The sequence below is a fragment of the Herbidospora yilanensis genome, assembly GCF_001570565.1.
Taxonomy (GTDB): domain Bacteria; phylum Actinomycetota; class Actinomycetes; order Streptosporangiales; family Streptosporangiaceae; genus Herbidospora; species Herbidospora yilanensis.
Genome location: NZ_BBXE01000030.1, coordinates 57,672 through 173,014, shown reverse-complemented (window position 1 = coordinate 173,014; position 115,343 = coordinate 57,672). Strand labels below are relative to the sequence as shown.

At 70.6% G+C, this 115,343-nt stretch carries 93 protein-coding genes (2 of these 93 cut by a window edge); 37 read left to right on the top strand and 56 right to left on the bottom strand.

The features are described 5' to 3' along the window. Together AW273_RS24480 and AW273_RS24475 are read right to left on the bottom strand one after the other, a co-directional pair. On the bottom strand, positions 1-290 hold the 5' end (the start) of the coding sequence (locus AW273_RS24480; protein ID WP_062352427.1) for an ABC-F family ATP-binding cassette domain-containing protein. The gene continues 1,279 nt to the left of window position 1, outside the view; the window shows 290 of its 1,569 coding nt (coding positions 1-290); it begins with the start codon at positions 288-290; its stop codon lies off the left edge, out of view. A 137-nt stretch (positions 291-427) separates the two neighbouring features. Then, positions 428-2,371: a CehA/McbA family metallohydrolase gene (locus tag AW273_RS24475; protein ID WP_062352464.1), complete on the bottom strand. Its 1,944-nt coding sequence runs from the start codon at positions 2,369-2,371 to the stop codon at positions 428-430. Positions 2,372-2,588: 217 nt separating this feature from the next. On the opposite strand from AW273_RS24475, the gene AW273_RS24470 reads away from it, so the two are divergent. The 4 genes from AW273_RS24470 to AW273_RS24455 are packed head-to-tail and all read left to right on the top strand — an operon-like array spanning position 2,589 to position 6,811. Beyond that, positions 2,589-3,635, top strand: a complete 1,047-nt coding sequence (locus AW273_RS24470) for a hypothetical protein (protein ID WP_062352424.1) — start codon at positions 2,589-2,591, stop codon at positions 3,633-3,635. A gap of 11 nt (positions 3,636-3,646) precedes the next feature. Beyond that, on the top strand, positions 3,647-4,741 hold the full coding sequence (locus AW273_RS24465; RefSeq protein ID WP_198168331.1) for a toxic anion resistance protein: 1,095 nt from the start codon (positions 3,647-3,649) through the stop codon (positions 4,739-4,741). After that, on the top strand, positions 4,738-6,246 hold the full coding sequence (locus AW273_RS24460) for a vWA domain-containing protein (RefSeq protein WP_062352421.1): 1,509 nt from the start codon (positions 4,738-4,740) through the stop codon (positions 6,244-6,246). Before AW273_RS24465 ends, AW273_RS24460 begins: the two co-directional genes overlap by 4 nt. Further along, positions 6,233-6,811, top strand: a complete 579-nt coding sequence (locus tag AW273_RS24455) for a hypothetical protein (protein WP_062352419.1) — start codon at positions 6,233-6,235, stop codon at positions 6,809-6,811. The genes AW273_RS24460 and AW273_RS24455 overlap by 14 nt, the downstream gene beginning before the upstream one ends. A gap of 30 nt (positions 6,812-6,841) precedes the next feature. Here AW273_RS24455 and meaB read toward each other — a convergent pair whose 3' ends face one another. From meaB to AW273_RS24420, 7 genes are all read right to left on the bottom strand, one after another. Continuing rightward, complete coding sequence (gene meaB, locus AW273_RS24450; RefSeq protein ID WP_062352416.1) at positions 6,842-7,768, bottom strand: methylmalonyl Co-A mutase-associated GTPase MeaB; 927 nt, start codon at positions 7,766-7,768, stop codon at positions 6,842-6,844. Next, complete coding sequence (gene scpA, locus AW273_RS24445; protein WP_062352412.1) at positions 7,765-9,882, bottom strand: methylmalonyl-CoA mutase; 2,118 nt, start codon at positions 9,880-9,882, stop codon at positions 7,765-7,767. Before scpA ends, meaB begins: the two co-directional genes overlap by 4 nt. Continuing rightward, the gene (locus AW273_RS24440; protein ID WP_062352410.1) at positions 9,879-11,528 is read right to left on the bottom strand and encodes a methylmalonyl-CoA mutase family protein; all 1,650 of its coding nucleotides are present in this window, start codon (positions 11,526-11,528) and stop codon (positions 9,879-9,881) included. Before AW273_RS24440 ends, scpA begins: the two co-directional genes overlap by 4 nt. A gap of 55 nt (positions 11,529-11,583) precedes the next feature. Next, on the bottom strand, positions 11,584-13,488 hold the full coding sequence (locus tag AW273_RS38780; RefSeq protein WP_062352407.1) for a peptidoglycan-binding protein: 1,905 nt from the start codon (positions 13,486-13,488) through the stop codon (positions 11,584-11,586). A 71-nt stretch (positions 13,489-13,559) separates the two neighbouring features. Further along, entirely contained in the window at positions 13,560-14,678 is a 1,119-nt protein-coding gene (locus tag AW273_RS24430) for a 5-methyltetrahydropteroyltriglutamate--homocysteine S-methyltransferase (protein WP_062352404.1), read from the bottom strand. A gap of 89 nt (positions 14,679-14,767) precedes the next feature. After that, positions 14,768-15,697, bottom strand: coding sequence for an S-methyl-5-thioribose-1-phosphate isomerase (gene mtnA / locus AW273_RS24425; RefSeq protein ID WP_062352401.1), 930 nt, complete (start codon positions 15,695-15,697; stop codon positions 14,768-14,770). Beyond that, positions 15,694-16,788: an amidase family protein gene (locus AW273_RS24420; RefSeq protein WP_062352398.1), complete on the bottom strand. Its 1,095-nt coding sequence runs from the start codon at positions 16,786-16,788 to the stop codon at positions 15,694-15,696. The genes mtnA and AW273_RS24420 overlap by 4 nt, the downstream gene beginning before the upstream one ends. Before the next feature lie 99 nt (positions 16,789-16,887). Between AW273_RS24420 and AW273_RS24415 the strand changes: the two genes are divergently transcribed. After that, on the top strand, positions 16,888-17,958 hold the full coding sequence (locus AW273_RS24415; RefSeq protein WP_232327568.1) for a DUF5925 domain-containing protein: 1,071 nt from the start codon (positions 16,888-16,890) through the stop codon (positions 17,956-17,958). 23 nt (positions 17,959-17,981) lie between these two features. On the opposite strand, the gene AW273_RS24410 is transcribed toward AW273_RS24415, so the two are convergent. Next, positions 17,982-18,788, bottom strand: coding sequence for a hypothetical protein (locus AW273_RS24410; protein ID WP_062352392.1), 807 nt, complete (start codon positions 18,786-18,788; stop codon positions 17,982-17,984). Positions 18,789-18,858: 70 nt separating this feature from the next. Here AW273_RS24410 and AW273_RS24405 point away from each other — a divergent pair, with 70 nt between their 5' ends. The 6 genes from AW273_RS24405 (at position 18,859) to fxsT (AW273_RS24385) (ending at position 29,130) form a co-directional block, all read left to right on the top strand. Further along, a complete protein-coding gene (locus AW273_RS24405; protein ID WP_062352389.1) occupies positions 18,859-20,109 on the top strand; it encodes a M20/M25/M40 family metallo-hydrolase in 1,251 nt (416 codons plus the stop codon). Positions 20,110-20,696: 587 nt separating this feature from the next. Next, the gene (locus AW273_RS37430; RefSeq protein ID WP_157553860.1) at positions 20,697-20,861 is read left to right on the top strand and encodes a hypothetical protein; all 165 of its coding nucleotides are present in this window, start codon (positions 20,697-20,699) and stop codon (positions 20,859-20,861) included. A 24-nt stretch (positions 20,862-20,885) separates the two neighbouring features. After that, positions 20,886-23,177 carry an FxsB family cyclophane-forming radical SAM/SPASM peptide maturase gene (locus AW273_RS24400; protein WP_062352386.1) on the top strand — a complete coding sequence of 764 codons (2,292 nt, stop codon included), beginning with the start codon at positions 20,886-20,888 and terminating at the stop codon, positions 23,175-23,177. Next, positions 23,174-23,974, top strand: a complete 801-nt coding sequence (locus tag AW273_RS24395) for an AAC(3) family N-acetyltransferase (RefSeq protein ID WP_062352383.1) — start codon at positions 23,174-23,176, stop codon at positions 23,972-23,974. The genes AW273_RS24400 and AW273_RS24395 overlap by 4 nt, the downstream gene beginning before the upstream one ends. Before the next feature lie 64 nt (positions 23,975-24,038). Then, positions 24,039-25,250: a TIR-like protein FxsC gene (locus AW273_RS24390; protein WP_062352380.1), complete on the top strand. Its 1,212-nt coding sequence runs from the start codon at positions 24,039-24,041 to the stop codon at positions 25,248-25,250. Then, the gene (fxsT, locus tag AW273_RS24385) at positions 25,243-29,130 is read left to right on the top strand and encodes an FxSxx-COOH system tetratricopeptide repeat protein (protein WP_062352455.1); all 3,888 of its coding nucleotides are present in this window, start codon (positions 25,243-25,245) and stop codon (positions 29,128-29,130) included. Before AW273_RS24390 ends, fxsT (AW273_RS24385) begins: the two co-directional genes overlap by 8 nt. Here the strand turns inward: fxsT (AW273_RS24385) and AW273_RS24380 are convergent. Next, on the bottom strand, positions 29,118-29,987 hold the full coding sequence (locus AW273_RS24380) for an alpha/beta fold hydrolase (RefSeq protein ID WP_232327571.1): 870 nt from the start codon (positions 29,985-29,987) through the stop codon (positions 29,118-29,120). The two genes, fxsT (AW273_RS24385) and AW273_RS24380, sit on opposite strands and share 13 nt — an antisense overlap. Positions 29,988-30,347: 360 nt before the next feature. On the opposite strand from AW273_RS24380, the gene AW273_RS24375 reads away from it, so the two are divergent. Further along, positions 30,348-31,718 (top strand): MFS transporter, encoded by a 1,371-nt coding sequence (locus tag AW273_RS24375; protein WP_083950007.1) that lies wholly within the window; start codon positions 30,348-30,350, stop codon positions 31,716-31,718. Here the strand turns inward: AW273_RS24375 and AW273_RS24370 are convergent. The 3 genes from AW273_RS24370 to AW273_RS37425 all read right to left on the bottom strand — a co-directional run bounded on the left by AW273_RS24370 (position 31,702) and on the right by AW273_RS37425 (position 34,870). Next, entirely contained in the window at positions 31,702-33,732 is a 2,031-nt protein-coding gene (locus AW273_RS24370) for an nSTAND1 domain-containing NTPase (protein WP_062352375.1), read from the bottom strand. The genes AW273_RS24375 and AW273_RS24370 overlap by 17 nt on opposite strands. Then, a complete protein-coding gene (locus AW273_RS24365) occupies positions 33,729-34,607 on the bottom strand; it encodes an SIR2 family NAD-dependent protein deacylase (RefSeq protein WP_083950006.1) in 879 nt (292 codons plus the stop codon). The genes AW273_RS24370 and AW273_RS24365 overlap by 4 nt, the downstream gene beginning before the upstream one ends. Before the next feature lie 119 nt (positions 34,608-34,726). Continuing rightward, complete coding sequence (locus AW273_RS37425) at positions 34,727-34,870, bottom strand: hypothetical protein (protein ID WP_157556096.1); 144 nt, start codon at positions 34,868-34,870, stop codon at positions 34,727-34,729. A gap of 194 nt (positions 34,871-35,064) precedes the next feature. Between AW273_RS37425 and fxsT (AW273_RS24360) the strand changes: the two genes are divergently transcribed. Beyond that, the gene (fxsT, locus tag AW273_RS24360; protein ID WP_062352369.1) at positions 35,065-37,605 is read left to right on the top strand and encodes an FxSxx-COOH system tetratricopeptide repeat protein; all 2,541 of its coding nucleotides are present in this window, start codon (positions 35,065-35,067) and stop codon (positions 37,603-37,605) included. Here fxsT (AW273_RS24360) and AW273_RS24355 read toward each other — a convergent pair. The 3 genes from AW273_RS24355 to AW273_RS24345 all read right to left on the bottom strand — a co-directional run bounded on the left by AW273_RS24355 (position 37,574) and on the right by AW273_RS24345 (position 40,860). Next, entirely contained in the window at positions 37,574-38,815 is a 1,242-nt protein-coding gene (locus tag AW273_RS24355; RefSeq protein ID WP_062352366.1) for an HEXXH motif domain-containing protein, read from the bottom strand. The genes fxsT (AW273_RS24360) and AW273_RS24355 overlap by 32 nt on opposite strands. Continuing rightward, positions 38,812-40,011 (bottom strand): FxsB family cyclophane-forming radical SAM/SPASM peptide maturase, encoded by a 1,200-nt coding sequence (locus AW273_RS24350; RefSeq protein ID WP_062352364.1) that lies wholly within the window; start codon positions 40,009-40,011, stop codon positions 38,812-38,814. The genes AW273_RS24355 and AW273_RS24350 overlap by 4 nt, the downstream gene beginning before the upstream one ends. Positions 40,012-40,083: 72 nt before the next feature. Then, positions 40,084-40,860 carry a hypothetical protein gene (locus AW273_RS24345; protein ID WP_062352363.1) on the bottom strand — a complete coding sequence of 259 codons (777 nt, stop codon included), beginning with the start codon at positions 40,858-40,860 and terminating at the stop codon, positions 40,084-40,086. Between the two features lie 81 nt (positions 40,861-40,941). On the opposite strand from AW273_RS24345, the gene AW273_RS38775 reads away from it, so the two are divergent. Both AW273_RS38775 and AW273_RS24330 read left to right on the top strand, forming a co-directional pair. Then, entirely contained in the window at positions 40,942-41,646 is a 705-nt protein-coding gene (locus AW273_RS38775; protein ID WP_157556094.1) for a class F sortase, read from the top strand. A gap of 44 nt (positions 41,647-41,690) precedes the next feature. Further along, the gene (locus AW273_RS24330) at positions 41,691-42,515 is read left to right on the top strand and encodes a DUF4253 domain-containing protein (RefSeq protein WP_062352355.1); all 825 of its coding nucleotides are present in this window, start codon (positions 41,691-41,693) and stop codon (positions 42,513-42,515) included. A gap of 75 nt (positions 42,516-42,590) precedes the next feature. Here the strand turns inward: AW273_RS24330 and AW273_RS24325 are convergent, their stop codons facing one another. After that, entirely contained in the window at positions 42,591-46,883 is a 4,293-nt protein-coding gene (locus tag AW273_RS24325; protein WP_062352353.1) for a discoidin domain-containing protein, read from the bottom strand. Positions 46,884-47,150: 267 nt separating this feature from the next. Between AW273_RS24325 and AW273_RS39185 the strand changes: the two genes are divergently transcribed. Both AW273_RS39185 and AW273_RS24315 read left to right on the top strand, forming a co-directional pair. Continuing rightward, a complete protein-coding gene (locus AW273_RS39185; RefSeq protein ID WP_157556092.1) occupies positions 47,151-48,536 on the top strand; it encodes an alpha/beta fold hydrolase in 1,386 nt (461 codons plus the stop codon). 185 nt (positions 48,537-48,721) lie between these two features. Beyond that, positions 48,722-49,075 carry an ArsR/SmtB family transcription factor gene (locus AW273_RS24315; protein WP_062352347.1) on the top strand — a complete coding sequence of 118 codons (354 nt, stop codon included), beginning with the start codon at positions 48,722-48,724 and terminating at the stop codon, positions 49,073-49,075. Here the strand turns inward: AW273_RS24315 and AW273_RS24310 are convergent. Further along, positions 49,017-50,033: an NADH:flavin oxidoreductase/NADH oxidase gene (locus tag AW273_RS24310; RefSeq protein WP_062352452.1), complete on the bottom strand. Its 1,017-nt coding sequence runs from the start codon at positions 50,031-50,033 to the stop codon at positions 49,017-49,019. The genes AW273_RS24315 and AW273_RS24310 overlap by 59 nt on opposite strands. A 94-nt stretch (positions 50,034-50,127) precedes the next feature. Here AW273_RS24310 and AW273_RS24305 point away from each other — a divergent pair, with 94 nt between their 5' ends. Further along, positions 50,128-50,877 (top strand): nucleotidyltransferase domain-containing protein, encoded by a 750-nt coding sequence (locus AW273_RS24305; protein ID WP_062352344.1) that lies wholly within the window; start codon positions 50,128-50,130, stop codon positions 50,875-50,877. A 69-nt stretch (positions 50,878-50,946) separates the two neighbouring features. Here the strand turns inward: AW273_RS24305 and AW273_RS24300 are convergent, their stop codons facing one another. Then, positions 50,947-51,264 (bottom strand): PadR family transcriptional regulator, encoded by a 318-nt coding sequence (locus AW273_RS24300; protein WP_157556090.1) that lies wholly within the window; start codon positions 51,262-51,264, stop codon positions 50,947-50,949. A gap of 120 nt (positions 51,265-51,384) precedes the next feature. Here AW273_RS24300 and AW273_RS24295 point away from each other — a divergent pair, with 120 nt between their 5' ends. Beyond that, positions 51,385-51,969 (top strand): TetR/AcrR family transcriptional regulator, encoded by a 585-nt coding sequence (locus tag AW273_RS24295; RefSeq protein WP_062352339.1) that lies wholly within the window; start codon positions 51,385-51,387, stop codon positions 51,967-51,969. On the opposite strand, the gene AW273_RS37415 is transcribed toward AW273_RS24295, so the two are convergent. After that, on the bottom strand, positions 51,970-52,113 hold the full coding sequence (locus AW273_RS37415) for a hypothetical protein (protein ID WP_157556088.1): 144 nt from the start codon (positions 52,111-52,113) through the stop codon (positions 51,970-51,972). Next, positions 52,110-52,568 carry a hypothetical protein gene (locus AW273_RS24290; protein ID WP_062352337.1) on the bottom strand — a complete coding sequence of 153 codons (459 nt, stop codon included), beginning with the start codon at positions 52,566-52,568 and terminating at the stop codon, positions 52,110-52,112. Before AW273_RS24290 ends, AW273_RS37415 begins: the two co-directional genes overlap by 4 nt. Before the next feature lie 219 nt (positions 52,569-52,787). Between AW273_RS24290 and AW273_RS24285 the strand changes: the two genes are divergently transcribed. Beyond that, positions 52,788-53,333, top strand: coding sequence for an NUDIX hydrolase (locus AW273_RS24285; RefSeq protein WP_062352335.1), 546 nt, complete (start codon positions 52,788-52,790; stop codon positions 53,331-53,333). A 9-nt stretch (positions 53,334-53,342) separates the two neighbouring features. Here the strand turns inward: AW273_RS24285 and AW273_RS24280 are convergent, their stop codons facing one another. The 4 genes from AW273_RS24280 to AW273_RS24265 all read right to left on the bottom strand — a co-directional run bounded on the left by AW273_RS24280 (position 53,343) and on the right by AW273_RS24265 (position 59,166). Continuing rightward, positions 53,343-54,596, bottom strand: coding sequence for an SNIPE associated domain-containing protein (locus AW273_RS24280; protein WP_232327565.1), 1,254 nt, complete (start codon positions 54,594-54,596; stop codon positions 53,343-53,345). A gap of 345 nt (positions 54,597-54,941) precedes the next feature. Further along, positions 54,942-55,829: a hypothetical protein gene (locus AW273_RS24275; protein WP_062352332.1), complete on the bottom strand. Its 888-nt coding sequence runs from the start codon at positions 55,827-55,829 to the stop codon at positions 54,942-54,944. Beyond that, positions 55,814-57,745, bottom strand: a complete 1,932-nt coding sequence (locus AW273_RS24270) for a terpene synthase family protein (protein ID WP_062352330.1) — start codon at positions 57,743-57,745, stop codon at positions 55,814-55,816. Before AW273_RS24270 ends, AW273_RS24275 begins: the two co-directional genes overlap by 16 nt. Before the next feature lie 2 nt (positions 57,746-57,747). After that, positions 57,748-59,166: a family 2B encapsulin nanocompartment shell protein gene (locus AW273_RS24265; RefSeq protein ID WP_062352328.1), complete on the bottom strand. Its 1,419-nt coding sequence runs from the start codon at positions 59,164-59,166 to the stop codon at positions 57,748-57,750. Between the two features lie 370 nt (positions 59,167-59,536). On the opposite strand from AW273_RS24265, the gene AW273_RS24260 reads away from it, so the two are divergent. Then, a complete protein-coding gene (locus AW273_RS24260; protein WP_062352325.1) occupies positions 59,537-59,860 on the top strand; it encodes a hypothetical protein in 324 nt (107 codons plus the stop codon). A 44-nt stretch (positions 59,861-59,904) separates the two neighbouring features. Beyond that, entirely contained in the window at positions 59,905-60,423 is a 519-nt protein-coding gene (locus AW273_RS24255; RefSeq protein WP_157556086.1) for a hypothetical protein, read from the top strand. A 65-nt stretch (positions 60,424-60,488) separates the two neighbouring features. Here AW273_RS24255 and AW273_RS24250 read toward each other — a convergent pair whose 3' ends face one another. The 8 genes from AW273_RS24250 to AW273_RS24215 all read right to left on the bottom strand — a co-directional run bounded on the left by AW273_RS24250 (position 60,489) and on the right by AW273_RS24215 (position 69,478). After that, the gene (locus tag AW273_RS24250; protein WP_062352313.1) at positions 60,489-62,126 is read right to left on the bottom strand and encodes a hypothetical protein; all 1,638 of its coding nucleotides are present in this window, start codon (positions 62,124-62,126) and stop codon (positions 60,489-60,491) included. After that, positions 62,123-63,586 carry an FGGY-family carbohydrate kinase gene (locus AW273_RS24245; RefSeq protein WP_062352310.1) on the bottom strand — a complete coding sequence of 488 codons (1,464 nt, stop codon included), beginning with the start codon at positions 63,584-63,586 and terminating at the stop codon, positions 62,123-62,125. The genes AW273_RS24250 and AW273_RS24245 overlap by 4 nt, the downstream gene beginning before the upstream one ends. Next, positions 63,583-64,560 carry a LacI family DNA-binding transcriptional regulator gene (locus AW273_RS24240; RefSeq protein WP_198168329.1) on the bottom strand — a complete coding sequence of 326 codons (978 nt, stop codon included), beginning with the start codon at positions 64,558-64,560 and terminating at the stop codon, positions 63,583-63,585. The genes AW273_RS24245 and AW273_RS24240 overlap by 4 nt, the downstream gene beginning before the upstream one ends. Further along, positions 64,542-65,138, bottom strand: a complete 597-nt coding sequence (locus tag AW273_RS38060; protein WP_062352307.1) for a hypothetical protein — start codon at positions 65,136-65,138, stop codon at positions 64,542-64,544. The genes AW273_RS24240 and AW273_RS38060 overlap by 19 nt, the downstream gene beginning before the upstream one ends. Positions 65,139-65,190: 52 nt before the next feature. Further along, positions 65,191-66,036, bottom strand: a complete 846-nt coding sequence (locus AW273_RS24230) for a carbohydrate ABC transporter permease (protein WP_062352304.1) — start codon at positions 66,034-66,036, stop codon at positions 65,191-65,193. After that, entirely contained in the window at positions 66,033-66,932 is a 900-nt protein-coding gene (locus AW273_RS24225) for a carbohydrate ABC transporter permease (protein ID WP_062352301.1), read from the bottom strand. The genes AW273_RS24230 and AW273_RS24225 overlap by 4 nt, the downstream gene beginning before the upstream one ends. Before the next feature lie 56 nt (positions 66,933-66,988). Continuing rightward, a complete protein-coding gene (locus tag AW273_RS24220) occupies positions 66,989-68,308 on the bottom strand; it encodes an ABC transporter substrate-binding protein (protein ID WP_062352298.1) in 1,320 nt (439 codons plus the stop codon). Between the two features lie 189 nt (positions 68,309-68,497). Beyond that, positions 68,498-69,478 carry a LacI family DNA-binding transcriptional regulator gene (locus tag AW273_RS24215; RefSeq protein WP_062352295.1) on the bottom strand — a complete coding sequence of 327 codons (981 nt, stop codon included), beginning with the start codon at positions 69,476-69,478 and terminating at the stop codon, positions 68,498-68,500. A 102-nt stretch (positions 69,479-69,580) separates the two neighbouring features. Between AW273_RS24215 and AW273_RS24210 the strand changes: the two genes are divergently transcribed. Beyond that, positions 69,581-72,028, top strand: a complete 2,448-nt coding sequence (locus AW273_RS24210; protein WP_062352292.1) for a GH116 family glycosyl hydrolase — start codon at positions 69,581-69,583, stop codon at positions 72,026-72,028. Here AW273_RS24210 and AW273_RS24205 read toward each other — a convergent pair. Beyond that, positions 72,016-72,744 (bottom strand): serine hydrolase domain-containing protein, encoded by a 729-nt coding sequence (locus AW273_RS24205; protein WP_232327570.1) that lies wholly within the window; start codon positions 72,742-72,744, stop codon positions 72,016-72,018. The two genes, AW273_RS24210 and AW273_RS24205, sit on opposite strands and share 13 nt — an antisense overlap. Here AW273_RS24205 and AW273_RS24200 point away from each other — a divergent pair. Beyond that, the gene (locus AW273_RS24200; RefSeq protein ID WP_198168327.1) at positions 72,689-73,192 is read left to right on the top strand and encodes a MarR family winged helix-turn-helix transcriptional regulator; all 504 of its coding nucleotides are present in this window, start codon (positions 72,689-72,691) and stop codon (positions 73,190-73,192) included. The two genes, AW273_RS24205 and AW273_RS24200, sit on opposite strands and share 56 nt — an antisense overlap. On the opposite strand, the gene AW273_RS24195 is transcribed toward AW273_RS24200, so the two are convergent. Further along, positions 73,167-73,787 (bottom strand): helix-turn-helix domain-containing protein, encoded by a 621-nt coding sequence (locus AW273_RS24195; RefSeq protein WP_062352287.1) that lies wholly within the window; start codon positions 73,785-73,787, stop codon positions 73,167-73,169. The genes AW273_RS24200 and AW273_RS24195 overlap by 26 nt on opposite strands. A gap of 67 nt (positions 73,788-73,854) precedes the next feature. Between AW273_RS24195 and AW273_RS24190 the strand changes: the two genes are divergently transcribed. The 3 genes from AW273_RS24190 to AW273_RS24180 all read left to right on the top strand — a co-directional run bounded on the left by AW273_RS24190 (position 73,855) and on the right by AW273_RS24180 (position 76,282). Next, complete coding sequence (locus AW273_RS24190; protein ID WP_062352285.1) at positions 73,855-74,781, top strand: NAD(P)/FAD-dependent oxidoreductase; 927 nt, start codon at positions 73,855-73,857, stop codon at positions 74,779-74,781. A gap of 32 nt (positions 74,782-74,813) precedes the next feature. Further along, positions 74,814-75,641, top strand: a complete 828-nt coding sequence (locus tag AW273_RS24185; RefSeq protein ID WP_062352283.1) for a class I SAM-dependent methyltransferase — start codon at positions 74,814-74,816, stop codon at positions 75,639-75,641. Between the two features lie 179 nt (positions 75,642-75,820). Then, positions 75,821-76,282: an NUDIX domain-containing protein gene (locus AW273_RS24180; protein WP_198168332.1), complete on the top strand. Its 462-nt coding sequence runs from the start codon at positions 75,821-75,823 to the stop codon at positions 76,280-76,282. A gap of 240 nt (positions 76,283-76,522) precedes the next feature. Here AW273_RS24180 and AW273_RS24175 read toward each other — a convergent pair whose 3' ends face one another. Both AW273_RS24175 and AW273_RS24170 read right to left on the bottom strand, forming a co-directional pair. Beyond that, on the bottom strand, positions 76,523-77,071 hold the full coding sequence (locus tag AW273_RS24175) for a hypothetical protein (RefSeq protein WP_062352277.1): 549 nt from the start codon (positions 77,069-77,071) through the stop codon (positions 76,523-76,525). Next, the gene (locus AW273_RS24170) at positions 77,068-77,442 is read right to left on the bottom strand and encodes a hypothetical protein (protein WP_157556084.1); all 375 of its coding nucleotides are present in this window, start codon (positions 77,440-77,442) and stop codon (positions 77,068-77,070) included. Before AW273_RS24170 ends, AW273_RS24175 begins: the two co-directional genes overlap by 4 nt. A gap of 153 nt (positions 77,443-77,595) precedes the next feature. Here AW273_RS24170 and AW273_RS24165 point away from each other — a divergent pair, with 153 nt between their 5' ends. Then, complete coding sequence (locus AW273_RS24165) at positions 77,596-78,747, top strand: sensor histidine kinase (protein WP_062352272.1); 1,152 nt, start codon at positions 77,596-77,598, stop codon at positions 78,745-78,747. A gap of 47 nt (positions 78,748-78,794) precedes the next feature. Here AW273_RS24165 and AW273_RS24160 read toward each other — a convergent pair whose 3' ends face one another. From AW273_RS24160 to AW273_RS24110, 11 genes are all read right to left on the bottom strand, one after another. Continuing rightward, on the bottom strand, positions 78,795-80,066 hold the full coding sequence (locus AW273_RS24160; RefSeq protein ID WP_062352269.1) for a glycosyltransferase: 1,272 nt from the start codon (positions 80,064-80,066) through the stop codon (positions 78,795-78,797). Beyond that, positions 80,063-82,279 (bottom strand): glycoside hydrolase domain-containing protein, encoded by a 2,217-nt coding sequence (locus AW273_RS24155; protein ID WP_269750261.1) that lies wholly within the window; start codon positions 82,277-82,279, stop codon positions 80,063-80,065. Before AW273_RS24155 ends, AW273_RS24160 begins: the two co-directional genes overlap by 4 nt. 119 nt (positions 82,280-82,398) lie before the next feature. Beyond that, positions 82,399-83,253 carry an ABC transporter permease gene (locus AW273_RS24150; RefSeq protein WP_062352264.1) on the bottom strand — a complete coding sequence of 285 codons (855 nt, stop codon included), beginning with the start codon at positions 83,251-83,253 and terminating at the stop codon, positions 82,399-82,401. After that, entirely contained in the window at positions 83,250-84,143 is an 894-nt protein-coding gene (locus AW273_RS24145; protein ID WP_062352261.1) for an ABC transporter ATP-binding protein, read from the bottom strand. Before AW273_RS24145 ends, AW273_RS24150 begins: the two co-directional genes overlap by 4 nt. Continuing rightward, a complete protein-coding gene (locus tag AW273_RS24140) occupies positions 84,140-85,192 on the bottom strand; it encodes a hypothetical protein (RefSeq protein ID WP_062352258.1) in 1,053 nt (350 codons plus the stop codon). Before AW273_RS24140 ends, AW273_RS24145 begins: the two co-directional genes overlap by 4 nt. Further along, a complete protein-coding gene (locus AW273_RS24135; RefSeq protein WP_198168326.1) occupies positions 85,176-85,727 on the bottom strand; it encodes a sigma-70 family RNA polymerase sigma factor in 552 nt (183 codons plus the stop codon). Before AW273_RS24135 ends, AW273_RS24140 begins: the two co-directional genes overlap by 17 nt. 148 nt (positions 85,728-85,875) lie before the next feature. Then, positions 85,876-88,854 (bottom strand): lamin tail domain-containing protein, encoded by a 2,979-nt coding sequence (locus AW273_RS35830; protein WP_198168325.1) that lies wholly within the window; start codon positions 88,852-88,854, stop codon positions 85,876-85,878. A 165-nt stretch (positions 88,855-89,019) separates the two neighbouring features. Then, positions 89,020-90,954: a Xaa-Pro dipeptidyl-peptidase gene (locus AW273_RS24125; RefSeq protein WP_083949997.1), complete on the bottom strand. Its 1,935-nt coding sequence runs from the start codon at positions 90,952-90,954 to the stop codon at positions 89,020-89,022. Positions 90,955-91,351: 397 nt separating this feature from the next. Further along, positions 91,352-92,500: an ROK family transcriptional regulator gene (locus AW273_RS24120; protein ID WP_062352437.1), complete on the bottom strand. Its 1,149-nt coding sequence runs from the start codon at positions 92,498-92,500 to the stop codon at positions 91,352-91,354. Between the two features lie 51 nt (positions 92,501-92,551). Then, on the bottom strand, positions 92,552-94,036 hold the full coding sequence (locus tag AW273_RS24115; RefSeq protein ID WP_062352255.1) for a glycoside hydrolase family 36 protein: 1,485 nt from the start codon (positions 94,034-94,036) through the stop codon (positions 92,552-92,554). A gap of 152 nt (positions 94,037-94,188) precedes the next feature. Then, positions 94,189-95,541, bottom strand: coding sequence for an ABC transporter substrate-binding protein (locus tag AW273_RS24110; RefSeq protein WP_062352252.1), 1,353 nt, complete (start codon positions 95,539-95,541; stop codon positions 94,189-94,191). A 135-nt stretch (positions 95,542-95,676) separates the two neighbouring features. On the opposite strand from AW273_RS24110, the gene AW273_RS24105 reads away from it, so the two are divergent. Together AW273_RS24105 and AW273_RS24100 are read left to right on the top strand one after the other, a co-directional pair. Beyond that, on the top strand, positions 95,677-97,008 hold the full coding sequence (locus AW273_RS24105; RefSeq protein ID WP_062352247.1) for a hypothetical protein: 1,332 nt from the start codon (positions 95,677-95,679) through the stop codon (positions 97,006-97,008). Between the two features lie 10 nt (positions 97,009-97,018). After that, the gene (locus AW273_RS24100) at positions 97,019-98,176 is read left to right on the top strand and encodes a Gfo/Idh/MocA family protein (RefSeq protein WP_062352244.1); all 1,158 of its coding nucleotides are present in this window, start codon (positions 97,019-97,021) and stop codon (positions 98,174-98,176) included. On the opposite strand, the gene AW273_RS24095 is transcribed toward AW273_RS24100, so the two are convergent. Together AW273_RS24095 and AW273_RS24090 are read right to left on the bottom strand one after the other, a co-directional pair. Further along, on the bottom strand, positions 98,146-99,009 hold the full coding sequence (locus AW273_RS24095; protein WP_062352242.1) for a carbohydrate ABC transporter permease: 864 nt from the start codon (positions 99,007-99,009) through the stop codon (positions 98,146-98,148). The genes AW273_RS24100 and AW273_RS24095 overlap by 31 nt on opposite strands. An 11-nt stretch (positions 99,010-99,020) precedes the next feature. Continuing rightward, positions 99,021-99,908, bottom strand: coding sequence for a carbohydrate ABC transporter permease (locus AW273_RS24090; protein WP_062352239.1), 888 nt, complete (start codon positions 99,906-99,908; stop codon positions 99,021-99,023). A gap of 145 nt (positions 99,909-100,053) precedes the next feature. On the opposite strand from AW273_RS24090, the gene AW273_RS24085 reads away from it, so the two are divergent. Genes AW273_RS24085 through AW273_RS24070 form a run of 4 tightly spaced genes read left to right on the top strand, consistent with a single transcriptional unit; the run spans position 100,054 to position 106,539 of the window. Next, on the top strand, positions 100,054-102,396 hold the full coding sequence (locus tag AW273_RS24085) for a DUF4832 domain-containing protein (protein ID WP_062352236.1): 2,343 nt from the start codon (positions 100,054-100,056) through the stop codon (positions 102,394-102,396). 20 nt (positions 102,397-102,416) lie between these two features. Beyond that, on the top strand, positions 102,417-104,396 hold the full coding sequence (locus AW273_RS24080) for a DUF4832 domain-containing protein (RefSeq protein ID WP_232327564.1): 1,980 nt from the start codon (positions 102,417-102,419) through the stop codon (positions 104,394-104,396). Between the two features lie 53 nt (positions 104,397-104,449). Continuing rightward, complete coding sequence (locus AW273_RS24075) at positions 104,450-105,745, top strand: family 4 glycosyl hydrolase (protein WP_062352230.1); 1,296 nt, start codon at positions 104,450-104,452, stop codon at positions 105,743-105,745. Next, entirely contained in the window at positions 105,742-106,539 is a 798-nt protein-coding gene (locus tag AW273_RS24070) for a DeoR/GlpR family DNA-binding transcription regulator (RefSeq protein WP_062352227.1), read from the top strand. The genes AW273_RS24075 and AW273_RS24070 overlap by 4 nt, the downstream gene beginning before the upstream one ends. Positions 106,540-106,602: 63 nt before the next feature. On the opposite strand, the gene chrA is transcribed toward AW273_RS24070, so the two are convergent. Next, the gene (gene chrA / locus AW273_RS24065) at positions 106,603-107,718 is read right to left on the bottom strand and encodes a chromate efflux transporter (RefSeq protein WP_198168323.1); all 1,116 of its coding nucleotides are present in this window, start codon (positions 107,716-107,718) and stop codon (positions 106,603-106,605) included. A 74-nt stretch (positions 107,719-107,792) separates the two neighbouring features. Here chrA and AW273_RS24060 point away from each other — a divergent pair, with 74 nt between their 5' ends. Beyond that, on the top strand, positions 107,793-109,586 hold the full coding sequence (locus AW273_RS24060; RefSeq protein WP_198168322.1) for a multicopper oxidase family protein: 1,794 nt from the start codon (positions 107,793-107,795) through the stop codon (positions 109,584-109,586). Further along, on the top strand, positions 109,583-110,545 hold the full coding sequence (locus AW273_RS24055; RefSeq protein ID WP_062352221.1) for an alpha/beta fold hydrolase: 963 nt from the start codon (positions 109,583-109,585) through the stop codon (positions 110,543-110,545). The genes AW273_RS24060 and AW273_RS24055 overlap by 4 nt, the downstream gene beginning before the upstream one ends. A gap of 24 nt (positions 110,546-110,569) precedes the next feature. Here the strand turns inward: AW273_RS24055 and AW273_RS24050 are convergent, their stop codons facing one another. The 4 genes from AW273_RS24050 to AW273_RS24035 form a co-directional block, all read right to left on the bottom strand. Beyond that, positions 110,570-112,279, bottom strand: a complete 1,710-nt coding sequence (locus AW273_RS24050) for a hypothetical protein (RefSeq protein WP_062352220.1) — start codon at positions 112,277-112,279, stop codon at positions 110,570-110,572. A gap of 66 nt (positions 112,280-112,345) precedes the next feature. Next, the gene (locus AW273_RS24045; RefSeq protein ID WP_062352217.1) at positions 112,346-113,365 is read right to left on the bottom strand and encodes an endonuclease/exonuclease/phosphatase family protein; all 1,020 of its coding nucleotides are present in this window, start codon (positions 113,363-113,365) and stop codon (positions 112,346-112,348) included. Continuing rightward, positions 113,362-113,706, bottom strand: a complete 345-nt coding sequence (locus AW273_RS24040; protein WP_062352214.1) for a hypothetical protein — start codon at positions 113,704-113,706, stop codon at positions 113,362-113,364. The genes AW273_RS24045 and AW273_RS24040 overlap by 4 nt, the downstream gene beginning before the upstream one ends. Positions 113,707-113,748: 42 nt before the next feature. Beyond that, positions 113,749-114,327 carry a TetR/AcrR family transcriptional regulator gene (locus tag AW273_RS24035; RefSeq protein ID WP_062352211.1) on the bottom strand — a complete coding sequence of 193 codons (579 nt, stop codon included), beginning with the start codon at positions 114,325-114,327 and terminating at the stop codon, positions 113,749-113,751. Positions 114,328-114,418: 91 nt separating this feature from the next. Between AW273_RS24035 and AW273_RS24030 the strand changes: the two genes are divergently transcribed. Further along, positions 114,419-115,343, top strand: partial view of an FAD-dependent oxidoreductase gene (locus AW273_RS24030; protein ID WP_083949995.1) — the 5' portion only. The gene runs 497 nt beyond the window's last position; only the first 925 of its 1,422 coding nucleotides appear in the window; its start codon is at positions 114,419-114,421; its stop codon lies off the right edge, out of view.

The window sequence follows — 115,343 nt, the reverse complement described above, 5'->3', positions numbered from 1 at the left end:
GCCTCGATGGCGTGCAGGGCGTGCCTGGCCACGGTGATGCCCATGAGGTCGGAGACGGTGCGTCCCACGCCGAGCGGCAGGTTCTGCCGGAGATGGCCGACCGAGCCCGACACCTGGATCGAGCCCCGGATGGGCACCAGCTCGCCCGCGGCCAGCTTGAGAAGGGTGGACTTGCCGGAACCGTTGACCCCGATCAGCCCGGTCACGCCGGGGCCGATCACGAGGTCGAGGCCTTCGAAGACGGGGGTGCCGTCGGCCCAATAGAAGAAGAGATCGTCGCAGCGCAACATGGCGCACCAGCTCCAGAGGTCATGTGTCAGAGAGAAACGGACATGATCTCTAGAGCTCCAACGGATCTCCCCCGGGCAGGCGATGTGACGTCGTCAACGCTAGGCGGCCGGGTCGCCGGCCCGCAAACCAATTTCCGTCAGAGGCGCGAGCGGTAGATCTGGGCGGCCTTCTCGATCAGGTCGAGGTGGTCGGCGAGCTGGCTCGGGGAGTCGAGGCGGGCGTGCGTCCGGACGGTCTGGTCGAGCAGGGCCAGCCATTCGAGGCACCACCGCACGTCCTCCACGCGGGCGACCGGGCGGCCGGCGACGTCGACGTAGATGGGGCTGGTGTGGGCGTACACCCGGCGGTGCAGGCTGCGGCGGTGGGGGCCGCCGCTCGCGGTGGCGACGATGTAGGTGGGTTCGGTGACGGTCAGGGTGGCCCGGAGTTCGCCGCCCGGACCGGCGGCGGCCACGCCGTCGGCGGTGACGATCTCCAGGCGTTCCACCTCGGGACCGACGCTGCGGGCGACGACCTCGATCTCGTCGCCGGCCGCCAGGCACCAGGTGTCGCCGATCTCGGCTCCCCCGGCGGTCAGCTCCAGCCACGGGCCGGTGGTGGCGAAGGTGCGGCCCTGCCGCACGGCGTGCGCGTAGGCCTCGGCGGAGAGGGGGCCGCCGAGACGGGCGTACACGCGTTCCCAGCCGGGCGGGCTGGAGACGGTGTCCTGCCGGGTGTACGACAACATCGAGTCGGTGCCCGCCAGCGCGGCCAGCCGGTTGCCCGCGCCGAGCAGGCGGCGGTAGACCTCGACGGTGCCGGAGAACTCGGAGAAGTGCAGCAGTTCGACGCCGTCGACCAGGCCGAGCGCGGCGTCGACGACCAGGGCGCGGGCGTTGCAGTCGCGCCTGGCCGCGCCGATGACGTCGCCCGGTGTGGCGACCGGGCCGTGGAACGGGTGGGCGTAGCCGAGCACCGCCTGGAGTTCGCGCAGTTCACCGCAGGCGGCGCCGTTCGGGGGCCAGTCGGCGTCGTCGAGGAAGCCGGTGTGGTAGATCGACGGCGGGGCGGCCAGGCCGAAGGCGTGCACGTGGCCGAGCAGGTCGTTGCGGTATTCGACGCCCATCCGGGCGACGTGCCCGGCGTCCGACCACGGCAGGTCGCGGCCGGCCCAGTGGTGCAGCGCCTCCTGGTCGTAGACGCGGCGGCCGGCCACGTTGCCCGCCACCAGGTTGAGCACGTGCAGGTCCTCGCCGTGCTGCATGACGGCGGCCTCGGCCGGGGCGGCCACCACGTCGCCCGCCCAGTTGAGGTGGACGTGCAGGTCGGCGCCGTACCATCCCCTCGCGGCGGCGTCGTAGACGCGGGCCGGGGTGAGCTCGACCGTGGTCTCGCGCCAGGGCGACGGCACGACCTGGGTCTCCGCCAGTTCGTACTCCATGCCGCGGGTCACCCGCACGACCAGCGGTTCGGCCGGCACGGCCACCGTCAGGTCGTCGCCGTGGAAGTAGGGCACGCCGTGGTAGTCGCGCCGGTGCGGGACGCCGTCGGGCCACCAGCCCTGGCCGTCGGTCGACGTCACGCTCCAGCGGCAGGGGAAGCCGGCCCGCAGGCGCAGCCGCGCGGGCACCGCCGCCCGGGTGAGCACCGACAGGTCGACCGGCTCGCCGTCGCAGCGCAGGTCGCTGTCGCTGGCGAACTCGGCCAGGCGGGCGCCGCCCGGGGCGATGACGTGCTCGGTCCCGTCGAGGGTGACCGTGGCGGTGGTCGTACGGGCCGAGTCGACCAGGAGCACGCCCGGCACGGGGGTCGCCGAGAGCACCGCGCACGAACGGGCCTCCAGGATGTAGCCGCGGGGGGTGAGCCGCAGCACGGTCAGCCCGTCGGGGGCCTCCCGGCCGCTGACGGCGTCGCGGAAGGCCCGGTCGAGGTCGGTGTCGCCGGACATCTGATACGCCTCGTCCGGAAACCGGAGGAAGCTCAGCATGCGCACATAGCCGATCGGCGGTTCACCCCAGGTGATGCCGTGCTCGGCCAGCAGGGCGCGGTAGTCGTCGAGGGCCCGTGCCACCACCGGTGGCAACAACGGGTCATGATGCATGATCGCCTCCCCGATATCCGAAAGCGACAGCATCGTCACACCGGATCACCGGACATGGGGTGCAATCGTGCGTCGGGGTGCAGCGAGGTCGAACACGGGAGGAGAAAACCCGAACCGGGAGGGAAAACCGTCACCCGTGAAATCGTGGTGAACGAGCTCTGAATTCTTTTTGTGACTCGCGTCGATTTTCGCAGCATCTCACATAATTCGAGATGAGATGAGGAGAAGATTACTCGGCGTGGCGCTGGCCGTCCTCCTGGCGGGAGGGGTCGTCGCGGCCCTCGTCCTGGGGAACCTGGGATCAGGCGTCACCGTCGTCCGCGGCGTCATCGGGTCGGAGAAGAAGCCGTTCTTCGACGACCCGCAGGTCAAGGCCGCCTTCGCGAAGCACGGCCTCCAGGTGGAGGTCGACACCGCCGGGTCCCGCGAGATCGCCGCCGGCGTGGACCTGGACACCTATTCGTTCGCCTTCCCGTCGAGCGCGCCGGCCGCCGAGAAGATCAAGAAGGACCGCGGGGTCGCCGCGACCTACGCGCCGTTCTTCTCGCCCATGGCGGTGGCGACCTTCGAGCCGATCGTGGCCACGCTGACGCGGGCGGGGGTCGTGAGCGGCTCGACATTCGACATCAAGAAATATCTGGAAATAGTCGATAAAGGCACTCGGTGGGATGCACTGCCCGGTTCGGCGTACAAAGCCAGGAAACGGGTGCTGCTCACCACGACCGACATCCGCACCTCGAACTCGGCGGCCATGTACCTGGCGCTGACCAGCTACGTCGCCAACGGCGACGACGTCGTCCGGGGGGCCGACGCGCGGGTCGCCGAGCGGGTCGCGCCCCTGTTCCTCGACCAGGGCTACTCCGAGTCGACCTCCGAGGCGCCGTTCGAGGACTACCTGGCCATGGGCATGGGCAAAACCCCGATGATCATGGTGTACGAGGCCCAGTACGCCGCCCGCCTGTTCGCGAACGACGGCACCATCAGCCCGCAGATGCGGCTGCTCTACCCGTCGCCGACGGTGCTCAGCAAGCACACCCTGGTGCCCTTCGACGAGAACGCGAACGAGGTCGGCCGCCTGCTGACCGAGGACCCCGAGTTCGCCAAGCTCGCCGCCCGGCACGGCTTCCGCACCGCCGACCCCGGCGTCTTCGCCGGCCTCGCCCAGGGCACCCCGCTCACCCGCGACCTGGTCGACGTGGTCGAGCCGCCCACCTACGACCATCTCGACCAGCTCGTCGCCCTGATCGAAGAACGTTACCTCTGAGGGACAACCTGATGGACCTGGTACTCACGCCACCGGAGCCGGTCCCCCCGGTGCCCGCGGAGAAGGCGTCACGGATGATGCCGATCTCCGGCGAGCGGGACGCCGAGCTGGCCGGACGGGCCCGCGTGTTCGCCGGCGAACTCGCCGCGCTCGACCCGCGCTCCCCCGACTTCACCAAGAAGGTCGCCGACATCACCGCGATGGGCGCGACCGAGATCGGCTCGTCGTCGCAGGTGTCCAACCGCATGCTCCGCCGCCCGCTCAGGGCGGCGGAGGGACCGGTCGCCGGCGACCTGGTCGCGCTGCGCCGCACCATCGTCGACCTCGACCCGAAGAACGCCACCACCGGCCGCCGCCTGATGGGCCTGCTGCCGGGCAGGCTGCGCGACTACTTCGCCCGATACCAGAGCGCGCAGAAGCACCTCGACGACATCGTGCGCTCGCTCAAGTCGGGCCAGGACGAACTGCGCAAGGACAACGCCGCCATCGAGGGCGAGCGCCGCCTGCTCTGGGACGCGATGCTCAAACTCCAGGAGTACGTCGTCGTCGCCACCGCCCTCGACGCCGAGATCGAGGAGCTGATTCTGCGCGAGCACGACGAGGAGCGGGCCACCGCGCTGCGCAGCGACGCCCTGTTCGCGGTGCGGCAGCGCCACCAGGACCTGCTCACCCAGCTCGCCGTGTCGGCCCAGGGCTACCTGGCGCTCGACCTGGTGCGCAAGAACAACCTGGAGCTCATCAAGGGCGTCGACCGCGCCACCACGACCACGATGGCCGCGCTGCGCACGGCGGTCGTGGTCGCCCAGGCGCTCGCCGGGCAGAAGCTGGTGCTCGACCAGATCACCGCCCTCAACACGACGACCTCCGACCTCATCGTGTCGACGAGTGAGCTGCTGCGCGGCCAGGCCGCCGACATCCAGGCGCAGGCCGCCGCGACGACCGTCGACCTCGACTCGCTGCGCAAGGCGTTCGACAACATCTACGCCACCATCGACACCGTCGACGAGTTCCGCGCGCGGGCAGTGGAGACCATGGCCACCACCGTGAGCAGCCTGACGGTGGAGCTGGCGAACGCGCAGAAGCACCTGGAGCGGAGCGAGCGATGAGTCGGGCCCTCCTGGCGCTGCTGCTGGTCGCGGCGTCGCTGACCGCGTGCTCGGCCGGCGAGCCGTTCCGCATCCTGGCCGGCAGCGAGGTCGCCGACCTCGAACCGCTGCTGAAGGAGTCGGGCCTGGACGTCGAGCTCACCTACACCGGCACCCTCGACGGGGCCGAGCGGGTGGCGCGGGGCGACGCCGCGGACTACGACGCGATCTGGTTCTCCTCCAACCGCTACCTGTCGCTGATCGACGGCGCGCGCGAGAGGTTGTCGACCCAGACGAAGATCATGAACTCGCCGGTCGTGCTGGGCCTCAAGCCCGCCAAGGCGGCCGAACTCGGCTGGAACGGCACGCCGGTGACCTGGTCGGACATCGCGGCCGCGGCCGCCGCGCACCGGTTCACGTTCGGGATGACGAACCCGGCCTCGTCGAACTCGGGGTTCTCGGCCCTGGTCGGGGTGGCGGCGGCGCTCTCCGACGCCGGCGACGCCCTCGACGCGCGCCGGATCGGCGCGGTTACGCCCCGGCTGAAGGAGTTCTTCTCCGCGCAGCGGCTCACCTCGGGCTCGTCGGGCTGGCTGGCCGACGCCTACACCGCCCGGCCCGACGTCGACGGGCTGGTCAACTACGAGTCGGTGCTGCTCGGCATGCGCGACCGGCTGACGCTGGTCTACCCGTCGGACGGGGTGGTGTCGGCCGACTACCCGCTGACCCTGCTCGCCTCCTCGGAACGGAAGGAGCAGTACGACGAGCTGGCCTCGTGGTTGCGTACCCCCGAGACCCAGCGGAAGATCATGATGGCCACGCACCGGCGGCCGATCGTGCCCGGGGTCGCGCTCGCGCCGGAGTTCGGGTCGGCCGCGCTCGTCGAGCTGCCGTTCCCGAACCGGCGGTCCGCGGCCGACGAGCTCATCGGGGCCTACCTGAACGAGGTGCGGGTGCCCGCGCGGGCGGTGTTCGTGCTCGACACCTCCGGTTCGATGGAGGGCGACCGCATCGACAGCCTGCGCACCGCGCTCGTGACGCTGACCGGCGCCGACACCTCCGCCTACGGCACCTTCTCCCGGTTCCGCAACCGCGAGCAGGTCACGCTGCTGCCGTTCGCCGACCGGCTGAAGGGGCAGCAGGATTACCAGGTGCCCGCCTCGAACCCCGAAGCGGTGCTCGGGCGGATCAGGGGGTACGCCGAAGGGTTGTCGGCCGAGGGCGGCACCGCCATCTACGACGCGCTGCGCGCCGCCTACGAGCAACCCGTCGACGCGGCGCGCTACTCGTCGATCGTGCTGATGACCGACGGCGAGAACACCGACGGCTCGGAGTACCTCGACTTCCAGCACTACCACCAGGCGCTGCCCCCCGAGAAGAAGGCGGTCAGGACCTTCGTGGTGCTGTTCGGCGACAGCGACGCCGAGGAGATGAACCAGGTCGCGAAGCTGACCGGCGGCGCCGTCTTCGACGCCAGGAACGGCTCGCTGGCCGAGGCGTTCAAGGAGATCCGTGGCTACCAGTGACCGGGTCCTGACCTACCTGGGCTCGACGAAGAACATCGTCGGCTCGGTCTGCGGGCTCATCGGCGTGGGCCTGGTCTTCCTCGGCGTCGCGGGCGCGTTCTGGCCCGTGGTGGTCGTCGGCCTGTACGGCCTGGGCGCGCTCCTGGCCCCCTCGGACAAGACCAGGGTCGTGGTGTCCCTCGCCAAGGCGGAGACCGCCGCCCTGCGGGCCGAACTCGACACCCTCGTCGGGCGGCTGCGCGGCCTCCCGCCCGACGTGATCGACCGCGTGGTCGACCTGGCCGGGACGCTGCGCGGCGTCCTCGCCCGGGTCGGGTCGCCCGACCACCTCCACGTGGTCTCGCAGACCATCCGCGACTACCTGCCGACCAGCCTGGACGCTTACGGGCGGCTCCCCCCGGCCCGCAGGGAGGCCGCCCACGCCGAGTTGCTCGGCCAGCTCGACCTGCTGAAAACGGGCCTGGGCCGGGTCGCGGACGCGGTCCACGCGGGCGACGAACAGGCGCTGCGGGACCAGGGCCGCTTCCTCCAGGACCGATTCGGCGGATCCTCACTGGACCTGTGAACCGGCTCCGCCGAACCGGTCCTGAAGTGTTCAGCCCGCACCGGCCCGGTACAGCAGATCGGCCGCCTGGGCCGGGGTCAGGTCTCCGTCGAGGACCCGCTGTTCAACCCCGGGGGCGATCGAGCGTGTTCTCTCGCGAAGTTCGCCGAGCACCCGTTCGCGGACCATCGCCCACGTCCAGTCGACCGCCTGCCTCTGCCGTTTGGCCGTCAGGTCCGTCGTCGCCTGGTGCCTGAGGATGTGCGCCCACAACTCGGGCAGCCCCGCCCCGGTCATTCCGCTGCAGGTCAGCACGGGGGTGTGCGAGTTGAGCAGGCGCAGCGCCCCCGACAGTTCCCGGGCCGCCCTCCTGGCCGCCGGCTCGAACTCGCCGTCGGCCTTGTTGACCGCGATCACGTCGGCCAGCTCCAGGACGCCCTTCTTGATGCCCTGGAGCTGGTCGCCGGTCCGCGCGAGGGAGAGCACCAGGAAGGTGTCGACCATCTCGGCCACCGCCGTCTCGGACTGCCCGACCCCGACGGTCTCGACGAGCACCACGTCGTAGCCGGCCGCCTCGACGACGACCATCGCCTCCCGCGTCGCCTTCGCCACCCCGCCGAGCGTCCCGGCGGTCGGCGACGGGCGGATGAACGCGTCCGGGTCGACCGCCAGGCGGCTCATCCGGGTCTTGTCGCCCAGGATGCTGCCGCCCGACCTGCTGGACGACGGGTCGACGGCCAGCACCGCCACCTTGTGGCCCGAGCCGGTGAGCATCGTGCCGAGCGCCTCGATGAACGTCGACTTCCCCACGCCCGGCACCCCGCTGACCCCCACCCGGCGGGCCTTCCCGGCCGCCGGGGCGAGCTCCGCGAGCAGGACCTGGGCCTGCTCGCGATGGTCGGCGCGGGTCGACTCGACCAGAGTGATGGCCCGCGCGATCGACCGGCGGTCGCCCTTCCTCACCCCTTCGGCGATCATCGGTTCCGCAGGTCGGCGATGAGGCCGAGGGCGGCGTCGGCGATGACCGTGCCGGGCGGGAAGATGGCGTCGGCGCCCGCCGCGCGCAGCGCGTCGAAGTCGCCGGGCGGGATCACCCCGCCGACCACGATCATGATGTCGCCCGCGCCCTGGTCCTCCAGCGCCTTCTTCAGCGCCGGGACGAGCGTCAGGTGCCCCGCCGCCAGCGACGACACCCCGACGACGTGGACGTCGGCCTCGACCGCCTGGCGGGCGACCTCCTCGGGCGTCTGGAACAGCGGGCCGACGTCGACGTCGAACCCGAGGTCGGCGAAACCGGTCGCGATCACCTTCTGGCCCCGGTCGTGGCCGTCCTGGCCCATCTTCGCCACCAGGATCCGGGGCCGGCGGCCCTCCTCCTCGGCGAACTCCGCGCAGGCCTTGCGCACCTCGTCGATCCTGCTCATGCCGGCGCCGGCCTCCTGGCGGTAGACCCCGGTGATGGTCCGGATGCGGGCCTCGTGGCGGCCGAACACCTTCTCCAGCGCGTCGGAGATCTCCCCGACGGTCGCCTTCGCGCGGGCCGCGTCGACCGCGAGGGCCAGCAGGTTGCCGGTCCCGGCGGCGGCCTCGGTCAGCGCCTCCAGCGCCCGCTCCACCTGGGCCGCGTCGCGTTCCGCGCGCAGCCGCTCCAGCTTGGCGAGCTGCCGGCGGCGTACCGCGCTGTTGTCGACCTTCAGCACCTCGATCGGCTCGTCGGCCTCCGGACGGTACTTGTTCACGCCGATCACCGGCTGGCGGCCCGAGTCGATGCGCGCCTGGGTGCGGGCCGCGGCCTCCTCGATACGGAGCTTGGGCAGGCCGAGGTCGATGGCGCGGGCCATGCCGCCGGCCTCCTCGACCTCCTGGATGTGCGCCCACGCCTGCTGCGCCAGCTCCTCGGTGAGCCGCTCGACGTAGTAGGAGCCGCCCCACGGGTCGATCACCCGTGTCGTGCCCGACTCCTGCTGGAGGACCAACTGGGTGTTGCGGGCGATCCGGGCCGAGAAGTCGCTCGGCAGCGCGAGCGCCTCGTCGAGCGCGTTGGTGTGCAGCGACTGCGTGTGGCCCTGGGTGGCCGCCATCGCCTCGACGCAGGTGCGGGCGACGTTGTTGTAGACGTCCTGCGCGGTCAGCGACCAGCCGGAGGTCTGCGAGTGGGTGCGCAGCGACAACGACTTGGGGTTCTTCGCGCCGAAGTCGCGCACCAGCCGCGCCCACAACAACCGGGCCGCGCGCAGCTTGGCGACCTCCATGAAGAAGTTCATGCCGATGCACCAGAAGAACGACAACCTCGGCGCGAACGCGTCGACGTCGAGCCCCGCCTTCGTGCCCGCCCGCAGGTATTCGACGCCGTCGGCCAGCGTGTACGCCAGCTCCAGGTCGAGCGTGGCCCCCGCCTCCTGGATGTGGTAGCCGGAGATCGAGATCGAGTTGAACTTCGGCATCTGCCGCGAGGTGAACTCGAAGATGTCGGAGATGATCCGCATCGACGGTTCCGGCGGGTAGATGTAGGTGTTGCGGACCATGAACTCCTTGAGGATGTCGTTCTGGATCGTCCCCTGGAGCTGCTCGGGCGCCACCCCCTGCTCCTCGGCCGCCACGATGTAGAGCGCGAGGATCGGCAGGACGGCGCCGTTCATGGTCATCGACACGCTCATGCGGTCGAGCGGGATGCCCTCGAAGAGCTGCCGCATGTCGTAGATCGAGTCGATCGCCACCCCGGCCATGCCGACGTCGCCCGCCACACGCGGATGGTCGGAGTCGTAACCCCGGTGGGTGGCCAGGTCGAAGGCGACCGACAGGCCCTTCTGCCCGGCCGCCAGGTTGCGGCGGTAGAACGCGTTGGACTCCTCGGCGGTGGAGAACCCGGCGTACTGGCGGATCGTCCACGGCTGGTTGACGTACATCGTCGGGTAGGGGCCGCGCAGGAACGGCGCCCTGCCGGGGTAGGTCGGCAGGTAGCCGGGCAGGTCGGCGGGGTCGTAGACGGGCTTGACCGCGATGCCCTCCGGGGTCTCCCACACCTCGCCGCCGACCTTGGCCGGCTCGGGGTGACCGGTCCCGAGCGGGATCTCGCTGAAGTCGGGGATCATCGGTCCACTCCCAGGTCGTCGAACGTGGTCTCCAGGACCTTCAGGGCGTCACACCCCGCGAAGAGGGTGGCGTCGACACCCTCATACTCCCCCTTCCCGGCCAGCCACACCTTCCGGGCCCCCGCCTCCCTGAGCGCGGCGGCGACCTGCGCGGCCTGGTCGGCGTACAGGCGGTCGCTGGAGCAGATGCACGCGACCGGGGTGCCCGCGTCCGCGAACTCCTCCGGCGCTCCGGCCACGGTAGCGATGCCGCCGGCCGCGAAGAGGTTGGCGGCGAACGTGGCGCGGGCGGTGTGCACGGCGATCGGGCCGAGCGTGGCCAGGAAGACCACCGGCCTGTTCTCCTGCCGGTCGGCGACGTCACGGAGGTGCTCATAGGGCTCGGCGTGGCGCACGGGCTCGCCGGCCAGGCCCCGGCCGGGCTCGCGGACCGGCGGCCTCTCGGCCAGGTTCGGGAACTCGCTCACACCGGTGATCGGGTGCCTGCGGCGGGCGACGTCGCCGGCCCGCCTCGCGCGCGTGGCGGCGACCGCCTCCTCGATGACCCGCTCGCCCTGCCTCTCGGCCTGCCGGAACAGCTCCCACGCCCGGTTCGCCAGGTCGTCGGTCAGGTGCTCCACATACCAGGAACCGCCCGCCGGATCGGCGACCCGGGCCACCCCCGCCTCCTCGACCAGCAGCGACTGGGTGTTGCGCGCGATCCGGCGGGCGAACGCGTCGGGCAGCCCGAGCGCCGCGTCGAACGGCTGGACCGTCACCGCGTCGGCGCCACCGGCCCCCGCCGCGAAACACGCCAGCGTGGTGCGCAGCAGGTTCACCCACGGGTCACGCGCCGTCATCATCGCGCCCGAGGTCACGGCGTGCTGAAGCTGCGCGGGCGGGCCACCGGCCACCTCGGCGACCCGGGCCCACAACCTGCGGGCCGCCCGGAGCTTGGCGATGGTGAGGAACTGGTCGGCGGTGGCGGCGTACCGGAACTCGATCAGCTCGAAGGCCCGCTCGACCGGCAGACCGGCCTCGGTGAGCCGCCGCAGCGCCTGGACACCCTGCGTGATCGACGCGGCGAGCTCCTGCGCGTCGGCGGCGCCTCTGTCGTGGTAGGCCAGCGCGTCGACCACGACCAGCCGGAGCCTCCCGCGGGCCCTGCCCGCGAAGTCGGCGAGATCGGGATCGCCGGGCGCGAAGCCCAGATTGCCGCCCGGGAACTCACCGGCTTCGTTCAACTGGAGAAGGGCGTGCGCGGCCCGCGCGGCACGGTTCCCCGCGTCGAGGACGACCGGCGCCAGATCGAGCAGCACCCCGTCGAGCACCACCGGCAGCGCGGCCGGATCGATCGAGGTCAGATCGAGCCAGATCGACGAGACGCCGTTCTCCAGGTCGGCCAGGATCGCCTCCCGGGTCACCCGCGGATCGGGGTGGGCGTGCCGCTGCCGCACGTCCCACGGCCCGGCGTGCCCCACCAGACGCGGCAGCTCAGGGGCCTCGTCGTAGAGCGGCGCGATCGTCACGTCGTCGTAGGTGCGCGTCGCGAGCCGGCCCTCCGGGTCGTCGCCCTCATATCCCGACTTGCGCAGCACCGACAGCGCGAGCGCCCGCCATTCCTCCCGCGAACCGGGATCGAATCCGGCCGCCAGCTCCACTCTCATGCTCCGGATGATAGGCCGAAGCCCTGAAGCGGGTCTCAACCGGTCGCCCAGCGATTCACGACGTGTAGCGGAACGACTCCTCCCACGTGAGCCGCCCCACGATCCCGTCGTCGGCCAGGTCGACCCGCCGCTGGAACGTCTTGCACACGTCGCGTGACCGCTGCCCGTACACGCCGTCGGCGTCGAGCTCGAAGCCGATCTTCTTCATCTGCTGCTGCCACCGCTTCACGTCGTCACCGACCGTGACCGGCGGGAAGGTGAACAACCGCCCCGGCCACGCCGGGATCTGCCCGCCCGGCGGGTTGCCGGGATTCCCGCCCCCGGGCCGGGGCGCGCCCCGCTCCACCCACGCGTACAGCGCCGCGCCGGGGCAGTCGGTGGAGAAACCGTCGCGGTGCCCCTTGATCTCGGTCCCGGCGCCGCCCTCCTGGCGGAGGTACTCGATGGCGTCGAGGATGCCGTGCAGCAGGTCGTTGTTGGGCTTCACGAACCCGGCGTTGCCGACCAGGCCGAGCACGGCGTAGTGGTCGGAGTTCAGGCCGGAGCCGTTGGCGGCGGGAAGCCGGTCGGGGCCACGTCCGACGAACACCTTCCGGTGCGGACACGCGATCATCGAGTTGCCGGTGAAGTAGACCGAGCCGTTCCGGCGGGCCAGCCAGGTCTGGTTCTCGGTACGGGGACACCAGATCTCCCCGTCGTAGGTCTCCTCGGAGATCTGGAAGGCGCCCAGGCTCTGTTTGGCCGCTCGGGGGCCGAAGAACTCCTGGCGGCGGACGGTCACCAGCCACATGTCGGTCGGGCAGGAGGCGGTGGGCGGCCTGCGGCGCAGCGAAGCGCCGCGGCCGTACAGCAGGACCGCGAACATGAAGGCCTCGGAGGCCGCCCGGTTCTTCTGCGCGAGCTTGTCCTCTCCGGCGTTGTCGGCGGCCATGGAGGTCTCGATGAACAACCCGAGCTGGGCCCTGGTCAGCGACAGCAGGAACTCGAACGTGGGCACCCGGTCGGGCGCGACGTCGAGGAGATGCGGACCGGCATCGGCGGACAGGTGGAACTCCACCAGGTCGTCGTTGAGCGCCTCACGCCATCGCGGCACTCCGTCGGAGGTCGGGCCGAGTCGGGGGAAGCCGCCCGAGTCGGGGCCGAAGACCTCCGTGAGCGCCATCCGCAGGCGGCTGACGTTCACCGCGTTCTTCACGGCCTGGTAGATCGCCACGGAGGTGCTGGGGGTCTTGTCCCTGTTGCGCTTGACGGTGCCCTCGGTCCAGAACCAGGCGACCAATTCGACGAAGGCGTCCGACCACTTGGCCTCGGTCGGCAGGTCGGCACACGGAGCGGCGATCGGGATCCGATCCCAGTAGGTGAGCGTCTCCGTGGTGGCCCACAGGCGTTCCCTGGAGGTGACCTCGCGTCGGCCGCTGCCGGTCGCCACCCACCTGCCCCGGTCGTCCTTGACTCTGACCGTGCCGGTCCGACGCCGGTAGCGCTCCACCGGCCAGCGGTGCTGAGGCGTGGTGAGCGAGGAGTGCCGGTCGCCCTCCATGCGGATCATGGTGCGGGGCTGGGCGGGGAAGACGTGCACGTCGAGAAGCGGCTGCCACTCCGACAGGCCGGTCTCGTGGTTGAGCGTCAGGGTCAGGTCGCCCGGCTGGATCTCGCGATACGTCTTCCAGCCTTCACGGGTGAGGATCTCCGTCTGCTCGTCGACGCAGTAGCCGATGTCTATCCAGCCGTTGCCGTCCATGTGGAAGTTCTGGATCGACTTGACCTGGGCGACGCACAGGTTGTGGTCGTTGACGATCTCCGGCGGGACGCGGCCCCCCGTGTAGTGGACCTTGACACCCTTCGTGGACGTCAGCGGGGAGTAGGACCCCTTGGGAGCGCGGGCCCCCCATTGCGAGCGGGTCACCAGCGAGATCGCCACGAGGAAACTCCCGAACAGGTTGGACAGGACGCCGAGCATATTGGCCGCCGGATGGCACGAGTGGCGCTTTGCCCATATCGGCGGCCGATATGCCCAACGCTCATGCCCCGCTAGCCCCAGACCTCCCGCGCCGTCTCCACGATGAGGCGCAACTTGGCGAGCTGCTCCTCCTGGGTGAGGGAATTGCCCTCGACGGTGGAAGAGAACCCGCACTGCGGGGACAGGCAGAGCTGGTCGACGTCGATGTACTTCGAGGCGGCCTCGATGCGCCGCTTGAGGTCGTCCTTCGACTCCAGGACGCCCGACTTGGTGGTGACGAGGCCGAGGACGACGTACTTGCCCTTGGGGACGTAACGGAGGGGTTCGAAGCCGCCGGAGCGCTCGTCGTCGAACTCCAGGAAGAAGCCGTCGACGCCGAGTTCGCCGAACAGGGCCTCGGCGACGAAGTCGTAGGAGCCTTCGGCGGCCCAGGAGGAGCGGAAGTTGCCGCGGCACATGTGGGTGGTGACGCGCATGCCCTCGGGCCGGCCGGCGATGGCGGCGTTGATCTGCTGGATGTAGCGCAGGTGGAGGTGGTCGGCGTCGTCGCCGCGGGCGGCGATCTCGGCGCGCTGCGCGGGGTCGTTGAGGTAGGCGAGGGAGGTGTCGTCGAACTGCAGGTAGGTGCAGCCCTGCGCGCCGATCCGGGCCACCTCGTTCTGGTACGCCGCCGCGAGGTCGGCCCAGAACTCCTCGATGTCGGGGTAGACGCCGGGGTCGATGGCGGCCTGGCCGCCTCGGTAGTGGACCATGTTCGGCGACGGGATGGTCAGCTTGGGGGTCTGGCCCTCGCCGGCGACGCTCTGGAGGTAGGCGAAGTCGTCGCCGAAGATCGTCTCATCGAGGGTGATCCGGCCGTCGACCTTCATCCCCTTGGGGGTGAACTCGATCTTCTCGTTCTCGTTGCGGAACTTGACGACGATCTGCTCGTCGGCGGCCACGCTGATGCCGCCGAGGCGGTAGATGAAGTCCATGTGCCAGGAGGCGCGGCGGAACTCGCCGTCGGTGGCCGTCTGGAGGCCGGCCTCGGCCTGGAGGGCGACGACGTCGCGGATGGCGGCGTCTTCGACGGCGCGCAGGCCGGCGGCGTCGAGGGCGCCCCTGGCGTGGTCGTCACGAGCCTGGAGCAGGGTTGCCGGGCGCAGGAGGCTGCCGACGTGATCCGCGCGGAAGGGGGGCTCTGTGCGCATCTGCGAATCATCTCCATTGATGTCTCAAAACATGACGGAAGTCGTCAAGACGCTAGCGCCACCACGGTCTGCGTGCGAGGGTTTCTTGATCACGGAACGAGTGTTTCGCCCCGCGATGGGCGGACCACTCTGCGCTCCGTGACGATGGCGGTGATGAGGTCCGCGGGGGTCACGTCGAAGGCGGGATTGAGGGTGGCGACGCCCGGCAGCGCGGTGACCTCGGCGCTCCCCCGGTCTTCGATCTCGATGTCGCCCCCGCCGGGTGTGCGCGGGTCGACGGTGGTCTCGGGCGCGACCACGACGAACGGCACGCCGGCCCGGTGGGCGCCGAGGGCGAGCATGTAGGAGCCGATCTTGTTGGCGGTGTCGCCGTTGGCGGCGATGCGGTCGGCGCCGATGACGACGGCGTCGGCTGCGCCGCGCGCCAGCAGGAACGGCCCGGCCGAGTCGACGACGAGCCGGAACGGCGCGCCCATGTTCTGGAGCTCCCAGGTGGTGAGCCGGGCGCCCTGGAGCAGCGGCCGGGTCTCCAGCGCGATGGCCTCGGCGAGCGCGCCGCGTTCGTGCATGGTCTGGATCACCCCGAGCGCGGTGCCGCGCTCGACGGTGGCCAGCGCGCCGGTGTTGCAGATGGTCATGACGCGGGTCGCGCCGTAGCCGGCGAGCAGGTCGGCGCCGCGCTCCCCCATCGCGCGGCAGGCCTCGACGTCCTCGGCGCGGATCTCCAGCGCCCGCTTCAGCGGATCGGCCGCCCGGGCGGCCTCCCGCACCCCCCACGCCAGGTTCACCGCGGTCGGGCGGGCCGCCGCCAGGGGTTCGATCGGCTCTCCCGTACGGGCGGCGAGCGCGACCCCCAGCGCCCCGGCGACCCCGAGGGCGGGCGCCCCCCGAACGGACAGCCGCTTGATCGCGTCGACGAGCCCGGCGACCGTGGTGATGCGGAGGTGCACGACCTCACCGGGCAGCCGGGTCTGGTCGATGAGGACGATCGCGTCGCCGTCCCAGCCAATCGTCGTCATGCCCCCGACGCTAGCGCGAACAGGTTCTCGTCGCCTCCGGGAGCGGCCGTCAGCGACAACCCCAGGGGCAGCCCGTCGACCCGCGTCACCGGAAGCGCCAGGACGGGCGCCCCGGCGATCGGCGCCAGGCACGTCAGCCGCAGCGTGGCCGCCCGGGTGCGGGCCGGCCGCCCGAGCGCGGGGGCCGTGACGGGCGCGCTCGGCAGCGCCATGACGGCCCCCTCCAGCAGGTCGAGCAGCCGCTGCCGCGCCTCGGCGACGGTCTTGCGGGCGAGGCTGACCTCTTCTGCGGTGAGCCGCTCGGCCCGCTCGAAGCGGGCGGCGACCCCCGGGCCGAAGGCGGGCCGCTTCTCGCGGACCCACGCGCCGTGGCAGGCCCAGACCTCGGCGGCCTGGGTGATCGCGAACGCGTCGGTGACGTCGAGCCCGAGCGGGGTGCGGTCGACGGGCAGCCCGAGGTCGCGGATGCCCGTCGCCAGCGCGGCTCCCACCCGCGGGGACAGTTCGCTCCAGAGGTCGGCCGGGACCCAGACCCGCTCCGGCGCCGGCGGCCGGGGCGCGGGATCGATGAGCGCGTCGGCCGCCCATTCGAGCAGCGGCAACTCCCGGGCCAGCAGCCCCGGCACGTCGTAGGAGGGCGCCACCGGCACGATGCCCTCGCGGGGAGCGCGGGAATGGGTGGGGCGATAGCCGTACAGACCGCAGAAAGAGGCCGGGACGCGGACCGAACCGGCCGTGTCGGTGCCCAGCCCGAGATCGGCGCGGCCGCCGGCGACGGCCGCGGCGGACCCGCTCGACGACCCGCCGCAGACGTGACCGGGCGCGGCCGGGTTCTCGGGTGCGCCGTAGTGCCGGTTGGTGCCCCCCAGGCTCCAGGCGAGCTCGTCGGTGTGGGTCTTGCCGGCGAACACGCTCATGGAGCGGAGCCGCGCCACGGCCTCCGCGTCACGCTCGGCCGGTTCCTTCAGCAGATCGGGATGGCCCGCCCCGGTGGGCAGCCCCTCGACGTCGACGACATCCTTGACGGCCAGGCGAGGCCCCTCGGCCTCAGGCGTCACGGAACCCCACGGTACGAACGGATCGATCGCCATGCCTCACCTTCCTACGCGAGGCCGATTTCGCCCCCGTGTCCCACGCGTAAACGGATAATGCGTCGACACCTCCCCCGACAGATCGGGATCATTGCCCCCATGACTCCACTCGAGATGAAGGTGTGGGTCGACGACAGCGACAGCCCCGCCGACATCATCGACGCCCTCGCCCTGTCCCCCTTCGCGACCGGGGCGCAGCCGTGGGCGCAGACCGCCGGCGTGGAAAGGGTACGCAAGGACGCGCCGCTGACCGCCTCCGGCGGCGTCCTGGTGCGCGCCGCGACCTCCGACGACGGCCCCGACTCCCGCCTGTACGAGGGCGAGGGCTGGACCATGCGCGTCGTCCGCTACAAGGGCGGCAACGCGATGGTCGCGGTGACGGCCGTGACCGAGGACCTGGCCGCCGCCGTCGTGGCCGAAGCCGTCAAGGACGCCGCCGAACCCCGCCCGACCGACGACGACAACGTGACGATGGGCTTCTTCTGGAAGTCCGAACACGGCCGGAGGCGGTCGACGAAGACGATCGGCGCGTCGGCGTGGGCGGACATCCGGCGCAACTACCCGCGCCTGGCCCAGGGGAAGCTCGACTCCCTGATGACCCTGCGGGCCGGGTCCGCGCCCGGCCGCCTGCTGCTCCTGCACGGCCCGCCCGGAACGGGGAAGACGACGCTGCTGCGGACCCTCGCCCGGGAGTGGCGGTCGTGGTGCCAGGTCGACTGCGTGCTCGACCCGGAGCGGCTGTTCAACGACCCGGGGTACCTGATGGAGGTGGCGGTCGGCTGCGACTGCCCCGACCACGACGAGAAGAAGTGGCGTCTCCTCGTCCTGGAAGACTGCGACGAACTCATCCGCGCGGAGGCGAAGGTGTCCGCCGGGCAGGGGCTATCCCGGCTCCTGAACCTGACCGACGGCCTGCTGGGGCAGGGGCGGGACGTCCTGGTGGCCGTGACGACCAATGAGGATCTGCAGCGGTTGCATCCCGCGGTGGTGCGGCCGGGGCGGTGCCTGGCGCAGATCGAGGTCGGGCGGATGCAGCCCGACGAGGCTTCGGCGTGGCTGGGGGACACGGCCGGGGTCGGGCCCGGCGGGTTGACGCTGGCGGAGATGTTCGCGCTCAAGGCGGGGGTGGCGCCCGAGGAGACTCCGGTCGAGACCGGGCTGTATCTGTAGTGTCCCACCTGGACGAGGCTTTCCTATGTGCAGGTGACGTGGCCCGCCTGTTCCCGCTCGACGACCCGCTGCCAGGGAAAGTCCGGTGAGAGGGTCGAGCGCTCCAGGCGGACCGTGTCGAACCTCAGGGTGGGCACCCGGCTCAGCGCCTTCGCCAGGGTTCTGGCCCCGCCTTCGACCGCGGTGACGGTGAGCCCGGCATGGCGGTGCAGGGCGTAGGCCTGCGCGTACACGTCGAGGAAGGTGCTCAGTCTCGTGTACGGGGTGAGCCGGAACTCCGTCGGCCGGGGAGCCGGCCGCGACGGGGGTGTGGTCGGCTGGAAACGGCCGGCGACCGCGTCGAGGATGACCCGGTTGTCGAAGACCTCGGGCGTGGTGACGAGCCGGGCGTTGGGGAACTGCTCGACGTCCACGCAGTCGTCGCGGTTGGCCGACGGCCCGTTGACCTGGACGACCTTGACCGGGTCGGTGGTGCGGTCGAAGTGGTCGACCCAGCGGATGCGCAGGTCGGTGACGTAGGGGCCGCCCCTGCGGAAGCGCCCGACGCCCGCGCCCCTGTTGGGGGCGGCCAGGAGGACCATGCGGGAGACGTGCCCGGCCCACGGGCGGTGTTCGCGGGAGTCGTCGTCGCCGTTGGCGACCAGGTAGGCGTGCCGGAAGACCAGCCCGGCCGCGCCGTGGGCGACCAGGGCTATGCGGCCGCCGTCCCAGTTGACGTCGATCCAGCGGCAGAGGCTTCTCGGGTCGTGGTGCGACACCTTGGCGGCGTGCCAGCCCTCCGGTGCCGGGGCCGCGCCCGGCCCCTGATAGATCAGCAGATTCCTCCGCATATCCGGAGCTTGGCCCGCCTCCGGCGGGGTGGCGTGAGTAGGGGCATGCTCAATCAGGAAGGCTTGGATCATGAGTGAGGCCGCCAAGATCTGTTCCGAGCTGATCCGCATCGACACCACCAACCCCGGCCCCGGAGAACGGGAGGCCGCGGAATACGTGGCCGGGCTGCTGTCCGAGGTGGGGCTCTCCCCCGTCGTGGTGGAGAGCGCGCCGCGCCGGGCCAGCGTCGTCTGCCGGGTCCCCGGGGACTCCCCGGACGCCCTGCTGATCCACGGGCACCTCGACGTGGTGCCGGCCGACCCGGCCGACTGGGCCTTCCACCCGTTCGGCGGGGAGATCGCCGACGGGTACGTGCACGGGCGCGGGGCCGTCGACATGAAGGGGTCGCTGGCGATGACGCTGGCGTGGGTGCGGCAGGGGATCCGGCCCCGGCGGGACCTGGTCCTGGCGTTCCTGGCCGACGAGGAGGGCACCGGCGAGTTCGGGTCGCGGTACGTGGTGGAGCGGCACGCCGACCTCTTCGAGGGGTGCGGCGAGGCCATCTCCGAGTCGGGCGGGTTCTCGGTGACGATGCCGTCGGGGGTGCGGGTCTATCCCATCGGGGTCGGGGAGCGGGGGACGGCGTGGATGAAGGTCACGGCGCGGGGGGTGGCGGGGCACGGGTCGAAGCCGCCGGTGGACAATCCGGTGGCGGAGCTGGCACGGGCGCTGGCGCGGGTGGCCGACCACGAGTGGCCGATCCGCCTCACGCCGGCGGTGTCGGCGATGATCGCGGAACTGTCCGAGATCGTCGGGATGGAGATCGACCCCGCGAACCTGTCGGAGGTGCCGCCGAAGGCCGCCGCTCTGTTCAAGGGCACGATCAGGAATTCCACCAACCCGACCATGATGAACGCCGGATACAAGATCAATGTCATTCCCGGGACCGCCGAGGCGGGCATCGACGGGAGATTCGTGCCGGGATTCAAAGAGGAATTCCTCGACACTCTCGACCGGTTGCTGGGCCCGCGGATCACCAGGGAGTTCATCAACTTCGAGGACGCCCCGTCCGCGCCGACCAGCGGCCTGTTCCACGAACTGGGCGCGGCCCTGACGGCCATGGACCCCACCGCCCGGCCGGTGCCATATGTCATGACAGGGGGCACGGACGCCAAATCCTTCGCCCGCCTGGGCATCAAAGGCTACGGTTTCGCCCCGCTATTGCTTCCGCCCGATCTCGACTACTTCGGGCTGTTTCACGGGATCGATGAGCGGGTGCCGGTCGAAGGGCTCGAATTCGGCGTTCAGACATTGGACAGGCTGCTCGCGCCCGCCCATTGATCACGCGCCGGCCGGCCGTACAACCGAGCTCGGACACCCGATCGCCACGCGAGACCAACGGGGAAACCGATGCCGCGAGAATATTTCCCTCGGAATTGATTCTCCGGGCGCGAACCGACTGCAATCGCCTGTCCCCGTGTGCCACCATGGATGGCGACGATCCGGCGCCTACGCTCCGCGACCGGAACCGCCCGCACAGGCCCGATCGAGTCGCCAGGCCACGGCGCTTCGCCCTTCCGGGCATGGCCGAATCCGAGTGGCGCATGTCTCGGTTCAGTCGAGGTGTCTTACGACGGTCACTCTGTGTGGTAGAAAATCCGTGCTGCCTCCTTGCCGATTGCGGCCGAGGAGCACGATCGCCCGGAGACCCTGAGCCCACACCGCCTTGACGTGGGCTTATCCGTCAACCGGGCATACAGAACCAAGATAGATCCCGCTCCAAAGGCATGCCGTATTTCATCCATGACATGACCTTTATGAGGGTATGTCTGGATTACTTCAGTCAGGGGTGGCGCCCTGACCCGAACGTGTGCACATCGAAACGACGCGGTGACCCCCTCCACCGCAGTCCTATCTAGGGGCCTGAAATGAACCACTACGGGACCGAAATCCCTTCGGCAATCATGGACATCTGCGACGAGCCGCTGTCGTCCGTGGCCAAATACAACGGCCGCGAACTGGCCTCGATGCTCGGGCGGATCATGCCGGAAACCTCCCGGGTGGGCGTGGCCGCCTTCCAGGCCTCCATCTGATCCGACTCGACCCGGACGGGCTGAATGAAAGGGCACCATCTCGCCCTTCGCCAATTCGTGGTGAAGGTGCACACTCGCTGCGATCTCGCGTGCGATCACTGTTATGTGTACGAGCATGCCGACCAGTCGTGGCAGGCGAAACCCAAGGTGGTCCCCTCCGAAACCGTCATTCGCATCGCGGAGCGAATCGCCGAGCACGCGAGAAGCCGCGAACTGAGCGAGGTGTCGGTCATTCTCCATGGCGGCGAGCCGCTTCTGGCGGGTCCAGAGCGGCTCGACGAGATCCTCACCACGCTGAATCTCCACATAAGCCAGGCAGCCGAACTCCGTGTGAAAGTCCACACGAATGCCGTGCTGCTGAGCAGGCGATATCTCGACGTATTCGACAAGCACGCCGTCGAGATCGGCGTCTCCCTCGACGGTGACCGCGAGGCCAACGACCGCCATCGGCGCTACGCGAACGGGCGCAGCAGCTACGACCGCGTCGTGGCCGGCATCGAACTGCTGCGGCGATACCGCCCCCATTTGTTCAGCGGTATCCTTTGCACGATCGACACCATGAACGATCCGATCCGGGTCTACGAATCGCTGCTCCGCCTCGAACCCCCGAAGATCGATTTCCTGCTCCCCCACGCCACGTGGCACGAGCCCCCGCCACGCCGGTCGGAGACCGACTACGCCGACTGGCTGGGCGCGATCTACGACCGCTGGGAGAAGGACGCGCGCCCGGTGCGGATCCGGCTGTTCGACTCGATCATCCGCACGACCTACGGGCAGTCCAGCCTCAGCGAGGCCATCGGGGTGGAGCCCAGCAGTCTGGTGGTCATCGACACCGACGGCTCCTACGAGCAGGTCGACTCCTTGAAGGTGGCCTTCGACGGCGCCCCGGCCACCGGGCTCGACGTCTTCCGCGCCGGCCTCGACGAGGTGGCGGCCCACCCGGGCATCACCGCCCGGCAGAAGGGGATCGAGGGGCTCTCGGCGACGTGCCGGGCGTGTCCGGTGGTGTCCAGTTGCGGGGGCGGCCTCTATCCCCACCGCTTCCGTGACGACTCCTTCGACAACCCCAGCGTCTACTGCGCAGACCTCTTCAAACTGATCAGCCACGTCCGTGAGGCGACTCCGATGCAAGCCCACCAGGTCTCCCCCCAGACCATCGAGACGCTCGCCGCCGGTTACGGCGGCGAGGCGGAGATCCGGGCGCTCATCGGATCGCAGATCAGCATCCGCCGGGCGTTGCTCACAGACGAGCGGATGGGCGCCGCCGAACCCGGCGCGGCCGAGACCCTGGTCGACCTCGACGAGGCCTTCCGCGGCGTGGTGAACGGCGTCATCGCCCACCCCTACGTCCGCGTGTGGGCGGTCGGCTTCCTGCGGGGCAGGGCGTCCGCCGGGCATCTGCGCAACATCACCGCGGCCGTCGCGGCCCGGGCGGGCACCCATCTGAAGATCCGCGCCGACGTGAGGGCGGGTGCGGTGCACCTGCCGACGGTCGGCACCCTCGTCGACGTCGAGGGCGACGACGTCTGGATCGAGGTCGACGAAGGCCGCGTCAGGGCCATCGGCGGAAGCGGCCGATGGCGGCCGGTCCGCACCCTCGTCGCGGCGGGCCACTCCGTCGTCGTCGAGGACGCCGACCCCTACCGCGACTGTCACCAGTGGCCCGCGGCCGGTCGGCTGAGCGATGCGGAACTGGCCCGGTGGCAGGAGGGTTTCGCGGCGGCCTGGGAGCTGATCGCCTCCGACCACGCCGAATATCTCCCGGGGCTGCAGGCCGGGCTGACGACGCTGATGCCGCTGCGGCCCGACCCCACCGGCCGTGACGTCAGTTCGGCCGCCCGCCACGCGTTCGGCGCGGTCGCGGCCGCGCCGCCCGCCGACCCGGCCACCCTCGCCCTCCTCCTGATCCACGAGTTCCAGCACGTCAAGCTGGGCGCGATCCTCGACATGTTCGACCTCTACGACGAGACCGTCGAGAAGACCTTCTACGCGCCCTGGCGCCCCGACCCCCGGCCGCTCGAAGGGCTGCTGCAGGGCACCTACGCGCACATCGCGGTGGCCGACTTCTGGCGCCGGCGACGGCACGTCGCCCCCGATCCGGCCGCCCACGAGTTCGCGCGGTGGCGGGCGCAGACAGCCGAGGCGATCGAGACGCTCGCGACCAGCGAGGCGCTCACCGAGCTGGGCGAGACCTTCGTGGCCCGGATGCGAGACACCCTGGCCCCCTGGCTTCTCGAGGAACTGCCCCACGAGGTCGAAGAACAGGCCCGGGCCGCCTCCGCCGCCCACCTGAAGGCCTTCCAGTCGCAGTCGTGACGGCCGTCACCGCCGACGGGCTGGGCGAGGACCTCCGCGCCCTGGGCGTCGCCCCCGGCCAGACGCTGATGGTGCACTCCTCCATGCGGAGCATCGGCTGGGTCGAGGGCGGCGCCCCCAGTGTGGTCGCGGCGCTGACCGGCGTGCTCGGCCCGGAGGGAACCCTGGTCGCGCCGGTCTTCACCACCGCCAACTCCGACACCTCGCCCTGGTTCCGCGCGGCGACCGAGGGCATGTCCGAGGAGGAGGTCCGGGCGTTCCGCGACGAGATGCCGCCGTTCGATCCCGCCACGACCCCGTCCACGGCCATGGGGGCCGTCGCCGAGGCGGTCCGGCTCTCCCCGGGCGCGGTGCGAAGCGTCCACCCGCAGACCTCCTACGCCGCCGTCGGCCCCCTGGCCGGCAAACTGACCGCCGGGCACGGCCGGGAATGCCACCACGGGGAGGATTCACCACTCGCCCGCCTTTATGACATCGGCGGGCATGTTCTGCTGATGGGCGTCGGGTTCGACCGTTGCACCGTTTTCCACCTGGCCGAATATCGCTACCTCCATCCGCGCACTCCGACCAGGCTCTACCGTTGCGTTGTGCGGGACGGCGATGGCCGGAAATGGTGGGAGTTCACCGACGTGAGCCTCGACGACAGCGACTTCGCGCAGCTCGGGGCCGATTTCGCGGCGACGGGAAACGTGCGCCGGGGGATGGTCGGCGGGGCGCACTGCCATTTCTTTCCGGTCCGCCAGGCGGTGGATTTCGCCGTGGCCTGGATGAGGCGGGAAAGAAAGCCGGGAAATTAGGCCCCTTCAGGGCCTCTCGCCCCGGGAGGCGCATTCCTATAGTGAGCAGGTGGAGGGAGGGGGGATGGCACTGCAGCCGGCTCCACGGCCACCCGGCCCCTATTTTTTCCTCAGCTACGCTCACACCCCCAACGAGGATCCCAAGGCGAACCGGTGGGTCGCCAAGCTCTTCAAAGACCTGTGCGACCACGTCCTGGAGATGACCGATCTGCCCGACCCCTCGATGGCGGGCTTCATGGACACCGGTCTGCTCACCGGGCACCTGTGGCACCGGCGATTAGCCGAGGCCCTGGCCACCTGCCGGGTCTTCGTCCCGCTCTACTCCCGGCGTTACTTCGTCAGCCAGAACTGCGGTCGTGAGTGGACGGCCTTCGTCCAGCGGCTCAACAGCCAGCCCGGGTTCGAAGGCCGCCGCCCTGAGGCGATCATCCCGGCGTTGTGGACGCCGATGCAGCCCGAAGCGCTCCCCCTGGTCGCCCGATCGATCCAGTTCGCCCACGAGAAACTCGGGCCCCGCTACCGCGACGAGGGCTTCTACGGCCTGACCAAACTGGCCGTCCGCCGCCCGTCCTACCAGGTGGCCACCCACGCGCTGGCCAACCGCATCGTCGAGGTGGGCGAGAGCACCCGGCTGGAGCCGATCGAGCCGCTCGACTTCCCCTCGCTCACCAGCGCGTTCGAAGACTTCGACGCGGCCCAGTCGCTGACCCTCACCGTGGTCGTGCCCGACCGCGACCGGCTGCCCGCCAGCCGCGACCCCTACTTCTACGGGCGCCTGCCGGAAGAGTGGAACCCGTTCCGCAGCGAGGAGCAACCGCGGTCGCTGTTCTACTACGCGCTCGAACTGGCCACCGCCAACGGTTTCCGCACGGAGATCGGATCGTTGTCGGACTTCCGTCCCGACCTGCTCGCCGGCAAACAGCCCACCGGGCCGGGTGTGATGATCATCGATCCGTGGGCGGTGACAGATCCGGTCTGCCTGGCCGCGCTGGCCGCCTTCGACCAGGCGGAGCTCCCGTGGGTCAGCGTGATCATCCCCTGGAACCGGGACGACGCCGAGACCGCTTCGCGCGAGACCCAGTTGCGGTCGGCGCTGCGGGCGACGCTGCACAAACGATGGTCCGATCTGTCCACGGAGTCCATCGACCACTACTCCCAATTCCGGCGGGCCTTCCCCGACGCGCTGAACCGGGCGGGCAACCAGTTCCTGCGCAAGGCCACGCCGTACCCCCCGAAGGGCAGCAAGACCGATGGACGCGGAGGACCCGATGGATGACGGCGAAGGCCGGATCATCACGTTCTACTCGTACAAGGGCGGGACGGGACGCACGATGGCGCTGGCCAACACGGCCTGGGTGCTGGCCGCGAACGGCAAGCGCGTCCTCGTCGTCGACTGGGACCTGGAGTCGCCCGGCCTGCACAAGTTCTTCCACCCCTTCCTCGAGGACGAGGTGATCGCCTCGACCCCCGGGGTGATCGACATCATCAACGAGTACGTCTGGGCCGCCATCCGGCCGCAGCAGCGGGCCACCGACTGGCACCTCGACTACGCGAAGGTGATGCCGCACGCCGTGTCGCTCGAATGGGAGTTCCCCGGCGAGGGCACCCTCGACTTCGTCTCGGCCGGGCAGCAGAACCGCGACTACTCGTCGCTGGTGTCCACCTTCGACTGGGACAACCTGTACGACCGGCTCGGCGGCGGGTTGTTCTTCGACGCGATGCGCGCCGACATGAAGGCCAACTACGACTTCACGCTGATCGACAGCCGGACCGGCCGCAGCGACATCGCCGACATCTGCACGCTGCACCTGCCCGACATGCTGGTCGACTGCTTCACGATGGCCGACCAGAGCATCGAGGGGGCCGCCAAGGTGGCCCGGTACATCGAGGAACGCATCCGCACCAAACCCATCCGCATCCTGCCGGTGCCGATGCGCATCGACGACGGGGAGAAGGAGAAGCTCGACGCCGGACGCCAGCTCGCCCGCAGCCGGTTCGACAACCTGCCCTCGGGCATGACCGCCGACGAGCGCAACCGCTATTGGGGCGCCGTTGAGATCCCGTACAAGCGCTTCTACGCCTTCGAGGAGACGCTCGCCACCTTCGGCGACGGCTCCGGGTCGCCGAACTCGCTGCTGGCCGCGTATGAACGGCTGACCGGGGCGATCACCGACGGCGAGGTGACCGCGCTGCCTCCGATGGACGGCGCGCTCCGCACCCGCTGGCTCGACGCCTTCACCCGCCGTCGCGTGGCCGACCAGGCCGACGTCCTGCTCAGCTACGTGCCGGAAGACCGGATGTGGACCGACTGGATCAGGTCGGTGCTGGAACGCGCGGGCGCCCGGGTCGTGCCGAAGGCGCTCTCGCCCGGCGGGAACGAACCGGCCTTCGACCCGCACATGCAGGTCATGGCGGTCGTGTCACCGGCGTACATGCGGGTGGTCACGGAGCTCGACGGCCTGCGGCAGACGTCCGACCTGCTGAACCCCCGGTCGCTGATCGCGCTGCGGGTGGCCGACGTGCGGCTGACCGCGCCGTTCGCCGACCAGCCGCCCGTCGACCTGCTCCGGCTGACGGCCGAGCAGGCGACCGAGGCCCTTTTGCACGCCATCGGGCGCGACCCCCGCGGCTACCCCGCCGACCTGCAGCTCGGCTCGCGCTTCCCCGGCTCGGTGCCGCCGATCTGGAACGTCGGCCCCCGGAACAACACCTTCACCGGCCGCAGCACCGCGATGGAGACCCTTCGCGACCAGCTCATGGGCGTCAACCGCACCATCGCCCAGCCGGAGCAGACCATCGCGCTGCACGGCCTGGGCGGCGTGGGCAAGACCCAGGTCGCCCTGGAGTACGCCCACCGCTTCCGGGCCGACTACGACCTGGTCTGGTGGATCTCCGCCGAACAGCCCGACCTGATCAACACCGCCCTCGCCGAGCTGGCCACCAAGCTCAACATCCGGTACGGCGACAGCGTCGTGGCCGGCGCCGAGGCGGCCAGGGAGGCGCTCCGGATCGGGCAGATGCGCTGGCTGCTGATCTTCGACAACGCCCGCGACCCCGAGCAGGTCCAGAAGTACCTGCCCGGAGGCGCCGGCCACATCCTGGTGACCTCCAGGAACCGCTCCTGGGCCGACGTCGCGGCCCCGCTGGAGGTGGACGTCTTCAGCGAGGACGAGAGCCTGGAGCACTTCAGGCGCAGGGTCCCGTCGCTCGAACGCGACGGCGCGCTCGCCGTCGCCGAGGAGCTCGGCCATCTGCCGCTGGCGATCGAGCAGGCCGCCGCCTGGCTCGCGGAGACCGCCATCCCGGCCGCCGACTACCTGGCCCAGCTCAAGCAGAGCGCCGAGCTCCTGCTGACCGAACCGCCCCGCGGCTACCCGCTGCCGGTGGCGCAGACCTGGAACATCTCGCTGGCGCAGTTGAAGGAACGCTCGCCTGCGGCGGTCCGGCTGCTGCAACTGTGCGCCTTCTTCGCGCCCGAGCCGATCTCCCAGGAGCTCATCTACAGCGACGAGATGATGCGCTCGCTGCTCAAGTACGACCCCAACCTCCGCGGCGAGAAGGTCATGATCGCCCGGCTGATCCGCGAGGTGACCCGCTTCGCCCTCGCGAAGGTCGACCCGGCCACCAACACGATCCAGTTGCACCGGCTGGTGCAGACCGTCATCCGCAACCAGATGACCACCGAGGAGGCCGAGTCCACCTCGCACGAGGTGCACGACATCCTGGTCGGGGCGCGCCCCAGGAAGGGCGAGGTCGACGACCCGTCGAACTGGCCCCGGTACGACATCATCTGGCCCCACCTGCTGCCCTCCGAGGCGGAGAACTGCATGGAGGAGGACACCCGCAAACTGCTCACCGACCGCGTGCGCTACTACAACCGGCGCGGCGAATACGTCAACGCCCTCGACCTGGGCCAGCGGCTGGCCGACTTCTGGGAGACCAAGTTCGGCCAGGTGGAACGGCAGCGGCTGCTGCTGCTGCACAACATCAGCAACGCGCACCGCTGGCTCGGCAAGACGCAGACCTCGCTGCGGCTCAACGAGTGGACGCTGCGGCAGCAGCGGGCCCTGCTGGGCGAGGACCACCCCCACACCCTGCTCACCCGCGGCACCCTGGGCGCCGACCTGCGCGCCAACGGCGAGTTCGAGAAGGCCCTGGCGCTGGCCCGCGAGACCTACGAGCTCTGGAGAGACCTCTACGGCGAGGACTACGACAAGACGCTCAACGCCGCCAACAACCTCGCGGTCTCCTATCGGCTGGTCGGCGACTGCTTCAGCGCCCGCGACCTCGACCAGGACACCTACGACCGGATGAACCAGGTCTTCGGCCCCCTCCACCCCGACACGCTGAGCAGTGCCCAGAACCTCGGCCGCGACCTGAGGGAGGCGGGCTACTACCGGGAGTCGGCGGAGTGGCTGGCCACGACGATCGGCAAGTACCGGGAGGCCGTCGACGACGACCACATCGAACCGCTCCGGGCGGAGAAGAGCCTGTCGGTGTCCCTCCGCAAGGCGGGCCGCCACGAAGAGGCGTTCGTCATCGCCAAACGGGTCGCCGACATGTTCCTCCAGCGTTACCCCTCCCACCCGGAGACCCCCGCCGCGCTCCTGGAGCTCGCCTCCTGCCGGTCGGCCCTCGAAGACAAGCAGGGCGCCTACGAACTGGCGGAGTCGACGCGCGAGAAGTACGTGGAGCTGTTCTGGCCCGGCCACCCCTATGCCCGGGTCGCCGCCAACAACGTGGCCATCTACCTGCGCGCGCTCGGCCGCGCCGAAGAGGCGATCGCGCTGGGCGACGAGACCCTCGACGCCTTCCGCGACCATCTCGGCGCGGCCCACCCGTTCACCCTCACCTGCATGATCAATCTCGGCAACGCGCTGTCGGACCTGGGCGACCACCCGCGGGCCGAGGCGCTGTTCCGCGAGTCCCGCGACGGCCTCGTCAAGACGCTCGGCGGACGCCACCCCGACACCATCGTCTGCCAGGCCAACCTGGCGATCACCCTGCTCGAATCGGGCCGCACGGCTCAGGCGGGCGAACTCCAGGCCGAGACCCTCGACGCCATGGCCGACCGGCTGGGCGACACCCATCCGCTGATCGCGTCGCTGAAGAGCTGGCGCCGCATCAACCGGGACCTGGAGCCTCAGCCGACCTGATCCTGCGTGAGCCACACGAGCACGTCGGGCAGGACGTCGAGGGCGCCGAAGTGGGCGACGCCCCGCCCGATGCGCAACATCGCCCCGGGGATGCGCCGGCCGAGCCACCGGGCGTGGCTGACCGGGGAGAACACGTCGTTCTCGCCGTGCCACAACAACGTCGGCACCCGGATCGCGGCCGGGTCGAAGGTCCAGTCGGAGCAGAAGGCGAGCACGTCGTCGACCCAGCCGTCACTGGAGTCGCGCAGGCCCTCGGCGAAGTTGCGCAGCAGCATGCGGCGGATGCCGATGTCGGCGACGGTGCGCCGGTCGGACTCGGGCGCCTCCAGCGCGAGCCCGGAGATCTTGCCGGCGGGGTCGGCCCGGATCTGCGCGGCGGCCGCCCCGAGGCTGGCCGCCACCGCCGGGAGGCCGACCCCCGCGACCGTGAACTCGCGCACGTTGGAGGCCGTCATGCCGTCGAACCAGTCGAGCCCGTCGGCTCCCTTGGGCGCCAGGCCGACCAGCGCCGCCGCCCGCACGACCCGGCCCGGCAGGAGCGCGGCGCACGCCAGGGCGTGGGGGGCGCCGCCCGACCGCCCCACGACGGCGAACCGCTCCAGGCCCAGCCGGTCGGCGATGGCCGCGACGTCGGCGGCGCCGCTGGCGATGGTCCGGCCGGGATGCCGGTCGGACTCGCCGTAGCCGGGCCGGTCGAAGGTGATGAGCCGGATGCCGAGGCGGTAGAGCACCGACGGCCGGGGCGCGGGGCCGACCCGGCTGCCCGGGGTGCCGTGGAGGAGGAAGACCGGCCGGCCACCGGCCGCCCCCTTCTCCTCGACTGCGAGCCTCCGGCCGTCCGGCGTCTCCACCTTCACGGTCAAGGTTCCTCCCCCGCCTTCGGCCGTCGTCGAATCCCCCGCTTACCGTACTTTGTACTTCCTCATCGCAAATGTTCCAAGAAGGGAAGAGTGACCAGTCCTCCCGCACCGCATGACCGCTCCCCGGACGCACATCTTTGCCGAATCGAAATCAAATAAGCAGACATCTGGGCCAATCAGCGCTTTACTAGCAGGTTGGCCTTGACCGCCCGCATGCACACGCCCCGACGCCACCCCGTGATTCGTCAAAAGACGACCAGAACATCGAATCACCAGTATGCTTCGAAACCTCGGGTGTTTCCCGGCCTGCTTCGGCATGGCCTGACCCCGTATCGGCACCAGCCCACGAGGCAATAGGTGTGTTTCCGGCTGCCCATTGTCCGTACGGCTGCAAAGGAGAGTTTTTTGAACTCTCCCGCGTCCGGCCCGCCGATCACCAAAAGGCAGCGGGCCAAACTGCGAAAACACACCATCCGGCTGCGCCGTCAGCGGTCGAATTTCCGGCGGGCCGTCGCGAGCATCGCGACCTCGTCGATCGGGTCACGGACACTGGGCATAATCTATCCGTTGCTCGCCGTGGCCGAGGGCGCGTCACCCATCCAGGTCGGCCTGGTGACCTTCGCGCTGACCGTGCCCGGCCTGCTGTTCTACATGCCCGCCGGGGTGCTGGCCGATCGGCTGAACCCTCGTTCGATCATGCTCTTCACCGAATTCATGCGCGGAATCGCGGTCTTCTCCGTCCTCCTCCTCGCCTGTGTGCACACGGTCGCCATATATCACCTCGTTCTGGTCGCATTTCTCGAAGGAGCACTCGGAGTCGTCTATTCTCTCGCGGACACGGCGCTCCTTTCGAAATTGATCCCCGACGAGAACATGACCAAAAGAGTGGCCGCGAGCGAGACGGGCGTGCATTTCGCGGTGCTGACGGGACGGCCTCTGGGCGGCCTGCTCTTCCAATTGGGCGCGCCGGTGGCGCTCTTCGCGAACGCCGTGTTGTTCGTCTGTTCGGGGCTGTTCCTGTCGGCCATCGCCGACTTCAGGAAACGCCGCCGCCGGGCCGACTCCGCCCGCCATCGACAGCGAGAAGACGTCCGATGGAGCGCCCGCCGGCTCCTCGCGGAGACGCGCACCGGCGTGACGGAGCTGAACCGCCACCAATTCATGCGGAACGCGGTCTTCGCCACGACGACCACGAATTTGGCCATCAACACCGTCATCGTCATTTTCCTCGCCGGATCGGCCGACGTGCCGCCGTGGCTGGTGGGAATCGTCCTGGCGGGAGGCGGAATCGGGGGGGCCGTCGGCTCGAATCTGGCCCGGTTGAAGGTCGTGCAGAAATACACGAGACCAAGCACCGGCGCGCTGCTCGCCCAGATGTGGATCTGGGTGTTCGCCCTGGGCATCACCACTCTCACCGAGCCGATGTACTACGGGCTCGCCACCCTGGTGACGGGCTGCGCCGGCTCGCTGATGAACGTGTCGATCCGGACCTACGAGCTGCGCAACGTCGACCGCGCCAAACTCGCGCGGGTGGTGAGCGTGCACCGGCTGGCCTCGCACGCGGCGGTCTGCCTGGCGGCGCCGCTGGGCGGCTGGCTGGCCATGATCGGGTCGGGGCACAACGCGACCGGCTTCATCCTCGCATTCACCCTCGTCATGGCGATCGGCGCGTCCGCCGTGATGCCGCGGTGGCGCGGCGTGCCCGAAGTGCTCAGCTCTCCCCGCTGAGGGCTCTCGCCTCGTTCTTCAGGTGCCGGGGCAGGCTCGGCGAGCGGGCCTTGAGCGCCCGCCTGGCGTGTTCCCGCGCCGTGTCCCTGGCCGTCTCGTCAGCCGGGTCGCGCTCGGCCTGCGCCAGGTTGATCCACGCCGAGTAGAGCCACACCGGGCCGCTGTCGGGAGCGTCGTCGAGCGCCTCGCGGATCTCCTTCTTGATCGCCGGCGCGGACTCCTGCGCGTCGGCCAGCCTGGCCGACGCCAGCGCGTGGGCGGCCTTGGTGGACGGCCACTGCAGAGGGCTGGCCCGTTCGAGGTCGGCGAGCGCGGCCTCGGACCGCCCCATGCTCGCCAGGATCTCGCCGCGGGCCTGGAGCGCGTCGAGCGCGTCGCCGTCCTGCTCCAGCACGCCGGTGACCGTGTCGCGGGCGAGCGCGGGGGCGCCGTCGTGCCACAGGGCCCAGGCGAAGGCGGTCTTGATGCTCAGGTCGTGGCGATATCGGCCCTGCGCGATGTTGAGCTCCTCGACGGCGAGGTCGGGGCGCCCCTGCGCGAGCCGCAGCCAGCCCATGCCGACCAGCAGGCGGCCCACCGCGTCGAAGGCGCTGATCGACTCGAACAACTCCGCCGCCCTGAGGTAGTGGTCGATGGAGGCGGCGTACTCCTGCTCCTGATGGGCGATGTTGCCGAGGAAGGTGTGGATCTCCGCCTCCAGCCGCCGGTCGCCCCTGACCCGGTCGAGCGCGGCCCGCGCCTGCGCCTTGGCCTGTTCGAGGTCGCGGTCGCGGAGCGCGAGCTCGGCCGAGCCCAGCAGGTCGCCGGGGTCGGTGCCCGATGCGGACAGGTCGACCGGCCCGGCCGCCTGGAGGATGGGCTGGATGAGCCGGTCGTGCGACAACTCGCACCATTCGGCGTCGCGCAGCAGGATGTCGCGCCGGGCGAGCGCCTGGATGACCGTGTTGTCCATGCCCGCGGTGACGTTCTCCCTGACCCGGACCCTGCGCCGGGTGACCAGCTGGGTGACGAACGTGCGGGCCAGCCACGACAGCAGCCGCCCGGTGTCGCCGTCGAGGTGGGCGGCGGCGACCTCCCGGACCATGAGCTCGCAGTAGGTGGTGACCTGCTTGTCGGTGGCCGCGACGTCGCCGACGTGGGCCTCGGTGATGGTGCGCACGCCGGGCGGCAGCGAGCGCCACAACATCGAGCAGGCGGCCTGGAGCCGCACCGGCTCGGCTCTGGGGTCACCCGGGGGCGAGTCGGCGGTCAGGTCGCGGAGCAGCCGGTCGACCGCGGGCCGGTCGTAGATGCGGCCGGTGCCGCGGACCGGCCCGGTGACGGCCTCGCGCGCCTCGTCGGGTTCGAGGGCGTCGAGCCGGACCCGGCGATGGTCGTTGGCGACCAGCTTGCGGCCGTACGGCATGATCGAGGCGAGGTGGTCGTCGCGGACGCACATGAGCAGCCGGAGGTTCTTGTCGGCGTCGAGAGCCCGTTTGAGCTGGTCGAGGAACCACTCCCGGTAGACGTGGCGCTGGGCGAAGTCGTCGAAGAGCTCCTCGGCCTGGTCGATCGCCAGCAGCACCAGCATCGGATCGCCGTACGGGTCCTGCCGGGCGGGACGGCTGCGCAGGTAACTCTCCAGCGTCAGGCCGGCGAGCCGGGCCGGGGACTCCCGGGGCGCCCACGCCGACAGGAGCGCGAAGACGTGGGGGTTGTGCTGCGGGGGCAGGGCCGCGGTCGGGTAGGTCGCGCCGTCGACGACCGGGAACGCCGAGCCGTAGGACACGCGGCCGACCGGCAGGGTGTCGGTGGTCTCGGGATCGAGCAGCGGCAGCACGCCGGCCTGGAGCAGCGAGGTCTTACCGGAGCCGGAGGGGCCGTGGAGGATGGTGAGACGGTTGGCCTGCCAGTGGGCGGCCAGGTCGTGAGCCGCCCGCTCCCGGCCGAAGAACCGGTAGGCGTCGTCGGCGCGGAACGCCCGCAGGCCGACGTAGGGCTGGTGTGCCGCCGGACCTCCACTGCCCCAATTCACGTCGTCATCCGCCCTAGAAGTTGCTTGCTGAACTCTTCGGCCGTCCCCCAGAAAATCGAGACCTTCCACTCCCCATAGTGCTGCTCCATCTGCCGTTGCAACACTTTCACCGCGGCGTCGTCGCCTTCCGGTGACAACTGAACGCTCAGATGCCGGCGGCGGTTGATTCCCGGCACCGCGCGGTTGAGGCTGTTGAACAGCAGCCGGAAGGTCCAGTCTTGCAGGCTGTAGCCGATGAACAACAGCGACCGGGTGGTGAGGGCGCCGAGAATCACCGGTGGGAGCATGGTAGGTTCATCCGACGCCCGATCAAAGGCCAGATTGGTGAGGAATTCGAGATAGTCGTCTTCGGTCACCACGATCGACTCGGGCATTCCCAGGCGGCCGTGCAGGTGATAGACGAGCGGCGCGTCGGGCCGGGGATTCCAGCCGATCCTGCGCCGGAACATTTCCTCGTCGAAGGTGATGCCCGGATTCCACGGGCAGAGCATCACGTTGGGATCCTTGCCGACGGCGCGTAACGACCTGACGATGAAGTCGTCGTAATTGGTGGTCAGATAGACCGGCAACGGAAAACGCGCGAGCATGGCGTGGGGTTCGGCCGGGTCGCCGAAATCGGGGATGGCGCCGGTCGACAGCACCTGGCAGATCTTCTCCTTGACGTACACTGCCTCACCGAACTTCACCGTGCCGTATTGGGCGACCCGGGTCAGATTTCCCCTGTCGGAATAGGGATATTCCCACTGGTCGGCCAGGGTCCCACTGAGTTCGGAGCCCGATGGGAGCACTCCGGCGCAGGCTCCGGCCCCCAGAAACGGCGTACAGGCGCCTTTGGTCAACTGGAAGATCAAACGTTCCCAGTCACGCTCGTCCATCTCGTGCAAAGAAACACCTCGCGGTCGAACCGGCCCACGGCCACTCTCCGGCACGATATATCGGTTCTGATCGCTTGTGGGCCGGTCCGTCGCACCCGCACGGCCGCGGGCGGCGTCCGTTAATAGCTGCTCTGGAACCTCGCGACGGGCTCGCCCTCGGCGAGCACCCAGTCCAGAGCCGGACGCTGCACGCTCATCGCCATGAGATCCCCGAGCGACAACGACCCGTAATTGGGGATCCCACCGTTCTGATTTTCCTGCATGTGCTCTCCTCGCACCCTGAGGGCGGGTTACGGGCGTCCTTTTTCCGGTATCAGGACCGGCTCCTCCCCAGGAGGTCTCCCCGCAACGTCACCATGCTTCCTTACGATTCTGTGATGACCGGGGCGGTGAATCAAGCTTTAGTATTGCGGCATAATCCAAGGTTCCCGTGGTGGGACAGTGGCGGAGGTTTCCCGTGGAGTCTTCCCATGCAGCGCACTCGACGTCCGATCGGGTCCCACTGGTCTGGGAGCGGGTTCCGCCGAAGAACCCCCACTTCACCGGACGTGAAGATCTCCTGCTCGCCCTCCGCGACAACATCACCCAGGTGAGTTCGGTGGTGCTCGAACCGAAGGCGAACGCCCTGCAGGGGCAGGGCGGTGTCGGGAAGACCCAGCTCGCGATCGAATACGCCTGGCGTTATCGGCGGCATTACGACGTCGTCTACTGGATTCCCTCCGAGAAACGCGAACTCGTGCCGGCCTCGCTCGCCGCGCTGGCCTCCCACCTCGGCCTGCCGCCCAGTGCCGGCCTGGGCATCGAAGAGACGGCCCGCACGGTGAAACGCGCGCTGGAGCGGGGTGAGCCCTACCGCAAGTGGCTGCTCATCTTCGACAACGCCGTCGACCCGGCCTCGCTGAGCGACTACATCCCCGGCGGCCCGGGGCACGCCCTCATCACCTCGCGCAACCCGCAGTGGGGCAGCAGGGTGCAGAGCCTGCGCGTCGACGTGTTCGACCGTGCGGAGAGCAAGACCTTCCTGGCCAACCGCATCCGCCGGGAGATGCCCGACGAGAAGCTCGACCTCCTGGCCGAGAAGCTCGGCGACCTGCCGATCGCGCTGGAGCAGGCGGGCGCCCTGATGTACGAGACCGCGATGGACATCGACGAGTACATCACCCTGCTCGAGTCGCAGACCACCGGGCTGATGGGCATGGGCAAGTCCGACGACTACCCGCAGTCGATGGCGGCGGCCTGGCAGTTGTCGGTGCACCAGCTCCGCACCCGGTTGCCCCAGGCGATCGACATCCTGCGCTGTTGCGCGTTCTTCGGCCCCGAACCGATCCCGCGCGACGTCTTCCGCCGCGGCACCGAGGCCGAGACCCCGCGCATCGCCCCGATCCTCGACGACCCGCTGCTGCTCACGAAGGCGCTGAGCGGCCTCGGCCGGTTCGCCCTGGCGAAGATCGACTCGACCACCCGCACGATCCAGGTCCACCGGCTGATCCAGACCCTGCTCCGCGAGGAGCTCGACCCGGGGCAGCAGCACGACATCCGGCACGAGGTGCATCTCCTGCTCGCGCACTCCGCGCCGAAAGACCCGGAGGACAACGCGAACTGGAAGGCGTTCGAGGAACTGGTGCCGCACATCGGCTACTCCAACCTGGCCGAGTGCGCGATGCCCAACGTCCGGGAGTTCGCGCTCAACACCGTGCGATACCTCTACCGCGCCGGGAACTACGAACTGGCCCGCGCCCAGGTCGAGGAGCTGATCCAGAAGTGGACCGAGCGCGCGGGGCGCGACGACCACCCCGACGTGCTGGTGGCACGGAAGCACCTCGGCAACATCCTGCGCGGCATGGGCGAATACACGCTGGCCTACCAGACCGACCACGACACGCTGGAGGCGATGCGCAAGGAGCTGGGGCCCGACCACTCCGAGACGTTGTGGGCGACCAACAGCTACGGCAGCACGCTGCGTGTCGCCGGGGAGTTCCAGCGGGCCCGCGAGCAGGACGGCGAACTGCTGCGCAGCTACCGCAAGGCCACCACCGCCCCCGACACCACCGGCATGTTCCGCGTACGCCACAACCTGGCGATCGACCACTCCCTGACGGGCGACTACGCCACCGCCCGCGACATGTTCCAGGTCCTGCTGCGCGACCTCAGCACGGCCCGGACCGGCGTGGGGCCGTCGATGGTGCTGAGCACCTGGAGCGCGCTGTCGAGGGCGGTGCGCCTCTGCGGCGACTACGACATGGCCGTCTACCTCGGGCAGGACGCCTTCGACTACGGCCGTCAGCAGTTGTCGCTCGACAACCACGGCACCCTGCTGGCCGCCAAGGACCTGTCGATCGCGTTGCGGCGCCGCGGCGACCTCGACGAGGCGCTCGACCTGGCCGACACCACCTACACCGGGCTGCGGCGCCTGCTCGGCGCCCTCCACTCCGACACCCTGGCCGCCGGGGTGAACCTGTCCAACGCCCACCGGGCGAAGGGCGACCTCGACAAGGCCTACGCCCTGGCGCTGGAGATGACCCCCCTCTACGCCCGGGTCTTCGACGCCGACCACCCCTTCGCCCACACCACCCGGAGCAACCTCGCGGTGCTGCTGCGCCTGCGCGGAGACGCCGCGGAGGCCAGGAGGGTCAACCAGGAGGCGGCCGAGGCGCTGGCCGTCCGGCTCGGCTGGGATCACGACTATCCGCTGACCTGCCTGATCAACATGCAGTCCGACCTCGCGGCGCTCGGCGAGATCGAGCAGGCCGTCAAGGGCGGCCGGGAGCTGCACCAACGGCTGCGCGACGCCTTCGGCGACGACCACTTCATGACGTTGTCGGCGGCCGCCAACCTCGCGCTCGACCTGCGCGCGTCCGGCGCCGCCGCCGAGGCCGACGCGCTGAAGGCCGAGGTGCTGCGGCGCTACCAGGACCTCGACGGCATCAACCAGCCCGACGCCGTCTCCACCGCGCAGGACCGCCGGATCAATACCGACTTCGACCCTCAGCCGCTCTAGACGCCGTCTCGTTGCGCTGCTCCCAGGCCCGCCGTCGCGCCGACTGCGCGCGGCGGGCCTCGTCGAGCGCCCCGGCGCCGACCGGCTCTCCGGTCCAGGCGCCGAGCGTGCGGGCCATGCCTTCGGTGAACCGCACCCCCTCGGCGGTGAGCCCCCGGCCGGCCAGCAGCGTCTGCGTCGCCTCGTAGGCGGCCGCGCGCCACTGCGCGAACTCGAACTCGGCGCGGGGATGCCCGGTCGCCCGTTCACGGCGCCAGAAGCCGGTCACCCCGAGGTAGGCGTAGGTGCCGTTGAGCAGGCCGCCGGCCGGGCGGGGGTCGGGCCGCCAGGGCGCGTAGTAGAGGTCGCCGGTGTCGGGGAGCGTCAGGGGGACGACGTCCATGAGGGCGTAGAGCTTGACGTGCTGGGTCTCGTGGGCGAAGGTCTCGGCGAGTGACACGCCGTCGGGCGGGGCCGACAGGGCGATGGCGCCGAACGCCTCCCGCGACGACTCGCTCTGCGGCCGGTCGGAGGGTGCGCCGAGGGGAGTGAGCACGCCGACGGCGGTGGCGACCTCGTCGCGCACCGTCCAGTGGCGTTCGGACAGGACGTCCCAGGCCTCGCGGAGGCGGGACTGCCAGACTTCCCGTTCCGGCGCGTCGAGGCGGGGCAGGTCGACGCCGCCGCCGGGCCAGCGGTGGGGATCGAGGTCGTCGACGGTGACGGTGTAGGCGCCCGCGCTGATCCGGGCGAGGGGGCGCCAGCCGTCGACGGGGTGTCCGCCGACCCGGACGCCTCCGGGGCCGACGCTCAGGTCGAACACGCCGGTGGCGGGGAAGCCGCCGACGGAGGGCAGGGTGACCCAGCCGTGCCGGGAGCTCACCGGGAGGCGGCATTCGCGGCCGGCGAGGTGGGCGGCGGCGAGCGCGACCGCGGCGAGCCTGGCCGGGTCGGCCGTGCCGCGCAGGCACTGGGCCGCCCAGGCTCCGACCGCCGGGTAGCGGAGCACCGTCTCGACCGCGCCGCTCGCGCCGCGCTGCAGGTCGGCGAGCACGGCGAAGGCCTCTTCCGCCACCTTCACCTCGGGGAACGCCTCGACGACGCCGCGCAGCAGCATGAGGTGCCGGCTGAACTGGGCCGAGCGCAGCTCCTCCATGGCTGCGGCTCCCCCGCCGCCCGACGCCAGCGCCGAGAAGGCCGTGTCGGAGATGCGGTGCGGGAGGATGCTCATCGGTTTCCCCTCATCCGGGCCACGTCTTCGGCGAAAACCCGGTGAATATGGCTGACCAGCGCGTAGAGGTCGGGGCAGTAGACGCTCGGATTCCGGAATCCGGAATTCTCGTCGTAGCGGTGGGCATAGAGGCCGCCGCCGCACGCGCTGACGACGTCGCATTCACGGCACACCGGCGAGAGCGCCTCCACGCCGATCTGCCGGGCCACCAGTGAAGGAAGTCGCAACGCCGCGTCGAAGGGGTCGCGCAACACGTGGAGCGGAGTGGCCGCCGCCCCGTGATATGCGGATTTCAGAATATCGGACTGTTCTATGGAACCATCGGTCTCCACCACTGCCAGGAGCGCCGGGGAAAGCCCGATCGATTCGCTGCGGGACGGTCGTCCGGTTATCAGGCGGAGAATCTCGGTGAAAAGCCGGACCTCGGTTTCGGCGGTGCGATACCAGCGGTCGAAGATCGGGATGAGCCAGTCGGCGTAGGGGGTCGACGACGACCCGGCGTCGCGGAACGGCGGCGGGGTCGACCAGTTGCCGTGCGGCAGCAGGAAGTCGACGGCCGGCGGGTCGAAGGCCAGCAGCGCCTCGTAGGTCTTCAGCGGGTCGTTGCGGACGTCGATCGTGCACAGCAGGCCGCTGAACAGGCCGTGGTAGCGGCTGCGGGACAACCGCCTGATGGCCTCGCTGACCAGCGCGTGGCTGCCCCGGCCGTCGCGGAAGAGGCGGTGGCGGTCGTGGGCGGCGGCGTCGCCGTCGAGGGAGATGCCGACCCGGATGCCGAGCCGCTCGAAGAGTTTCAGGAACTCCTCGTCGAGGCGCATCCCGTTGGTCTGGACGCTGACGTTGACGACGCTGCCGGTGTCCATCTCCCGGCGGATGGCGCGGACGAGGTAGGCGATGAACTCGGGGCCGGCCAGCAGCGGCTCGCCGCCGTGGAGGATGACGTCGACCTCGGTGAGGCCGTGGGTCATCGCGTGTTCGCCGATGCGCAGGGCCACTTTTCCCGCGATGGCCTCGGACATGCGCCGGGGCTGGTTGCGCCAGTTCTGGTCGGCCATTTCGTACACGTAGCAATGGCGGCAGGCGAGGTCGCAACGGCTGTGAATCTTCAGAATGAACTGGCGGAAGGCATGCGGTTTCCACCCCGACGCCAGGAGGGCCTCGACGTCGAGGGATGCCGGAAATGGCGGGCGTCCCAATTCAGGTAATGTGATCGCGGTCCCCTTCGCCCTGTCGGCGCCGACCTGACGTACCTCCGCGATTACTGTCTCTCACGGCTTTTCCCGTCGCGTCAAGATTTCCGGCGCGGACGCCTCTTCCCACACCCGGTCGAACTGCTGGATCCAGTACCGATACCAGCGCTCATTACGCCCCGCCACCAACTCCAGATGCATGCGCGACGACGTCGACGGATTATGGAACCCGTGAAACTCGACGATCACCCGCCCGTGTGGCGTGTCGGGGTCGACGAGCACCAGTGAGAATCCGGGGTTGTACGGAAACAACCGATAGGAGAACGCCCCCTCGGTCCGCCACCCGGCGATCAGTTTCAGCCGTTCGAGGGTCGAGGCGAGGGACTGCGGCAGCCGCTGGATGGGGAACTCCAGGGAGTCGTCGAGCTGCCGGGCGGCGATGGCGATGGCCGCGGTTTCCGCGGGGTCGAGCACGACCACCCGGACCGCCCCGTTGCGCCGGGTCAGGACGGTCTTGCGCAGCAGCTCGCACGTCTGCGGTGACAGGAGGTTGACCGCCGAGGGGGCGAAGATCCGGACGTCGCGGGCGTCGCGCAGCAGCACCGGCAGCGGGAGCTCCTCGAAGACGGTCCGGTCGTGCAGCAGGTCGGCGGGGGCGGGCGCGGCGCCGACGAGCGTGAGGCGATAGATGAGCAGGCCGACGCCGGAGAGCAGAACGGCCCATCGCAGGTCGTCGTCGAGGGCGTCGCTCACCAGCGACAGGATGGCGAACGTGAACACGACCACCGTCAGGGCATACGTGTCGAGGTGGTTGCGGGCCTTGAGGTCGCCGACCAGGCGACGCCACCACGTCACGACCCTTCATATGCCCGTTTATGGAGTTAAATCCACCCGCTGGAGTCTCGCCACTGCGTGTGTCGCCGTGATGACGTATGGGTGGCGCGGCAGGTCGGCGGGATCGTCGGGTGTGACGCGCCGGTGTGCGCGCTGCTCGCCGACCAGGAGGTGGAGCCCTCGCGATTGTTGCCGTTCCGCGGCCAGGAGGAGGTCCTGAACGCCGACGTCGTCGTGCTCACCACGACCGCACAGGCCGGCACGCTCGATCGGAAGGCCGCCGAGGCGGCGGGATGGGGGCCGGTGGAGAACCAGGTCGCGCGGGTCAGGCCGCAGCGGCGGCACGCCGAGCCCGTCGAGGTGGTCATCCCGGCGATCGGGCTGCGGTCCCGGCTGGAGCGGCTGACGCTCGACTCGCCGACCGGTCCGGGGGTGTTCGCGGAACTCGGCGCGCTCAAGCCGGGCCACCGGATCCTCGTCCGGCTCAAGGACCGGCGAACCCTGACGTTCCGGGTTGAAGAGGTGCGTACCCACGAGAAGAAGGATTTCCCCACCCGTGACGTCTACGGCGCCTCCCCCCGACGCCCGGCTCCGCCTCATCACCTGCGGGGGCACGTTCGACACCGGCGCGGGCCACTACGCCGGCAACGTCATCGTCTTCGCCGCGCTGGAACGTCAGAGCCGCCAGGTCCGGACCGTGGCCGTGGAAGACGGTGCCCTGGCCGCCCTCGCCGATCAAGCCGGTCAGCGTGTGGCTTCCGACCTGCCGCGGGTCGCCCGGCCGCAGAGGTCGGGGAACCGGCATGACCACACGATAACCGCACGAACAACGCGTGAACTATTCTTTCGCCGTGCCGGTTAGAAAGGGGCTGCTGCCGCCCGAGCTCCGCGAGCTGTTCGCCGACGACGGCGTGCGGCGCGAGCTCACCGTGGAGTTGCCTCCCGGCGTGACCGTGTGGCCCGACCCGACGTTCGAACGCGGGCGCCCGCACCGGCGGCCGGCGTTCTGGCTGAGCGACGACCCCGTGTCCGGCGAGTTGTGGTCGCGGTTACGGGCCGAACATCCCGCCTCGGGCCTGTGGCCGCTGCTGCTGGAGGAGTCGGTGCAGCCGTGGTCGGTCGGGCAGATCGCCCCCGACGACGCCGACCGCATCGACCTGTTCCACGCCCAGGCGTTCATGGACGAGGTGTGGGCCGACTGGGTGGAGACGGCCTCCCACGACCAGATCGGCAACCTGGAGCCCTTCGGGCCGGTCTCCCCCGGCCTGGCCGAGCCCGGCGTCCCGGTGGCCCACCCCGACGTGGTCGCCGACTGGTACGCGCGCGAACTGGCCCGCAACGGCACCCCCCTGGGCCTGGTCGCGGCCGACCGCGGCGCCGACGCGCTGGCGGTCATGGGCTGGCAGGGCGCGGTCAACCACAACGAGTGGGCGGTGCCCATGGCGGCGGTCGTGCGCTCGTGGGAGGAGCGGTTCGGCGCGCGGGTGGTCGGGGTCGGGTTCAACACCCTCGACCTGAGCGTGGCCGCGCCGCCGACGACCTCGCTGCACGCCGTCCACGTGGCCGCCGAGCACTGGACGTTCTGCCCCGACACGATCGTGCAGGGCCCCGGCACGCTGGAGGACTACGCCGAGCTGATCAAGGGGCGCAACGCCTGGTCGTTCTGGTGGGACTGAGTCTTCCCGTACACGACGAAAAGGCGCTGCCGCCGGAGGTTGGCCTTCCGGCGGCAGCGCCCGATCGGTGATGGACTAGTTGATGTTGAGGGTGAACGTCGAGGTCGTGTTCTTGATGTTCTGGAAGTTGTTGCTGAAGGTCAGGTTGTTGAAGGTCGCGGAGCCGACCGCCGGGCCCTGACCCTGTTCCGGCATCTCGTTGACCCAGATCCCGAAGCCCGACTTGGCGTCGAAGGCGTCGCCGCTCTTCTGCGCCCCCGAGATCGAGACGTTGGTGAAGACGGTGTCGGTGTGGGGGTACTCGGCGGCGCCGTTGTACTTCGTCTGGAACATGATTCCGGAGTACGTCGGGTCGACGATGTCCACGTTGTTGATCCGGATGCCGCGGAACTCCTTGGAGGCCGAGAACATCCAGATGCCCGGGAAGGTCTGGGCACCCCAGAAGTGGCCGCCCGAGCGGATGATCGACACGTTCTCGATGGTCGTCGGCTGGGTGCCGAAGCCCTTGAACTGGTAGCCGAAGTCGAGCGACGAGACCGTGATGCCCGAGTAGCAGAGCGTGTCGGCGATGTAGATGTTGCGGAAGATGTTGTTCTGGCCGCCGTAGACCGCCAGGCCCGCCGCGCGCCACGGGGTGGTCACCGAGAGGTTCTCGAAGAGGTTGCCCGTGTTGTCGCCCTGGACGATGTCGATCGCGTTGAACAGGGCGAAGGCGTCGTCACCCGTGGAGCGGGCGTCGATGTTCCGCACCGTGTTGTTGCGGCTGTTGTTGGTGAAGTTCAGGCCGTCGGCGTACATGTTGCGGATGCGGCTGTTGGTCAGGTTGATGCCGCTGATGTTGGTGCCCCACACCATGACCATCTGGTGTTCGATCCACATGTTGTCGATCGAGATGTCGCTCACGCCGGTCAGGTTCCAGACCTTGCCGGGGCCGTCGTTGCGCGAGGTGTAGTTGCCGAACACCGCGAAGCCGCTGAAGGAGGCGCCGTTGGCCGACGACTGGACGTCGAAGCCGATGTCGGAGTTCTCCTGGCTGGTCGGGGCGTAGAACCTGGTGTACCAGGGGCCGGCGCCGACGACCTTGACGGGCTTGCCGTAGACGTTGAACTTGCTGGCCACCGAGTAGTCGCCGGCGGGCAGGTAGACGCCCTCCCAGCCGGTCTCCATGCGGGCCTTGTCGAGCGCGGCGGTGACGGCCTGCTGGGTGAAGCCGGTCGGCACGACGTACTTCGCCGGGTCGGGGTTGGCGATCGGGGCGACCTGCTCGGTGTTGATGAAGTCGATCGCGTAGTTGGTCGCGTTGGCCGCGTCCTTCTGCAGCTTGATCTTCGTGCCGGGCGGGAACGAGGCGTCGAGGAAGATGTTGGCCTCGTCGTAGATGTGGCGCGGGCCGCCGGAGCCGGGCGAGTTGTTGGGGCTCGCCTCGTTGCCGTACTGCCACATGTACTTCGACGTCATGTTGATCGCCTTGTGGAAGGCGCCGTTGACGTAGACGTTGAGCTCCTCGTTGATGCCGCCGCCGCCGGGGGCGTCGGGGATCGAGAAGCGGGTGACCAGGGTGTTGGTCTGGGCCCGGGTGGTGAACTCGACGAACGCGCCGGTGGTGTTGAGGGTGACGGCGCGGCGGCCGCTGGCCTCACCGCCCAGGTCGCCGATGGTGCGGTTCGGGCCGACGACGCCGGCGCCGCCGCCGCGCACGGCGTCCTCGGCCTCCAGGTGGTCGTACGGCATGTTGGCGCCGCGGCCCACGAAGAGCCCGTTGCCGGTGGTGTTGTTGGCCTGCTTGACCGGCAGCTCGTTGGCGTCGTTGGCGAGCACGACGCGGACCGTGTAGCGGCCGTTGGCGGCCGTCCAGGTGCCGAGGTTCACCGGCGAGGTGGTCGCGCCGGCGGCGATGACGCCGCTGTAGGAGCCGGTCAGGGTGCGGACCACGGTGCCCTGGTCGTTCAGGACGGTCAGGGTGATGCCGTGGGCGCCGCCCGCCGAGGCGACGGTGCCCTGGTTCCTGATGCCGACGCTGAAGGTGACGGTCTGGCCGCCCGACGGGTTGGTCGGGGTCCAGGCCACCGGCGAGGCGACCAGGTCGGAGCTGTCGACCGGGCGGACCACGAGGGCCGTGGTGTTGACGAAGGCGTTGTTGCCGTCGTTCTGCTCGATGATCGTGTTGTTCTCGTCGACCTTGGCGTTCACCGAGTAGGAGGCGGCGTCACGCGGGCCGATGGTGCTCGTCACGGTGGTCTGCGCGCCTGCGGCCAGGGCCGGGACGTTCACCGTGGCGACGCGCGTGGTGTCGAGGTAGAGGTTGACCGACGACGCCGGGGCGTTGGCGTTGCCGTTGTTGCGGACGACCGCCGACAGCGTGATGGAGTCGGTCTCGACCGGCGAGGCGGGCGACCAGGTGGCCGAGGTGACGACCAGGTCGGGGTTGGGGGCCGGGGTGCCGAACACCTGGAACTCGGCGATCTGGCCGGCCGGGGCGCCGGTGTTGCTGGTGATGCGGAGCTGCACGTCGGCCGTGGTCGCGGTCATTGGGATGGTGACGGTGTTCTGCGAGCTCGGGTTGAAGGTGTAGTTGGCCGCCGACACCAGGTTGGTGTAGGTGCTGCCGCTCTGCTCACGGCCCAGGACCTGGATGTTCTGGGTGCGCGTGCCCCACGCCGACGACGGGTTGAGCTTCAGCACGACCGAGGTGACGTTGGCGTTGGCGCCGAGCTTGACGGTCAGGGTGCTCGGCCAGGTGCCCGACGCGCCCTCCCAGTAGGTGTCCAGGTTGTCGTCGTTGGCGTTGGCCGCGACGAACGTGTGGACGTGGCCCGACTCGACCATCTCCTTGCCGGTGGCGAGGTTGGTGCCGGGCTGGCTGGTGCCGGTGCGGGTGACCGAGTTGCTGTCGCCGGAGACGTTGCCGGCGGCGTCGCGGGCCCGGACCAGGTAGGTCACCGTGGCGGTGGCCGGCTGGGTGTCGGTGAAGACCAGCGTGGTGCCGGAGACGCTGCCCGCGGCCGAGCCGTTGCGGATGATGTCGTAGCCGGTCACGCCGACGTTGTCGGTCGAGGCCGTCCAGGTGAGGCGGATCTGGCCGGAGCCGGGCTCGGTGTAGGCCAGGTTGCCGGGGGTGGTGGGCGCCTGGGTGTCGCCGCCCGACTGGCCCTGGCGGGTGACCGAGTTGGAGTTGCCCGAGACGTTGCTCGCGGCGTCCTTCGCGCGGACGAAGTAGGTCACCGTGGCGGTGGCCGGCTGGTTGTCGGTGTAGGTCAGCACGTTGCCCGCGACGCTCGCGATGAGCTGGCCGCCGCGGTAGACGTCGTAGCCGGTGACGCCGACGTTGTCGGTGGAGGCGTTCCACGCGAGCCGGATCTGGGTGCCGCCGGGCTCGGTGTAGGTCAGGTTGCCCGGGGCGCTGGGCGCCTGCGTGTCGACCGGGCCGCTGGGGCCGTACACCTCGAACTCGGAGACCTGACCGGCCGCCCAGCCCGTGTTGGCGGTGATGTTCAGCCGCACGTAGCGGGTGGTCGCGGCCGAGGTGAAGTTGATCGTCACCGTGTTGCCGGTGGCCGGGTCGAACGTGTACCCGGCGGAGGGCACCAGCGTGGAGAAGCTGGAGCCGTTGGCGCTGCCCTGGACCTCCAGGGTCTGGGTGCGGGTCTGCCAGGCGGTGGCCGGGGGCAGCTTCAGCACGACCCGGTTGACCGCGACCGAGGCGCCGAGGTCGACCTGGAGCCACTCGGGGAAGACGTTGTTGTTGCTCTCCCAGTAGGTGCTCGCGTTCCCGTCGTTGGCGTTGGGGGCGACGTAGTTCTGCGAGACGCTGCTGGCGGTCATCGTGCGGCCCGAGGCGAGGTTGCCCGAGGAGCTCGTGACGCCGTAGACCTCAAGGGCCGAGAGCTGCGCGGCGGCCCAGCCGGTGTTCGCGGTGATGTTCACGCGGACGTACCGGGTGTTGGTGGCGCCGAAGTTCAGGGTGACGGTGTTGGCGTTGCCGGGGGCGAAGCTCTGTCCGGCCGAGCCGACGATCGTCGACCAGCCGTTGTTGTCGAGGCTGCCCTGGACCGAGAGGGTCTGGGTGCGGGCGCCCCACCCGGCCGGGAGCTTCAGGACGACCTGGTCGACGTTCTGGGCGCTGCCCAGGTCGACCTGGACCCACTGCGGGAAGGTGCTGCCGGCGCTCTCCCAGTAGGTCTCCTGGTTGCCGTCGGCGACGTTGGATGAGGGGTAGGGGGAGTTCGTGCTGCTCGCGGCGGTGGCCTTACCGGCCGCGAGGTTGGGCCCGCCGGCCGCGGAGACCGGCTGCAGCGGCCCCACGGTCACGACGAGAACTGCCGCGACAAATGCCGCCAGCAGCCGTAACGGTCCGTGCTTTCTCGTCATCGCCTTCTTCTATCTCTCGGCATGGCACTACAGGGGTCGGGGGGTACAGGAGCACGGACGCTGTGCATCCCTGAAGTTGCGAGGAAAAGATAGGAATCAAACATCAGCTTGCAAGATTCTTGCGCAGTGATGGCTGAATGTTACAAGTGTGCTAAGAGGGCGTCAACGGTCAGAAAAACCTGCCCTGATGAGGCGTTACGGGCCGCCCCACTGGATCTTCAGTAACCCACAAGTCGCCCACAAGGCGACCTGAGCATCGTGTGACCCGTGACGACGGTGAGGGTGAGCTGGCGGTTCTCCGCCGACGGCCGGTACGCCGCCTGCCTGGCGGCCGGCGCGGGCGACACGCTGCGCCCGGAGGTGTGGGACTTCACCGGTCCCGACCCGCTGGTGCGCCCGCTGGCCTCGGCCTGCGACGCCGCCACCCAGATCAGCCCGCTCGACGGCGAGCGGGCGCTGCTGTGCCGCAACGACGACGGCCGCCACCGGATCTCGCTGGTCACCCAGTCGGCCGAGACGACGATCACGGCCGGGCGCGGGCCGTACATGCATCTGACGGACGACCTGGTGACGGGCGACGCGGTCCACCGCGTGACCACCCGCGGGCTGGAGCGGCTGGCCGGCCTGCCGCCGGGCGCGAGCGGGCCCGGGGTCGTCCTCGCGCCCCGGCTGATCGGGCTGACCCGGCCGGAGGCGCCCGGCCCGGTGGTGCTCGACCTCTCCGACGGGAGCTGGGAGCTGATGCCCGGCGCGGTCACCGGTGCCCGGGTGCTGCCCGGCGGGCTCGTCGGGATGCCGCCCGGCGGGCCGCCGGGCTTCCGGTGGCGCGGCCGTCCGGTGCTGGACGGGTTGTCCGGGCGGGTCACCGCGCTCGGGGGCGACGGCGCCCGGATCCTGTTGCGGGTGGATCGGGGGGCCCGCTCGCGGCTGGTGGTCTTCACGCCGTCGACGGGCGAGGTGGCCGAGCCCGCGATCCCCGACGGCGTGCTCGGCTCGGCGGCCGCCTTCGACGGAGGCGCGGTGCGGGTGCCGTTCTGCTCCCCCGGGGCGCCCGGGTCGGTGTTGTCGGTGGGTCCCGGCCGGGTGCGGCTCGACCCGCCGGACCGGCCCGTGAACGCGCGGGTGGAGACGCTGTCGGGGATCGAGGCGGTCACGTACGGGACGTGGCAGGACGGGGGGCGGGTCGTGGTGGCGCTGGGCGGGGAGTGGCGGTTCGCCCACGACCCGGTGTTCGCCGCCATGGCCGCCGCCGGGATCGCCGTGGTGGCCCCGGACCCGGCCGACACCGACCTCGACGGCCTGCGCCGGATCGCCCGCGCGATCGGCGGGCGGCCCGCGCTCTACGGCGTCGGCCAGGGCGGCCACCTGGCGCTGCTCGCCTACGCCGCCGAGCCGGCGCGGTGGGCGAGGTGCGCGGTGGTGGCCCCCGACGTGGCGTCCGACCTGTCGCAGCTCGTGCCCCGGCTGCGGCCCCCGCTGATGGTGATCCACGGGTCCGACGACCCGGTGATCCCGGTGGCCCGGTCGCGGCGGCTGCGGGAGCTCGTCCCGGCCCCCGTCGACTACCTGGAGGTGCCCGGCGCCGGGCACACCCCGCTGGCCGAGGCGGGACCGGCGCTGACCCGGCGGCTCACCGGCTTCCTGGCCGCCTGACCCCCGTCCACGGAAGGAGGTGGTCGACAGGACGCAGGAAGCGCCATTCTGAGATCTTCACCGGACGGGGCACAGGCGAGGCCTGTGCCCCGCCTCCGACTCTTCGTGACGGCTTTCGGCCGGTCCGAATCGCAGGCGGTGATCGCCGGACTGTAGTCCGACGTCCGTCGGACTACCATCGAGGCATGACGGCGAGAGTCCTGGAGCACCCCCCGGCCGAGGAGATCCGGCTCGAAGAGGTGCTGCACGCGCTGGCCGATCCGGCGCGGCTGGAGATCGTGCGTTTCCTGGCCGCGGCGGGCGCCGAGGTGCCGTGCTCGGCGATCGACCTGGCCGTCAGCAAGTCGACGACCACCCACCACTACCGGGTGCTGCGCGAGGCGGGGGTGATCACTCAGGTCTACCGCGGCACCTCGAAGCTCAACGGCCTGCGCCGCGCCGACCTCGACCGGCTGTTCCCCGGCCTGCTCGACAGCGTGGTCAACGCGGCTGAGGGGCAGCGCGCCGATACTGGGCCGGCCACTGCCCCGACGCCCTGACGGGCCAGTAGGGGTCGCGCAGCAACGCGCGGCCGAGGAACACCGCGTCGGCCTGCCCGGTGGCCACGATCCGCTCGGCCTGCTCCGGCTCGGTGATCAGGCCGACGGCCGACACCGGCACCCCGGCCTCGGCCCTGATCTGGCGCGCGAAGGGCACCTGGTAGCCGGGCCCGAGCGGGATCCGCTGCGTGGAGGCGTTGCCGCCGCTCGACACGTCGATCAGGTCGACGCCGCGGGCGGCCAGTTCGGCGGCGAGCATCACCGTCTGGCCGGGCGTCCAGGCCGGCTCGCCCTCGGGCAGCCAGTCGGTGGCCGACACACGGAAGAACAGCGGGAGCTCCCGGGGCCAGACCGCGCGCACCGCGTCGACGACCTCCAGGCCGAACCGGGCCCGGTTCTCGAACGTGCCGCCGTAGGCGTCGGCGCGGTGGTTGCTGTGCGGGGACAGGAACTCGTGGATGAGGTAGCCGTGCGCGCCGTGGATTTCGACGACCCGGAACCCCGCCCGCAGTGCCCGCTCGGCCGCCGTGGCGAACGCCTCGACGAGCTTGCCGATCTCGGCCGTGGTCAGTTCGTCCGGTACGGGGTGCGACTCCGAGAACGGGATCGGGCTCGGCGCGACCGGGGTCCAGCCGTGTTCGGCCCCGACCGGGCCGCCGCCGAGCCAGGGCCGGTCGGTCGACGCCTTGCGCCCGGCGTGGGCGAGCTGGATGCCGGGGATCACGCCCTGGGCGTGCACGAACCGGGCGATGCGCTCCCAGGCCGCCTCCTGCGCGTCGTTCCACAGGCCGGTGTCGGCCGGGCTGATGCGGCCCTCGGGTGAGACGGCGGTCGCCTCGGCCATGACGAGCCCGGCGCCCCCGACGGCGCGGGCGGCCAGGTGGGCGAAGTGCCAGTCATGGGGAACCCCGGTGTCCGGCCCGTCGACGGCGGCCGAATACTGGCACATTGGCGACATCCAGACCCGGTTGGGGAAGGTCAGCGACCGCAGGGTGAGGGGCTCGAACAGCACGTCGTCTCCTTATTTCGATATTTATCGTACTATTCAGCCTATGACTGGCTGGACGCGGCACAGCACCCCCGAGTTCGCGGCCATCGCGGCGGAGCACTCGATCCTGCGCTGCGAGATCGGCTCCCGCCTCCACGGCACCACCGTCGGCGACACCGGCGACCGCGACGAGCTCGGCATCTGCGTCGAACCGCCGGAATACGTGATCGGGCTGCGGGCCTTCGAGCAGTACATCCACCGCTCGGTGCCCGAAGGGGTGAGGTCGCGGCCGGGCGACCTCGACCTGACCGTCTACAGCCTGCGCAAATGGATGCGGCTGGCGCTCGACGGCAACCCGACCGTGCTGCTGGCCCTGTTCGCGCCCGACGCGACGGTCACTCCGCTCGGTGAGGAGCTGCTGGCCGAGGGGCCGTCGTTCATCCTGTCCCGGCGGGCCGCCGGCCGGTTCATCGGCTACCTGCGCGCCCAGCGCGGCCGCGGCCTCACCCCGAAGGCGGCCGGGCACATGGTCCGGCTCGGCCTCCAGGGCGCCGAACTGCTGGAGACGGGCCGGATCACGCTGCCGATGCCGCGGCGCGACGTGATCGTGGCCATCCGGACCGGCGAGATCGGGCGCGAGGAGGCCCTCGCGATGGCGGCGCGGCTGGAGCGGCGGCTGGCCGAACTGGCGCCGGTGAGCGTGCTGCCGGAGCATCCGGACGAGGCGCGGGCCGACGCGTGGCTGGTGGACGCGTACCGGAGAACCTGGGCCTCCACCCAGGTGGATGCCCGGACGCTCCGGGCTGTTCGATAGGGCCGGTGCGCCGGCATCACCCGAGGCGGTGCCGACGCAGTTCGGCCACCAGGATGAGCTGATCGGCGTTCATGACGCCCCTTCACCCTGGAGGAGTTCGTCCATGGTGGCGGTGAGTTCCCGCCATGAGCCGGCCAGCCGGGCGCGCAGGACCCGGCCCTCGTCGCTGAGCGTGTAGTAGCGGCGGGGCGAACCGCCGTCGGTCCGCCACTCGCTGACCAGCGCGCCCTGGTTCTCCAGGCGGCGCAGCAGCGGGTAGAGGGTGCCCTCTTCGATCGCCATGCCCTGCTCGGCGAGGGCCTGGCGCAGCTCATAGCCGTAGCGGAAGGTGCCGAGCTGGGAGAGGACCGCCAGCACGATCACACCACGCCGGAGTTCGGCCTCCATGATGTTCCACACAGTACTGTGCGCCGCACAGTACAACAAGTCCGCTGATTTCATGATCATTACGGCGACCTGAGCGGTAACCTAGATCGAAATTTCCCACCCGATCAGGAGAACTCCGCGATGGTCACCGACGTGCCGGACCCGGCGGCGCCGGAATCGCTCCGCAAGGACCAGCGGGAACGCCGCGCCCGCATCGTCAGGACCGGCCTGCGCGCCCTGTCGGGCAGCGACTACGACAAGATCAAGGTCTCCGACGTGGCCCGCGACGCCGAGGTCGCGCTCGGCACCCTCTACCGGTACTTCTCCTCGAAGGAACACCTCTTCGCGGCCGTCTTCGCCGAATGGCAGGACGACCTGCGGCGCGGACTCGGCCGCGCCGCCCCGGCGGGCGGCACCGAGGGCGAGCGCCTGCGGTCCGTCCTGCACGCCACCGTCCGCGCGTTCCAGACGCAGCCGCAGTTCTACCGGCTGATGATCGTCCTGCAGACCACCGACGACCCCCGCGCCGCCGAAATCTACACCCCGCTCGACACGCTGTTCGCCGACGTCATGCGCGCGGCCGCCGACGACGTGGACGAGACCGTCGTCTCGACCCTGCGCGCCGTCGCCGACCAGGGCTTACGCGCCTGGATCAGGGGACGGCTGCCGATCGAGGCCGTCTACCAGGGCATCGACGACACCCTCGGACTGATCCTCCCCCGCTGACTACTTCGTCGTCTTCCGGCTCCGCCTCTTCGGATCGCCCTTCGGGGTGATCTGGTTCTTCGCCTTGCGCTTGGCGAAGCGCACCACGGGCGGATCGCCGACGTCCTGGACCTCGGGGAGCCGGAGACCACTCGACCGGGTCACCCGGGTCGTCTGACGGGGCGTCTGGCGAGGCGTCTGGCGGGGTGTCTCACGAGGCCCCGCGCCGGCGCGGGCCGGTCGCTCGCCGGGTCGCCGAAGATGGCCGTGCCGCCCTGCCGGGCCAGTTCGAGGTCGTAGACGTCGAGGTCTTCCCCGATGGCGCCGAAGAACTCCTCGATCTCGTCGCGGACGCCCTTGTCGGCGTCCATGACGTGCTTGACGACCGTCCCGGCCAGGATCTTCTCGGCCGAGGCGGTGTCAGGGGGGAAGCCGAGGAGCCGGGCGAGAGCCGTCCAGACGATGCCGTCGTCCTTGTGGGGCACGCTGTCGAGGGCCATCAGGAGCTCGCCGGGGGTGGTCGCCTCGCTGACGCCGTGGACCTTGCCGAACCAGGCCTCGTAGCCCTTCTCGGTGTAGAGGTCGTCGACACCCCATTCGTCCAGCAGCTCCTGGGCCACCGTGTCGCCCTGGTCGATCCGGTCGGCGAAGACCTCCAGCCCTCGGTCCTGGCCAGGTCGAGGATCGGGATGGAATCCTCCTCGTCGACCTCCATCTCGGCGTGCTTGTCCTTGAACACCTGCGGATTGTCTCCGATCCGGGCGCGCGCCTGAACCGTCCGGAAGGATAGAGGCGTATCCACGCCGGCCGGACGTTTCACGAGGGGGTGGGCCCCGCCCATGCGCCACGAATACTGCCTGCACTGCGACGCCGAGACGGTCGAACCGGTCACCGAGTCGGGCCGCGTCCGCCGCCGCTGCACCACCTGCGGCCAGACCGCCGACCGTTCGCTCGTCGTCGACACGGCCCTGCGGATGTGGCACGAGACGGCGGGCGTCTTCGTCCGCGACCCGTCGGGCCGTTTCCTGTTCTTCAACCGGATCGCCTTCCCCTACGCGCTGACCATCCCGGCCGGCCACGTCGAACACGGCGAGTCGCCCGAGGTCAGCGCGGCCCGCGAACTCCAGGAGGAGACCGGCCTGCGCGCGGTGTCCCTGTCGCTGATCGCCACCGAGCCCATCGACGGCGACCAGTGCCGCCGGGGAGCCGACGGGCACGTGTGGCACACCTTCCTGACGACGGTCGGCGCGGAACCACCGGTGGCGCTCGACGAGGGCGAGGGCGACGCCTACACGTGGCTGACCCTGGCAGAGGCGGCGGAACACGACCTGACGTTCGCGGCCCGCCACCTGATCGAACACCACGCCGACCGGCTCATGGCGTGAGGCCGCCGCCTAGACCTGGATCGACTGCCGCCATTCCAGAGCTTCGGGCAGGTCACGATATTCGAGCAGGTGCTGACCGGCGATCTTGCCAAGCAGGTCCTTCACCTCGGCCGGTGTGACCCGGAAGAACTCCCGCCGGGTGTTCACCTTGTTGACCCGCCGGTCGCTCAGGGCATCGTGCAGACGACCCTCCAGGCCGACAGCGTCGTCGCTGAAGATGAGGGCGTGGGTGTCGAACTTGAACGGCACCGAGGCGTCCCCGAGTTCGCGCACACGGTCCGCGGGTTCCAGGCGACGGGTCATGCCGATCTTGACGACGTCCTCGCCGAAGGCGCCGATGTTCGAGATCACGTAGACGTATCCGGCCCTGATGTTGGCCTCACGGGCCTCGACGTCGGTGACCGCGGCGCCGATCTCCTCCAGTTTCGCCTTCACCTCCTCGGCGGCCGCGGCGTCGCCGTTGGCAAGGAGTTTCGCGAGTGCCGATCGGTAGTGGGCCTCCTCCTTGCGGAGCCTGGCCTTCTCGCGTTCGAACTCCCGCCGCGCCGCCTCCTCCTCACGCTGACGCTCTCGCTGCGCCCGGACCAGTTCCTTCTCCTCCTCCTGTTTGGCGAGGTGGTCGGCGGTGAGTTCGAGTTCGTGCACGCGAAGGCGGTGGTAGTCGGCGCTGACGTGAATGCTCATCGTCTTGCCCAGCTTGACGATCATCTCGACGGCCTTCTCCAGCCGATCGATCGCCGACTGGAGCTTGTACGGGCGCATCGTGCGCACACAGTTGTCGGCTTCGGCGTTGTAGGCGCGGAGCATCAGCTTCGAGAAGTCGCGGACCATCCGGCGCCCTTCGACGGCCGATCCGTTGACGGTCCAGTTGGTCGACCCGAGTACGGCGCGGTTCTCCTTGGTCATCTCCTTGATGCGGGTCTTCACCTGGGCCAGCCGGTCTTTGTAGGCCACCGCGTCCGACAGGGGGTGATGGTATTCGTACACTCCAGCCTCTTGGAGCAGCGCGACCTCTTCGGTCCGCACGGTCCGCTGTTCGATCTCGGACAGCCGCCGGGTCGCCTGGTCGAGCGCCGAACGCATCGCCTCGTACTGCTGGCGGAGCTGCTCGGTCATCGCGGCGATGTTCACGGCGTCCAGGCCGTTCATGCGCTCGACCCATGCGCGCAGTTCGGCGTTCTCGGCTTCGAGTTGTTTCTTCCCGCCGCCGAAGAGGCCGCCGGACGCCGGGCGGGGAGGCGGCGGGGCTTCCTGCACCGGCACCCAGAAGTCCCACCCGGCCGGAGCCGGGGCCCAGGTGGGATCGGGCTGCCAACCGTGCGGGGGAACCCATCCGGCGGGGGGCACGGGCCAGCCTGGCGGTGTATTGAACCGGTATTCCACGATGATGCCCCTTGCGCACGACGCGAGACGTTTCTCACAAGACCCGCATACATCAGAGCTGGTTTACCGAATCACCGAGGTCGGCCCTTCCTCCACTTCCACAATTCGCCAAATGGGGCAAATCGCATTTCAGTCGGCTGCCTGAAAATTGGCGTTCAGGCCGACCGAACCAGTTCACGAGCAGCGGCGCCGCCACGTCCTGTCACGGGGTCGGTGCCGGAACGCTCACCGCGCCGGAGTACGCACCACCTGCACTCCGTCGAGCGCGCACACCGCGTTGGGGATCAGCACGGCCACGCCGTAGTACTCGCTCACCAGGTATTCGGTGACGGCCTGCCGCGTGGTGCCGAGTTCGCGCACGACCGGGGTCCGCGACGGGCGCAGTCCGACCACGCCCTGGCGCTTCTCCCCCGGCCGGACCACCAGGATGCTCGTCGTGTGGTCGGCCGCGATCGGCAGTTTGTCGCACGGCAGGAACGGCAGCCCGCGCCAGCCGAGCACCCGCCGGCCCCCGAACTCGACCTCGTCGGGCCGCACGCCGAACCGGTTGCACTCGCGGCCGAAGGCCGCGATGGCGCGCGGGTGGGCCAGGAGGTAGCGCGGCGAGGTCTGCTTGCAGATCAGGCCGTCCAGGTCGAGCGGGGTCGGCGGGCCCTGCGCCGTGACGCGGTGGCGGGCGGGCGGGGCCTGGAGGAGCTCGCGGGCGAGGTCGTGTTCCCTGCGTTCGGCCAGGGCGTCGAGGGTCAGCCGGAGCTGCTCCTCGTACTGGTCGTGCGGGTCGTTGTAGAGGTCGCCCACCCGGCGGTGCACGCGCATGATCGTCTGGGCGGCGGTCAGCTCGTATTCGCGCGGGGGGTGGCCGTATTCCACGTACATGCCGGGGATCTCCGGCTCGCCCATGTGGCCCGCCGTGACCCGCACTCCCGGTTGGGAGCTGCCGCGGCGGGCGATCGTGCGGCGCAGGGTGCCGGTGCGCCGGTAGGTTCCGCCGGGGAGGTCGCGCCACTCCAGGATCTCCAGCAGCCATCGCGGGGTCGTCGACGCCGTCTGCGGCCGGGTCTTGGTGGTCGTGGCCAGGGTGCGGGCCGCGTCCGTGGTCAGGCTGGTCGCCACGCGTGTGCTCCTCTCGTGCCCAAGCCCGACAGGCCCAGCCGGGTGTGTTCGCCGAGGTCGCCGCCCAGCCACGTCCGCAGCGCGCTGACATAGGCGTCGGGGGCGTCGGCGGCGAGGCGGTCGAACTGGGCTCGGCGGGCGCTCAGCAGGTCGCCGACCACGTCGGCGGCCTGTTGCAGGTCGCATCCGAGCAGCCGCCCCAGGGCCAGCACCCCGTTGCTGACCTCGGTGGGCACCCCGATCCTGTCCCGGTACGTCACCAGGTCGCGCCGCGCCGTCGCCACGTCGGCGAAACACTCCTCCAGCGCGCCTCGGCGGGGAGCCGGGAGGCCCAGGCCGTACACGACCAGATCCACCATCAGCCCGGCGTGCTCGGCCCGGCGGGTCTGCAGGAGGTCGACCGGGTCGGGGACCCGCTCCCGGGCGCTGTTGCCCAGTTCCCACTCACGGACCGCGACCAGACGCTCGAAGTGGGCCGCGTCGAGCGGGGCCCTCCCCCACAGGTCGCGCAGGCCGCGTTCGACCGGGTTGGCCGGCGCGGGCGGGGTGCCGGTGAGGAACAGCGGCAGCCGCCGGAGGAACGCCCTCCCTCCGGCCGGGTCGCGCCGCGCCTTGAACAGCCGGTCGACGGCGGTGTCGAGGGCGGCGAGGAAGACGTACCACTGCGAGAGCACCTCAAGCCGGTCACGTGGCACGCCGCCGTGCGCGGTGACCGCCCACGACACCGCCTGCGGCGAATAGGGCAGGCCCATGCGCCGCGCCCAGTCGGCCGCCGCGGTCCGGGCCGCGCCGGCGAACGGGCTCGGGGCGGACCTCTCCTGCGGCGGCGGCCGGAAGAAGACGCGCCGGTCGACCGGGCGGTGGCCCGCCCACAACCGGGCCGCCGACGTGCCGAGCCCCATCGGATTACGCCACACCGGGACCCTCGGGTCGGCGCCCCTGGTCGCCTCGTTCATGTACCGCGAGGAGCGCAGATGCCACTCGTGGGAGCCCGCGTTGGCGTCCTGCAGCGACCGGGCGACGGTCACCACGGCCAGACGCTCGGCCGGGGTCAGCGGCAGGTCCGGCAACTCGGTCAGCAGCGTGCTCTCGAACTGCAGCAGCCGCGACGTGATCAGGTCGTTGGTCGTGTCGGCGGCCTCCTGCGGGGTCATCCCGAGGAACTCCCGCAGCACCAGGACGAAGTTGTTGAGCTCACCCTCCTGCTCGGTCTCCCGCTGGTAGGAGAACACGTCGTTGAGCAGCACCTGCGCGTCGGTGAAGGTGTCGCGCATCACCTGGACCGGCCGCGACGCCCACACGTGATCGGGCAGCGGGGTGCCGTTGACCAGCTCGACCAGGTCGGCCACCCACCGTCCCGCGCCCGCGCCGCGCCGCCGTTCGAGGTAGTCGATCGGGTTCGGCACCCGCCCTTCGGCCAGGTTGCCGAGTTCCCAGAAGGCGTCGTCCATCTGCGCGAACGTGTTGTCGCCGAACCGCCGCCGCCACTCCTCGGTGCTGCCCGGCACGGTCCGCGCCCACAACTCCCGCAGAGTCGCCTGTACGGGGTCCGCGGCGGCCGGCACCGGCTGCGACAGGTCCACCGGCATGAAGGCGCGCACGCCTTCCAGCCACGCCGCCGCGCCAGCGACGTCGCCGGTCGCCTTGTAGTGACGCAGGAACCAGTCGTCGAAGTAGAACCCCCAGACGTACCAGTCGGTCAGCAGGTCGAGCCGGTCCGGGCTCGCGTCCGGGAAGCAGTACGCGGCGAACAGGGCAAGATCGATGGAGTCGGCCCAGGCCGCGTCCCAGACGCTCTCGTCGACGAGCCCGTGCCGGGCGGCCCAGGCGCGGTTGTGCGCGCGGGCCTCCTCGACGTGCGGGTTCAGCCTCGGCGGCCAGGGGCGGTAGAAGTCGGGCAGTTCGAAGGGCCGCATTCTTAGTCCCGGTGCCCGAGTTCGACGTTCTCCAGCACGCCCAGCGCGTCGGGCACCAGCACGGCGGCGCTGTAGTAGGCGCTCACCAGGTAGGAGATGATCGCCTGCTCGTTGACGCCCATGAACCGCACGTTGAGGCCGGGCTCGTACTCGTCCGGCAACCCCGTCTGGTGCAGCCCCACGACCCCCTGGACCTCCTCGCCGCAGCGCATCAGCAACATCGACGAGATCCCCGTGTCGCTGATCGGGATCTTGTTGCAGGTGAGGATCGGCACACCGCGCCAGGCCGGCACCTCACGTCCCAGGATGTTCACCGTGTTCGGATAGAGGCCCAGCTTGGAGCACTCGCGGCCGAACGCGGCGATGGCGTGCGGGTGGGCCAGGAAGACCGTCGGCTCCTTCCAGACGACGGCGAGCAGGTCGTCGAGGTCGTCCGGGGTGGGCGGCCCCGACCGGGTGGAGATCCGGTGGCCGTGGTCGGCGTTGTGCAGCAGCCCGAAGTCGCGGTTGTTGACGATCTCGTGCTCCTGCCGTTCCCGGAGCGCCTCGACGGTCAGGCGGAGCTGCTGCTCCACCTGGTTCATCGGCTCGTTGTAGAGGTCGGCCACCCGGGAGTGCACCCGCAGGACGGTCTGCGCGACCGACAGCTCGTACTCGCGCGGATGCGTCTCGTAGGCGACGTAGGTGTGCGGGAGGGCCGGCTCGCCGGAGTGCCCCGACGACAACTCGATCGCGGCCTCGCCGTCGGCGTCGGTGTGCGGCGTGTCGGCGTGCAGCCGCGCGTCCAGATGCGCCCGCAGCCCCGCCGCCCGGTCGGCGACCTCGGCGAACGCCTCCTTCGTCAACGACAACAGCACACACGGGGTGACCGCGCGGAACCCGAACTCCCAGACGCCGTGGTCGTCGATGAGGGCCTGCTCCCCGAAGTAGGCCCCGTCGGACAACACGCCCAGCGACACGGCGTGGCCGTACTTCCCGGCGCCGAGCCGGTCGACCTTGCCGTGGGCCAGGATGTGGAACCGGTCGACCTCCTGCTCCGGAGACACGATCATGTCGCCGGGGGCGTACTCGGCCTGCGTGAACCGGCTCGCCAGCGCGGCCAGCACCTCACCGTCGCCGTACCCTCGCAGCAGCGGAAGCTCCCCGAGCTCCTGCGGGATGACCTGCACCCGCGCCCCCGTCTTCAGGCACTGGATGCGGCCGTCGCCGATCGTGTACGACAACCTGCGGTTGACCCGATAGGTGCCGCCCGCCACCTCCACCCACGGCAGCACCTTCAGCAGCCAGCGGGAGGAGATGCCCTGCATCTGCGGGACGGACTTGGTGGTGGTGGCGAGGTTGCGGGCGGCCGCGGTGCCGAGGCTGGAGGCGTGCTCGGCGGCAGCGGCGGCGGTGAGTCCGGCGTTGATCTCGGTGGTCATCGGACGCCCTTCACGCGGGAGGGGCGGGCCCCCTCCGACGTGGATCACGTTGACGAAACGAGGGCGGTGGGCTCGGGCACATGGGCAAGCCTTTGCCGCTTGCGTGCGCCAGAATGCCGATCACGACCCAGCGGTCGACCGGCTCCGCGGAACGCGTCCGGGCCTGCCTGCCCGCCGGACGATCCGCCTCACGCACACGACCGACGGCGAGCCCTGCTGCCGCCGGACGTTGGCCGTGCCCCGAGACAGCCGGGCGATGAAGGTACGGGGGCTGCCGATCGGGCAGTTCCGATCTGAGCACACCAGATCTCTACTCCAATACAGACGACCACTGCACCTATGTATCCATGGGTGAGGTAAAGTTCCCGGCATGACACGCAGCGACCAGCAGGTGACCGCACCCGAATCCGACTTCTCCGCCCAGCTCACCGGCATGCGGGGCGACACGTCCATAATCAAGGACGACATCAGCATCCTCAGGTCGGGTCAGGGAGAGATCGAACGCGCCATGAGGGGCATCGACCTGACCGTGGGCCTCATCCGGCGTGACGACATGGCCGTCGCGCGGGGCGGCATCAGCATGATCCGAGAGCAGATCTCCGAACTCAAGACGGGCCAGACCGAGATCCGTGACCTGCTGGCCGATCTCGTCCGCCGCCTCGGCGCCGGACGCGACAACACAGATCGCGAATAGACCAGCACCGACCTCTGATGGAGCCAGTCACTACCATGAGCACCATGCCCGAACGCTCCACCGATGACCGGATGGCCTGGTTCGAGACCAACATCCCCGACATCCGCTACGACATCGGTGTGGTTCGCGACCGCGTCATCGACACGCGCAGGGATGTCATAGCACTCCGCGACGACGTCAAGGTTCTGGACGGCCGAGTCGCCGTCCTGCAGAACGACATGACCGTCGTCAAGGCCGACATCGCCGAGATCAGAGAGGACACAGCGAACCTGTGCCTCGGACAGATCCGGCTCGAGAACAAAATGGAGGAAATGCGCGGCGACATCACCCAACTACGCGGCGACATCACCGAAATCCGTGGCGACATCACCGAGCTACGCGGCGACATAACGGAAATCCGCGGCGACATCACCGAGCTACGCGGCGACATAACGGAAATCCGTGGCGATATCACCGAGATGCGGGGTGACATCGCCGGCCTGCAGGACGGGCAGAAGCAGTTGATGGCCGGGCAGACGGAGATCCGTGAACTGCTCGTCGCCTTCATGCAGCGCAGCGCCTGATCCTCCCGCGCATGCGTGAAAGGCCCTGACCGGGGTCCGCCAGGGCCTCCCTCGCCGGTCAGGGGCTATGCCAGGTTCGCGTCCCCGCAGATGTGCACCTTCACCCCGAGCTCTTCGAACAGCGCCGCCTTGGCCACCAGCGCCTTGTCCGCCGTCTCCCCGTCAGGTGCGTACGCCACGTTCAGGTGGTTCGCCTTGTGCCGGGCCATGAACTGGTCGCGGCTGACCCCGTGGAAGACCGCGTGCATGATCGGCCATGCCGGGGTCGTCGCGTTCGACCGTCGTTCCGTCTCCTCCGCCGGCAGGGAGATCGCCGAGGCGCGGCCCAGGTCGAGGTGGAGCCGGCCGTCCTGGATGAAGACGCGGCTCCACACGATCTCGCCCGGCTTGCAGACGCCCTTGATGGTCGAGCCGCCCAGCGGGAAGTAGACCGGGTCCTGCCGCCAGCCGACCGCGTCCGCGTAGCCGTTCTCGAAGTGCGACGGCGGGACCGAGCCGGAGATCTCGAAGACCCACACGAACTGCCCCTCGTACTCCTCGCCCCAGCGCACGTCGTGCAGGGTCGTGGCCGGGTCGAGGCCCATGGCGGTCCAGATGCGGTTGGTGACCAGCGCGTCCACGGCGACGCCTTCGTCGGCCTCGTTGAAGTGCGGGAGCGGGGCGTTCTCCCACAACACGCGGGCGCCGTCGCGGGAGGTCACGGGTGGGCGGGCGGCGTTGTTCAGCAGGCCTTCGGCCAGGTCGGAGGCGGGTGAGAGGTCTTTGAGGCCCTGCTGGTACTGGATGCCGACGGCGTCCAGGCCGTAGTCGTCGCTGATGCGGAGCGCGGCGACGTACATCTTGTACTGCCATCTGAGCTGCGCCTCGGTGAGCTCGGTCGCCTCGTCGGTGCCCAGTTTGAAGGTCATGCCCTGGGCGCGGAGCCACTCGCCGACGGCGTCGGCCTCCTCGTCGGAGGTGCGCAGCATCTCGGCCCACAACGCGCTCTGTGACAGGCGTTCCTTGTAGACGCCGATCGGGTTCAGCAGTTCGTCGTCGATGATCGCGTTGTACATGCCCATGCAGCCCTCGTCGAAGACGCCGATGATCGCCTTGTCGGTGAGGAGCTGCCGGGCCAGGGCGACGCCGAGGTCGCGTTCCGCGCTTTCGGCCAGTTTCGGCAGGTCGTGGACGTGGGAGGCGTCGTGGGAGATCGTCCCGGTCTCCACCCAGCTCTTGATGCCCGCCTTGAACCAGTCGTCCTGGAAGTCGACGCTCCAGATCGTCGAGTACGCCACTCCCATCTTCGTCATGCCGGAGTTCAGGCCGAGCAGGCCGACCAGGCCCGGCCAGGTGCCTTCGAAGTTGGCGACCGTGAGGATGGGGCCGCGGTGGGTGCGGAGCCCGGCCAGCACGTGGTGGCTGTACTGCCAGACCGCCTCGGCGACGATCAGCGGGGCGTCCGGCGGGATGGTCTTGAAGACCTCCAGGCCCATCCGCTGGCTGGAGATGAAGCCGTGCCCGGTCGCCGGGTCGACGTCGTTGGCGCGCACGACCGTCCAGCCGAGTTCGGCGAAGGCGGCGGTCACGTCGGCTTCCATCTGGACCTGGGTGGGCCAGCCCGCCAGGTTGGCCGACAGGCGCAGGTCGCCGCTGGCGATCAGGTAGGCGGTCTTCGGCGGGGCGGCGGGGCGTTCCGGCGCCGAGGGGAAGGTGTACATCATGCTCCTCCGGTGGAAAGGCGGCGTTCCCGGGCCGCGAGGACGTGGGAGACCTCGCGGGTGGCGGGATAGAGGTCGCGGTAGAGGGTGTAGAGCTCGTCGTAGGCCGGGTCCGGCACGGGGGCGACGGTCGCGGCCGGGGGGTTCCAGTCGGTGATGGCGGCGCCGGTGGTCGCGCGGGCCGCCAGGTGGGCGGCGCCGTAGGAGGCGCCGATGGTGGTGGTCGGGATGACCTGCGGCAGGCCGGTGACGTCGCTGACGATGCGGGTCCACAGGCCGCCCTGGACGCCGCCGCCGACGGCGATCACCCGCGCGACGTCGGCGCCGGCGGCTCGCAGCGCCTCGACGTTGTGCCGGACACCGAGCGCGGTCGCCTCAAGGGCGGCGCGGTAGAGGTCGCCCCGGGTGTGGCTGAGGGTGAGGCCCGCGATGACGCCGCGGGCGTCGGGATCCTGGACGGGGGTGCGCTCCCCCGCGAAGTAGGGCAACATCAGCAGGCCGTGCGCGCCGGGTCCGGCGGCCTCCGCCTCGGCCAGCAGCGCCGGGTAACCGGTTCCGGTCAGGTCGCTCAGCCACGAGGTGATCGCGCCGGAGGTGGCCATCCCACCGGCCAGGTTGTGGGAGCCGGCGTACGCGCCGACCGTGCCCCACATCGAGGGGGTGCGCAGCGGCCGGTCGACGGTGGCGATGAGGAACATCGTGGTGCCGTACATCAGCATGAGGTCGCCGGGGTTGCAGGCGTCCACGCTGACGGCTTCGGTCCAGGCGTCGATCGAGCCGGTGATCACGGGGGTTCCGGCGGAAATGCCCGCCAGATTCGATTTCACCGTCCCGGCGATCTCGTCGGACCAGCGCAGGCGGGGCAGGTCGAGGCCGGGGGCGACGAGCGGGGCCCATTCGGGGTCCCAGCCGGTCCCGTCGTACATCGGGGTGCACTGGCTGGCCGAGTGGTGGTCGAGGGTGTATTCGCCGGTCAGCCGGTGGAGCAGCCACGACGCGGGCATGAACAGGCGCCGGGCGCGGGCCCAGACGTCCGGTTCGTGGTCGGCGACCCAGCGCAGTTTCGGGCCGACCGCCTGGGACGACAACACCGAGCCGCACCGTTCCAGGATGGCCGGGGGGCCGCCCAACTGCTCGTTGAGTGCGCTGATCTCCCCGGACGCGCGGGTGTCGACGCCGTAGAGGATCGCGGGGCGCAGCGGGGCGCCGTCGGCGTCGGTCAGCAGGGCGCAGGGGCCCATGCCGCTCACGCCGACCGCGGTGATCTCACGGCCGGTGGTCAGTTCCTCGGCCAGGGAGACGAATTCGGCCCACCAGATCTGGCCGTCCATCTCCACGTGGCCGGGGTGGGGGCGGGTGACCCGGTGTTCTCGTACAGAGGAGGCGAGAACGGTTCCCGAACCGTCGACCAGGACGCCTTTGCTCGACGAGGTGCCGATGTCGACGCCGAAGAACAACGTCACAATCTCTCCCGGGTGTTCGTGTCGCGCAGGATGACCGTGCGCGCGGGTCCGTCGTCGCCGGCGATGCGGGCCAGCAGCAGGGCCGCCGCGGCTTCGCCGAGGTTGCGGGCGGGCAGGTCGACGACCCGCACGCCCTCGCGTTCGAGCGACGTGAAAGGAAGATCACCGAATACGGCCAGGCCGAACCGGGGCGGTTCGAGCCCGCGTTCGCGCAGGACGTCGAGTGCTCCGGCGGCCATCAGGTTGTTGGCGACCACCACGGCGTCCGGCGGCTCGTGCAGCGACAGCAGGTCACGCATGGCGGCCCGGCCGCCGTCGACGCGGTAGTCGGCGTAGCGGAGCAGCCGGTCGCCGGACCAGGAGGTGGCCTGCCGCCAGCCCTCCATCCGGAGTTGCGCCGTCTCGACCGACTGCGGACCGGTGATGCAGGCGACCCGGGAGAACCCGGCCGCCAGCAGCGCCTCGGCCGCGACGCGGCCGCCGGCCCGGTTGTCGACGGTGACCGCGTCCACGTCGGGGCGGTGCAGGCTGCGGTCGACGGCCACCACCGGAACGCCGTGCTCGATGAGTTTCTGCACGTCACTGGCCCCGTCTGCGGGCGCGATCAAGACTCCGGCCATGTGCTCGGCGAGGGCGATGTCCATGTACGTCTGCTCGCGGCCGGGATCGTCGTCGGTGTTGCACAACACGACCGAGTAGCCCCCGGCGCGGGCCCGGTTCTCCACGCCGCGTGCCAGCGCGGTGAAGAACGGGTTCTCGACGTCGGGAATGATCAGGGCGATGACCTCGGAATACTGTCCGCGCAGGCGGCGCGCGGCCCGGCTGGGGGTGAAGTTCAGTTCCGCCATCGCCGCCCGGACCTTGCGTTCGGTCTCGGGCGAGACGCGGGCGCCGTTGATGACCCGGCTCACGGTGGCCGCCGACACCCCGGCATGGGCGGCCACCTGGTAGATCGTCACCTTCGGGCCGGCCACGTCCGGCCCTGGAGGGTGTCGATCTCGTCGAGCAGGCCGATCGTCTGCGTGGCCGTCACGACCAGCAGCAACGGCACGACGACCACCGCGAGGACGCCGGTGGACGCGGCGGCGGCGAACCCGCCCAGCCAGTGGAGGGCCACGATCGTGAGCGCCCAGAGGGGCTTGAACGCGACCAGGATCGCGCCGCCCCGCAACGCCGCCAGCCCCGGTTTCCCGCGCAGGGCGCCGTAGGCGAGGGCGTACGGCAGCACGACCATCGCCAGCGCGCCCGCGACCACGGTGACACCGGTCAGCACCGCGCATCCGGCGACGAACAGCGCGAGAACCGGATCACATCGCCGCAACTCGGCGAGGCGCGGCGCCTCACCACGAGCGACGAGGGCGCAGAACCTCGCGACGGAGGTGAGGGCGAGCGAGGGCGGCAGGGTGGCCAGTGCGGTCATCCACGCAGGGGCGTCGACCATCCACGAGGTGATCAGCGGCACCAGCGTGGCCAGGAAGAACAGTCCGGCCACGATCGCCCGGGGCAGCTCGCGCCAGAAGAGCAGAAACGCGGGTTTCAGAAACGCGATCATCAGAGCCTCAGCCCGTCTAGATCGAAACCGATGGAGTTCGGGAAGGTGGACATCAGAGCTTCAGTCCGCTCGACGCGATCGACTGGACGATGTAGCGCTGGGCCGCGATGAAGACGATCAGGACCGGCACGATCGCCATCGCGATGCCGGCCGCGATCGTGCCGAGCGAACCGGTCGAGAAGCGCCCGGCCAGCAGCACGAGCCCGACGGGGAGCGTCTGCTTCTCCGTGTCGGAGATCATGACCAGCGGGAGCAGCAGGTCGTTCCACCAGTACGTGAAACACAGGATGCCCAGGGTCGCGATCGACGGCCCCGACAGCGGGATGATGACCCGCGCGAACGTGTGGAACCGCGAGGCGCCGTCGATCTTGGCGGCCTCTTCGAGTTCGTAGGGCAGCGCCATGAAGTGCTGGCGCAGCAGGAAGATGCCGAACGCGGAGAAGATGCCGGGGAAGATCAGCGCCCACAACGAGTTCGTCATGCCGATCTTCGACATGACCAGGAACAGCGGCACGATCGTCACCTGGATCGGGATCATCAGCGACCCGATCACCACGGCGAACAGCACGCCCTTGCCCCGGAACCGCAGCCGGGCGAACGCGTAGGCGGCGGTGGAACAGGTGATGAGCTGCGCGATCGTCACGGTTCCCGACACGATGATCGAGTTCAGGAAGAACCGGAAGTACGGCACCTGCTCGGTCACCTTGCCGAAGTTGCCGAGTGTCAGGTTCTCGGCGTGGAAGGTCGGCGGGAGGCGGTAGAGCTCCGCGTCGGAGCCCGAGAGGGCTCCCCGGAAGATCCACAGGAAGGGCGCGGTGATGGCGACGGCCGCGACCACGAGGATCACGAACGTCAGGACGCGCGCGGCGACGTGCCCAACGGTCAGTCGGCTGGTCATTGGTAGTGGGTCCATCTGCGCGAGAACCAGAACTGGATGGCGGTCAGCACGACCAGGACCAGCGCGAACGTGATGCCGATCGCGGAGGCGTAGCCGAGGTCGAAGTCGCCGAAGGCGCGGTCGTAGAGGTATTCGACGATCGTGCGGCTGGAGTCACCCGGGCCGCCCTGGGTCAGCACCCGAGGTTCGGCGAAGATCTGGAAGGAGTTGATGGTGTTGATCACGACGAGGAAGAAGATGGTCGGCGAGAGCAGCGGGAAGGTGATGCGCCAGAATCTCGTCCAGGCGCCCGCGCCGTCGACGATCGCGGCCTCGCGGAGCTGCTTCGGGATCGATTGCAGGCCCGCGATGTAGACGAGGATCGAGAACCCGATCGTCTTCCACGAGTTGACCATGATCACCGAGATCGGCGCCCAGGTGGAGCTGCCGAGCCAGTCGATCCGGTCGAGGCCGGTCAGCCCGAGCAGGTAGTTGACCAGGCCGAGGTCCTTGTTGAGCAGGAACCGCCAGATCAGCGCGACCGCCGAGGCCGACACGACGAACGGGAACAGGAACGAGAGCCGGAAGAACGCCCTGATCCAGCGGGGCATCCCGGTCTCCAGCAGCACCGCGAGCAGCAGCCCGAGCACGACGTTGACGGCCAGGATCACCAGGGCCATGTAGGTCGTCGACCCGTAGACCCCGAGCAGCCGCTCGTCGGTGAACAGGCGCTGGAAGTTGTCCAGCCCGGCGAAGGTGCCGTCGCTGAGCAGGTTCCAGTCGAAGAAGCTCAGGATCAGGACGCCGACCGTCGGAGCCAGCACGAACACGAGGAACGTGAGGATCGACGGGGTGAGGAAGGCCAGCGCCGCGGCCCCGTCTCCCCGGGGCCGGGTCGCTGTTGGTTTGGTGGTCAAAATGGTCCGCCTTGGGAGGGGAACCGGGTCCGGGTTCAGGGGCCGGACCCGGTCGCTCAGCAGGTGACGATGCCCGTCAGCTCACCCTGCATGGCCTTCAGGCCGTCGGGGACCGTGGTCTCGCCGGCGAAGATCTGCTGCAGGTGGCGCAGGACGGTCGACTCGAACGTGCTGTACTTGGCCGGGGCCGGGTAGGGCACGAGGGTCTCGAACTTGTCGATGCTGTCGTAGTAGAGGTCGCTGTTGGCGGGCGGCACGCCGACCTGGGAGATCGTGTGGGCCACCGAGCGCCGTGACGGGATGGAGTCGCCGGGCTTGTCGGGGGTGCCGACGTAGCCCTTCTCGATCTCGTCGCTGACCGTGAACTTCTGGTATTCCCAGGCCAGGTCGGGGTTCTGCGACGACTTCAGGATCGGGTATCCGGCGCCGCCGAAGACGGTCTTGTACGTGTCGCCCTTCGGGTAGAGCTGGATGTCGAAGCTCTTGAACCCGGCGGGCAGGAAGGTGGCGATCGGCCACCGGCCCGCGCCGAACATGGCGATCTGCCCGTTCTGGAAGCGGGTGAAGACGTCGCTCATCGGCATGGGAGCCGGGGCGACGCCCTCCTTGATGAGGTCGTCGAGGAACGTCACGGCCTTGCTGACCTGGGCTGAGTCGGCGGTGGCCTGGCACACGTCGTCGCTGGTCAGGTTGCCGCCGGCGTTGGCGACCCACGGCATGATGCCGGGGAAGATCTCGTTGCTGGCCCAGGTGAAGCCGTATTGGTCGTTGGTGCCGTCGCCGTTGGTGTCGGCGCTCAGCTTCTTGGCGACGGCCTTGAAGTCGTCCCAGGTCCAGTCGGCCTTGGGGGGTTCGACGCCGGCCTTCTCGAACACGTCGGTGTTGTAGTAGACGACCATGTCGTTCCAGCCGTAGCTGAGGGTGAGCACGTCGCCCTTGACGGTGAAGCCGTCGATGAGGCCCTGGGCGATGTCGTCGGTGATGGCCTTGGCCCCGGCGTCCTTCTCCAGGTATTCGTTGATGGGTTTCACGAGGTTGTTGCTGTGGACGAACTGGGCGCCCTCACCGGAGATCACCATGAGGTCGGGCTTCTTGCCCGAGGCGATCAGCGTGGCGACGTTCGCGTAGTAGGTTCCCCAGTTCTCCCCGGTCACGGGGGTGAGGGTGACCTTGACGTCGGGGTGGGTCTTCGTGAAGGCGTCGGCGGTGGCCTTGTTGCCGCTCTCGGCGGCCGGGCCGTAGTTCCAGTAGACGACTTCCAGGGCTTTTGCACCGGTCGACGTCGTTTCCGAGTCGCTTCCGCAACCCGCAAGAGCCGTCGCCGCCAGGGCGGCGGTCGCGCAGGCCAGCGCGACCTTGCGGCGGGGGATGTTCATAGGCCTGCGTCCTTCTTCTTTGGGGCAGATTCACGCGAGCCACAGCCGGCCTGCGGCCGTCCGCCGCTCGCTCCCATACGGCAGGTGTGGTGTGCGCCACATGAAAGTGCAAGAAATCGATTTCGTCAAGCACTCCGCGAAACGTACCTCATGAAGCCCCTGATCAGGCAAGTAACGGGATGGTATCGATTACAGCGGTAACGGCGGCCGGGCGATCTCCGCCCGCAGCACGACCGTGCGGAGCGGCTGGGTGTCGCCGCCGATGCGCTCCAGCAGCATGGACGCGGCCGTTCGCCCCAGGTGGCGGGCCGGAAGCCGGACCTGCACGACGCTGGACGGCGGCGGCAGCAGGTAGGGCAGCTCGCCGAGCACGGCGACGCCGAAGTCCTCGGGGTCGATGCCGGCCTCATGGAGGGCCTGAAGTGCGCCGATGGCCATCAGGTTGTTGGTCGTGACCACGGCGTCGGGCGGCTGGACCAGCCCGAGCAGCGTGTTCATCGCGGCCCGGCCGCCGTCGACGCGGAAGTTGGCGTGCTGCAGGAAACCGTCGCGGACGAGCGTCTTGCGGGCGGTGACGACCTGCTTCCAGCCCAGGTAACGGTCTTCGGTCTCCTCGATCCCGGCCGGGCCCGCGATGCAGGCGATGCGCCGGAAACCGGCGTCCACCAGGGCGGTCGTGGCGGCGATGCCGGCCGCCCGGTTGTCGATCTTCACCGCGTCGACCGGGTAGGGCGTGGTGCGGTCGACGGCCACGACGGGCCGGCCGAGGGAGGCGATGGCGCCCAGGTCGACCTCGTCGGAGGCGGGCGAGAGGATCACGCCGGCCATGTGCTCGGAGGCGGCGATCTGCAGGTAGCGCAGCTCTTTGGCCGGGTCGTCGTCGGTGTTGCAGAGCACGACGGAGAACCCCGACTCCTGGGCGCGGTCTTCGACGCCGCGGGCCAGGGCGGTGAAGAACGGGTTCTCGATGTCGGGGACGAGCAGGCAGATGATCTCGGAGCTCTGCTTGCGCAACCGGCGGGCGGTCTTGTTGGGGGTGAAGCCGAGTTGCTGGGCGGCGTCGCGGACGAGGCGCTGCTTCTCCTCGGAGACGGTGTTGCCGTTGAAAACCCGGGAAACCGTCGCGGGAGAGACCCCGGCGAGCGCCGCAACCTCGTAAATCGTCGCCATAGCGCCACACCATACCCGCGCTTGACACCCCTGATGAGCTCGTCTAGCGTGCCTGAAATCGATTTCAAGACCTGTGAAATCCAACCTGGAAAGGCGGGGGCCGTGAAGCGGTACTCCGGGGAGGCCCGGCGCGCGGTCGCGTTCCCTCTCGGCGGCTTCGGCACCGGACACGTGGCGCTGGCCGGCGACGGGGCGTTGCGGCAGTGGCAACTCGGCGGGGTGCCCAACCATCGGGGCTTCCTGCCCGACAGCTTCTTCGCGCTGCGGGTCTCCTCGACCGAGCCGCCGGACGACGTGGTGCGCCTGCTGCGCGCCGACCCGGTGCCGCCCGGCCCCGACCCGGCGCCCAACGTGTCCGACGCCGAGGTGCCCGACCTGGGACGACTCCCGTCGTGGCCGACCGTGGCGGCGACCGAGTTCCAGGCCGCCTACCCCTTCGCCGAGGTCGCCTACCTCGACGACGCGCTGCCGGTGGCGGTGTCGATGTCGGCGTTCACCCCGTTCGTGCCGCTCGACGCCGACGCGAGCTCGTTGCCGCTGGTGCGCTACCGGTTCACGGTGACCAACACGAGCGCCGAGTTCCGGCACGGCTTCCTGCTCGGCACCCTGCAGAACGCGGTCGGCTGGGACGGGGTCACCCCCATCGACGGCACCCGCGGCGCCGGCTACGGCGGGAACGTGAACCGGCTGCTCAGACGGCCCGGCCAGACCGGCGTGCTGATGGACAACCCATCGCTCGGCGAGACCGACGAGGGCTATGGCGAGATGTTGTTGTGGACCGACGCCCCGGCCGTCGCCTTCCCCCGGGCGGTCGGCGCCGAGGCGCTGCTGCGGTTCGCCGAGACGGTCAAGCTGGTGACGCCGGTGCAACTGGGCGACTTCTCCGACGCCGCGCTGCGGGCCGCGCTGGCCGACGGGGCCTCTCCCCTGCGAGCGCCCGCGGGGCCCAGCCCGGCCGGTTTCACCTGGGACGCCGCCGTGGCCGCCGCCTTCGCGCTGGCGCCGGGCGAGACCGCGACGATCGATTTCGTGCACGCCTGGTGGTTCCCCAACCGGTTCGCCGACTTCGACCGCTTCGGTCCGACCCCGTCCTATGCCGGGAGCCGGTTCTGGGTGGGCAACCACTACGCGACCCGGTTCGGGGGCGCGGTCGACGTGCTCGACGCCTACCTGGCCGACCGCGACCACCTCGACGCGGCGTCCCGGGCGTGGGCCTCGGCGGTCGCCGACAGCGATCTCCCGGAGGTCCTGAAGGACGTGATCTCGGCACAGGGCACGCTGGTGCGCTCGCCCTCGTTGTTCCGGACCGCCGACGGGCGGGCCTACGGGTTCGAAGGGGCGCTGGGGGCGTCCACCCGGAACTGGAACGGGGACGTGGGCGGGTCGTGCCCGCTGAACTGCAACCACGTCTTCAACTACGAGCAGGCGCTGGCCCGGCTGTTCCCGTCGCTCGGGCGGGACATGCGGGAGACCGAGTTCGCGGTCCAGGCCCCCGACGGATCGATCCCGCATCGGGTCGCGTTGCCGCTCTACCTGCCGCAATACCACGACGTCGCCATCGGGGGGCCGGTCCGGCCGGCGCTCGACGGGATGCTGGGGGCGGTGCTCAAGACGTACAGATCGGTTCTGGACGGATCGGGCCTCGGCTGGCTCCGCGAGCAGTGGCCCGCGCTGCGGCGGCTGATGGAGCACGTCACCCGCACCTGGGATCCGGACGGAACCGGCATCCTGCGCGGCGACCAGCCCTGCACCTACGACATCAGCCTGCACGGCCCGAACATGTTCGTCGGCGGGCTCTGGCTGGCGGCGCTGCGGGCGATGGAGGAGATGGCCCGGCTCGTGGAACCCGAGCGGGCCGCCGGTTTCGCGAAACTGTTCACGCTCGGGCGGGACGGTTACGACGAGTTGTTGTGGACGGGCGAGTACTACGGCCAGCCCGACACCGGCGAGGAGCACGACTTCGGCCGGGGCTGCCTGTCCGACCAGCTCCTCGGCCAATGGTGGGCGCACCAGCTCGACCTGGGCTACATCCTGCCCGCCGACCGGGTCAGGACCGCTCTGTCGTCGATCGTCCGCTACAACCTGCGGACCGGTTTCGAGCCCCACGGCTACCGCTCGTTCGCCGACGGAACCGAGACGGGACTGGTCGTGTGCACGTGGCCGCACGGCGGCCGCCCCACCGTGCCCCTGCGCTACTGCGACGAGGTCTGGACCGGCGTGGAGTATCAGGTCGCGGCGAGCTGCCTGTACGAAGGCCTGACCGACGAGGCGTTCCGCATCCTCGACGGCCTGCGCGAACGGTACGACGGGACGCGGCGCAACCCGTTCAACGAGATCGAGTGCGGCGACCACTACGTGCGCGCGATGGCCGGATGGTCGCTGCTCGACGCCTACACGGGCTTCCGGCACGACCCCGCGACCGGGCAGGTCACGGCCGCGCGGCCGGGCCGGTTCCCGGTGGTCGCGGGGACGGCGTGGGGGGTGCTGAACGCCTCTCCGGACGGGGAGGCGTCGATCGACGTGCTCGGCACGGCGGATCAACGCCGATAGAGCGGCTCGACGAGCGCGGGCCAGCGCGGATCGGGCCCGGCCGGGGTCAGGAGCGTGCGGCTCGGGGTGAAGGCGAACGCGAAGCCCTCGTCGGGGTCGGCGAAGGCCAGCGCTCCCCCGGACCCGCTGTGGCCGAAGGCGCGCGGGTTCGGGGAGAAGGGCCGGGTCGGGTTGGCGAGCATGAATCCCAGCCCGAACCGGGTCTCCGAGCCGAGCACCTCGTCGTGCCCCGCGCTCCGGGGTTCGATCATCTCGGCCAGCTTCGGCCAGGTCAGCAGCTCGCCATAGAGCGTGGCGAGGGCGCGTGCGTGGGCGTGCACGTTGGCGGCCGGGATCTCCGCCGCCCGCCACCTGGCGGTGTTGGGCAGCCCAGGGGTGAGCTGCTCGGCCGGGTTCGCGAACGCCTTCACGGTGAGCCCGGTCGCCGGCATCCGCGGCAGCGGCCCGTGCGGCTCGGGCGGCAGCACATCCCTGACCGGCCCGTTTCCGATCAGCCCGACGCTGAGCCCGGCAATGCCGAGATCCTGTACGAGCTCCCTGACGGTCCGCCCCGTGGCCCGCCGCAGCACCTCACCGACCAGCCAGCCGAACGTGACGGCGTGGTAACCGTGCCGCTCCCCCGGCGGCCACCACGGGTGTTCGGCGGCCAGTGCCCGCGTCATGACGGACCAGTCGAACAACGACCCGTCGGGGAGCTCGCGGCGGATCGCCGGCAGGCCCGCACGGTGGGAGAGCAGGTCGGCGACGGTGCAGTTCGCCTGCGACGAACGGGTCCGGGCCCTGATGGCCGAGGCGGGACATCCGGAGGTGCGCTCGGTGCACGGTTACGTCTTCCAGCACCTCTTGACGGGCCCGGTCCGGATCACCGACCTGGCCGGGCTGCTGGGGATGACGCCGCAGGGGGCGTCCAAGGTCGCGGCCGAGATGGAGCGGATCGGATATGTCACCCGGAAGGTGTCAGGCGAGGACCAGCGGGTCCGCGCGATCGAACTGACCCAACGCGGGCACGAGGCCATCGAGGCGGGGCGCACGGCTCGCCGGTCGGTGACCGAGGAACTGCTCGCCGGGCTTCCCGAGCCGGAGCCGTTCCTCGACGCGCTGGACACGCTGTCGGACCGGACGGGCGCTCTGCGCGACCTCATGGCCCGGCGCCTGCGCCCCTGAGGTCCGCTTCCCGGGCCTTCTTCGGTCGTGCCCGCAGGTGCATACGCTCGCCCTGGGTGCCGAACAGGCTCAGGAACTCGACCGGTTCGTCACCGGCGACCCCGAACCAGTGGGGCACCCGCGTGTCGAACTCCGCCGCCTCGCCCGGCTCCATGATCACGTCGTGTTCGCCGAGGATGACGCGCATCCGCCCGTTGAGGATGTAGAGCCATTCGTACCCTTCGTGCGTCTTCAGCTCGGGTTCGGAGCTGCGGTCGCCAGGGGCCAGAATGATCTTGTACGCCTGGATTCCACCCGCCCGCCTGGTCAGCGGCAACATGGTCAGGCCGTTGCGGAACGTCGGGCGCAGATGGACTCGGGGGTCGCCGGTCGCCGGGGCGTCGACGAGTTCGTCGAGCGTGACCCCGTGGGCGCGGGCCAGCGGCAGCAGTTGTTCGAGCGTGGGCCGCCGCGCGCCCGATTCCAGGCGCGACAGGGTGCTGACCGAGATCCCGGTCGCCTCCGCGAGCGCCGCCAGGGTGGTCTCCCGCTCCTTGCGCAGCGCCCGCAGCCGGGGGCCGACCGCGTCGAGGGCCTGGCCGATGTCGTCCGTCATGGCTACGAGTTTGCCATATCGGCAAACAAGTTTGCGCATCCGCCGTACCGTCCCGCACAGTGGCGGCATGAGAGAAACCTACGACGTCGTTGTGGTCGGCGGCGGCCCGGCCGGGCTCAACGGGGCCCTCATGCTGGCCCGCTCCCGCCGATCGGTCCTGGTCATCGACGCCGGGCAACCGCGCAACGCGCCCGCCGAGGCGGTGCACGGGCTGTTCGCCCTCGACGGCACGCCGCCGAGCGAACTCCTGGCCAGAGGAAGAGCCGAAGTCGGGCGGTACGGAGGCCACATCACCACCGGCACGGTCGTCGGCGTGGCACCCGGGTTCACGGTGACCCTGGCCGACGGGCGGCAGGTCGGCGCGCGCCGCCTGCTGGTCACCACCGGCCTGACCGACGTGCTGCCCGAGATCGACGGCCTGCGGGAGCGGTGGGGCCGGGACGCCGTGCACTGCCCCTACTGCCACGGGTGGGAGATCCGGGACCGCGCGATCGGCGTGCTGGCCACCAGCCCCATGGGCATCCACCAGGCGATGATGTTCAGCCAGCTCAGCGATGACGTGACGCTCTTCACCGCCGAGCCTCCCACGGAGGAGCAGGCGGTGGAGCTGAGCGCCCGGGGCATCCCGGTCGTGCTCGGCGAGGTCGGAGGGCTGGAGATCACCGACGACCGGATCACCGGCGTCCGCCTGAAGGACGGCACGGTCGTGCCGCGCGACGCCGTGGTGGTCGGGACCCGGCTGAAGGCCCGGCTGGGCTTCCTGGAACCGCTCGGCCTCACGCCCGTGCCGCACCCCGGAGGCTTCGGCGAGCACATCCCGGCCGCCCCCGACGGCCAGACCGAGGTGCCCGGCGTGTGGGTGGCGGGCAACGCCACCGACCTGATGGCCCAGGTGGGGGCGTCGGCGGCGGCGGGGGCGCTGGCAGGCGCCCGCATCAACGGCGACCTGATCGCGGAGGAGACGCGACAGGCGGTACTGGCGGCGACGGCATGAAAAATCCGGACACACACCGACCCGAGGCGAACATGAGCACAACGGAACACCACGACGGAACGGACCACGAGCACAGCCGCGCGCCTGGCCACGGGGCCGGCCGCACGCACGACCAGGAACACGGCCAGGAACACGGCCAGGAACACAGCCACGGGCACGGCCAGGAGCAGCACCACGAGCAGCACCACGAGCAGCACCAGGAACATGGCGAGCAGCAGGACCACGATGACGACATCGGCCACGCCCACGGGGTCGGCCATGGGCACGGGCATGGTGCGCATCCCGACCATGACGAGGTGTTCGACCGGGAGTTCTGGGAGGACAAGTACCGGACCTCCGACCCCGCCGCCCTGCGCCACGCGCCCAACCCCTACCTGCTCGACGTCGCCGAGACGCTCACCCCGGGCCGGGTTCTCGACGCCGGATGCGGGCCGGGCGCCGAGGCCATCTGGCTGGCCCGCCGGGGATGGGAGGTGACGGCGCTCGACATCTCCTCGGTGGCCCTCGACCACGCCCGCGCCCTCGCGGCGGAGGAAGGTCCCGACGTCGCGGGAAGGATCACCTGGCAGCAGGCCGACCTCACCGCCTGGACCGCCCCCGCCGAAGGCTACGACCTGGTCTGCACCAACTACGTCCACGCTCTGGAGGACGTCGTCCCCCAGTTGGCCGCGGCTGTCCGGCCGGGTGGCACGCTGCTGGTCGTCGACCACTTCGACATCCTGGCCGTGCTCGATCCGGCCGAGTGGCGTGCCATCCCGCTCGTGGCGAGCTCGCGGGTGGTCGCCGCTTTCGACGGCACGGAACGAGTCCTCGACGACCGCGTGATGGCGGCTGTGAGGATCGCCCCCGCCACCACCTGACGTTGCCGTGGCGCAAGCCCTCGCCGGGGTCGCCGCGCCATGGCGTCAGTTCCCGTCGAGCACATCCCGGCCAGCCGTGCGAGCGTCTCCCCTGGTCGCCGTTCACGGCGACGAACTCACCGGAAGGTGGCCTTCCCGGGCGCGGTGTCGTGGTGGTGTAGAACGGAACGATGGCAGCCTTGAGAAGTCTGGCGGCGACCGTCTGGCGGGCGATCGGGGGCGCGGTGCAGTGGCGCCTGCTCTGGTTGTCGCAGGCGACGTTCATGGTCGGGGTGGTGGGCGTCATCCGTGACGACGACGGCCGGGTCCTGCTGCTGAAACACCGTTTCTGGCCCGAGGGTCGCCAGTGGGGTCTTCCGACGGGTTACGCCAAACGCGGCGAGACCTTCGAGGAAACCGTCGTCCGGGAGGTCATGGAGGAGACCGGGCTCAAGGCCCGGGTCAACCGGCTGGTGCGGGTCGAGAGCGGGTTCCGGCTGCGGGTCGAGATCGCCTACGAGGGCGAACTGCTCGGCGGGACCCTGGCGCTCGACCCGACCGAGATCCTCGAAGCGGGCTGGTTCCCCGCCGAGGCCCTGCCCGGCGAACTGATGCCGGGCCACCGTGTTCTGGTCGCCGCGGCCTCCGCCGGAAGTCGGTAACGCCGGTTGACCTTCCGCGCTGACGCCGAACGGCGGCGGCGCGGAAGCCGGCCGTCGGACGCCTCGACGAGACAATGACCTTCGTCGAGGTCACGACCGATGGGCACGTCGACGCCCAGAGACGCGAGATTTGCGGGTGCCCTGGTGATGGCCGGGGTTCGTCGGCTGTCTGATCCTGCGGGTGGCTTTCTTTCCCGCTATCGGACAGCGACGAACCGGATCACGTTCAGTCGAGCGTGGTCAGGAGTTCCGGACCATCCGCTCTCCGCCGAGCGACAGCAGCAGGAACATGTCGAACGCCTGGACCTTCCCCCTGTCCATCCGCCGGATCGCCTCGACCGCCGTCTTCGCCCTGGTCACGTGCCCCAGAGTGTCGGCCCGGATGGCGTTGTACTCGGGGTCGTAGTCCGCGGCGTGCCGGGCCTGCTGGAGTTCGCTGAACGATTCGGAGAGTGCGGCGAGGTCGGGGTCGACGTGGTCGTTGGGACCGAGTAGTCGCCGCACCCCCTCGGGCACACTCTTCTTCGTCGTGATCGCCTCCACCCATCGGGCGGTCTGCCGGAAGTTGCCGTGGGCGTACCACCGGCTGATGGTGTGCCGGTGATCCTCCTGACCCGTCCCGGCGACCCGGCGCGCGCCCTGGCCGACGAGTTCGTGGAACACCGCGTAATACGCCGTCGAGGTCGCCCGGCGCAGGTGCGCGGTCCGGGGACGGCCCGGCCCGGCGGCTCGGCCCGCGATCAGGTCGGCGAGGTGCAGGTACTCCTCCGCCTTGAACACGTGCTTCACGCGTCCTCCGTCCCGGACAGCAGCCGACCGAGGTGTTCGGTGAACGCTGCTCCCTCCGCGTCGTCGTCCTCGACGAGATCCTTCTCGGACCAGTCCTGCGGACTGTAGACCCGGGTGTAGACGTAGTGGTCGAGGTCGTGTTCGGCGGCCAGCCGGTTGCAGTTCCGGTGCAGGGCGTTGCACAACTCGGCGGACCAGCCGTTCTCGTCGGCGCCGTCCATGACGATGTGGGCCCACAGGCCGTCGTCGCCCTCGGAGTCCACCATGGGCTCCAGCGTGACCTGGGTGATCCCCAGGTCGCCGGGGATCTCCGACGTGCGGATGGCCTCCGCGAGGTGGGTCAGGGTCTCCGTCCACTTGTCTGCGCTCATGAAGCGCATTGTTCTCATCTGCATACGTCTAGTAGACCAGCGGCATGGCCTCCCTGTCCTCTGTATACGCTTAATTGGTCGGGACGAGATCGACGACGCTCGACCGGCTCCTCGCCTGATCGATGTCGGCACAAGTCGCACTACGCTCATCCCGTGCGTGGTACCCGGCTGAGCGCGGCCGACAGCCTGGCGGCCGTGGCGGTCGGGCTGTTCGCCGTCATCGAGGAAGTGACCGGCGGAACCGACCTGTCGGAGCGGCCGGTCCCGGCGTTGTGGGTGGCCGGGGGGATCGCCACCGCGGTCCTGGTGCTGTTCCGCCGCGTCGCCCCCGTCTGGACGATGACCGTCTACACCGTCGCGTCGAGCGCGCTCTTCGTGTTCACCCTGGAGGACGCCGCCGCCTGGCAGTGGCTGACCGAGCTGGTCTTCCTGTTCACGGTGCTCAGCCAGGCGCGGCTGCGCAGCACGCGGGCCCTGTTCGGGGTGGTGGCCACGGTCGTCTTCGTGGCCACCATGGGCCTGACCTACGGCGGGGCCGAGTTCGCCGAGTACGCCATCGCGGCGGGCATGTCGGCCATCGCGGGCGGCGCCGGGGTCGGCGTCCGCCGCTACCAGGTGCTGGCCCGCCGCGCCGACGAGCGCACCGACGCCGTGGTGGCGCGCAGTGAGCAACTGGTGCGGGAGGCGGTCGCCGAGGAGCAGGCCCGGCTGGCCCGCGAGCTGCACGACATCGTCGCCAGCAGCGTCAGCATGATGACGATGCAGGCGGGCGGCCTGCGCCGCCGGCTCCCCGCCGACCTGGGCCGGGAGCGCGAGGCGCTGAGCCAGATCGAGGCGACCGGCCGGGGCGCGGTCGAGGAGCTCCAGCGTATGCTCCACCTGCTGCGCGGCCCGGCCACCGACAGCCGTCTGCCGCAGCCGGGCCTGGCCCGCGTCGGCGAGCTGGTGGAGCAGTCACGCACGGCCGGGCTCGACGTGACGGTCGAGGTGATCGGCGAGCCCCGGCCGTTGCCGGCGGGCCTCGACCTGTCGGCCTATCGGATCGTCCAGGAGGCGCTGACCAACACCGTGAAACACGCCGGGCCGACCCGGGTGACGGTCACGATCGACCACGGGCCGGGCGAACTGCGTATCGACGTCACCGACGACGGCCCCCGCGACGGCTTCCGGGCCGGGCCCCACACGCCCGGCGGCCACGGCCTGATCGGGATGCGCGAGCGGGCCGCGCTGTTCCACGGCTCCCTCGACGCCGGGCCCGCGGTGAACGGCGGCTTCCGGGTGCGGGCGGCGCTGCCGCTGAAGTGAACCGGCCCGGACGGCAAGTGATCCGTCCGGGCCGGCGTCGATCTCGGTCAGGCGCTCTGGCGGAGCGCCGTCTCCGGGAACAGGTCGTCGAAGACGGCCGCGCGGTCGAACTGCATGGCCCACTCGCGGGCCCGGAGTTCCATCTCACGGCGTTCGGTCCCGTTCATGTCGAGGACCACCCGGTCGATCGCCGCCGCGATGCCCGTGACGTCGCCCTGGTCGACGATGATCGCCGCGTCGCCGACCGCTTCGAGGGTTCCGCCGGTGTCGGTGGTGATGATCGGGCCGCCGCCCGCCAGCATCTTCTCGGCCAGGGCGATGCCGAACGTCTCGACGAAGTCGGGTTCGGGTTTGGTCGGCAGCACGTAGGCCGCGCTCCCCCGCATGAGCAGCGGCTTCTCGTTGTCGTCGACGTCGGTGAGGACGACGACGTGTTCGTCGGCCGCCGCGATCGCCTGGACCTGGGCGAGCGCGGTGCCCGTGCCTGCCACCACGAGTTTGACCTTCTCCCGGCTGCGGGCCTGCCGGTAGGCGGCCAGCAGGTCGAAGATGCCCTTCGCCGGGGTGACCCGGGACAGGAACAGCAGGTAGCCGTCGCGTTCCAGGCCGCGGCGCGCGAGGGCGGCGTCGACCAGGGCCGGGTCGGGGTCGAGGAACGCCGAGGAGTCGATCGGCGGGTAGCTGACCGTCACCCGGCGGCGGCACTGTTCGGCGAACGTGGTGCCGACGTGGGCGTCGACCTGCTCCGCCGCCTCGATGATCTCGTCGCGGGTGTAGTCGGAGACCGCCACGACCTCGTCGTTGGCCAGGAACGTGGTGAACAGCGCCGTCGCGGCGCCGAAGTGGTTGTCGCGCAGGCAGTTGCGGATGACGTTGGTGACGTCGGAGCCGACGGCCTTCACGAGGGTGCGGACGTCGGGATCGAAGCCCGCCGCCCTGGCCGCGTTGACGGCGTCGAGCACGACGTTGGCATGGGGGACGATGTACATCGACAGGCACGTCGTCGGCACCGGCTCGGCCAGCAGTTCGACCAGACGCCCGGTCAGGCCGGCCAGGTGGCGGCCGTCGGGCACCCGGTAGTCACCGACCGGTTCGGGACGTTCGACGGTGATGCCGGGGCTGTACGGCAGCAGCCGGTCGAGCGGCTTCAACGGCAGCCCGGCGGCCTGGAGGGCCGGGATGGGCCAGGTCAGCAGCCTGACGTCGTCATATCCACGGGTGAGCGCCACCTCGGCGAGGTTGCGGGCCTCGCCGGAATGGCCGCAGATGACCGGGTCGGCCCTGACCACGATCACAAGGCGGCGACGGGGGTGGGTCATCGAGTCTCCTCCGATAGCGCAGGGGAATCGGACAGGGACGGCGGGCGGACACCCCGCCCCCATCCCGATGGCTCGGGGCCGAGTCGCAGGTGCAGTCTGCCGCCCCGATGGACGGTCGCGGCAGTCAGGTGGGCCGCATCCAGTGGACGGCCGTTGAGGGTGGCCGACTGGACGTATTGGACCGGGGGCTCACGCTCGGCGCCGTCGGAGCTGATCGGCGCCTCTTTGAGGCCGCTGGTCTCGATGACGAACTCGCCTTCTCTTACCCGCAGCGCGGCCCGTTCGAACGCGGGCGCGTTGACGAGGAAGAGGTTCTGCCCGGCCACCGGGAAGAGCCCGAGCGAGGCCCAGATGTACCAGGAGCTCAGGCCGCCGGAGTCGTCGTTGCCGGGCAGGCCGCCGGGGCCGGTTCCGAACTGCCACGTGAGCGCGGAGTGGACGACCTCGGCGGTGCGGTCGGGTCGGCCCGCGTAGTGGTAGGCCCAGGGGGCCTCCATGTCGGGCTCGTTGTTGAGGCCCTCGAAGCGGTTGAGGGCGTATCCGGCGGCCATCTCGGCCTGCTGCGGGCGCCGGCCGGCCTGTTTGACCGGGGCGGCGCCGTAGCCGAAGAACTGGTCGAGCTTGCCGATGAAGCCGGCGTCGCCGCCCGCGAGCGCGATGCGGGCGGCCATGTCGTGCAGCAGCCGGAACGAGTAGTTCCACTTGCCGCCCTCGTAGAACTCGGAGTCGCGCAGCAGGCCGGTGCCGGGGTCGAAGGCGTTGACCCAGCCGTGGGCGCGGCGGGCCAGGTCGTCGGCGAGCCGGGTGTCGTTCAGCGCGCGGGCGAGCTGGGCGGTCAGGTGGTGGCCGTAGGCCAGGTCGAGGGTGTGGGTGATCGGGTGGACGACGCCGTGCTCGAAGAAGTCCTCGCCGTACATGCGGCGCAGGTCATCGGTCATGTGGACGAGCGCCCAGCTCCACTCGATGCCGTCGAGGTCGAGGGCGTGGGCGTCGGCGAGCGCGGTGTGGGCCAGCGCGCTGCCCTGGCGGAAGAACCGGTCGGCGCCGCGGGCCATGCGGTAGCCGATCGGGAAGTTGCCCTCTTCCTCGCACACCCGGATCAGCGATTCGAGCAGGCCGGAGGCCCGGTCGGGGGCGATGGCCATGAGCAGCGGGAGCTGGGTCTTGTAGATGTCCCACATCGTGCAGACGTCGAAGGCGTAGGGCCCGTTGCTCGGCCAGAACGGGCTCTCGTCGTCGACGATGCACGGCTTGATCAGCGAGTGGTAGAGCGCGGTGGAGTAGACCGTCTGCCGGGCCGGGGTGCCGCCGTCGACCTTGACCCGGTCGAGGTGGTCGCCCCAGCGGGCGCGGGTGCGCAGCTTGACGATGTCGAACGAGGGCTGGCCGAGGCCGCACTCGCGCTCCAGGTTCCGTTTGGCCTGGTCGCAGCCGCGCAGCGAGAAGCCCATGCGGACCTCGATCGTCTGCCCGGCCCGCGTCGGGCCCATGTAGAGCATGCCGAAGGGGCGCAGCGTGGTGTGCCGGATGCTGTCGAAGTCGAGGCGGGTGCCGCCGTCGATGAGCCGGCGGTCGTACCAGAGCATCTGCCGCCAGCCGGGGGCGTCGACGTCGACGTACACCGAGAGCGGCACGCCCTCCATGACGACGGTGCCCTGCACCTGGCCGTGGCCGATGTTCTCGACCTGCGCGCGCAGCGGGACGGTGCGGCCGAGGTCGATGGCGAGCCCGCCGCAGGACAGGTCGACGACGACACGGGCGCTGCTGTGCCGCGGGAAGGTGTAGCGGTGGACGGCCACCTTCTGGCCGACCGTGACCTCGCACCGGATGCCGGTGTCGAGGGTGGCGGCGTAGTAGCCGGGCGAGGCCTCCTCGTCGGCCAGCGACCACGACTGGCCGAGGTCGTCGAGGGGCTGCACCATCGGGGTGACCCGCACGTAGTTGTAGTACTTGCGGATCGCGCCGGTGCCCGACTGCTGGAAGTGGGTGAACCCGCTGGCCTGGAGACGGTCGAACATCTCCTCGGGCACGCCTTCGGTGTTCTTGGCGTAACGACCGTAACCGGTCGGGTAGGCGCCGGAGTAGGCACAGGCCGAGACCATGCCGAGGGGTGAGGTGGCCCCGGGGTGGGTGTTGCCCACCTGCGGTTTCGGCCACCACCATGTGGCGGCCAGGCCGCCTGCCGGGGGCAGGTCGGTGGCCGCGGTGCCGATGAAGGGATCAACGTTGTCGAGAATGGGGAGACACTATCCGGACCCGGACCGGGCTTAGGTTTCGGCGAGGTGAAATCCTTCGTTCACCTCCGCAAAAAGTCCCTGTGACCTGCGCGGGATCACAGATCGCGGCGTCTGAGCACCAGGGCGGCGAGGCCCAGCACCAGGGCGGTCCACACGACGGACCACGCGAGGTAGGTCCATGTGAGCGGCGTGTCGCTCAGGAAGGGGAAGCCTCCCCTGACCGCGGGGCCGCCGAATCCCAGCAGCGCGGCGGGGTCCTGGAACGCGTACATCGCGCTGCGCCACAACCCGTCGGTCGGGAGGAGTATCTGGGAGACCGTCCCGACGGCCGCGACGTTGTCGTTGCCGAGGCCGCGGCCCACTCCCCCGACCACCCCGGCGATCCAGGTCGCGCCGAACAGGCCGACGGCGACCACGCCCGAGGCCATCGGCGAGATCAGCGTGGAGAACAGCAGGCCCAGGGTGAGCAGCACGGCCGTCTGGAAGGCGAGCAGCGCCAGGCCGGTGACCGGGCCGGAGGGCCAGTAGCCGGTGGTGACGTAGACGATCACGAACTGGGCCAGCCCGGCCAGGGCGACGAAGCCACCGCCGAAGGCGACCAGGCCGAGCCACTTGCCGACCAGGACGGTCGAGCGCCGGATCGGGCGGGCCAGGATCGCCAGGGCGGTGCCCGACTCGACCTCGCCGGCGACGGTCGGGCCGGCCAGGAAGGCGGTGCCGAGGGCGGCGATCAGGCTGAGGCCGAACATGACCAGGTTGAGGAGCTGGGAGGCGATCAGCCGCAGTTCGCCGCTGGTCAGCTGGGCGCCGTCGAACTCCCTGGTCACGAGGGTGTGGAAGCCCCACGCCGACAGGGCGAGCAGCACGACCGTCAACACGGCCAGCGCCCGCAGCACCTTGCGGCGCGCGGCCTCGCGCAGGGTGAGGCCGGCGAAGGTGAGCACGATCATCGTTCACTTCCCAGGATGTCGAGCAGCCGGTCTTCCAGGCTGACGCGGCCGGGTTCGACCGAATGGACCCGCACGCCGAGCGCGACCAGGTCGGCCACCAGTTCGGGGATCAGGGCGGCGTCCAGGTCGACGACGGTGAACAGGTCGCCGTCGCGGTTCACCGGCCCGGCTCGCCGCAGGCGTTCCTCCGCCTCGGAGGTGACCTTCTCCAGCCGGAGCCGCAACTCCCGGCCGCCCAGCAGTTCGGCGAGGGTGCCCGAGGCGGCGACGCGGCCGCGGTCGAGGATGACCACGCGGTCGCAGACCCGCTCGACCTCGCCGATCAGGTGGGAGTTGAGCAGCACGGCCACGCCGCGCTCCTTCAGCGAGAGCAGGATGTCGCGCACGTCGGCCCGGCCCACCGGGTCGAGCGCGCTGGTCGGCTCGTCGAGCACCACGAACTCGGGCCGGGCCACGAGCGCGACGGCCAGGCCGAGGCGCTGCTGCATGCCCTTGGAGAACCCGCCGACGCGGTCGCGGGCCCGGTCGGCGAGGCCGACCAGCCCGAGGGTGTCGCGGCGTTCCCCGTCGGGCACGTCGGCCCCGGCGAGCCGGACGTGCAGGTCGAGGACCTCCTTCGCGCTGAGCCAGGGCTGGTAGCGGAAGAGTTCCGGCAGGTAGCCGACCTTGGCGCGGGCCCGGGGGTCGCCGACCGGCCGGCCGAGGAGCATGACCTCGCCCGCGTCGGGGCGGACCAGCCCGAGCATCATCTTGATGACGGTGGTCTTGCCGGCGCCGTTCGGGCCGAGCAGGCCCAGCACCTCGCCCCGGGCGACGGAGCAGGAGACCCCGTCGACGGCGGTCCGCTTCCGGTAGCGTTTGCGCAGGCCGGAGGTCCAGACGGCGTTCATCGCAGCTCCCGGGCGACGGTCAGGACCTCGTCGGCGGTGAGTGTGCCGGCGACCGCGTTGACCACGCCGTTCTCCACCCAGACGACCGCGGCCATGGAGCCGCTCCCGACGAGCGTGGCGGGGCGTCCGCCGACGTCGGTGACGGACGTCTGTTTCTCCTCGACCGCGGAGAACAGCGGCAGCGTGCCCTCGCCGGAGAAGCCGCGCAACTGGGCCGCGACGTCGTCGGGGATGAAGGTCAGCGACGTCAGGTAGTCGCGGACGGTGGTGAAGGGGACGCCCGCCGAGTGGACCGACGGCGCGGTGATCCGCGCGACGACCAGGGCGGGGATCTCCTGGTCCGAGGCCCACACCGCCGCCAGGCCCGGCCCGGCCGACAACCTGAACCGGCTGCCGTCGAGGCCCGGCGGCACCGGCGGGGCGGTCGCCCCGGCCTTCGCGGCGGTCCGCGCGGTCGTGGCGGCGGAGAAGGTGAACGTGCCGCCGGCCTTGCCGACGACGTAGTAGCCGGGTGCGCCGCTCACCCCGCGCGGGAGTTCGGCCACCACCGGAAGCGTCAGGCCCGAGGCCTCCTGGGCGGCGGTGACGTCCCGCGCACGGCGTACCGAGATCTCGTCGGTGACGACGAGGTCGCCGAACTCGTCGAGTTCGGGGATCTTGGCCAGCTCGGCCTGCGGCGCGGTCACCGGGGCGACCCGCTCGGTCTGGAAGATCTGGAGCCAGTCGGCGGCGGCGGCCGCTCCCGCGCCGGTGACCAGGACGGCCGCTCCGGCGACGGCGACGACGGGACTGCGCAGGCGGGAGCGCCAGCGGCCCAGGACGGTCGCCTCCTTCACCGGCGGGCGGGTGGAGAAGCGGGTCCAGGCCCGGTCGACGTCCACGTCGACCTCGGTTCCGAGCACGGTGGCGGCGAAGGCGGCGTCGTCCCGGGCCACGTTCACTCCTTCCTGGCAGGCGGGGCAGTGGGCGATGTGGTCGCGGTCGGCGTCGGCGACCCCGTCCGGCTCGTCGAGGAGCCGGCGCAGCGTGCCGTCAGTCGGATGGCGCATGACGGTTCAACTCCTTGCGCAGAGCGGACTCGGCCCGTCGCACGATCGTGCCGACGCTGCCGGGAGAGAGGTCGAGGGCGGCGGCGACCTCGGCGTAGCTGAGGCCGCTGTGCCGCAGGACCAGGGCGACGGCCTGGCGGCGCGGCAGCCGCGCGAGGGCCTCGCGCACACGGCGGCGTTCGTCCCTGGTGACGACGGCGTCGGCGACGTCGGGGGCGACGGTCTCGCCGGTGGCGTTCTCCTCCCGGGCGCTTCTCCTGCGGCCCGACCGGAGGTGGTTCAGCGCGGTGTGCGCGGCGGCGACCGACAACCAGCCGGTGGCCTCCCCGGCGGGCACCGCGGAGCGGCCGAACGCGAGGAAGACCTCTTGGGCGACGTCCTCGGCCTCGTCGCGCGACCCGAGCACGCGGGCGGCCACCGCGACGACGCGCGGGTAGGCGGCCCGGAACACCTGCTCCAGGTCGGCCCGGACCGGCGGATCGGACCCCACGGCGACGCCCCTCCCGACCAGCACGTTCTCCTGTACGACGTTCACATTGGTAGAGCACCGCCCGGAGCTCACTTGTGACACGCGACAAGCGGTTCCCTGGAACGTCTCCCACGCAAGAGTTCCCGTCATCGCCGCGAACGGCTGAGCCCGCGACCCCCGCGAAGGGGGCCACGGGCTCGTGGGGGGGAACCGGTCAGAAGGTCTCGCAGCGGCCCTCGACGTTGACGTTCGCGCCGCGCAGCGGACGCGCCACGTCGGCGCCCGCGCCGCAGTCGACGGTGTCGGCGTCGTTGCCGCCCTGGATCCAGTCGTCGCCGCCGCCCGCGTTCACCACGTTGTCGCCGTTGCCGGCGTCGACGCGGTCGTCGCCGTCGGCGGTGGTGATCGTGTCGGCGCCGCCCTGGCCGACGACGCAGTCGTCGCCGCCGTTGCCGGTGATGACGTCGTCGGCCGAGCGGCCGATGATCAGGTCGTTGGCGCTCGTGCCGGACACCGACGCCGCGCCGGCGGTGGCCACGACGACGTTGCGGACCACGATGTCGCCGCAGGTCCCGGCCGGGAGGCCGGACGCCCTGAGAGTGACGTCACCGGTGTGCTCGATGCCGGCGATCCCGGCGACGGTGCCGTTGCCGGGAACCTCGGTCAGGGTGACCGAGCCGCCCGCGCCGGCGGTCAGCGTGACGGGGGTGCCGTTGACGGTCACCTTCACAACGGACTCGCCGGTCAGGGTGGAGACCGTGTAGGTCTTGCCGGTGCCGGTGATCCGGTAGGCGCCCTCGGTCAGCGCGACCGAGCCGAACACGCCGGTGAGCCGCACCTGCGCCGGCTGGTCGCCCGCGCCGACGGTGACCAGGACGCCGGCCGGGGCGGCGGTGTCCGAGACGGTCACGGCACGGCCCTCGCGGGCGAGGATCCGGCCCGAGGTGCGGCCGTCGGAGAAGGTCTCGTTGGCGGGGTCGTCCTTCTTCGGGTCGATCCCGTCGTCGATGCCGTCGTCGTCGGCGTCCAGGTCGAGGGCGGTGCAGTCGATCGTGCCGGTGCGCAGCGCGTGGCCGCCGGTGTTGCCGTCGTCGGTCCAGAAGACCGGCTTGCGGCCGGCGGCGCACTCGGCGCGCGCGGCCGGGGTGAAGCCCTCGTTGTTGAGGTTCGGCATGCCGGACGGGCGGTCGTACACGACCGTGGCGGCGAACCTCCCGGTGGCGTTCACGTCGAACAGCGCGGTGCGGCCCTGGCAGGTGTCGTCGCAGACGACCCAGAGCTTCTGGAGTTCGGGGTCGTAGGAGAGCTCCATGACGCCGGGGAAGCCGCTGGCGACGGTGGCGACCCGCGTGAACGCGGCCCCGTTCTGGTCGAGGGCGTAGGCGTACACGCCGCCGGTGCCCTCGACGCCGACGAGGAACAGCCCGTCGCCGTGGTTCGGATAGTCACCCGGCCGGTACGCCGCCCCGGTGCGCTCGTCGACGAAGCCCTCGGCGGTCAGGTAGGAGTCGGGCACCCACGTGATGGCCTCGAGCCCGGCGTTGGCGCCGACCACGGGGAGGTCGGCGGTGAGCACCCACTCCTTGGTGGCGGTCAGGGTGGTGTCCCCGCCGGCCGGGTCGAACCGGAGGACGGCGGGGCGGCTGACGCCGCTGACGCCGTTGTCCCGCTCGGTCGAGACGAACACCCCGGCCGGGGTCACCGTGACGCCCTCGGCGTCGGGGTCGCCGAGGCCGGTCGGGAACTTCAGCGGGTGGGTCTCGGCGGGCGTCCAGACCGCGCCCTTCTTCTCCAGCCGGTAGAGGGTGCCGGGCCCGTTCTTGACCGCCCACAACGAGCCGGGACCGGCGTCGCCGGAGGGCTGGTAGTACAGGCCGCTCATGTTGCCGCCGAGCACGCCCGCGGCGTCGGCCGTCGCGACGTCGACGCCGCCGGGCCACGGGGTGCCGGTCGGCGTGGTGGGGCCGCACGCGTTGGCCGCGCCCTTGGTGGCGGCGGTGGTGTCGGTGAACACGCCGGTGCCGTCGGGGCAGCGGCCGTAGGTGGCGGTGGCGTGCGCGGTCCAGGTGTGGGAGTCGAGGAGGGTCAGGCCGTCGGCCGAGTAGAGCCGCGCGGAGTCGGCGGCGCCCAGGCCGTAGGAGAGCTCGACGTCCACGGGCAGGAAGCCGCCCGGGGCGATCGTGCTGCCCGCCGGGATCGTGTGGATGTGGGTGTCGTCGTTGTCCTTGACGATCCAGCCCGACACGTCGACCGGCGCGGCGCCGGTGTTGGCCAGCTCGACCCAGTCGCCCGGGGTGCCGCCGTTCGACTCGACCTCGTTGAGCTTGACCGTGGAGGCCGGCGTGCCGCAGGTGTTGGCGGCGCCCTTGGTCGCCGCCGTGCTGTCGGTGAACACGCCGGTGCCGTTGGGGCAGCGGGCGTAGGTGACCGCGGCGTGGGCGGTCCAGGTGTGGGAGTCGACGAGCGTGGTGCCGTCGGGCAGGAAGACGCGCACCGAGTCGGCGCCGCCGAGGCCGTAGGCCACCTCGGTGTCGATCGCCAGGAACGCGCCCGGGGCGATGGTGGTGCCGGCCGGGACGGTGAGCACGTGCGTGTCGTCGTTGTCCTTGACGAGCCAGCCGCCGATGTTCACCGGGATCGGGCCGACGTTGACGAGCTCGACCCAGTCGCCCGGGGTGCCGCCGTTGGACTCGATCTCGTTGATCTTCACGAACGCCGAGGGGGTGCCGCAGTCGTTGGCCGCGCCCTTGGTCGGGGCGACCGTCGCGGCGAACGCGCCGGTGCCGTCGGGGCAGCGGCCCCAGGTGATGGGCGCGTGCGCGGCCCAGGTGTAGGTGTCGACCAGGGTGACGCCGTCGGCCAGGAACACCCGCACGGAGTCGCCGCCGCCGAGGCCGTACGCCGGCTCGGTCTCCAGCGCGACGAAGCCGCCCGGGGCGACCGTGGTGCCGGCGGGGACGGTGAGGACGTGGTCGTCCTCGCTGTCCTTGATCTTCCAGCCGCCGATGTCGACCGGGGTGGCGCCCGTGTTGGTCAGCTCGATCCAGTCGCCGGGGACGCCGCCGTTCGACTCGACCTCGTTCACCGTGATCGAGGGGACCGGGTCGGCCGCCCACGCCTGGGTCACCGGCAAGGGGACCGCGGTCAGGAACGGGATGACTAATGCGACGGTCCGCCGCCAGCTCTTACGCAATGTGTGCTCACTTCCGAGGGGAACGTGCCAAGAGCCTGGTGGACCTTCCTGACGGGAAGGCGAATGTCCGGCGAACAGTGAGCGAGCAGGCGAGACGAGGAACGGCCCGGCGGCGCGGAGCCGCCGGGCCGTCCCCGGTTCGGTGCGGTTTACCAAAAGTGCGGTTTACCAGAAGCGGTACTCCGGAGCCGGCCACTCGGGCTCGGCGGGGGCGACCCACGGAGCGGCGCGGCGGGCGCGGACGTCGGTCTCGGTGATGGTCTCACCGGGAGCCAGGACGAGCGGGATGCGGACGCGGCTGCGCTGGAGGTCCACGGTGACCTTGGCGCCGGTGGCCGGTTCGCCGCTGTAGGTGGAGTCGGTGCCGGCGAGGACCAGGCCGATGCGGTGCCCGGCCTTGAAGGTGTAGTCCTGCGGCAGGGTCAGCCACTTGACCTCGCCGTACGAGCCCACGGCGAGCGGGTTCGAGGCGCTGATCGAGTCGCGGTTCTGCACGTCGATCCAGCCGCGGGCGACGATCTCCAGGGCGGCGGTCGTCATGTTGGTCTCGACGTCGAAGTAGCAGCCGTCGTCGGCGGCGGTCGACTCGCCGTAGCAGCTCTGCGTGGTCAGGTTCCTGATGCCCTGGTTGCTGCGCCAGTTGATGCGGGTGTCGGTGCCGAAGTCGACGAGGAGCGCGGTCAGGTTGCTGGTCGGCTTGTCGAGCTTCACCTGGAGGCTGATCTCGGGCGTGCCGGACATCCGGATGTCCTTGGACAACTCGCTGGTGGTGAAGGCGACGCGGCCGGCGGCCGGGGTGGTGATGTTGGCGACCATGGTGTTCTCCGACTGGCGGACGTCGGTGAAGGTCGCGGTCTCGCCGTTCTGCGCCTGGACCAGGCCGAGGGTGCCGTCGGCGGCGGGGCGGAACAGGTGGTTCTGGGCGGCGGGCTCGGGCCAGTCGCGCAGCTTGATCCAGTCGGTCCGGCCGGTCTGCACGTCGGCGCGCGGCTGCTTCATGACGTCGTTGCTGACGCCGACGAGCCAGTAGTCGAACCAGGCGTGCAGGGTGTCGACCCAGCGGTCGCGCTGGCCCTCGAAGTCGAACGGGTCGACGTGCTGGGTCTGGCCGACCCAGATCTTGCGCGGCACGCCGTTCTTGGCCAGCGCGTCCCACCAGACGGAGAAGTTGTCCGGCTTGACGTTCAGGTCGTTGACGGTGTGCACGACGAAGACCGAGGCCTTGACCTTGGAGACGTCGGCGAGGCTGCCCGCGATGTAGTCGCGCTCGGCCCAGTAGGCGTTGTAGTTGCCGGTGTCGTCGCCGTCGTTGGCGTCGGCGTAGGCGCGCACCGCGGCGCACTTGGCGTCCGGGTCGGTGTCGACGACGTTGGCCAGGTACGACTGGTAGTTGAAGTTGTAGATCACGCCGTTCATGCGCTGGTACTTGTACCAGGAGCTGATCGCCGAGATCGGGACGATGGTCTCCAGGCCCTCGACACCGGTCGCGGCGACGCCGTTGGCCAGCGTGCCGTCGTAGGACTTGCCGATCATGCCGGCCTTGCCGGTGCTCCAGTCGGCGACGGCCGGGGTGACGCCGTCGAGCTTCGTGGCGGTGGCGCGGCCGTTCAGCCAGTCGATGACGGCCTTGCCGCCCAGGATGTCGGCCTTGCCGCCGACGTCGGGGCAGCCGGTCGACTTGGTGGTGCCGATCATGTCGACGGCGAGGAAGGCGTAGCCGCGCGGCACGAAGTAGTTGTCGTACCAGAGCGGGAACTTCACGATGTTCCCGTTCGCGTCGTAGACCTTGCGCTCCGCCTCGTTGCCGCGGCCGGAGTTGTCGTAGTAGGGGCTCTCGTCGATGATCGAGGCGACCTTGAGGCCGGGGCCCGACTCCTTGGGACGGATGATGTCGACCCGCACGCGGTCGAGCACCCCGTCCGAGTCGCTGTCGACGGTCGACTCGACGAGGACCGATTCGCGGATGGCGTCGGCGTAGGAGAAGGCGGGCTGGGTGCGCCCGTTCTCCACGGAAATGGCGGGGGCGGCACTCGCCTGGACGGGGGTGGCGATGGCCACGACCAGTCCGACGGCGACGAGGGCGGCTCGCAACGGTGGCACGAAGAGCCTCCAGAGACAGGGGAATTACCCCAAATCTCTTTGAAAACCCTCATAACAGACAAGATCAGGTTACGGCTTTGACATCACCTCGTACTGGATGTGTGACATGGCACTCCGATTCCCCAGCCGACCCATCCGAATCAAGCTGAAGACCTTTGTCCGTATCGTTCCCATGCCAGGCAGCTTCCTCTTCACCAGCGTCAATACACGCCCGCGCGAATTGGACCTGAGAGACCCGCTCAACCTCGACGTTCAAGGGCGCATCGAGCTGTGCGGACGAGCGTTTCGCCTCTACCACCATGGTCTGCCGACGGCCGGCAAGCTCGGCCCGGCGCCGATGAGCAGGCCGGTGCCGGGCCGGGCGACGGCGAATCACACCGCCGGCTCACCACATGAGTCACCGTCCGAGGGGCGCGGGCATTCCGTCGGCGAAGAGCTGGGCGTCGATCTGGTCGAGCGCGATGCGCAGCGCCCCGAGCGCCACGCTGTCGGCGCCCAGGTTCGACGCCCTCACCTCGGGGACACGCAGGCACAACCGTTCCAGTTCGTGCAGGAGCGGGTCGATGATCAGGTCGGCCGACCGCGAGTAGCCGCCGCCGAGCACCACGACCTGCGGGTCGAGCGTCAGCACCAGCGCCGCCGCGCCGACCGCGAGGTCCTTCACGTAGCGGCGCAGCGCGGTCCGGGCCTCGCGGTCGCCTTCGCGGGCGCGTTCGAAGACCCAGGCCGCCTTGTCGTTCGGGTGGACGTCGGCGGGCATGCCGGGGCAGTTCTCCAGGCGGGAGGGGGCCGACAACCAGCGGAGCGTCTTCAGCGCGCCGATCTCGCCGGCCGCGCCCCCGAAGCCCCGCCGCAGGGTGCCGTCGATGATGAGGCCGGCGCCGATGCGCATGCCCGCCTGCAGGTAGACGATGTCGTCGGCGTCCTGCGCGGCGCCCTGCCAGCGTTCGGCCACGGCGGCCAGCTTGCAGTCGTTCTCGACCGAGATCGGGCAGCCGAACCGGGCCGCCAGGTGGTCGGCCGGGGAGACGCTCGCCCAGCCGGGCAGCGGGGTGAACAGGGAGGTCCGGCCCGACGCGTCGACCGGGCCCGTCACCCCCACCGTGATCGCCCAGATCTGGTCGGGCTCCAGCCCGGCCTCGGTCAGGCAGTCGGTGAGGGCGGCGTCGACGGCCGCGAGCCGCTCGGACGGCCCGGCGTCGGGGTCAACCGGCAGGCGGCGGCTGCGCAGCACCTCCCCTTCGAGGTTCGACAGCAGCACGAGTATCTTGTGCGCGCCGATGTCGACCCCGAAGACGTGCCCGGCGTCGGCGTTGAAGCGGTAGCGGCGGGCCGGGCGGCCGACGGTGCTGCCGTCGGGCTCGACCACCTTCACCCATCCGTCGGTCACCAGGCCGCGCACGACGACGTCGGTGCCCGGACGCGACAGGCCGGTGCGGCCCGCCAGTTCGGTGACGGTGGCGGGTGGCTGGCCCCGCATCGCCCGGACGATGCTGAGCGAGTTGAGCTCGCGGAGCCTGCTGACATCGGCTCCGGCCGCGTCCACCACCACTGCCCCCTAATTATGCTTTGAGAAAGCGTAATTCTACCGGTCGCCTCACGAGATCGGGTACTGCTGGCCGGGGCTCAGCGCGCCGGTGAAGTCGACCTCGCGGCCGTCGACGGTGAACCGGTAGCGGCCGGTCTGGACGATCTCCGGCCGGTCGGTCAGATAGGCGCGGAGGCGTTCCAGCTCGGCGGGGTTGAGCCACGAGGGCGGGTCGGAGACCGCGCGGAAGCCGCAGATCGCGGCGAGGTCCTGCAACCACGCCATCTGGGTGTCGGTCAGCAGGTTCAGGCGGCTGCGGAAGTAGACGACGTCGGGGTCGACCTGGAGCAGCGGCGCGTGCCACAGGCGGTGGAGGGTGTTCACGACGGCGTTGTAGGCCATCGCGTCGGAAGGGTCGTCGGTGGCGTAGTTGGCCCACATGGGGGCGACGTCGGGGCCGCTGCGCATGCCGTCGACGAGGCCGAGCGAGGGCAGCAGCAGGCCACCGCTGCCGAGCAGGTAGACGTCCGGCCCGGCCGCCTCCCGGATCAGCCGCAGCCCGTCGCGGTAGGCCCGCTCCCGCGCCGCCCCCGAGTGCCGGACCCCGGGGACCGCGCCCGCGTTGATGAAGTCGAGCTTGAGATAGGTGAAGCCCCACTCGTGCACCACCCGGTGGATCAGGGCCCGCAGGTGCTCCTGGACACCGGGATGGGTGAGGTCGAGCGCCCAGTAGGCGGCCCCCCAGTTGTGCCCTGCCTCGACCGGGTTCCCCGCGGCGTCGCGCAGCAGGAAGCCGGGGTCCGGCTCGGCCCCGGGCAGCACGATGAAGGGCGCCAGCCACAACCCCGGCCGCATCCCCGCCGCGCTGATCCGCCCGGCCAGCGCGGCCATGCCCGAGGGGAACTTGTCGTTGGGCTCCCAGTCCCCCACGACGCGCTGCCACCCGTCGTCGACCTGCACGACGTCGTAGGGCAGCCCGGCCAGCCCGGCGATGTCCTTGCCGAGCTGCTCCTCGGTGATGCCCTCGTAGTAGGCGTACCAGGTGCACCAGACGTTCCCCGCCCGCCGGTCGCTGCCGCCCAGCCGCCCGGCCAGCTCCCGGGTGTAGGAGGCGAAGACCTCCCTCTCTGGCCCGTACGCCAGGAACCACGGCGCGCCGTCCTCCTCGCACCACCCGGCGAGGGTGTCGTGGTCGGCGGCCAGCCGGGGGGTGCCCAGTCCGAGCGAGCCCAGCAGGAGCACGTTCCCGTCGGGCCCCTGGAGGGCGGCCACGGCCGAGGAGTGGTGGCGGGCCGGGTCGTCCCAGACGGTGTCGTCGGCGGTCAGGCGGCGTTCGGGGTTGGCGATCCGCAGCGGGGGCTCGCTGAGGCGGCGCCAGCCGCAGGGGCTCCACGAGTTCTGGCCGTGCCGGTAGAACAGGGCGTCGGCGAGGCCGTGCAGGACCGCCACCCGGCCCGGCGGCAGGACCAGCCCGCCGGGCACGGGCTCGACGGGCATCGAACCGGTCAGGTTGACCGCGAAGACGTGGCCCGCCAGGTCGACGAGTTGGGGCATGGCTCTCCTCACTGGAAGCGGGACGCGCCGGCCGGAGGCCGGCCGCGTCCCGCACTCGGAATCTGCCTTCGAGACGGGGCCCGGCAGGGCACGAGTCCGGCCGGGCAGGTGACACGGCGGCGGCTGTCAGCCGGACCGATCAGACGAACCGATCAGACGAACAGGGCGTTGACCTGCTGGTTGGCCTTCGTGAGCGCGTCGGCGGGGCTGATCTGGCCGAGGATCACCGACTGCAGGGCGTCCTGCACGATCTGGCTGATCTCGGTGCCGTGGTCGGTGATCGGCAGCAGGAAGGTGCCGCCGGGGGTCTTGGTGTAGTCGACGTAGACCTGCACGTCGCGGCCCTTGGCCCGGTGGGCGGCCAGCGCGCGTTCGGTGGCGCTCCTGATGGCGGGGAAGACCACGGCGTTGTCGCCGACCAGGTTCTGGCAGTCCGCCGAGCCGAGGTACTTCACCCACTTCCAGGCGGCGTCCTTGTTCTCGGTGCCGGCCCAGATCGCGTCGGACAGTCCGTTGATGGCGCTCTTGCGGGTGCCCGACGGGCCGACGGGGAGCGGGGCGAGCGCGAACTTCTGCTGCGCGCCCTCGCCGAGGTAGGTGTTGATGGTCCAGGAGCCGGCGATGGTCAGCGCGGCCTTGCCGGAGTTCATCACGGCGTCGATGCCGAGCGTCGACTGCTTGTCGAACTTGGGCGCGAAGCCCTTGTCGGTCAGCGCCTTGTACCAGGCGATGGTCTCGATCAGCTTGGGGTCGTCGTACTTGTACCGGGTGCCCCACGGGTTCTTGTCGAGGTAGACGAACCCGTTGGCGGCGGCGAGCTCGCCCCAGCCGTTCTGGCCCTGGGAGCCGTCGTTCCACTCGGGCAGGTAGCCGTAGACGGCGACGTCGTCCTTGTCGAAGGCGGGGTCGAGGCCGTCACGCCCCTTGGAGTCGACGGTGAGCTTGGCGATGACCTGCTCGAATGTGCCGCCGTCCTGGGGGTTCCACGTGAGGTTCGCCAGTTCGGCGGGGTCGACGCCGGCCTTGGCGAGCAGGTCGCCGTTGTAGACGACCGCCTCGGTGTCCCAGTCCTTGGGCAGGCCGTAACGTTTGCCGTCCTTGGTCCACAGGTCGGCCAGGCCGTCCTGGTACTGGCTCAGGTCGACCTTGTCGGCGTCAACGTAGGGCTGGATGTCGAGGATCTGCCGGCTGGTGACGAACTGCGGGTAGTAGGAGACCTGGTTGGTCCAGACGTCGGGGGCGTCGCCGGCGGCGAGCTGGGTGGTCAGGTTCTGCCAGTACTGCGCCCAGGCCGTCTGGGTGATCTTGACGGTGATGCCGGGGTTGGCGGCGGCGAAGGCGTCGGCGCAGGCCTGGTAGCCGGCCTGCTGGTTGTCGTCCCAGAGCCAGTAGTCGAGGGTGACCTGGCCGCCACCGCTCCCCGGCTCCTCGCCCGCGCCGCCGCAGCCGGTGAGCGCCAGTAACCCGCACAGCAGGGCCGCGCCGACCCGCTTCCTGTCGATCATCGAGGTACCTCTTCCTGGGGGATGCGGCCGAGGGGCCAGAAAAGTTCCCTCTTGCCTTGGTGGCTCTCCCGAATAATGATGTGGCTCATCGAAAATTTGTCAAGGCTGACTCATAAGTCACTCGCTGGAGGCCCGATGGTCCCCCGACCTGCCCGGATGCTCTTGGCCGCCCTGATCACGGCAGTCCTGCTGGTCACACCGGTGGTCACACCGGCCCAGGCGCACCCCGGATGGCGGCCACTCGCCGCCGGACCGGAACCCGCCGCCAACCCCCTGAAGGGCTTCATCCCGTACGCCGACGCCCACACGACGTTCCCGCACTCGATGGAGTGGTTCTATCTGCCGCTCAACGCGGTCATGACCGGTCCCCGCCGGTTCGACTGGCGGGCCCTCGACGAAGGGCTCGACGCCATCGCGGCCCGGGGACACCAGACCGCGTTCCGCTTCTACCTCGACTATCCGGCCAAGCCGAGCGGCATCCCGCGGTTCCTGCTCGACCAGGGGCTGGTCACCCGGCCGTACGACGACTTCGGCAACGACGGCCTGAGCGTGTCCCCCGACTACGACGACCCTGATCTGGTCGCCGCGCTCGACACCTTCATCGCCGCGCTCGGCCGCCGCTACGACGGCGACCCCCGGATCGGCTTCGTCCAGCTCGGCCTGCTGGGCTTCTGGGGCGAGTGGCACACCTGGCCGCACAACGGCGACCCGGGCACGGAGAACTGGTTCGCCTCCCCGGCGCTCCAGCAGCGGGTGCTGCGCGCCTACGACGCGGCCTTCGACGAGACGCGGCTGATGGTGCGCTATCCGGGCGCCGACAACGCGGCCCTCGACATGGGCTACCACGACGACTCGTTCGCCTTCTCGACGCTGCCCGGTCCGGGCTGGCACTTCATGGACCTGATGAACCAGGCCGGGACGGCCGACAAGTGGAAGACCAACACGGTCGCCGGGGAACTGCGGCCCGAGCTGCAGGGCTGCCTGTTCTCCGGCGGCTGCGCGGGCGACTTCGCGGGCAGCGTCGCGCAGACCCACGCGACGTGGCTGCTCAACCACTACGCCTTCAGCCCGGGATACACGGGCGCCGCCTACGACGCCGCGCTGGCCGCCGCCAGGTCGCTCGGCTACTCGTTGCGGGTCGCCAATGTGCGGATCGGGGGCTCGGAGGTGGCCGTACAGATCCAGAACGACGGCGTCGCCCCGTTCGCCTACGACTGGCCGGTCGAGGTGGCCGCCGTCAGGAACGGCCGGATCGCCCGGACGTGGACCACGCCCTGGAAGCTGACCGGCGTGCCGCCCGGCGCCCCGGTCGAGCTGAGCACCCGGCTCCACGGCCTGAAGAAGGGTGAGTACACGCTGGTCATGCGGGCCGCCAACCCGCTCAGGAACGGCGTGCCACTACGCTTCGCCAACGCCGGACAGGACACCACACTGACCGGGTGGCTCACCCTCGGCCGAACGCACTGAAGGACGCGACATGCATGACCTCCGCCTGGGCGTGATCGGCGCCGGACAACGATCCACCCTCGCCGCGACCGCCCACCGCCCGGGCCGGGGGTGCCGGATCACCGCCGTGTGCGACACCGACCCGGCCGCCCTGACCCGGCTCCCCGCGGACGAGACCTTCACCGACTACCGCGACCTGCTGGCGAGCGACGTCGACGCGGTCCTCATCGCCACCCCCGACGACACCCACGCCGAGATCGCCGTCGCCGCGCTGCGCGCCGGCAAGACCGTCTACCTGGAGAAGCCGCTCGCCATCACGATCGGCGACTGCGACGAGGTGCTCCGCACGGCGGCCGAGACGGGAACCCGTCTCTACCTGGGCCACAACATGCGGCACATGGGCGTGGTCCGGCTGATGCGCGACGTCATCGCGCGCGGGGAGATCGGCGTGCCGAAGACGATCTGGGTGCGGCACTTCGTCGGGCGCGGCGGCGAGTACTACTTCAAGGACTGGCACGCCGACCGCCGCCGCACCACGGGCCTGCTCCTGCAGAAGGCCGCCCACGACATCGACGTGATCCACTGGCTGGCCGGCGGCTACACCGAACGGGTCAGCGCCTTCGGCGATCTCATGGTGTACGGAGCCCTCGACCGCCGCCCGCCGGGCACGCCCCCGGCCGAGGGCTGGCTGCGCGACTGGCCCTGGCCGCCGGAGTCCTCCACCGGCCTGCACCACCTGATCGACGTCGAGGACGTGTCGGTCATGAACATGCGCCTCGACAACGGCGTCATCGCCGCCTACCAGCAGTGCCACTTCAGCCCCGACTACTGGCGCAACTACACCGTCATCGGCACCCGCGGCCGCCTGGAGAACTTCGGCGACGGGCCCGGCTCGGTCGTGCGGGTCTGGAACAGCGGGCAGTCGGCCTACCGCGACCCGGACGCGACGTACACGGTGCCCGGGGCCGAGGGCGGCCACGGCGGCGCGGACGAGGCGATCGTCGAGGAGTTCCTCCGGTTCGCCCGCCACGGCGGGCCCACCGACACCTCACCGGTGGCGGCCCGGATGAGCGTCGCGGCCGGCTACCTCGCCACCCTGTCGCTGCGCGAGGGCGGCACGCCGTTCGACGTGCCGCCCCTCGACGCCGCGACGCTGCGCTACTTCATGCCGGAGAAGTTGAGCGACTGAACCAGCCGCCGGCCGAGGAAGACGAGCAGCAGCAGGACCGGGACGACCGACAACACCGACCCCGCCATGAGTCCGGTCCAGTCGGGCGCCCGGTTCGGCGACTGCTGGAGGAACACCCCGAGGCCGACGGTGAGCACGCGGGTCTCCTCGGCCTTGCCGACGAGCAGCGGCCAGAGGTAGTCCTTCCAGCTCCACACGATCGTGGTCAGCCCGATCGTGATGAGCGGCCCCCGGCTCATCGGCACCACGATCCGCCAGAACATGCCCCACCGGCCGATGCCCTCCAGCGTCGCGGCCTCCTCGACGTCGCGGGGGATCGACAGGAAGAACTGCCGCAGGAAGAACACCGCGAACGGCGTCATGAGCAGGCTCGGCAGCACCAGCCCGGGGAGGGTGTTGACCAGGTCGAGCTGCTTGACCAGCACGAAGTTGGGCAGCAGCGTGAAGATCGGCGGCACCATCAGCGCCGCGACGATGACGCCGAACACCAGGTCGCGCCCCGGGAACCGGAGCCGCGCGAAGGCGTAGCCGGCCATCGCGCAGCAGAGCGTCTGCACGACCGCGATCAGGCCGCTGTAGAGGAGCGAGTTCGCCGTGTAGAGCAGGAAGTCGATCTCGGCGCCCGACCCGCCCGCCGCCCTGGCCTCCTCGGGGGAGACCAGTCCCAGCACGCGGGTGAAGTTGATCAGGGTCGGGTTCGACGGCCACAACGCGGTCGAGTCGCGGAACAGATCGGCGGCCGGGGTGAGCGCCGTCCGGATCATCCAGTAGAAGGGGAAGACGGTCACGACGAGCGCCGCGACCAGGGCGAGCCAGGAGGCGCGCTTCAGCATGAGGTGACTCCTTAGCCCAGGTCCGACCGGGACGCGCGCAACATCCGCATCTGCACGGCGGTCAGCACGCCGAGGACGACCACGAGGACCATCGCCACGGCGGCGGCGTAGCCCATGTGGAAGTAGGTGAAGGCCTGCTGGAAGATGTAGTAGTAGATGACGCGGGTCTCCGGGATGGGCGCCTTGCCTCCGTAGACGACCGCGACCGTGTCGAAGATCTGGAACGAGCCGATCAGCGACACGACCAGCACCAGCGCGATGATCGGCCGCAGCAGCGGCAGCGTGATCGACCGGAACATGCGCACCTCCCCCGCGCCGTCGATCGACGCGCTCTCGTAGAGGCCCTGCGGGATCTGCAGCATCCCGGCGTACAGCAGCAGCGCCGTGTATCCCGTGTAGGCCCAGCTGTTGACGAGCGCGACCAGCGGCATCGCCCAGGTGGGGGAGTTGAACGACAGGGTCGTGTCGAGGCCGGCCAGGCCGAGCAGGTGGTTGACGAAACCCAGGTCGGGGTCGAGCAGCCAGGCCCACAACAGGCCGATGGTCACGTTCGGCACCAGCCACGGCACGAGCAGCGCCGCGCGCAGCACGACCGACCGGGTCAGCCGGTGCATCAGCGCGGCCAGCCCCAGCGCGATCAGGGTCTGGGAGCCGATGTTCACCACGACGTAGTAGGCGGTGACCTTGAGCGCGTTCCAGAACTGCTCGTCGCCGACCAGCTCACGGTAGTTGTCGGCGCCGACATAGGCGGGGTCGTTGAGCAGGCTGTAGTCGGTGAACGAGTACCAGACGCCGCGGACGGTCGGATAGGCGTAGAAGACCAGGAAACCGACCAGCACCGGCAGCAGGAACAACCAGCCGGCCACCCGGTCGTCACGCTTCCTCAGAACCGCCTGCATGCGCGCCCCTTTCCGGAAGTAATGATGTAGGCTAGCGAAAATTTGTCAAGAGCTAATCATAAGTACCTCACAGAGGGTTGCGATATCGAAGATTCCTGTTTGTAATTCGTTACGTCCAGGTTTCGATGCGAAAACCGAGGCCCCCATGAAGCGTTGGCTCGCCGCCCTGACCGCCCTCACGACCCTGCTCCTGGGCCAGGCCCTCCCCGCCGAGGCCGCCGCCGGCCCGCCGCCCCGGCCGCCCGCCGGTCCGGCCCCCGACACCTCGCTGACCACGCACACCTACGCCTACGCCAACACGCCGGTCGGCCAGCCCCTCAAGGGGTTCGCGCCCTACCTGTTCCCCGGCGACGACTACGGAGCGAAGTTCCCGGGCGGCGTCCTGTGGAGCTACTTCGCGCTCAACGAGGTCATGAAGGACCCGTCGAACTGCTCGGTCTTCGACTGGACGGTCTTCGAGAAGGCCCTCGACGAGGCCGCCGTCTGGGGCCGCCAGCTGGCCTTCCGCTTCTACGTCGAATATCCCGGCGGCACCGGCTCCCACCCGGGCAACGGCATCCCGCCCTGCCTCAACGGCAAGACGGCCCTGCGCACCAACGGGTTCTGGGGCACGGTCAGCCCCGACTACGACGACCCCGACGTCATCGCGGCGTTCGTCGGCTTCATCAACGCCTTCGCGGCCCGCTACGACGACGACCCCCGGGCCGGCTTCATGTCCCTGGGCCTGGTCGGCCTGTGGGGTGAGTGGCACACCTGGCCGTACGACCGCGACACCGCCGACGGCCACCCCGACCTGATGCCGAGCGACACCACGATCCGGACGCTCATCAACGCCTACGACGCCGCCTTCGACAACCTCCAGCTCGAAGTGCGCTACCCCGGCCTGGCGGGCGCGGAGTCGGCCGACATCGGGTTCCACGACGACTCGTGGCCCTACAAGGAGTGGCGCGGCAACCAGCTCAAGAGCATGACCCTGCCCCGGTCGATGAACGGCTGGGACGACGCGTTCACCCAGATCATGCTGGACACCGGCACCGAGAACCGGTGGACCGAGCAGTCGATCGGCGGCGAGGCCCGGCCCGAGATCCAGGGCTCGCTCTACGCCAACTACCCGGCCGGCGGCGGGCAGGTCGACGACGTGCTGGCCGCCACCGAGCTCACCCACATCTCGTGGATGATCAACCAGACCGGGGCGGGCGGCTACAGCCCGACCGACCCGAAGGTGGCCGCCGGGGTCCGCAAGATGGGCTACAACCTGCACATCCCGCAGGCGAACTTCAACACCTCGGCCGGGAGCACGTTCAAGGTCGGGGTGACCGTCCAGAACGACGGGGTGGCCCCGTTCTACTATCCGTGGACGTTCGTGCTCGGGCTGCGCGACGCCTCGGGCACCGTGGTGAAGACGTGGGACACCGACTGGGACATCCGGACGGTCCAGCCGCTCCGGATCCGCGCGTTCCCCGACTGGAACACCGCGGACTACCTCGACTTCGGCCGCCCGGTGAACTTCTCCGCCAACCTGAGCACGGCGGGGGTGCCCGCCGGGTCGTACTCGCTGGTGCTGCGGGTGCGCAACCCGCTGGAGGCGGTCACCCAGACCGTGCTGCGCAACCGGCCGGCCTCGGTGCGGCTGTCCGACTACACCATCGACCGCTGGCGGCCTCCTCATCCCCTGTCGTTCGCCAACGCCAACCAGGGCTCCGACGGCTGGGTGAACCTGGGTCCGGTCAGCACCGGCGGCGGCCCCTGCACCGGCGACTGCACGGCGCCGACCGCGCCCACGCTGACCTCGACCGGCAAGACCTCCTCGTCGGTGTCGCTGGCATGGAGCGGGGCGACCGACAACGTCGGGGTCACCGGCTACCAGGTGTACCGGGGCGGCACGCAGGTCGCCGCCGTCACCGGGACGACGTACACCGACGGCGGGCTGTCCGCCTCGACGAGCCACGCGTACACGGTCCGGGCGCGGGACGCGGCGGGCAACCTGTCGCCGGTGAGCAACACGGTCACCGTCGTCACGGACGCGGGCGCGTCCCCGGGCCTGGTCCTCGACGACTTCGACGGGACCCCGGCATATCCCTCCCAGAACGACCTGGGCAAGTGGACCGGCGCGAACTGCTTCCTCGACGGCGGCGGCTCCGGCGTCGTCACCGGCGGCGCGCTCAGCCTGCGATACGACAACTGCGGCTGGTTCGGCAGCGACGTCGGCGTCGACCTGACGTCCAAGACCCACCTGGTCCTCCGCGTCAGGGGCGCCTCCGGCGGCGAGCAGAACCACTTCAACCTCGGCCTCGGCGGTTCCACCAAGCTCCTCGCCGACTACACCCTCGACGGCGGCGGGCACCCGGTCATCACCACCGCCTACCAGGACATCCGCATCCCGATGGCCGCCAACGGGATCAGCAGGAACTCCCCCGGCCAGCTCGCCATGGGCTTCTGGTACGGCGGCGCCTCCACCGTCACCATCGACGAGATCCGGTTCGAATGATGCCGAGAAGACTGAGCGCCGTGGCCGCGGCGACCGCACTGGTCGTGACGGGGCTGGTCATCGGCACCGCCGAGGCGCAGACCCGCACCTACCAGGCCGACCTCGCCACCGTCATCGCCAACCCCGAGCGCGGCTACCACAACCGTTACGAGATCATCGACGACCCGGCCGTCAACGACTACGTCAACGCGGCCACCATCCCCGGCTTCAACCCCGACCTGCTCGACCGCACCTTCACCCGGGCGAAGCAGAACGCCAACACCCTCGTCCACAGCTACCTGCACCTCGACAAGTACAGCGGGACCGACACCCTCCCGCAGGCCCTGCTCGACAACCTGGCGAGCGGCCTCGCGGCGGTCCGCGCGGCCGGCCTGAAGATCGTGTTGCGCCCGGCCTACACCTGGGACGGCTGGGCCTCCGTGCCCGAGGCGCGGATCCTCGGCCACGTCACGCAGGTCGGCGCGGTGCTGACCGCCAACGCCGACGTGGTGGCGCACCTGGAGACCGGATATCTGGGCGCGTGGGGCGAATGGCACACGGGCAGCTACTCCGACCCGTTCAACCAGGACCAGTACGTGACCCGACTCCGCGTCGTCACGAGGATCCTGGAGACGACTCCGGCCACGATCCCGCTGGCCATGCGCTACCCGATCTTCATCAAGGAGATGCTGGACACGCCCACGCTCACCCAGGCGCAGAAGGACCGGATCGGCTTCCACAACGACTGCTTCCTGGCCGACTACAACGACATGGGGACCTACGACAACAACTCGTGGATGGGCTGGTTCGACATCGAAGTGAAGAAGCAGTGGATGTACGACCGCATGACGTCCACCGGCTTCAACACCATCACGGGCGGGGAGACCTGCAACTCCGACGGCTACAACGACGCGGCCGGGGTCAACGTCCAGACCGAGATGTCCAAGCTGAACTTCACCGAGATCAACGAGGACTACGCGGCCGTCAACACGAACAAGTGGAAGGCCACCAACCTGGCGGCGTCGGGCGATGATCCGGCCGAGACGGCGTTCGTCCGGCTCAAGCGCAAGATGGGCTACCGGCTGCGGCTGGTCGACGCGAACTTCTCCGACTGGGTCCAGCCCGGCGGCCAGCTCACCTTCTCGGCCGACCTGAGCAACGACGGGTGGGCCGGGCCGGTCAAGCAGCGCCCGGTGTTCCTGGTGCTCGACGACGGCACGCGCCGGTACGACCTCGCCGTGCCGGGCCTCGACCCACGACGCTGGACGCCGGGCTCGCACGCGCTGCCCGCCCAGACGGTGACCGTGCCGTCGAACGTGGTGCCGGGAACATACCGGCTCGGCCTGTGGCTGCCCGACCAGGCCACCGGGCTGCGGTCGCGGGCCGACTACTCGATCAGGTTCGCCAACACGGGAACCTGGCACGCGGCGGGCGGCTACAACGTGCTGGCGACGAGCTTCACCGTCGGCCAGTGCGCCCCCAACTGCCCGTCACCCTCCCCGTCACCCTCCCCTTCGCCCAGTCCGTCTCCCTCACCCTCACCCTCACCCTCGCCGTCGCCCAGTCCGACGGGGCTCCTGCTGGACGACTTCAACGGATCACCGGCCTGGCCGTCCCAGAACGATCTGGGCAAGTGGACCGGCGCGAACTGCTTCCTCGACGGCGGCGGCTCCGGCGTCGTCACCGGCGGCGCGCTCGCTCTCCGGTACGACAACTGCGGCTGGTTCGGCAGCGACGTGGGCGTCGACCTGACGTCCAGGACCCACCTGGTCGTGCGCGTCAAGGGGGCTGCGGGCGGCGAGCAGAACCACTTCAACCTCGGCCTCGGCGGTTCCACCAAACTCTTCGCCGACTACACCCTCGACGGCGGCGGGCACCCGGTCATCACCACCGCCTACCAGGACATCCGCATCCCGATGGCCGCCAACGGGATCAGCAGGAACTCCCCCGGCCAGCTCGCCATGGGCTTCTGGTACGGCGGCGCCTCCACCATCACCATCGACGAGATCCGCTTCGAATAGGAGCGGGCGGCCACCGTCCCCGGGCGGTGGCCGCCCCTCCCGGGAGGTTTCGGATGACAAAGATCGTCATCACCGGAGCCGGCAACGTCGAACTCACCCGCAAGATCCTCTCGGATCTGTTCTCCTGTACGGACCTCGCCGGCGCCCTCCACATCGCCCTGCACGACGTCGACCCCGCCCGTCTCGCCACCGCCGAGGCGCTGGCCTGCCGGCTCGACGCCGAGAGCGGCGCGAAGGCCCGCGTCGACGCCGCGCGAACCCGGCCCGCCCTGCTCGACGGCGCCGACTTCGTGATCTGCCAGTTCGACGTCGGCGGCTACGACGCCCTCCTCCGCGACCTGGAGATCCCCCGCCGGTACGGCCTCCGCCAGACCCTCGGCGACACGATCGGCGTCGGCGGCCTCTTCCGCGCGCTGCGCACCATCCCCGAGATGCTCGCCCTGGCCGCCGACATGGCCGGACGGTGCCCGGACGCCTGGCTGCTCAACTACACCGACCCGATGGCCGCGCTCTGCTGGGCCGTCCGCGCGGGCAGCCCGCTGCGGAACGTGGCGGGCCTGTGCTACTCCGTCCGCGACACCCACGCCCTGCTGGCCGACCTCGTCGGCCGCGAACTCGACGAGATCGTCTTCCGCACGGCCGGGGTCACCCACCAGGCCTTCGTGTTGCGTTTCGAGAGCGGAGGCCGCTCGCTCTATCCCGACCTCGACCCCCTGATCGCGGGCGACCACGACGTCCGGAGCGAGATCTACCGGCGCTTCGGTTACTACCCGACCGAGTCGAGCGAGCACGCCGCGGAGTACGTGCCCTGGTTCCTCCCGCACGAGAGCGAGGTGAGGCGGCTCGGCCTGCCCGTCGACGAGGCGCTGCGGCGCAGCGCCCGCAAACTCGACTCCTACGAGCGGCTGCGCGGCTCGCTGGCGTCGGGCGAGCCGCTGCTGGCACGGTGGAAGCACTTCGAGATGGCCTCCGAGGTCATCCACTCGATGGTCACCGGCGTGCCGCGCGAGGTCTACCTGACCCTGCCGAACCACGGCCTGATCGACAACCTGCCGGCGGAGGCCTGTGTGGAGGTGCCGGCGCGGGTGGACGGTTCGGGCGTCCACCCGGTCGCGATCGGCGCGCTGCCGGTCCCGCTGGCGGCGTTGAACCGGACCTACCTCAATGTGGTTGAGTTGACCGTGACCGCGGCCCTGGAGGAGAGACGATCGGCGGTGTACCAAGCGGCGATGATCGATCCCAGCACCTCCGCCACCCTGCCCCTGGCGGCCATCGAAGCCTTGTGCGACGAGCTGATCGACGCCCACGGCGCGCTGCTGCCGCCGGGCATCCGGGGCGGGCGCCGATGACCGACGTGGCCGACGTCGCCGCGGACACGCGCCGGGAACGCATCGTCTCGATGGTGCTGGAACACGAGTTCGTCCGGGTGACCGACCTCGCCGGCCTCTTCGGCGTCACCAGCGTGACCATCCGCGCCGACCTGGAACTGCTCGACCGGCAGGGCTCCCTGCGCCGCGTGCGGGGCGGCGCGATCCCGGCCAAGCCCCTGCGCGCCGCCGAACCGTCGTTCGAGGTCTCGCTGGGCAGCGCCGCGGTCGAGAAGACCCGCCTGGCCCGCCACGCCGCCGGCCTGGTCGTCAGCGGCGAGAGCCTGGTCATCGACGCCGGCACCACCACGACGTTCCTGGCCAGGGCCCTGGTCGCCCGTCCCGAACTGACCGACGTCGTCGTCTTCACCAACAGCCTGCGCGTGGCGGTCGAACTGGAGCCCGCGATCCCCCGCATCACCGTGCTGCTGACCGGTGGAACGCTACGACCGGCGACCCACGCCCTGGTCGACCCGCTGGGGGCGCTGATGCTCGAACGCATCAACGCCGACACGCTGTTCCTGACCTGCCACGGCGTCGACGCGGCGGCCGGGATCACCGGCGTGAACCTGCTGGAGGCCGAGATGAAGCGCAAGATGCTCGGGGCCGCACGCCGCCACCTGGTGGTGGCCGACTCGTCGAAACTGGGCCGCACGGGCCTGGCCCCGGTCTGCGCCCTGCCGGAGGTGGACCTTCTGATCACCGGCGGGGAGGCCGACCCGGCGACGGTCGAGACGCTGCGCGACGAGGGGATCGCGGTCGAACTGGTCGATTAGGTCCTCGGCGCACCGCTCGCGTCGGGGCGTCACCACCTCGATCCGGCCGCGCGGCACGGCTGATCACGTGAGCAGGGCGCGGGCCAGCCCGACGGCCGCCCCGGCGGCGATGTACCAGGCGTTGTTGAGCCGGGTCGTCCACAGCAGGACCAGCGTGACCACGGCGATGGCGGCCGTCAGCGGGTCGACGATCGCCGTGACGCCGAGCTGCCAGGAGACCCCGGCCATGAGCGCCAGGGCGGCGGCGTTCAGGCCGTCGAGCAGGGCGGAGGTCCAGTCGGCGGAGCGAAGCCTGTCGGTGAGCCGGGTGAGGAGGCCGACGAACAGGAACGACGGCAGGAAGATGGCCACGGTGGCCAGGAACGCGCCGATCGGACCGGCGACGAGGTAGCCGACGAAGGTCGCGGTGGTGAAGACCGGGCCGGGGGTGACCTGGCCGATGGAGACGGCGTCGGCCAGTTGCGGCCCGGTGATCCAGCCGAGCCGTTCCACGAAGTCGCCGCGCAGGAAGGCGAGCAGGACGTAGCCGCTGCCGTACAGGACCGAACCGATCTTCAGCATGGTAAGGAAGAGCTGCGCGAGCTGCCCTCCGGTGGGGTCGGGGAAGACCGGCAGGCCGCCGGCCAGCGGGCCGGCCAGGGGAACGGCGAGCAGGCCCCGGCGGGCCGAGCGGACGGCGGCGGCCACCAGCGCGCCCGAGGCCAGGATCAGCAGCTCGTTGACGCCGAGGAAGTAGGCGGCCAGGGCCGCGACCGCCAGGACGGCGAACCAGGCGTTCTTGACCACGGTGCGCAGCAGGCCGGACAGGGCGTGGGCGATGATCGCGATCACGGCGGGCACCACCCCGTACAGGAGGCCCTCGACCTCGGGGGTACTGCCGTAGGTGACGTACGCCCAGGCCAGGGCGGTCACCATGAGCGCGGCCGGGACGATGAAACAGACCCCGGCGATGATCAGGCCGCGCCACCGGCCCCGGTCGTAGCCGAGATGGATGGCCAGTTCGGTGGAGTTGGGGCCCGGGATGAGGTTGGTCGCGCCCATCAGGTCGACGAACCGCTGGTCGGTCACCCAGCCCCGGCGGCGGACCAGCTCGTCGCGCATCATCGCGATGTGCGCCGCCGGGCCGCCGAAGGCGATGACGCCCAGCTTGAGGAAGACGACCATCACCTCGCGCAGCACGCCGGTCCTTTCGGGTTACCCGCTCCGGTGACGGGAAGTAGTTGAATCGTCACAGTATGGGGGTTTCGGTGGAGTTGACCAGAAGACAGTTCGCCCAGGTCGCGCTGGGCACGGGAGCGGCCTTCACCGGCCTGCACGCGCTGGAGCGGCTCGGCGGCGGGACCACCCTGGCCAAGTATGTCGACCCGGTGCCCCGGTTGCCGACGCCGACCCCTCAGCGGTCGGTGTTCCCCGGTTCCGACTACCACGAGCTGACGATGCGGCAGGCCGCCTGGCGCTTCCACCGCGATCTGCCCGCCACGGAGGTGTGGGGTTACCAGGCCCCAGGCGGGGTCGGGCTGGGCTATCTCGGCCCGGCGCTGGTCACCCGCCGGGGCAGGCCCGTGGTGGTCCGCTACCGCAACGACCTGCCGAAGACCCACCTGCTGCGGTCGGCGGTCGACGTCACCCTCTGGCGCGAGGTCCCGGGTGTGCCGCCCGACCCGCCCGGGGGCCGGAACCCGCGGGACTTCCCCGCGCCGCCGAACGTCTGGACCGTCCCCCACCTGCACGGCGGCTTCGACCCGCCGCAGTTCGACGGCCACCCCGAGGCGTGGTTCACTCCCGACGGGCTCCACGGGCCGGCGTACACGTCCATGCCGGGCGCCGCCCCGAACGAGGTCGTCTACGCCTACCCGAGCGAGCAGCGGGCCACGATGCTCTGGTACCACGACCACGCCATGGCGATCACGCGGCTGAACATCTACGCGGGCCTGGCCGGGCTGTACCTGATCCGCGACGACTTCGAGGAGAGCCTGGCCCTGCCGGAGGGCGACTTCGAGGTGCCGCTGATCCTGCAGGACCGCGACCTGACGCCCGACGGGGCGCTGTCCTACCCCGACACCGGGCCGACGCCCTACCACCCGAAGTGGAACCCGAACTTCTTCGGCGCGATCCCGGTGGTCAACGGCAAGGCCCATCCCTATCTGGACGTCGAACCGCGCCGCTACCGGCTGCGCCTGCTCAACGGCTCGAACCAGCGCTACTTCCACCTCTGGTTCCAGGACGGCGGGTCGCGGCGGCCCTTCTGGCTCATCGGCACCGACGGCGGCTTCCGCGCCGCCCCGCTGCGGCTGACCGACGTCCTGATCCCGCCGGCCGGTCGCCTGGACGTCATCCTCGACCTCACCGACGCCGCCCGCGGCAGCCGGATCACGATGATGAACGACGCCGCCACCCCCTACCCGCAGGGTGGCAAGGACGTCCCGATGCCGGAGATCATGCGGTTCCACGTCACCCTGCCCCGGTCGGCCCCCGACACCAGCACCCCGCCCGACCGGCTGCGCCTGCGCCCACTCCCCCCGCCGACCCCCACGCCGGGGCTGCCGCGGCGGCAGTTCGTCCTGATCGCCAACCGGGACGCGAAGGGCGAGTCAACCCATTTGGCGATCAACCAGCGCTTCTTCGACGACCCGGTGGAGGACTTCCCCACGGTGGGCACCACCGAGGTCTGGGAGTACGTCAACCTGTCCGGCGACGGGCACGCCATGCACGTCCACCTGGTGCAGTTCCACGTGCTCGACCGCCAGCGCCTCGACACGAAGGGCTACCGGGCGGCGTACGACCAGTGGATCGCGGGGGGACGGCGGCCGGAGGCCAGGCCGGTCCTGGAGCGCTACCTGCGGGGAGAGGCGATCGCACCCGAGGACCAGGAGCGGGGCCGGCTGGACACGACGGTGGCCCAGCCGGGCATGGTCACCCGGATCGTCCTGCGCTTCGACCTGCCCACCGGCGCGGCGGTGCCCGCGACCTACATCCAGCACTGCCACATGCTGGAACACGAGGACAACGAGATGATGCGCCCGTGGCAGCTCCTGGAGGGCCGATGACGATCACCCACCGCCTGGTCGAGAGCGCCGCCGGCCGCGTCCACCTGGTCGAACAGGGGTCGGGGCCGCTGGTGCTGCTCGTGCACGGGTTCCCCGAGTCCTGGTATTCGTGGCGGCACCAGCTCCCGGCGCTGGCCGGGGCGGGCTGTCGCGCCGTCGCGATCGACGTCCGCGGCTACGGACGTTCGTCCAAGCCCGGCGACGTGGCGGCCTACCGGATGCGGGAGCTGGTCGACGACAACGTCGCCGTGGTGCGCGCCCTGGGCGAACGGACGGCGGTGATCGTCGGGCACGACTGGGGCTCGGTCATCGCCGCCGACTCCGCGCTGCTCAGGCCCGACGTCTTCCGCGCGGTCGGGCTGCTGAGCGTGCCCTACGCCCCGCGCGGCGGCCCCCGGCCCAGCGAGGTCTTCGCGGCGATGGGCGGCGGCGACGAGTTCTACGTCAGCTACTTCCAGGAGCCCGGCCGGGCCGAGGCCGAGATCGAGCCGGACGTCCGAGGCTGGCTCGCCGGTTTGTACGCCGCCCTGTCGGCCGACACCATGCCGCGCGGCGACGCCCCCGACCCCCACTTCGTCTCCCCGGGCGGCACCCTGCGCGAGCGTTTCCCCGCCGGACGGTTGCCGGCCTGGCTGAGCGAGCACGACCTGGACGTCTACGCGGCCGAGTTCGAGCGCACCGGAATGCGCGGGGCGCTCAACCGCTACCGGAACATGGACCGCGACTGGGAGGACCTGGCCGACTTCGACGGCGCGGCCATCACCCAGCCGTCCCTGTTCGCCGGCGGCTCCCTCGACGCGTCCACCATGTGGATGGCCGACGCCATCGAGGCCTACCCGGTCACCCTGCCGGGCCTGGTGTCCTCGCACCTGCTCGACGGCTGCGGCCACTGGATCCAGCAGGAACGCCCGGAGGAGGTCAACGAGATCCTGACCGGCTGGCTCGCCTCCCTGTCCTAGGTGGATGTGTCGCCCACGCCCCGGTCACTGTTTCGGCTGCTGCTTCTTGACCGGCACGCTCTTCGTCTTCGTCTTCGTCAGCGGCTCGGCGCGGCTGAGGTACTCCTGGTAGGCGGCGGCGTGGACGTCGGCGTCGGCGCCCTCGGCCTCGTCCCCGCTGGACAGGTAGTCCATCTTCGCGTTGCCCATCTTGAGGTAGTGGTAGGCGTTCACCAGGGCGCTCGTCGCGTTCTGCTCGATGGCCTCCTTGAGCAGGGCGAGGTCGCCGGCGCTGCTGTAGGGCACCGCGGAGTCCAGGTCGAACAGCCTCCGCAGCACCTCGGGGTCGTTGACGAACGCCGGCGGCGGCCACCGGTAGGAGTTCTGGTGGGTGGCCAGCGGGCGGTCGAACAGGTTCGGGTCTCCCAGGGTGAGCGCCAGATAGCACTGCATGCAGCACAACTTGGAGACGCCCAGTGAGCCGCCGCCGTCGGGCATGGCCTTGGCGACGGTGGCGGCCTGCATCTCGGCGTGCATGCCCTCGACCTCGGTGGGGATCGCCCTGACCCGGATCCGGCCGTGGGCGGCCTCCGTCTCGGCCAGATGGTCGAGCGTCTTGATCAGGCGGCGGCGCGTCTTGACGAACTTGGCCTCGTCCTTGGTCTTCTGGACGAGCCGGGGCATGAGTTCGGCGATCGCCTCCTCGCGGGCCTGGCCCGACAGGCGGGAGGCGGCCAGGAGCCGGTCCATGCTCACGGCGAGCCCCTCGTCGCCGACGTTGGCGAAGACGGCGATGTCACGGCCCTTCTGGAGCACGGCGACGCAGAACCTCGCCGGGTCGAGGCAGTAGAGCAGGTCTGCCAGCCGGTCGCGGGACCGGTCGTCCTTCAGGTCGGCCCTCTTGGCCATCGTGCCGAGGGCCGACTGGTAGGTCGGTCCCAGTTCGGTCTTCCGCCGCGCGAAGACCTCCGTGATGCGGCGCTTGGCCGCGTCCCGGTAGTCCTTCCACTTGCCGTGTTTGGTGTCGTTGTTGACGGGCGCCTCGCCGACGTGCACGGTCTTGGCGTAGGCGCCCCGCGCGACGTGTTCGGCGACCATCTTCTGGAAGTCGGTCGCGAACCAGTTGGCGCCCTCGGCGGCGATCACCGCCGCGTTGATCGCCTCGATGGGCGCCGGTCGTCCGTCCCTGGCCGGGACGTCCTGCACGCAGGAGGCCATCTCGGCGTACATCTCGACGGGATGCGTCGACTTCAGGTTCAGCGCCCGGCCGATGACCTCCCAGAGAAGCCGGTCGCCCTCCCCGGAGACGAACAGGTCATGGGGAAGGTCGGTCACCACCAGGCGGGCCGCCGCGATCAGGGCCCTGGCCCCTTCGCCGTCGGGAGGGTTCAGCAGGGTGGCGACGGCCTGGGAGTTCTGCGTCACGAAGGCCCGGATGTCGGCCAGGGACCCGAACGGCGTGTGCTGCGTGAGCGCCTGGCGGGCCAGGTCGGCCGCCGAGGGACCCGCCTGCACCGGGAGGACCTGCACGGGGATCTGGACCGGAATCTGCACCGGGAGCTGCACCGGGAGCTGCACCGGGAGCTGCGGGGCGATTGGAGGGGCGGCGGGTTCGTCGTCCGTCAGGTCGATGACCACGGGCGCCTGCTGGGTGTTGAGCTGGGCGAACACCTTGTCGATCAAAGGCTGCTTCGGGTCGGCCTTCTTCTGCTTCTTGTTCTGGAGGTCCGCGGATTTTGTACGTTTCTTCTTCACGAGGACCTCCGGATCGCCTGGCGTCGGCCCATGATGCATCGCGGGCGGCTGCCCATGGGGTGACATTTACCGACGCATGGTGATCGCCAGCGATTGGGCCCGGTGGTCGGACAGGCCGCGCGGGTCCGCCAGTTCGCTCGTGTGCACGGTCACCCCCGTGGTGAAGGTCCAGTCGAGCTGCCACAGCGGCAACACGCCCGCATACCACGACGTGGGGTAGATCGCGCGGTTCGCCGTGTTCGCGCTCGTCAGCCGGTCGAACAGCGGGCGCAGCTCCCCCATCGCGCCGGTGCTGTTGAAGTCGCCGCTGACCAGGGCTGCGGCCGGGTTGGCGGCGAGGTCGGCCAGCAGGCCGCCGAACTGGGCGGCGCGGCGCTCGCCCCGGCCGCGCAGCTCCGTGTAGAAGCGCGCGGTGAAGGGGTTCTCGTTCAGCACGTACTGGGCCGGGACGTGGACGTTGTAGACCGACAGGGTCGAGGCGCCGATCCGCAGGTCGGTGCGGAGGATCTTGGCGAGGTCGAAGGCCGCCCGCCACGAGGGGCGGGGTCCCAGATCGGCCGCCGGGCCGACCCGGCGGACGGCCGTGACGGGGAAACGCGACAGCGTGACGAGCTCCCCCTCGGCCGCGAGGTGGTAGCCGGGGAACTCGCGCCGCAGCGCCGCCAGGTCGCCGGCCTCGCGGGGCTGGTCGCCGACCCAGTTGAGGTACTCCTGCAGGACGTAGACGTCGGCGTGCTGGTCGGTGAGGAACCGGTAGAAGGCGCGGGGGTCGTCGTCCTGGTGCCAGTATTCGGTGTTCCACGAGAACACCCGCACCGCCCCGGGCGGAGGCGGCCCGTCCGGGGCGGTCAGCGCGGCGGGGTTGAGGCCGGCGTGCGCGGCGCCGAGCAGCAACGATCCGGCCGCCAGCAGCGCCGCCCGGCCGCGGCACCGGGCGGCCGCCAGGATGGTCACCGGCACGGCCAGATAGAGGGCGGGCGGGATCATGTCGGGGATCAGCCATACCCAGAACCGGCCCGTGAGCAGGTGGTGCAGGATCACGAAACCCAGCCAGCCGGCCGCCGCGAACCCCGCCGCCTTCCTCAACGGGCCGGCTCGGGGGTGCGGGCGTCGTACAGGCGCCGGAAGGAGGGGGAGGCCAGCCACTGGAGGGCGCCGGCCGCGACGCCCGCGAGGATGACGAGCCCGACCACGAAGTGGACGGCGACGAAGTAGGCGCCGAACAGCGGGCACTTGCGGCCGAACACGAACCGGAACATCCCGGCGTCGCCGAGCGCCCACGCGGCCAGCGCCAGCGCCGGCGGCGCGGCCCACCACGGGCCGAGCAGGAACGGCGCGGGGAGGGTGAGCACGGCCAGCGCCGCCGCCAGGGACGCGAGCGCCCGCGCGGGCGTCTCGTAGCCCTGGGCGAAGCGGCGTTGCCGCACCCCCGGAGTGACCGTGCCACCGGCGGGCGGCCCGGCATCCGGTCACGGGGCCTCGTGGCCCGGCCGGGGGCCGGTCAGATAGTTCTGCAGGGTGGGACCGAGCCAGGCGACGACCGCGTCCCTGTCCATGGCGGTGACCGGCGGCAGGCGCAGCACGTACCGGGTCAGGGCGAGGCCGAGGACCTGGGTGGCGACCAGACCGGCGCGGGTGACGGCCTCGTCGGGAGCGATGGCCAGGACCGCGGGGCGGAGCTGGGTGGCGAAGATCTCCCGCATGCGGTCGGCGGCGGCCTGGTGGGTGACCGCGGCCCGCAGCAGCGCCATGAGGGTCTCGTCGCCGTCCCAGCGGTCGATGACGTGGCCGGCGATCCTCGCGCCGATCTGCTCGCGGGGGGTGCCCGCGAGATCGGGGATGCGCAGGTCGAACTCGGCGGCGGCGGCGAAGAGCTTCTCCTTGTTCTCGAAGTAGCGCATGACCATGGCCGGGTCGATTCCCGCGCTCGCGGCGATGGCCCGGATGGTGGCGCGTTCGTATCCGTCGCTGGCGAACAGTTCGCGCGCGGCGGCGAGTATCGCCTCCTTGGTGGCGTCCGAGCGTCGCCCCTTGATCGTCGATGCCATGTCAACAAGTGTAGGCCAACACTTGTTGACATGCCAGGCGCGCCGGGTTCTACTGATGCCAACAAACGTTGACTCCTCAAGGAGGGGCGTCATGACCGACGTGATCGTGGTGGGCGCGGGACCCACCGGGCTGTTGCTGGCGGGCGACCTGGCCGAGGCCGGCGTCTCCGTCACGATCCTGGAGCGCCGCGACGGCGGGATCTCCAACCTCTCGCGCGCATTCGGCGTGCACGCCAGGACTCTGGAGCAACTGGACGCACGAGGCCTGGCCGACCGCCTGGTGTCCACCGGCGCGACGCTCAGTGAGCTGAGGCTGTTCGACCGGGTGACCGTCGACCTCGGCGGGCTGCCCAGCCGCTTTCCCTACCTGCTGATCACCCCGCAGTACAACGTGGAGAAGCTGCTCCTGGAGCGGGCGCTCGCGGCCGGCGTCGAGATCGTGCACAACGCCGAGGTCGTCCGCCTGCGGCAGGACGACACCGGGGTCACCGTCACCACCACCGGCCAGACCCGCCGCGCCGCCTACGTCGTGGGCGCCGACGGCTTCCGGAGCGCGGTGCGCCAGGCCGTCGGCCAGCCCTTCCCCGGCAGGTCGGTGCTGAAGTCCATCATGCTCGCGGACGTGCGGGTCGCCGAGCGGCCCGCGGAGATGCTGACCGTCAACGGGGTCGGCGACGCGTTCGCCTTCGTCGCGCCCTTCGGCGACGGCTACTACCGGGTCTTCGCCTGGGACCGCCGCCGCGCCGTTCCCGACGACGAGCCGCTCACCCTGGAAGAGGTCCAGGACGTCACCAGACGCGCGCTGGGCACCGACTTCGGCATGCACGACCCGCGCTGGTTGTCGCGTTTCCACAGCGACGAACGGCAGGTGCCCGACTACCGCGTGGGCCGCGTCTTCCTGGCCGGAGACGCCGCCCACGCCCACTCCCCCGCCGGCGGCCAGGGCATGAACACCGGGCTGCAGGACGCGGCCAACCTGAGCTGGAAGCTGGCGGCGGTGTTGCGCGGCGCGCCCG

Bases quoted from the DNA above. Each gene is read 5' to 3' on its own strand.
- AW273_RS24195 (WP_062352287.1), bottom strand. From the start codon at position 73,787: ATGACGGACGACATCGGCCAGGCCCTCGACGCGGTCGGCCCCCGGCTG.
- AW273_RS24110 (WP_062352252.1), bottom strand. From the start codon at position 95,541: ATGATCGACAGGAAGCGGGTCGGCGCGGCCCTGCTGTGCGGGTTACTG.
- AW273_RS24150 (WP_062352264.1), bottom strand. From the start codon at position 83,253: ATGATCGTGCTCACCTTCGCCGGCCTCACCCTGCGCGAGGCCGCGCGC.
- mtnA (WP_062352401.1), bottom strand. From the start codon at position 15,697: ATGACGACGATTGGCTGGGACGGCGACGCGATCGTCCTCATCGACCAG.
- AW273_RS24070 (WP_062352227.1), top strand. From the start codon at position 105,742: ATGACCGACGTGGCCGACGTCGCCGCGGACACGCGCCGGGAACGCATC.
- fxsT (WP_062352455.1), top strand. From the start codon at position 25,243: ATGGATGACGGCGAAGGCCGGATCATCACGTTCTACTCGTACAAGGGC.
- AW273_RS24115 (WP_062352255.1), bottom strand. From the start codon at position 94,036: ATGCCCCAACTCGTCGACCTGGCGGGCCACGTCTTCGCGGTCAACCTG.
- AW273_RS24250 (WP_062352313.1), bottom strand. From the start codon at position 62,126: ATGATGTACACCTTCCCCTCGGCGCCGGAACGCCCCGCCGCCCCGCCG.
- AW273_RS24140 (WP_062352258.1), bottom strand. From the start codon at position 85,192: ATGCGCCATCCGACTGACGGCACGCTGCGCCGGCTCCTCGACGAGCCG.
- AW273_RS24230 (WP_062352304.1), bottom strand. From the start codon at position 66,036: ATGACCAGCCGACTGACCGTTGGGCACGTCGCCGCGCGCGTCCTGACG.
- AW273_RS37425 (WP_157556096.1), bottom strand. From the start codon at position 34,870: ATGCAGGAAAATCAGAACGGTGGGATCCCCAATTACGGGTCGTTGTCG.
- AW273_RS24410 (WP_062352392.1), bottom strand. From the start codon at position 18,788: ATGCGGAGGAATCTGCTGATCTATCAGGGGCCGGGCGCGGCCCCGGCA.
- AW273_RS37430 (WP_157553860.1), top strand. From the start codon at position 20,697: ATGAACCACTACGGGACCGAAATCCCTTCGGCAATCATGGACATCTGC.
- AW273_RS24460 (WP_062352421.1), top strand. From the start codon at position 4,738: ATGAGTCGGGCCCTCCTGGCGCTGCTGCTGGTCGCGGCGTCGCTGACC.
- AW273_RS24200 (WP_198168327.1), top strand. From the start codon at position 72,689: ATGACGGACCAGTCGAACAACGACCCGTCGGGGAGCTCGCGGCGGATC.
- AW273_RS24475 (WP_062352464.1), bottom strand. From the start codon at position 2,371: ATGCATCATGACCCGTTGTTGCCACCGGTGGTGGCACGGGCCCTCGAC.
- AW273_RS38780 (WP_062352407.1), bottom strand. From the start codon at position 13,488: ATGCTCGGCGTCCTGTCCAACCTGTTCGGGAGTTTCCTCGTGGCGATC.
- AW273_RS24285 (WP_062352335.1), top strand. From the start codon at position 52,788: ATGCGCCACGAATACTGCCTGCACTGCGACGCCGAGACGGTCGAACCG.
- AW273_RS24355 (WP_062352366.1), bottom strand. From the start codon at position 38,815: ATGAGCATCCTCCCGCACCGCATCTCCGACACGGCCTTCTCGGCGCTG.
- AW273_RS24075 (WP_062352230.1), top strand. From the start codon at position 104,450: ATGACAAAGATCGTCATCACCGGAGCCGGCAACGTCGAACTCACCCGC.
- AW273_RS24190 (WP_062352285.1), top strand. From the start codon at position 73,855: ATGAGAGAAACCTACGACGTCGTTGTGGTCGGCGGCGGCCCGGCCGGG.
- AW273_RS24430 (WP_062352404.1), bottom strand. From the start codon at position 14,678: ATGCGCACAGAGCCCCCCTTCCGCGCGGATCACGTCGGCAGCCTCCTG.
- scpA (WP_062352412.1), bottom strand. From the start codon at position 9,882: ATGATCCCCGACTTCAGCGAGATCCCGCTCGGGACCGGTCACCCCGAG.
- AW273_RS24105 (WP_062352247.1), top strand. From the start codon at position 95,677: ATGGTCCCCCGACCTGCCCGGATGCTCTTGGCCGCCCTGATCACGGCA.
- AW273_RS24260 (WP_062352325.1), top strand. From the start codon at position 59,537: ATGACACGCAGCGACCAGCAGGTGACCGCACCCGAATCCGACTTCTCC.
- AW273_RS24265 (WP_062352328.1), bottom strand. From the start codon at position 59,166: ATGACCACCGAGATCAACGCCGGACTCACCGCCGCCGCTGCCGCCGAG.
- AW273_RS24270 (WP_062352330.1), bottom strand. From the start codon at position 57,745: ATGCGGCCCTTCGAACTGCCCGACTTCTACCGCCCCTGGCCGCCGAGG.
- AW273_RS24310 (WP_062352452.1), bottom strand. From the start codon at position 50,033: ATGTCGCCAATGTGCCAGTATTCGGCCGCCGTCGACGGGCCGGACACC.
- AW273_RS24420 (WP_062352398.1), bottom strand. From the start codon at position 16,788: ATGGCGATCGATCCGTTCGTACCGTGGGGTTCCGTGACGCCTGAGGCC.
- AW273_RS24185 (WP_062352283.1), top strand. From the start codon at position 74,814: ATGAGCACAACGGAACACCACGACGGAACGGACCACGAGCACAGCCGC.
- AW273_RS24215 (WP_062352295.1), bottom strand. From the start codon at position 69,478: ATGGCGACGATTTACGAGGTTGCGGCGCTCGCCGGGGTCTCTCCCGCG.
- AW273_RS24400 (WP_062352386.1), top strand. From the start codon at position 20,886: ATGAAAGGGCACCATCTCGCCCTTCGCCAATTCGTGGTGAAGGTGCAC.
- AW273_RS38060 (WP_062352307.1), bottom strand. From the start codon at position 65,138: ATGATCGCGTTTCTGAAACCCGCGTTTCTGCTCTTCTGGCGCGAGCTG.
- AW273_RS24470 (WP_062352424.1), top strand. From the start codon at position 2,589: ATGAGGAGAAGATTACTCGGCGTGGCGCTGGCCGTCCTCCTGGCGGGA.
- AW273_RS24390 (WP_062352380.1), top strand. From the start codon at position 24,039: ATGGCACTGCAGCCGGCTCCACGGCCACCCGGCCCCTATTTTTTCCTC.
- AW273_RS24305 (WP_062352344.1), top strand. From the start codon at position 50,128: ATGACTGGCTGGACGCGGCACAGCACCCCCGAGTTCGCGGCCATCGCG.
- AW273_RS24055 (WP_062352221.1), top strand. From the start codon at position 109,583: ATGACGATCACCCACCGCCTGGTCGAGAGCGCCGCCGGCCGCGTCCAC.
- AW273_RS24170 (WP_157556084.1), bottom strand. From the start codon at position 77,442: ATGAGCGCAGACAAGTGGACGGAGACCCTGACCCACCTCGCGGAGGCC.
- AW273_RS24100 (WP_062352244.1), top strand. From the start codon at position 97,019: ATGCATGACCTCCGCCTGGGCGTGATCGGCGCCGGACAACGATCCACC.
- AW273_RS24035 (WP_062352211.1), bottom strand. From the start codon at position 114,327: ATGGCATCGACGATCAAGGGGCGACGCTCGGACGCCACCAAGGAGGCG.
- meaB (WP_062352416.1), bottom strand. From the start codon at position 7,768: ATGATCGCCGAAGGGGTGAGGAAGGGCGACCGCCGGTCGATCGCGCGG.
- AW273_RS24315 (WP_062352347.1), top strand. From the start codon at position 48,722: ATGACGGCGAGAGTCCTGGAGCACCCCCCGGCCGAGGAGATCCGGCTC.
- AW273_RS24085 (WP_062352236.1), top strand. From the start codon at position 100,054: ATGAAGCGTTGGCTCGCCGCCCTGACCGCCCTCACGACCCTGCTCCTG.
- AW273_RS24145 (WP_062352261.1), bottom strand. From the start codon at position 84,143: ATGAACGCCGTCTGGACCTCCGGCCTGCGCAAACGCTACCGGAAGCGG.
- AW273_RS24160 (WP_062352269.1), bottom strand. From the start codon at position 80,066: ATGACCCACCCCCGTCGCCGCCTTGTGATCGTGGTCAGGGCCGACCCG.
- AW273_RS24405 (WP_062352389.1), top strand. From the start codon at position 18,859: ATGAGTGAGGCCGCCAAGATCTGTTCCGAGCTGATCCGCATCGACACC.
- AW273_RS24295 (WP_062352339.1), top strand. From the start codon at position 51,385: ATGGTCACCGACGTGCCGGACCCGGCGGCGCCGGAATCGCTCCGCAAG.
- AW273_RS24220 (WP_062352298.1), bottom strand. From the start codon at position 68,308: ATGAACATCCCCCGCCGCAAGGTCGCGCTGGCCTGCGCGACCGCCGCC.
- AW273_RS24090 (WP_062352239.1), bottom strand. From the start codon at position 99,908: ATGCAGGCGGTTCTGAGGAAGCGTGACGACCGGGTGGCCGGCTGGTTG.
- AW273_RS24365 (WP_083950006.1), bottom strand. From the start codon at position 34,607: ATGGACGAGCGTGACTGGGAACGTTTGATCTTCCAGTTGACCAAAGGC.
- AW273_RS24415 (WP_232327568.1), top strand. From the start codon at position 16,888: ATGACTCCACTCGAGATGAAGGTGTGGGTCGACGACAGCGACAGCCCC.
- AW273_RS24255 (WP_157556086.1), top strand. From the start codon at position 59,905: ATGCCCGAACGCTCCACCGATGACCGGATGGCCTGGTTCGAGACCAAC.
- AW273_RS24325 (WP_062352353.1), bottom strand. From the start codon at position 46,883: ATGACGAGAAAGCACGGACCGTTACGGCTGCTGGCGGCATTTGTCGCG.
- AW273_RS24300 (WP_157556090.1), bottom strand. From the start codon at position 51,264: ATGGAGGCCGAACTCCGGCGTGGTGTGATCGTGCTGGCGGTCCTCTCC.
- AW273_RS24465 (WP_198168331.1), top strand. From the start codon at position 3,647: ATGGACCTGGTACTCACGCCACCGGAGCCGGTCCCCCCGGTGCCCGCG.
- AW273_RS24095 (WP_062352242.1), bottom strand. From the start codon at position 99,009: ATGCTGAAGCGCGCCTCCTGGCTCGCCCTGGTCGCGGCGCTCGTCGTG.
- AW273_RS24440 (WP_062352410.1), bottom strand. From the start codon at position 11,528: ATGAGAGTGGAGCTGGCGGCCGGATTCGATCCCGGTTCGCGGGAGGAA.